Annotated in this window: 94 protein-coding genes, 5 tRNA genes and 1 pseudogene (1 of these 100 running past the window's edge); 44 read left to right on the plus strand and 56 right to left on the minus strand. The window is 52.3% G+C overall.

The window, feature by feature from the left end; genetic code table 11:
* The first annotated feature begins 434 nt into the window (after positions 1-434).
* On the plus strand, positions 435-1,337 hold the full coding sequence (locus tag RC73_RS03485; RefSeq protein WP_039033346.1) for a hypothetical protein: 903 nt from the start codon (positions 435-437) through the stop codon (positions 1,335-1,337).
* A 158-nt stretch (positions 1,338-1,495) separates the two neighbouring features.
* Here the strand turns inward: RC73_RS03485 and RC73_RS20020 are convergent.
* From RC73_RS20020 to RC73_RS03500, 4 genes and pseudogenes are all read right to left on the minus strand, one after another.
* A pseudogene (locus RC73_RS20020) lies at positions 1,496-1,780 on the minus strand (alpha-amylase family glycosyl hydrolase); the annotation flags it as partial.
* A 415-nt stretch (positions 1,781-2,195) separates the two neighbouring features.
* Positions 2,196-2,618: a hypothetical protein gene (locus RC73_RS19790; protein ID WP_152608406.1), complete on the minus strand. Its 423-nt coding sequence runs from the start codon at positions 2,616-2,618 to the stop codon at positions 2,196-2,198.
* A 142-nt stretch (positions 2,619-2,760) separates the two neighbouring features.
* Complete coding sequence (locus RC73_RS03495; protein ID WP_039033347.1) at positions 2,761-3,630, minus strand: hypothetical protein; 870 nt, start codon at positions 3,628-3,630, stop codon at positions 2,761-2,763.
* 995 nt (positions 3,631-4,625) lie between these two features.
* Positions 4,626-7,847 (minus strand): S41 family peptidase, encoded by a 3,222-nt coding sequence (locus RC73_RS03500; protein WP_052247973.1) that lies wholly within the window; start codon positions 7,845-7,847, stop codon positions 4,626-4,628.
* A 344-nt stretch (positions 7,848-8,191) separates the two neighbouring features.
* Between RC73_RS03500 and RC73_RS03505 the strand changes: the two genes are divergently transcribed.
* Complete coding sequence (locus tag RC73_RS03505; RefSeq protein WP_052247974.1) at positions 8,192-8,968, plus strand: phosphatase PAP2 family protein; 777 nt, start codon at positions 8,192-8,194, stop codon at positions 8,966-8,968.
* 70 nt (positions 8,969-9,038) lie between these two features.
* Here the strand turns inward: RC73_RS03505 and RC73_RS03510 are convergent, their stop codons facing one another.
* The gene (locus RC73_RS03510) at positions 9,039-12,467 is read right to left on the minus strand and encodes a hybrid sensor histidine kinase/response regulator (protein ID WP_039033348.1); all 3,429 of its coding nucleotides are present in this window, start codon (positions 12,465-12,467) and stop codon (positions 9,039-9,041) included.
* A 327-nt stretch (positions 12,468-12,794) separates the two neighbouring features.
* Between RC73_RS03510 and acs the strand changes: the two genes are divergently transcribed.
* The gene (gene acs / locus RC73_RS03515; RefSeq protein WP_039033349.1) at positions 12,795-14,747 is read left to right on the plus strand and encodes an acetate--CoA ligase; all 1,953 of its coding nucleotides are present in this window, start codon (positions 12,795-12,797) and stop codon (positions 14,745-14,747) included.
* A 454-nt stretch (positions 14,748-15,201) separates the two neighbouring features.
* On the opposite strand, the gene RC73_RS03520 is transcribed toward acs, so the two are convergent.
* From RC73_RS03520 to RC73_RS03585, 14 genes are all read right to left on the minus strand, one after another.
* Positions 15,202-16,371, minus strand: a complete 1,170-nt coding sequence (locus RC73_RS03520; protein WP_039033350.1) for a DcaP family trimeric outer membrane transporter — start codon at positions 16,369-16,371, stop codon at positions 15,202-15,204.
* 218 nt (positions 16,372-16,589) lie between these two features.
* Positions 16,590-16,665, minus strand: a tRNA-Lys gene (locus tag RC73_RS03525).
* A gap of 19 nt (positions 16,666-16,684) precedes the next feature.
* Positions 16,685-16,760 (minus strand) — tRNA-Lys (locus tag RC73_RS03530).
* 29 nt (positions 16,761-16,789) lie between these two features.
* Positions 16,790-16,865, minus strand: a tRNA-Lys gene (locus RC73_RS03535).
* 34 nt (positions 16,866-16,899) lie between these two features.
* Positions 16,900-16,975 (minus strand) — tRNA-Lys (locus RC73_RS03540).
* 27 nt (positions 16,976-17,002) lie between these two features.
* A tRNA-Lys gene (locus RC73_RS03545) sits at positions 17,003-17,078 on the minus strand.
* A gap of 137 nt (positions 17,079-17,215) precedes the next feature.
* Positions 17,216-17,944, minus strand: a complete 729-nt coding sequence (ybgF, locus tag RC73_RS03550) for a tol-pal system protein YbgF (RefSeq protein WP_039033351.1) — start codon at positions 17,942-17,944, stop codon at positions 17,216-17,218.
* Positions 17,945-17,970: 26 nt separating this feature from the next.
* A complete protein-coding gene (pal, locus tag RC73_RS03555) occupies positions 17,971-18,510 on the minus strand; it encodes a peptidoglycan-associated lipoprotein Pal (protein WP_039033352.1) in 540 nt (179 codons plus the stop codon).
* 24 nt (positions 18,511-18,534) lie between these two features.
* Positions 18,535-19,860, minus strand: a complete 1,326-nt coding sequence (gene tolB, locus RC73_RS03560) for a Tol-Pal system beta propeller repeat protein TolB (protein ID WP_039033353.1) — start codon at positions 19,858-19,860, stop codon at positions 18,535-18,537.
* A 9-nt stretch (positions 19,861-19,869) separates the two neighbouring features.
* Positions 19,870-20,829, minus strand: coding sequence for a cell envelope integrity protein TolA (gene tolA / locus RC73_RS03565; protein WP_039033354.1), 960 nt, complete (start codon positions 20,827-20,829; stop codon positions 19,870-19,872).
* Complete coding sequence (tolR, locus tag RC73_RS03570; protein WP_039033355.1) at positions 20,830-21,267, minus strand: protein TolR; 438 nt, start codon at positions 21,265-21,267, stop codon at positions 20,830-20,832.
* Positions 21,264-21,953: a protein TolQ gene (gene tolQ, locus RC73_RS03575; RefSeq protein WP_025011953.1), complete on the minus strand. Its 690-nt coding sequence runs from the start codon at positions 21,951-21,953 to the stop codon at positions 21,264-21,266. The genes tolR and tolQ overlap by 4 nt, the downstream gene beginning before the upstream one ends.
* Positions 21,943-22,344 (minus strand): tol-pal system-associated acyl-CoA thioesterase, encoded by a 402-nt coding sequence (gene ybgC, locus RC73_RS03580; protein ID WP_039033356.1) that lies wholly within the window; start codon positions 22,342-22,344, stop codon positions 21,943-21,945. Before ybgC ends, tolQ begins: the two co-directional genes overlap by 11 nt.
* A gap of 128 nt (positions 22,345-22,472) precedes the next feature.
* The gene (locus tag RC73_RS03585; RefSeq protein WP_039033357.1) at positions 22,473-24,650 is read right to left on the minus strand and encodes a prolyl oligopeptidase family serine peptidase; all 2,178 of its coding nucleotides are present in this window, start codon (positions 24,648-24,650) and stop codon (positions 22,473-22,475) included.
* A gap of 640 nt (positions 24,651-25,290) precedes the next feature.
* Between RC73_RS03585 and RC73_RS03590 the strand changes: the two genes are divergently transcribed.
* Positions 25,291-25,710 (plus strand): hypothetical protein, encoded by a 420-nt coding sequence (locus RC73_RS03590; protein WP_039033358.1) that lies wholly within the window; start codon positions 25,291-25,293, stop codon positions 25,708-25,710.
* Positions 25,711-25,836: 126 nt separating this feature from the next.
* Here RC73_RS03590 and RC73_RS03595 read toward each other — a convergent pair whose 3' ends face one another.
* Complete coding sequence (locus RC73_RS03595; protein ID WP_039033359.1) at positions 25,837-26,325, minus strand: CreA family protein; 489 nt, start codon at positions 26,323-26,325, stop codon at positions 25,837-25,839.
* A 29-nt stretch (positions 26,326-26,354) separates the two neighbouring features.
* Positions 26,355-27,728: a molecular chaperone gene (yegD, locus tag RC73_RS03600; RefSeq protein WP_039033360.1), complete on the minus strand. Its 1,374-nt coding sequence runs from the start codon at positions 27,726-27,728 to the stop codon at positions 26,355-26,357.
* Positions 27,729-28,195: 467 nt separating this feature from the next.
* Between yegD and ppk1 the strand changes: the two genes are divergently transcribed.
* On the plus strand, positions 28,196-30,328 hold the full coding sequence (gene ppk1, locus RC73_RS03605) for a polyphosphate kinase 1 (RefSeq protein WP_052247975.1): 2,133 nt from the start codon (positions 28,196-28,198) through the stop codon (positions 30,326-30,328).
* 19 nt (positions 30,329-30,347) lie between these two features.
* Positions 30,348-31,838 carry an exopolyphosphatase gene (gene ppx / locus RC73_RS03610; RefSeq protein ID WP_039033451.1) on the plus strand — a complete coding sequence of 497 codons (1,491 nt, stop codon included), beginning with the start codon at positions 30,348-30,350 and terminating at the stop codon, positions 31,836-31,838.
* A gap of 50 nt (positions 31,839-31,888) precedes the next feature.
* Here the strand turns inward: ppx and RC73_RS03615 are convergent, their stop codons facing one another.
* Positions 31,889-32,677 carry a hypothetical protein gene (locus tag RC73_RS03615; protein WP_200887984.1) on the minus strand — a complete coding sequence of 263 codons (789 nt, stop codon included), beginning with the start codon at positions 32,675-32,677 and terminating at the stop codon, positions 31,889-31,891.
* Between the two features lie 102 nt (positions 32,678-32,779).
* On the opposite strand from RC73_RS03615, the gene RC73_RS21365 reads away from it, so the two are divergent.
* The gene (locus RC73_RS21365) at positions 32,780-32,905 is read left to right on the plus strand and encodes a hypothetical protein (RefSeq protein ID WP_267959611.1); all 126 of its coding nucleotides are present in this window, start codon (positions 32,780-32,782) and stop codon (positions 32,903-32,905) included.
* Between the two features lie 43 nt (positions 32,906-32,948).
* Here the strand turns inward: RC73_RS21365 and RC73_RS03620 are convergent, their stop codons facing one another.
* The 3 genes from RC73_RS03620 to trhO form a co-directional block, all read right to left on the minus strand.
* A complete protein-coding gene (locus tag RC73_RS03620) occupies positions 32,949-34,586 on the minus strand; it encodes an alkaline phosphatase (RefSeq protein WP_039033362.1) in 1,638 nt (545 codons plus the stop codon).
* A 14-nt stretch (positions 34,587-34,600) separates the two neighbouring features.
* A complete protein-coding gene (locus tag RC73_RS03625) occupies positions 34,601-36,103 on the minus strand; it encodes an alkaline phosphatase (RefSeq protein ID WP_039033363.1) in 1,503 nt (500 codons plus the stop codon).
* A gap of 301 nt (positions 36,104-36,404) precedes the next feature.
* Positions 36,405-37,385 carry an oxygen-dependent tRNA uridine(34) hydroxylase TrhO gene (gene trhO / locus RC73_RS03630; protein WP_039033453.1) on the minus strand — a complete coding sequence of 327 codons (981 nt, stop codon included), beginning with the start codon at positions 37,383-37,385 and terminating at the stop codon, positions 36,405-36,407.
* Between the two features lie 282 nt (positions 37,386-37,667).
* Between trhO and RC73_RS03635 the strand changes: the two genes are divergently transcribed.
* A complete protein-coding gene (locus RC73_RS03635) occupies positions 37,668-38,372 on the plus strand; it encodes a glutathione S-transferase (protein WP_039033454.1) in 705 nt (234 codons plus the stop codon).
* Positions 38,373-38,427: 55 nt separating this feature from the next.
* Here RC73_RS03635 and RC73_RS03640 read toward each other — a convergent pair whose 3' ends face one another.
* Positions 38,428-40,215, minus strand: a complete 1,788-nt coding sequence (locus RC73_RS03640) for a SulP family inorganic anion transporter (protein WP_052247978.1) — start codon at positions 40,213-40,215, stop codon at positions 38,428-38,430.
* Positions 40,216-40,483: 268 nt separating this feature from the next.
* Between RC73_RS03640 and RC73_RS03645 the strand changes: the two genes are divergently transcribed.
* From RC73_RS03645 to ilvN, 3 genes are all read left to right on the plus strand, one after another.
* Positions 40,484-41,716 (plus strand): multidrug effflux MFS transporter, encoded by a 1,233-nt coding sequence (locus tag RC73_RS03645; RefSeq protein WP_052247983.1) that lies wholly within the window; start codon positions 40,484-40,486, stop codon positions 41,714-41,716.
* Positions 41,717-42,201: 485 nt separating this feature from the next.
* Positions 42,202-43,923, plus strand: coding sequence for an acetolactate synthase 3 large subunit (locus RC73_RS03650; RefSeq protein ID WP_039033364.1), 1,722 nt, complete (start codon positions 42,202-42,204; stop codon positions 43,921-43,923).
* On the plus strand, positions 43,923-44,420 hold the full coding sequence (ilvN, locus tag RC73_RS03655; protein WP_039033365.1) for an acetolactate synthase small subunit: 498 nt from the start codon (positions 43,923-43,925) through the stop codon (positions 44,418-44,420). Before RC73_RS03650 ends, ilvN begins: the two co-directional genes overlap by 1 nt.
* 85 nt (positions 44,421-44,505) lie before the next feature.
* Here ilvN and RC73_RS03660 read toward each other — a convergent pair whose 3' ends face one another.
* Positions 44,506-46,077 (minus strand): mechanosensitive ion channel family protein, encoded by a 1,572-nt coding sequence (locus tag RC73_RS03660; protein ID WP_039033366.1) that lies wholly within the window; start codon positions 46,075-46,077, stop codon positions 44,506-44,508.
* Positions 46,078-46,589: 512 nt separating this feature from the next.
* Here RC73_RS03660 and RC73_RS20940 point away from each other — a divergent pair.
* Positions 46,590-46,763, plus strand: coding sequence for a hypothetical protein (locus RC73_RS20940; protein ID WP_100145745.1), 174 nt, complete (start codon positions 46,590-46,592; stop codon positions 46,761-46,763).
* Between the two features lie 313 nt (positions 46,764-47,076).
* Complete coding sequence (locus RC73_RS03665) at positions 47,077-47,313, plus strand: hypothetical protein (protein ID WP_039033367.1); 237 nt, start codon at positions 47,077-47,079, stop codon at positions 47,311-47,313.
* A gap of 15 nt (positions 47,314-47,328) precedes the next feature.
* Here RC73_RS03665 and RC73_RS03670 read toward each other — a convergent pair whose 3' ends face one another.
* On the minus strand, positions 47,329-48,267 hold the full coding sequence (locus RC73_RS03670; RefSeq protein ID WP_039033457.1) for a pyridoxal-phosphate dependent enzyme: 939 nt from the start codon (positions 48,265-48,267) through the stop codon (positions 47,329-47,331).
* Between the two features lie 348 nt (positions 48,268-48,615).
* On the opposite strand from RC73_RS03670, the gene RC73_RS03675 reads away from it, so the two are divergent.
* Positions 48,616-49,023, plus strand: coding sequence for a YccF domain-containing protein (locus RC73_RS03675; protein ID WP_039033368.1), 408 nt, complete (start codon positions 48,616-48,618; stop codon positions 49,021-49,023).
* A 64-nt stretch (positions 49,024-49,087) separates the two neighbouring features.
* Here the strand turns inward: RC73_RS03675 and RC73_RS03680 are convergent, their stop codons facing one another.
* Genes RC73_RS03680 through RC73_RS03690 form a run of 3 tightly spaced genes read right to left on the minus strand, consistent with a single transcriptional unit; the run spans position 49,088 to position 51,705 of the window.
* Positions 49,088-49,864: an alpha/beta fold hydrolase gene (locus RC73_RS03680; RefSeq protein ID WP_039033369.1), complete on the minus strand. Its 777-nt coding sequence runs from the start codon at positions 49,862-49,864 to the stop codon at positions 49,088-49,090.
* Positions 49,857-50,885, minus strand: a complete 1,029-nt coding sequence (locus RC73_RS03685) for a M14 family zinc carboxypeptidase (protein ID WP_039033458.1) — start codon at positions 50,883-50,885, stop codon at positions 49,857-49,859. The genes RC73_RS03680 and RC73_RS03685 overlap by 8 nt, the downstream gene beginning before the upstream one ends.
* A 52-nt stretch (positions 50,886-50,937) precedes the next feature.
* Entirely contained in the window at positions 50,938-51,705 is a 768-nt protein-coding gene (locus RC73_RS03690; RefSeq protein ID WP_082014240.1) for a substrate-binding periplasmic protein, read from the minus strand.
* Between the two features lie 342 nt (positions 51,706-52,047).
* On the opposite strand from RC73_RS03690, the gene RC73_RS03695 reads away from it, so the two are divergent.
* Positions 52,048-53,037, plus strand: coding sequence for a cytochrome-c peroxidase (locus RC73_RS03695; RefSeq protein ID WP_052247979.1), 990 nt, complete (start codon positions 52,048-52,050; stop codon positions 53,035-53,037).
* Between the two features lie 63 nt (positions 53,038-53,100).
* Here RC73_RS03695 and RC73_RS03700 read toward each other — a convergent pair whose 3' ends face one another.
* Both RC73_RS03700 and RC73_RS03705 read right to left on the minus strand, forming a co-directional pair.
* Positions 53,101-54,822 (minus strand): AMP-binding protein, encoded by a 1,722-nt coding sequence (locus tag RC73_RS03700; protein WP_039033370.1) that lies wholly within the window; start codon positions 54,820-54,822, stop codon positions 53,101-53,103.
* A 325-nt stretch (positions 54,823-55,147) separates the two neighbouring features.
* Positions 55,148-55,498, minus strand: a complete 351-nt coding sequence (locus RC73_RS03705; protein WP_039033371.1) for a DUF6508 domain-containing protein — start codon at positions 55,496-55,498, stop codon at positions 55,148-55,150.
* A gap of 143 nt (positions 55,499-55,641) precedes the next feature.
* Between RC73_RS03705 and RC73_RS03710 the strand changes: the two genes are divergently transcribed.
* Together RC73_RS03710 and RC73_RS03715 are read left to right on the plus strand one after the other, a co-directional pair.
* Positions 55,642-56,106 carry an EVE domain-containing protein gene (locus tag RC73_RS03710; RefSeq protein ID WP_039033372.1) on the plus strand — a complete coding sequence of 155 codons (465 nt, stop codon included), beginning with the start codon at positions 55,642-55,644 and terminating at the stop codon, positions 56,104-56,106.
* Positions 56,103-56,423, plus strand: coding sequence for a hypothetical protein (locus RC73_RS03715; protein ID WP_039033373.1), 321 nt, complete (start codon positions 56,103-56,105; stop codon positions 56,421-56,423). The genes RC73_RS03710 and RC73_RS03715 overlap by 4 nt, the downstream gene beginning before the upstream one ends.
* Before the next feature lie 165 nt (positions 56,424-56,588).
* Here the strand turns inward: RC73_RS03715 and RC73_RS03720 are convergent, their stop codons facing one another.
* Positions 56,589-57,383: a TIGR00266 family protein gene (locus RC73_RS03720; protein ID WP_039033374.1), complete on the minus strand. Its 795-nt coding sequence runs from the start codon at positions 57,381-57,383 to the stop codon at positions 56,589-56,591.
* A gap of 118 nt (positions 57,384-57,501) precedes the next feature.
* Positions 57,502-58,416 (minus strand): LysR family transcriptional regulator, encoded by a 915-nt coding sequence (locus RC73_RS03725; RefSeq protein ID WP_039033375.1) that lies wholly within the window; start codon positions 58,414-58,416, stop codon positions 57,502-57,504.
* Between the two features lie 244 nt (positions 58,417-58,660).
* Between RC73_RS03725 and RC73_RS03730 the strand changes: the two genes are divergently transcribed.
* From RC73_RS03730 to RC73_RS03740, 3 genes are all read left to right on the plus strand, one after another.
* Complete coding sequence (locus RC73_RS03730) at positions 58,661-59,821, plus strand: homogentisate 1,2-dioxygenase (protein WP_039033376.1); 1,161 nt, start codon at positions 58,661-58,663, stop codon at positions 59,819-59,821.
* A gap of 71 nt (positions 59,822-59,892) precedes the next feature.
* Complete coding sequence (hppD, locus tag RC73_RS03735) at positions 59,893-60,933, plus strand: 4-hydroxyphenylpyruvate dioxygenase (protein ID WP_039033461.1); 1,041 nt, start codon at positions 59,893-59,895, stop codon at positions 60,931-60,933.
* A 140-nt stretch (positions 60,934-61,073) separates the two neighbouring features.
* On the plus strand, positions 61,074-61,688 hold the full coding sequence (locus tag RC73_RS03740; protein WP_039033377.1) for a LysE family translocator: 615 nt from the start codon (positions 61,074-61,076) through the stop codon (positions 61,686-61,688).
* On the opposite strand, the gene RC73_RS03745 is transcribed toward RC73_RS03740, so the two are convergent.
* A complete protein-coding gene (locus tag RC73_RS03745; protein ID WP_152608407.1) occupies positions 61,685-62,866 on the minus strand; it encodes a GNAT family N-acetyltransferase in 1,182 nt (393 codons plus the stop codon). The two genes, RC73_RS03740 and RC73_RS03745, sit on opposite strands and share 4 nt — an antisense overlap.
* Positions 62,867-62,958: 92 nt before the next feature.
* On the opposite strand from RC73_RS03745, the gene ggt reads away from it, so the two are divergent.
* Together ggt and RC73_RS03755 are read left to right on the plus strand one after the other, a co-directional pair.
* On the plus strand, positions 62,959-64,701 hold the full coding sequence (gene ggt / locus RC73_RS03750; RefSeq protein ID WP_039033378.1) for a gamma-glutamyltransferase: 1,743 nt from the start codon (positions 62,959-62,961) through the stop codon (positions 64,699-64,701).
* A 575-nt stretch (positions 64,702-65,276) separates the two neighbouring features.
* Complete coding sequence (locus RC73_RS03755) at positions 65,277-67,370, plus strand: hypothetical protein (RefSeq protein WP_039033379.1); 2,094 nt, start codon at positions 65,277-65,279, stop codon at positions 67,368-67,370.
* 168 nt (positions 67,371-67,538) lie between these two features.
* On the opposite strand, the gene RC73_RS03760 is transcribed toward RC73_RS03755, so the two are convergent.
* The 4 genes from RC73_RS03760 to RC73_RS03775 all read right to left on the minus strand — a co-directional run bounded on the left by RC73_RS03760 (position 67,539) and on the right by RC73_RS03775 (position 76,988).
* Positions 67,539-70,091: a TonB-dependent receptor plug domain-containing protein gene (locus tag RC73_RS03760; protein ID WP_039033380.1), complete on the minus strand. Its 2,553-nt coding sequence runs from the start codon at positions 70,089-70,091 to the stop codon at positions 67,539-67,541.
* A gap of 1,239 nt (positions 70,092-71,330) precedes the next feature.
* Complete coding sequence (locus RC73_RS03765; protein WP_039033381.1) at positions 71,331-73,883, minus strand: TonB-dependent receptor plug domain-containing protein; 2,553 nt, start codon at positions 73,881-73,883, stop codon at positions 71,331-71,333.
* A gap of 779 nt (positions 73,884-74,662) precedes the next feature.
* Positions 74,663-75,088 carry an HIT family protein gene (locus RC73_RS03770; RefSeq protein WP_186299982.1) on the minus strand — a complete coding sequence of 142 codons (426 nt, stop codon included), beginning with the start codon at positions 75,086-75,088 and terminating at the stop codon, positions 74,663-74,665.
* A gap of 100 nt (positions 75,089-75,188) precedes the next feature.
* Positions 75,189-76,988: an acyl-CoA dehydrogenase C-terminal domain-containing protein gene (locus tag RC73_RS03775; RefSeq protein ID WP_039033382.1), complete on the minus strand. Its 1,800-nt coding sequence runs from the start codon at positions 76,986-76,988 to the stop codon at positions 75,189-75,191.
* A gap of 205 nt (positions 76,989-77,193) precedes the next feature.
* Between RC73_RS03775 and RC73_RS03780 the strand changes: the two genes are divergently transcribed.
* The 4 genes from RC73_RS03780 to RC73_RS03795 are packed head-to-tail and all read left to right on the plus strand — an operon-like array spanning position 77,194 to position 82,282.
* Positions 77,194-78,042: a D-hexose-6-phosphate mutarotase gene (locus RC73_RS03780; protein ID WP_039033383.1), complete on the plus strand. Its 849-nt coding sequence runs from the start codon at positions 77,194-77,196 to the stop codon at positions 78,040-78,042.
* A 23-nt stretch (positions 78,043-78,065) separates the two neighbouring features.
* On the plus strand, positions 78,066-81,719 hold the full coding sequence (locus RC73_RS03785; protein ID WP_039033384.1) for a YdbH domain-containing protein: 3,654 nt from the start codon (positions 78,066-78,068) through the stop codon (positions 81,717-81,719).
* A gap of 38 nt (positions 81,720-81,757) precedes the next feature.
* On the plus strand, positions 81,758-81,931 hold the full coding sequence (locus RC73_RS03790) for a YnbE family lipoprotein (RefSeq protein ID WP_224866993.1): 174 nt from the start codon (positions 81,758-81,760) through the stop codon (positions 81,929-81,931).
* Positions 81,932-81,961: 30 nt separating this feature from the next.
* Positions 81,962-82,282, plus strand: coding sequence for a YdbL family protein (locus RC73_RS03795; RefSeq protein WP_039033385.1), 321 nt, complete (start codon positions 81,962-81,964; stop codon positions 82,280-82,282).
* A gap of 197 nt (positions 82,283-82,479) precedes the next feature.
* Here RC73_RS03795 and RC73_RS03800 read toward each other — a convergent pair whose 3' ends face one another.
* Positions 82,480-83,232 (minus strand): Nif3-like dinuclear metal center hexameric protein, encoded by a 753-nt coding sequence (locus RC73_RS03800; protein WP_039033386.1) that lies wholly within the window; start codon positions 83,230-83,232, stop codon positions 82,480-82,482.
* A gap of 237 nt (positions 83,233-83,469) precedes the next feature.
* Here RC73_RS03800 and RC73_RS03805 point away from each other — a divergent pair, with 237 nt between their 5' ends.
* Positions 83,470-83,811, plus strand: a complete 342-nt coding sequence (locus tag RC73_RS03805; RefSeq protein ID WP_039033464.1) for a hypothetical protein — start codon at positions 83,470-83,472, stop codon at positions 83,809-83,811.
* A 76-nt stretch (positions 83,812-83,887) separates the two neighbouring features.
* Here RC73_RS03805 and RC73_RS03810 read toward each other — a convergent pair whose 3' ends face one another.
* Complete coding sequence (locus tag RC73_RS03810) at positions 83,888-84,367, minus strand: glycine zipper 2TM domain-containing protein (protein ID WP_039033387.1); 480 nt, start codon at positions 84,365-84,367, stop codon at positions 83,888-83,890.
* A gap of 53 nt (positions 84,368-84,420) precedes the next feature.
* On the opposite strand from RC73_RS03810, the gene aat reads away from it, so the two are divergent.
* The 3 genes from aat to infA all read left to right on the plus strand — a co-directional run bounded on the left by aat (position 84,421) and on the right by infA (position 86,130).
* Positions 84,421-85,131, plus strand: a complete 711-nt coding sequence (aat, locus tag RC73_RS03815; protein WP_039033388.1) for a leucyl/phenylalanyl-tRNA--protein transferase — start codon at positions 84,421-84,423, stop codon at positions 85,129-85,131.
* Complete coding sequence (locus RC73_RS03820; RefSeq protein ID WP_039033389.1) at positions 85,121-85,831, plus strand: arginyltransferase; 711 nt, start codon at positions 85,121-85,123, stop codon at positions 85,829-85,831. The genes aat and RC73_RS03820 overlap by 11 nt, the downstream gene beginning before the upstream one ends.
* 80 nt (positions 85,832-85,911) lie before the next feature.
* On the plus strand, positions 85,912-86,130 hold the full coding sequence (infA, locus tag RC73_RS03825; RefSeq protein ID WP_005500725.1) for a translation initiation factor IF-1: 219 nt from the start codon (positions 85,912-85,914) through the stop codon (positions 86,128-86,130).
* A gap of 193 nt (positions 86,131-86,323) precedes the next feature.
* Here the strand turns inward: infA and clpA are convergent, their stop codons facing one another.
* Both clpA and clpS read right to left on the minus strand, forming a co-directional pair.
* Entirely contained in the window at positions 86,324-88,582 is a 2,259-nt protein-coding gene (clpA, locus tag RC73_RS03830) for an ATP-dependent Clp protease ATP-binding subunit ClpA (protein WP_039033390.1), read from the minus strand.
* Positions 88,583-88,616: 34 nt separating this feature from the next.
* Positions 88,617-88,925, minus strand: a complete 309-nt coding sequence (gene clpS, locus RC73_RS03835) for an ATP-dependent Clp protease adapter ClpS (RefSeq protein WP_025011177.1) — start codon at positions 88,923-88,925, stop codon at positions 88,617-88,619.
* A gap of 396 nt (positions 88,926-89,321) precedes the next feature.
* Here clpS and cspD point away from each other — a divergent pair, with 396 nt between their 5' ends.
* Positions 89,322-89,528 carry a cold shock domain-containing protein CspD gene (cspD, locus tag RC73_RS03840; RefSeq protein ID WP_025011178.1) on the plus strand — a complete coding sequence of 69 codons (207 nt, stop codon included), beginning with the start codon at positions 89,322-89,324 and terminating at the stop codon, positions 89,526-89,528.
* Between the two features lie 98 nt (positions 89,529-89,626).
* Here cspD and RC73_RS03845 read toward each other — a convergent pair whose 3' ends face one another.
* Positions 89,627-91,852 carry an NADP-dependent isocitrate dehydrogenase gene (locus RC73_RS03845; protein ID WP_039033391.1) on the minus strand — a complete coding sequence of 742 codons (2,226 nt, stop codon included), beginning with the start codon at positions 91,850-91,852 and terminating at the stop codon, positions 89,627-89,629.
* Between the two features lie 326 nt (positions 91,853-92,178).
* Between RC73_RS03845 and RC73_RS03850 the strand changes: the two genes are divergently transcribed.
* From RC73_RS03850 to RC73_RS03880, 7 genes are all read left to right on the plus strand, one after another.
* Entirely contained in the window at positions 92,179-93,009 is an 831-nt protein-coding gene (locus RC73_RS03850) for a pseudouridine synthase (RefSeq protein WP_039033392.1), read from the plus strand.
* Positions 93,002-93,454 carry an NUDIX hydrolase gene (locus RC73_RS03855; protein WP_039033393.1) on the plus strand — a complete coding sequence of 151 codons (453 nt, stop codon included), beginning with the start codon at positions 93,002-93,004 and terminating at the stop codon, positions 93,452-93,454. Before RC73_RS03850 ends, RC73_RS03855 begins: the two co-directional genes overlap by 8 nt.
* Before the next feature lie 167 nt (positions 93,455-93,621).
* The gene (gene mnmA / locus RC73_RS03860) at positions 93,622-94,737 is read left to right on the plus strand and encodes a tRNA 2-thiouridine(34) synthase MnmA (RefSeq protein ID WP_039033394.1); all 1,116 of its coding nucleotides are present in this window, start codon (positions 93,622-93,624) and stop codon (positions 94,735-94,737) included.
* A 3-nt stretch (positions 94,738-94,740) separates the two neighbouring features.
* Positions 94,741-95,358: a high frequency lysogenization protein HflD gene (gene hflD / locus RC73_RS03865; RefSeq protein ID WP_028781430.1), complete on the plus strand. Its 618-nt coding sequence runs from the start codon at positions 94,741-94,743 to the stop codon at positions 95,356-95,358.
* A gap of 28 nt (positions 95,359-95,386) precedes the next feature.
* On the plus strand, positions 95,387-96,757 hold the full coding sequence (gene purB / locus RC73_RS03870) for an adenylosuccinate lyase (RefSeq protein ID WP_039033395.1): 1,371 nt from the start codon (positions 95,387-95,389) through the stop codon (positions 96,755-96,757).
* 123 nt (positions 96,758-96,880) lie between these two features.
* Positions 96,881-98,020 (plus strand): ribosomal protein uL16 3-hydroxylase, encoded by a 1,140-nt coding sequence (locus RC73_RS03875; protein ID WP_039033396.1) that lies wholly within the window; start codon positions 96,881-96,883, stop codon positions 98,018-98,020.
* 316 nt (positions 98,021-98,336) lie between these two features.
* Positions 98,337-98,552 carry a cold-shock protein gene (locus RC73_RS03880; protein WP_025009621.1) on the plus strand — a complete coding sequence of 72 codons (216 nt, stop codon included), beginning with the start codon at positions 98,337-98,339 and terminating at the stop codon, positions 98,550-98,552.
* Positions 98,553-98,610: 58 nt separating this feature from the next.
* On the opposite strand, the gene pdxH is transcribed toward RC73_RS03880, so the two are convergent.
* The 7 genes from pdxH to RC73_RS03910 form a co-directional block, all read right to left on the minus strand.
* Complete coding sequence (gene pdxH / locus RC73_RS03885; RefSeq protein WP_039033397.1) at positions 98,611-99,249, minus strand: pyridoxamine 5'-phosphate oxidase; 639 nt, start codon at positions 99,247-99,249, stop codon at positions 98,611-98,613.
* A gap of 82 nt (positions 99,250-99,331) precedes the next feature.
* Positions 99,332-100,261 carry an agmatinase gene (gene speB / locus RC73_RS03890; RefSeq protein ID WP_039033398.1) on the minus strand — a complete coding sequence of 310 codons (930 nt, stop codon included), beginning with the start codon at positions 100,259-100,261 and terminating at the stop codon, positions 99,332-99,334.
* 31 nt (positions 100,262-100,292) lie between these two features.
* Positions 100,293-101,222, minus strand: coding sequence for an adenosylmethionine decarboxylase (locus RC73_RS03895; protein WP_039033399.1), 930 nt, complete (start codon positions 101,220-101,222; stop codon positions 100,293-100,295).
* 52 nt (positions 101,223-101,274) lie between these two features.
* Positions 101,275-103,188 carry a biosynthetic arginine decarboxylase gene (gene speA, locus RC73_RS03900; RefSeq protein ID WP_039033400.1) on the minus strand — a complete coding sequence of 638 codons (1,914 nt, stop codon included), beginning with the start codon at positions 103,186-103,188 and terminating at the stop codon, positions 101,275-101,277.
* A gap of 28 nt (positions 103,189-103,216) precedes the next feature.
* On the minus strand, positions 103,217-104,092 hold the full coding sequence (gene speE, locus RC73_RS03905; protein ID WP_028779304.1) for a polyamine aminopropyltransferase: 876 nt from the start codon (positions 104,090-104,092) through the stop codon (positions 103,217-103,219).
* Positions 104,093-104,199: 107 nt separating this feature from the next.
* The gene (locus RC73_RS20945; protein ID WP_093983023.1) at positions 104,200-104,346 is read right to left on the minus strand and encodes a hypothetical protein; all 147 of its coding nucleotides are present in this window, start codon (positions 104,344-104,346) and stop codon (positions 104,200-104,202) included.
* 520 nt (positions 104,347-104,866) lie between these two features.
* The gene (locus tag RC73_RS03910; protein ID WP_039033401.1) at positions 104,867-105,124 is read right to left on the minus strand and encodes a hypothetical protein; all 258 of its coding nucleotides are present in this window, start codon (positions 105,122-105,124) and stop codon (positions 104,867-104,869) included.
* Between the two features lie 275 nt (positions 105,125-105,399).
* Between RC73_RS03910 and RC73_RS03915 the strand changes: the two genes are divergently transcribed.
* The 4 genes from RC73_RS03915 (at position 105,400) to RC73_RS03930 (ending at position 109,013) form a co-directional block, all read left to right on the plus strand.
* On the plus strand, positions 105,400-106,233 hold the full coding sequence (locus RC73_RS03915; RefSeq protein ID WP_039033402.1) for a CvfB family protein: 834 nt from the start codon (positions 105,400-105,402) through the stop codon (positions 106,231-106,233).
* Positions 106,234-106,404: 171 nt separating this feature from the next.
* Positions 106,405-107,121 (plus strand): YceH family protein, encoded by a 717-nt coding sequence (locus RC73_RS03920; RefSeq protein WP_039033465.1) that lies wholly within the window; start codon positions 106,405-106,407, stop codon positions 107,119-107,121.
* A 147-nt stretch (positions 107,122-107,268) separates the two neighbouring features.
* Positions 107,269-108,111: an ABC transporter permease subunit gene (locus RC73_RS03925; protein ID WP_039033403.1), complete on the plus strand. Its 843-nt coding sequence runs from the start codon at positions 107,269-107,271 to the stop codon at positions 108,109-108,111.
* The gene (locus RC73_RS03930; RefSeq protein ID WP_039033404.1) at positions 108,108-109,013 is read left to right on the plus strand and encodes an ABC transporter ATP-binding protein; all 906 of its coding nucleotides are present in this window, start codon (positions 108,108-108,110) and stop codon (positions 109,011-109,013) included. Before RC73_RS03925 ends, RC73_RS03930 begins: the two co-directional genes overlap by 4 nt.
* A gap of 255 nt (positions 109,014-109,268) precedes the next feature.
* Here the strand turns inward: RC73_RS03930 and RC73_RS03935 are convergent, their stop codons facing one another.
* A complete protein-coding gene (locus tag RC73_RS03935; RefSeq protein WP_039033405.1) occupies positions 109,269-109,703 on the minus strand; it encodes a DUF4826 family protein in 435 nt (144 codons plus the stop codon).
* Between the two features lie 300 nt (positions 109,704-110,003).
* On the opposite strand from RC73_RS03935, the gene RC73_RS03940 reads away from it, so the two are divergent.
* Both RC73_RS03940 and RC73_RS03945 read left to right on the plus strand, forming a co-directional pair.
* Positions 110,004-111,038 (plus strand): Glu/Leu/Phe/Val dehydrogenase dimerization domain-containing protein, encoded by a 1,035-nt coding sequence (locus RC73_RS03940; protein WP_039033406.1) that lies wholly within the window; start codon positions 110,004-110,006, stop codon positions 111,036-111,038.
* A 176-nt stretch (positions 111,039-111,214) separates the two neighbouring features.
* Positions 111,215-111,550 (plus strand): hypothetical protein, encoded by a 336-nt coding sequence (locus RC73_RS03945; RefSeq protein WP_039033407.1) that lies wholly within the window; start codon positions 111,215-111,217, stop codon positions 111,548-111,550.
* 28 nt (positions 111,551-111,578) lie between these two features.
* Here RC73_RS03945 and RC73_RS03950 read toward each other — a convergent pair whose 3' ends face one another.
* The 3 genes from RC73_RS03950 to ydiJ all read right to left on the minus strand — a co-directional run.
* Positions 111,579-112,001, minus strand: coding sequence for a MarR family winged helix-turn-helix transcriptional regulator (locus tag RC73_RS03950; RefSeq protein WP_039033408.1), 423 nt, complete (start codon positions 111,999-112,001; stop codon positions 111,579-111,581).
* 448 nt (positions 112,002-112,449) lie between these two features.
* Complete coding sequence (locus RC73_RS03955) at positions 112,450-112,899, minus strand: DUF1285 domain-containing protein (protein WP_039033409.1); 450 nt, start codon at positions 112,897-112,899, stop codon at positions 112,450-112,452.
* Positions 112,900-112,943: 44 nt separating this feature from the next.
* Positions 112,944-115,343 carry the 3' portion of a D-2-hydroxyglutarate dehydrogenase YdiJ gene (gene ydiJ, locus RC73_RS03960; protein ID WP_039033410.1) on the minus strand. It continues 639 nt past the right edge of the window, so the window shows 2,400 of its 3,039 coding nt (coding positions 640-3,039); its start codon lies beyond the right edge, outside the window — the gene reads right to left on this strand; its stop codon occupies positions 112,944-112,946.

Raw genomic sequence — 115,343 nt, forward strand, 5'->3', positions numbered from 1 at the left:
CACATCGATCTGTGATTTTTAACGTGACACAGAATTTTGAACACCCTCTATGGCTGTCCTGTATTCTTGTCTGTCTTTCTTCACTTAACCAACCTCGACTGAGCTTTGATGGGTATTTCAAAGCCTAGTTGAGGCTGTGTGAAACATCAAAAAGATTTGGCTGTCCTGTCTTTCGCTGTCTTTCTTCGTCTTTCTTCACTAAAGATTCAACCAGTATTCCGCATGAATAACTATAAAACAAAGTTAAAATGTATCAACGATGTATCATGAATACTTTATTTATTTTAATTAATTGTTAATTGATTTGGCGATTAGGAGAAACATTCAAGATATATAAAACATAAGCACTTCCCACATTGACATCACTGGCAAAACAACTTACATATGCAACCTCAATGTCTCAATTAAGTTTTATTTGCTAAGGAATGGTAACAATGAGATTATTCAAGGCGTTAGGGTTTTTAGCAGTTGTTTCCTTGCCAGCATCGGCGTTTGCTATTGATGGCTACCATGTAGAATGTAATTCCTGTGTTAGCGAGGAACAGTTCAATCAAGCAGCTAAAGACGAAGCTGTTCAAGGACAAACGATTTATGTCAATGTAATAAACTTTGAGAACTATGAGTTCAGAAAGTATAAAGTAACCAAAACGCATAAAAACGTATGCGACCCTAAAAGTAGGGAACCTGATGGTCGAGGTGGGTTTATTCAAGACTGTAAAATAATAAGGACTCATACAGCTACAAAAGAAGAACTCACTAATGATGAGATTAATGCTCTGATGAGTTTTGCAACTTCATTCAATGACTATAAGTCGGTGGTAAAGCAGTATGCTACTGCAATCCCTGAAACCGTCGTCCCCAGTGGGTATGACCTTATTGGTGCATCATATAATCATGGTAAAGTTATTGACTACTACAAGTCACAGGTAAATTCTAGTACAATCACTGAAAGATATGTTGGACTTGTAGAGGCAGCTACAAAGATCGTCTCTAAAGGCATTAACGTCAGTGCTCCGGCTATAGTTTTTTCTTTCTCTGATGGTTCTAAGGCTTATGCTGAGGTTGATTTTTACGATATGGATGACAACCTCCATTACAAATTTACGAAGGTTATTGATACAAATGGAAATCAAATAGATCTTAAAGCTCAGAATCCATTTCCAAAATTGATGGATGTATCAAACCTGTCACTACAATCATGGCAAACACTCTATGGCGCATTTAGAGCATATGGGTTAGCTGTAGTGGGTGAGACAACAAGAATAGTCCCTCGAGGCACGATAACCATCACAGAATGTAATGGTGGTACAGCTAATATGTGTCGACATCCTCAATAATCGAGTTCGTTAAAGAAGGTGCAAAGGATTACTACCCTCGGACGTAATGGTCATAACCAACCTCGACTAAGCTTTGATGAGTATTTCAAAGCCTAGTCAAGGCTGTGTGAAACATCAAAAAGATATGGCTGTCCTATATTTCAACTAAAGAGCCCGGTCCAACGCTCGATGACTTCAAATGGCGACAATGATTGTTGCGCAGCAAGGTCGATTTTGAGCACCAAATGGTAGTGATTACTCATGACCGCATAAGCGCAAACATCGATGCAGAATATTGACGACAACTGCCTGATTTTATCCACTATCCAGCCACGTCTATGCTCGTAACTGCGCCCCGACAGTGCATCTTCACCACACAAAAATGCCCTTCTCACGCAGCGATTAATCACGTGGTAAAAGGGTGTACTTTCAACATCTATCAACTGGCGGCGGGCTGTGGTCATAACCAACCTCGACTGAGCTTTGATGGGTATTTCAAAGCCTAGTCAAGGCTGAGCGAAACATCAAAAAGGATTGGCTGTCCTGTATTTGCCTCTGTATTTGCCTTCATAACCAACCTCGACTGAGCTTTGATGGGTATTTCAAAGCCTAGTTGAGGCTGTGTGAAACATCAAAAAGATTTGGCTGTCCTGTTTTTCTTCGTGCTCAGGCTCGGCAAAGAGGTGAGACGACGTCCGGAATACTCAATCAAAGAATCGCATTTTCGCTGGGCTTGGGGTGAATTTCTTAAACTGGTTAACACCTCTGGGAGGCCAGAGTTATGAGGGGATCCTCCAGCGCACCAATAACCGGCAGCTAGAATGAAGCGAAGCGTAGTGTAAGCTGTCCGGCGCCGTAGGCGCGAAGTTGATTGACTTGTTAGGCATTAATTAATTTCACTGTTGGAGGACTTTCAGAAACAACATCTATGATTTGGTTTAAGCAGCAAAAGCCATAGTGAACAAATGGGCCAGGATACTCTGCTGTAGCGAATGTACCTTGGCCAATATAGTTTAGAAACGCTGACTCCGAGTAAACTCGTGCAAGCCTACCCTCGAACTTTTCTTCGATGCCTCCAGCATAGCTTTCATTTGTAACTGCATATGCTATGTAATCATCGAAGATGATTTCATAGTGAGCACTGCTGTCGGTTACCTCTATGGGCTTGCTCGTGTTCAATAACTCTCGCAGTGCCTCATTTGGCTCTTCTTCTGATGTTATTCCCGGTGACGCATCAGATACACCAGCCTCCGCTATTACTATTCTGAGACAGTCTTTATAGGTTTCTTGTATCTCAATCATATCGAGATACTTATGCTGATTCATTGTACTGAACATAGATGCCTAACGCCGACAGCAGGCGACCATTTGTAGTGGAGCGAAGCGCAACGAAAAATGGGTCGCGCTGCCTGGCCTTGTTATGCAATGCTGAAAGATGCTCGGCTTATTTATTACTTTTAGCCTTGCCGGCCATTTCCATGAGAGCATCTTTGGCTTTTGGCAGTGAATAAACGTACTCCTGTTTTTCCCGGTCGGTCTCAAGTTTCAGCACATTTTCACTTTCTTCCTCCGAAAGCGAAATTGTGGTTTTCAACTCTTCGCCAGTTGAGTCTTTTCTTAGCACAATATCAACGTCATATTTGGGACGATACATGCGCATCTTTATTTCCGAGCCTGTGAGATCAATGGGCTCTGCGACTCCGGTTTCATTGTTATAGCGCATCAATTTCATTGATTGTTTAAACCGGAGCCCTCTAATTAGTTCAAAATCCAAACCTTCTTCGCATTCTTCTCTCGATCTATACCTTAAAGGGTTTGCAAAAGAAAACTGATTCGCTGCGGATTTAATCCCGATAGAAACCATGTGGGTTTCCCAGAAATTAGCCACATTTGTCAAAATATCTAAGAGGTTACGCTCGCTTCCATCTGCAAGCTTAACCACAACGGTTTTCTCCACGTGCTTGTATGTACCTTCTGAATCCTCATATTCAATGAGAACAATCTGTTCGGAAAGGCACTCGGCCTTGTCAACCAATGGTGCGCCGTGGGGTGTCTGCCCATGAATATTCTTGTGTTTTACCGAATTCACAATATCGCCAAGCAAACCGTAGTCACCGCATTGGTTTTCAATGCTCCCTCTTGAAGGAGCAGGATCAGGTAGATGTTCTCGTAAGTGAAAAAGAGCGCTGGCTGCTTCTACGGCGCCTTTTAAATCGCGACTTCGACCTGAAACTCCATTTTTGGCAGTCTCTCTATACTCGGAAAAGGACGTAACAACATTTTCTTGATAGTAAGCAGCTAAATCGTCAAACATATTGAAGGTTGCTCATATTGGTTTTTGCATAACGCCGTTGTAACCGGCAAAAAATTGTTGGCTAAAATGTGAAGCGAAGCGTAACAGCCAACAAGTTTTTTGTCCGCGTTGACGACCTTGTTATGCGTTTACACACCAATTTAAAAGCGCTTGCGCCTGCACCAATAAGCCAAACATAAAATTAAAAAACACCCACCAAACCACAAATTGCAAAGAAGTGTTTGACTGGTGAATGACATTTCTGGTCACAGCTTAAATTGAAAAACGAAAAGCCAAGACCAACTTAAAACTTAATTACGCCACTGTACCTAAAAGCTAATTTGAAGAAAAGACTTGAGGTAAAAACCGCTGTAAAGACAGCGATTTAAAGTGACGCATAACAGCTGTATAGTGCGCATGCGCGTTTTAGTCCTCGTAGGAGTGTAAACGCGCATCGCTATCTCTTTGTATTAGTTAAATATAATAGAGTTTAGCCCGAATATCCCTTGCAGCAAAACGCGCATGCGCGGTTTCCAAACCTATTATCTACCAAAATGGTTTTATATCTTTATGAATTTTAAGTTATTTTTTGTGATGTTGCAGAAATAACGCGCAAAATCATCTCCAAACTTCTGGGTACTATCTTAATTCGATGAGCAAGCGTTCTACAAAAGCTGAGTAACCCTCATAGCTACCGCACGGGCGCGAATGTTGTTCGTCCCTGAATTCCGCTGAAAACAGAAAAATGCAACAGCTTCCAGCTTAAGTAAAGGCTAAAGATAAGCACCTGAATTAGTTACACAATACTCAGTACTGTTTGTGAAAACAATTAGCCATAGGTCAAGTTTTTGACAAAAGCCATAAAAGCCTGTCTTGGTTATTTTTTACAAAATAATTGGCTGAGTTTTGATAGTTTTCCAACAAAAAGCGCCGCTTGCCTGTAAGACTAAGGCAAGCGGCGCAAGTTATTGGGCTAGTTTCCCCTGAGCTATTTCATCAGAGCCATATCATCAAAGCTATTTCATCTGAGGCACCCGCACTGGATCGGCGGGTTGTGGCAGCTTCACAGGCGCGGCAGATTTCAGCTCATCCAAGGCAATGGCGATGGCCTTTTCCAGCTGAGGATCTATGCCTTTGGCTGTGTCCTTAGTCCACTGCTCGACTTCCACATCCGGGGCCACCCCTTCGTTCTCGACCCGCCACTGGCCGTCGATACTGAAGAAACCGCTGCGCGGCGCCGTGATATGGCCGCCATCCATCAGGGAAGGCACGCCCCAGATACCGACCAAGCCACCCCAGGTGCGTTTACCCACCAGCTTGCCCACTTGGTAATAGCGGAACATATAAGGGAGCATGTCGCCGCCCGAGCCGGAGACTTCGTTGATCAGCATCACCTTGGGCCCCCAGATACCGCTGCCCGGACTGGTCATGGGGTGATCGCCGGCCATCTGGTTATTGAAGTAGCCGTTACGCTCGCGGCGTAGCACATCTATGATGTACTCGGCAATGTAACCGCCGTGGTTGAAGCGCTCATCTATGATCACCCCCTGGCGCTGATTCTGGGCGAAGAAGTAGCGGTTGAAGTAGCTGAAACCGTTCTCGCCGGTGTCCGGAACCCAAACATAGGCCAATTTACCGCCGGAAGCTTCATCCACCCGTTTGCGGTTATCCTCAACCCAGGCGTTACGTCTCAATGCCTGTTCGCTGGCCGTTGGCACCACAGTCACTTCGAAGGCTTTTTTGTCGCTGCCATCCGGACTGATGCTGAGACGGGTCTGTTTACCGAGAGTCCCCTGGAAGGCCTGATAGAAGTTGGCCTTGTTATCCAGCGGCTTGCCGTTGACTGCCAGCAGATACTGGCCCGCCTTGACCTGGGGATAGAGAGCCAGCGGCGCACTGCCTTGGTCCGCCGGATACCAGTTTTCGCCACGATAGATGCGGCTGAAGCGGTAGCCCTTGTCGGTCGCCTCAACATCGGCGCCGAGCAGGCCGGTGCGGTTGTCGGCAATTTCCGGCAGATCGCCATCATTGGTAAAGGAGTGGCCCACAGAGGTTTCGGCGCCCATGTTATCGAGCAGATAGGTCATGTCGGCGCCGTGGCGCACATGGGCAACCAGTGGCTGGAACTCCTTGTATACCGCGTCCCAATCGGCGCCGTGCAGATTACTGACATAGAAGTAATCGCGCTGGAAGCGCCATGCTTCGCGGAAGATTTGCTGCCATTCGGCCTTGGGATCGATACGGGCCGTCAGCTTGACGTTAAGCGTCTTGGCATCGTCCCCCAAGGGCGCGGCGCCGGCAAATTGCTGCCAGTTGTCGCCGATTTTCACCAACAGGCTCTCGCCGTCGTGGCTCAGGTGATACTCATCGACATCACCGGCCAGGGTATCGGCCTTACGTTCCTCAGTGCTGTACTTGCGAAGCTCTGTGGTTTCATCCAAGTCTTGCATATAGAACAGCTCACCTGGCTTACCGGCGCTCAGGCTGTGGATTTTACCGCTCTCACCCAGAGGCAGCACCCGCTGCGCTATACCGTTGAGATCGATTCGCACCGCAGGTGGCGCATCTGAACCTTTGGCTTCCTCTTCAGTGCTGCCCTCTTCCTCGTCGCTTCTTGGCAGCATGGGCGCCTCGGTGCGGGTATTGAGCAGCATGGTGTAGAGGCCGTAAGTAGGGGTGAAGGCAACCGAGGTCATATCCAACCAGGCAGCATGAGGGCCATAATCGGTACTGGCGGCAAAATAGAGCTTGTCGCCGGCACGGTCCCACACTGGGTAACGCACATCGGCCATGCCCTGGGTAATTCTGTTACTCTGATTATTGCGGCTATCGAACAGGTAGAGACTGCGGAAGAAGCTGTCATCCTGCTTGCTGTAGGCCAGATAACGGCTGTCAGGCGACCAACTGGGGGCCATTTCCCAGTCGGGATTCACTACCGGCTGGCTGTCGATAACCTGCGCCTTGCCCTTGGACAAGTCCGCCAGCCAGAGTTGCTGGCGCTGATCGCTGAACACCAGCTGTTTATCATCAGGCGACCAGATAAGTCCGCTATAGAAGCCCTTCTCAGCCAGTTTGATCTCTTGCTGCGGCTTGCCGAGTTGATCCGCTATCACCAGGCGATATTCGCCGCTCTTGTCGGAGAACCAGGCCAGCTGTTTGCCGCCGTTGGACCAGGCGGCGCCCACTTCGCGGCTGTCTGAACTTTCAGTAAGATTACGGGCATCACCGTGCTCCACTGGCACAGTAAATACATCGCCGCGGGCCACAAACAGGGCGCGCTTACCGGTAGGCGAAATGGCCGCCGACTCTATCTGCTTTTCAACCTCTTCAAAGCGTGGCCGCACCCAGGGGAAATCGGCATGCAGGCTGATGGCCAGTGCCTCTCCCTTGTCGTTGACATTGGTATTAGCCAGCGACTTTTTCACCAACTCGCCACGGTATTCGTATACCAGAGTGTCGTTATCCAGGGTAAAGCCTTTGACATCGGCATCCTGGTAATGGGTCACCTGCTCCGGCTCGCCGCCTTTGGCCGCTACCCGAAAGATATTAGTGACCTGAGAGCGGTTGGAGAGGAAATAGATATAGTCGCCGTGCCACTGGGGCTCGAGATCCTGGGTGTTGTCCCAGGGCAGATCTTTTTCCTCCAGACTATCGAGCGAAATCAACCTGAGCGGCTGATTCTGGCCGCCGCGGTAGTTACGCCAGCCCGGATCCCAAAGACCGGCGCGGCGGTAAACCAACTGCTTGCCATCGGCAGAGAAACTGCCGTCAAAGGCGCGGTTCATGGGTAAAGGCTTGGGATTGCCGCCCTCGATGGACAGGGTAAACAGCTGCTGCCAGCCTCTTGGGGCATTGGCCCTGCCGGATCGCAACAATACCGATTTGCTGTCCGGGCTCCAGCCCACAAGCTGATCCACATCCGGGTGGAAGGTCAGGCGTTTGGGCTCGCCACCGGCAATCGGCAGCAGGTAGATATCCTGATTGCCCTCATAGTCGCCGGTAAAGGCCACCCATTTGCCGTCCGGCGACAGCTTGGGTTGCATCTCCTGGCCCTGAAAGCTGGTGAGGCGCACCGCCTCGCCGCCCTTGAGCGACACCTTCCAGATATCCTTGGCGTAGGAAAACACCAGAGTATCACCGCGAAGATCCGGCTCCCGCAGGAGTTTGGCCTCGGCAGCCAGCAAATTGGGGCTGCCGAGCGCAAGGGCCGTCAGCCAAAAGAGTTTATTGAGCTTCATTCCTGTTCCTTGTATTTGAATACCAGCAAACCTGTGGGGATCCCCCGCCAAAACCGCAACTTAACCAGCGCCATAGCAGAGCTACCCCTGTAACATAACCAGTGGCAAAAAAATACGCAAAAAAGGTTTTGTTTCAACTCATTGCAATACGCCATTCCGGGCAATTGAGACAAAAATGCCCGGCCTTAAGCAGACCTTAATCTGAGCCGGCCAGAATAATTCCTATCCACCAGCCGGGCCGTGAGTTCAACGCCATGAATTCAACGCCCGCTTTTTCAGGCTTTCTATTTCGCAGATCTCAGCTGCGACTCTGTCTCAACTCGCACTATGTCACAGGAATCACAATGCCCATTGCAAGCCACCCGCTGAGTTTTCAACACTGGTTCAAACATCATCTATTGTTGCCGTTATCGGTAGGGCTTGGCCTGCTTATCTTGCTGCACATCACTAATGCCGACCTACTGCTGGCACAGTGGATGTTGGCATTTGAGGGCACCAACACGGCCTGGCCCTGGCGCCATGCCTTTGTTACAGACAAACTGCTGCACACAGGAGGACGGGATCTGGTGGTGCTGGCGGCAGTTGTGTTGCTGTCGACCCTGGTATTGAGCAGTTTCAAAGCCTCAATGAAACGCTGGCGCCGGCCCTTGCTGATGTTGTTTACAAGCGCCCTGGCAACCGTACTTCTGGTACGTATCGGCAAGAGCATAACCAATGTTGCCTGCCCCTGGGATCTCAGTCTATTTGGAGGCCAAAAGCCTTATCTGCCCTTCCCCATGAGCCTGAGCGTTGACACTGAATTGGGCCAGTGTTTCCCCGGCGGCCACTCCAGCGGCGCCTTTGCCTGGGTGGGACTTTATTATCTGGCATTGGTCTTGAAGCCAAAATGGCGCTTTAAGTTACTCGGCGCAGCATTGCTGATAGGCGCCGTGTTCAGTCTGTGTCAGGAGTTTCGCGGCGCCCACTTTTTATCGCACGATATCGCCAGCGCCCTTATCGGTTGGACCATCGCGACCTTGAGCTACGGTCTGGCTTACCGCCCCTGGCGAGCGGCTGGATACTCAGGGGTTCCGGCGCAGGCGCAGACACTGATACAGACACAAACAGAAGTCACCCACTAAAATACCGGGCCTGATTTATTGCCGATAAATCTGGTCCCGTTTCCAAAGGCTATTTCACTGAGCTTTTGAATTACGCCTTCTTCACCAGGCTGGAGATCAAGGCTCTGAGCGCCGCCGGTTTAATCATCTTGGCCATATAGTGGTAACCGCGGCGCTCGACATCCTCCACCAGATCCTTGCGGGTGTTGGCGGTGATCAAAATGCCGGGCAGATGTTGCCCATACAGCGCCCTGAGCTCATCCATGGCATCGACGCCGTTTTGGCCCTTATCCAGATGATAATCAGCCAGCATGATGTCCGGCGCCACCCCTTTGAGCCCCAGCTTGATCCTGGCATCACTCAGATCCCGGGCGCAGATCACCTCGCACTGCCAGCGGCTCAACAGGCTTTCGAGCCCGGCGAGGATAGCCTCTTCGTTGTCGATACACAGCACCTTGACCCCGGCGAGCGGCTGCAACACAGAAGAGATGGCCTTGGGCTGCGGCACGCTGACAGTGGCCCCCAGCGGCACCCGAATGGCAAATACAGAGCCCTTGCCCTGCACCGAAGAGACGCGGATATCATGCTCCAGCACCTTGCTTATTCTGTCGGCTATCGCCAGCCCAAGCCCCAGGCCGTTGACACTGTTGGAATGGGGGTTATCAAGGCGTTTAAATTCGTGAAATATCTCCCTAAGCTGCCCGGCTTCGATGCCGCAGCCGGTATCCAGCACCTGCACCTCAAGCTCACTGCCGCGGCGGCGACAGCCCATCAGCACCCGCCCGCCCTTGGCATAGCGATAGGCGTTGGTGAGAAAGTTTTGCAGCACCCGCCGCAGCAGTGAAGGGTCTGAATTGACCGTCAGGCTGCAGGGCATCATGGCAAAATGGATCTGGCAGTCTTTGGCCATGGCCTCAAACTCCACCGCCAGGGTGTTGAGTACTTCGGAGATGGCAAAGTCGCGCCGTTTTACCTCCACCATGCCGGAATCCAGCTTGGAGATATCCAACAGATCGGTCAGCAGTTCACCGGCGGTTTTCAGTGAGCTGTTGACATGGGAGAGGGTCAGCCGCCCTTCCCTGTCAAGCCCGGGATACTGACTCAAAGAGGCGGTAAACAACCTGGCCGCGTTGAGGGGCTGCATTAAGTCATGCCCCACCGCCGCCAGGAAACGACTCTTGGAAGCGTTGGCCATCTCCTCCTGAGCCTTGGCTTCGAGCAGCTTGCTGTTGAGCAGCGCCAGCTCATAGGTGCGCTCCTTGACTCTGGCCTCCAGGGTTTCGTTGACTTGCTCCAACACCTGTTGCTGCTCGCGATATTGGGTAATGTCGGTAAAGGTCATCACAAAGCCGCCGTCCGGCATGGGATTGCCCTGAATCTTGATCACCTTGCCATCGCGCCTGCGCCGCTCTGAGCTATGGGCGGTGCCGTTGCGCATATGCTGTACCCGGCGCTCGACATGCTCGTCCACATCCCCCGGGCCGCAGTAGCCGCGGGCGGCATTGAAACGTATCACCTCGCTGATGGGCATGCCCGGTTGCAGGAAATCCTCCGGATAGTCGTAAAGCTCTACATAGCGGTAGTTCCAAGCCACCAGGTTGAGATCTTTGTCGACCACACTCATGCCCTCGTAGGCGTGTTCTATGGCGGCGCGCAGCATGTCCTGACTGAGAATAATCTTCGATGAGGCCTCATCCACCAGGCTAAAGACTTCATCGAGGGCCAGATCCCGTCCCTGCAGCACTGAGTCCATCACCAAAGAGGCGCTGGAAGCCCCCAGCACCCCGGCCAACATATGTTCGGTATGGGCGATAAGTTCGGCCGGTGCCGTCTTGTGCCAGCTATCGCTGCGCACCGCATCGGCAGAAAAGCGCGAGAAACTCTCATAGGCCCGGGTCGGGCTGACAAAGCGACTGGCCAGGATCAGCAAGTCCTGCTGACTAATGGGGCCCGTCTTGCGATTACCTGTGTTTTTGAGTTCACCCGGGGTGACAAAGGCGCTGGCCTGAATACGCTCCACCAAGCCGGCGCGCAGCCAGATAGAGCCGCCGATATAGCCAATCAGGTTGGCACCGAGTGCAAGCAGGGTATCGTTGACATTGGGCTTAAGCGCCTTTAACAGTTCAAACTGACCTGCCAGCACGCCTTCCCAGGCGCCAGAGCCCTTGAGCAACAAAAAGCCCCACAGACCAAAGCCCGCCGCCATACCGAGAAACACCCCGGCGCGATTGCCGTGTTTCCAGTAGAGGCCGCCCACCAAGGCCGGTGCCAACTGGGCAAAGGCGCCGAAAGACAGCATGCCCAGGTTGGACAGAGAATCACTGCTGTCAAAACTCAGGTAACTGAAATACCCGAAAGCCAGGATCAGTGCGATGGATAGACGTCTGGCATAGAGCAGTTGCTGGGAAAACTGGCTGAAGTTCTTACGACGGATCTGCCCAGTACGCAAGAGTACCGGCACCAGCCACTCATTACTTATCATCACGCTGATGGTCACCACTGCCACTATCACCATGCCAGTGGCGGCCGAGAGGGTTCCCAGCAGCGCCACTATCGCCAGCCAAGGTGCGTCCAGCGCCAGCGGCAGATTGATCACATAGGTATCGGCAGAGACACTGTCGCCGAGCAGCACCTTGCCCGCCAGTGCCAGCGGCCCGACAAACAAACCGAACAGGCCAATATAGAGAGGGAACAACCAGCGCGCCTTGGACAGAGTCTGCTCGCCTTCGGCCTCTACCACCATGACGTGGAACTGCCGCGGCATACAGAGAAAAGCCGCCATGCCGACTATCAGCTCGGGCATCAGCGCTTCGAGCCTTAGATTGGGATTGACTATTACGCCCTTGGCGCTGGCCTGGCTCCAGAGGTCGCCAAAGCCGCCGAATACCCCGAAGACCACTATACCGCCCACTAATACAAAGGCGGCCAGTTTAACCAAAGATTCAAAGGCGATGGCCAGCATCATCCCCGGATTATGCTCGGTGGCATCCAGTTTGCGGGTGCCGAAAAGGATGGCGAAGATGGCCAGCAGCACGGCAATGATAAGCGCGACTTTGGCACCATCGAGCGGATCATCCGGGCTTTGGAACAGGCTTAGACTGAACACCATGGCTTTTAGCTGCAGCGCGATATAGGGCATGATGCCGAACAGGGCGATGAGCGTGATGATCACCGCCAGCGGCTGCGACTTGCCGTAGCGGGCGGCGATAAAGTCAGCCACCGAGGTGATATTTTGCGCCTTGGACACCACCACCATTTTGCGCAACATGCCAAAGCCCAGGGTAAAGATGATGATGGGGCCAATAAAGATATGCAAATAGGACCAAAAGTCATTGGCCGACTGGCCAACCGTGCCGAGAAAGCTCCAGGAAGAGCAATACACTGCCAGGCTGAGGGCGTAGATCCATTTCTGTAACCTGCGGGTGACACCACTGAACCAGCGCTCCGCGCCCCAGGCAAGCAGGAACAGCAAGCAGACATAACAGACGGCGATCACCGCCACAAAAAGGGTCAAATTCATAGGGTTCTCTTTATTGTCGCCGTATCCTTCGGCGACTGTTGTTATCCCGGCTAGATTACACCAGCCAAGGGGTTTGATGAACCTCTGCGGCGTTCTGCATCTTATTGGGCGCCCATTGGGGGCAAAAAACCTTTATTGGATGCCAATCTAAACCCGCGCAAACCTTAAAAAACCACGCTGGCTCAAGCACTTCAAGCTGTGCGTTTTAAACGCAATAACCGATTAATAAATAACATTTTTTCATCACTAGACCAATGTCTAATAGAGACAGCACAGCCAAGCAACCCATACTTTGGCTCACGTATGATAAAAACAAGGGGAAGCCCAATGAGTACTCAGTCTCTTTATAAAGTGCCCGCAGCGATTGCGGCCAATGCACTGGTAAATGATGAAAAATATAAGAAAATGTACCAGGAGTCCGTGGTTAACCCCGAAGGTTTCTGGCGAGAACATGGCAAGCGTATTGACTGGATCAAGCCCTATACCAAGGTCAAGAAAACCTCATTTGACGATCACAATTTGTCGATCAACTGGTTCTACGACGGCACGCTGAATGCCTCGGCCAACTGCCTCGACCGCCATCTGGAGAAACTGGGCGATCAGACCGCCATCATCTGGGAAGGCGATGATGCCAAAGATCAACGCACCCTGAGCTACAGCCAGCTGCACACAGAAGTGTGCAAATTTGCCAACGCCCTCAAGAGCCAGGGCGTGCGCCGCGGCGACGTGGTGACCATGTATATGCCCATGGTGCCGGAAGCCGCCATCGCCATGCTGGCCTGTGCCCGCATCGGCGCCGTACATTCCGTGGTATTCGGTGGTTTTTCCCCGGATTCCATCGCCTCACGCATCATAGATGGCCGCTCCAAAGTCATTTTGACCGCAGACGAAGGCCTGCGCGGCGGCAGGGCTATTCCGCTCAAGCGCAATATCGACGAGGCGCTCTCCCATGCGGATGTCACCACGGTTGAGAAGGTGATAGTGCTTAAACGCACCGGCAATGATATCAACTGGGTCGAAGGCCGTGATGTCTGGTGGGAATCACTGACCGAAACCGCTTCCGAGCATTGCGAAGTGGAAGAGATGGGCGCCGAGGATCCCCTATTCCTGCTCTACACCTCAGGCTCCACCGGTAACCCCAAGGGTGTGCTGCACACCACAGGCGGCTACATGGTGTACGCCTCCATGACCCACGAATATGTGTTCGACTACAAGCAAGGCGAAGTCTACTGGTGCACCGCAGATGTGGGCTGGATCACCGGCCACAGCTATATGATTTACGGCCCGCTGGCCAATGGCGCCACAGTGCTTATTCACGAAGGTGTGCCCAACTACCCAAGCCCAGCCCGCCTGGGCGAGATGATTGACCGCCACCAGGTCAACATACTCTACACGGCTCCTACGCTTATTCGCGCCCTGATGGCCGAAGGCAAGGAGCAGTTTGACCAGTTTAACGGCAGCTCGCTGCGGATCATGGGCTCTGTAGGCGAACCCATCAACCCTGAGGCCTGGCGCTGGTATCACGAGGTCATAGGTCATGAGCAGTGTCCGATTGTTGATACCTGGTGGCAAACCGAAACCGGTGGCATTCTTATCAGCCCGCTGCCCGGCGCCACTGATACCAAACCTGGCTCGGCCACCCGTCCCTTCTTTGGGGTACAGCCAGCACTGGTCGACAACATGGGCAATATTCTGGAAGGCGCTACCGAGGGCAACCTGGTGATGCTGGATTCCTGGCCGGGGCAGATGCGCACAATTTACGGTGACCATGAACGCTTTGCCCTGACCTACTTCAAAACCTTCCGCGGCATGTATTTTACCGGTGACGGTGCCCGCCGTGATGAAGATGGCTACTACTGGATCACCGGCCGGGTCGATGATGTGATTAACGTCTCCGGTCACCGTCTGGGTACCGCCGAGATTGAAAGCGCACTGGTGGCGCACGATCTGGTGGCCGAGGCCGCCGTTGTGGGTTATCCCCATGACATCAAGGGCCAGGGGATCTACGCCTATGTCACACTGACCAAGGGCATAGAAGCTACTGAAGAGCTGAGACAGCAACTGAGACAATGGGTACGCAAAGAGATTGGCGCCCTGGCGACCCCGGATCTTATCCAGTTTGCCGGCGGCCTGCCCAAGACCCGCTCCGGCAAGATCATGCGCCGCTTTCTGCGTAAGATTGCCGCCAACGAGATTACCAACCTTGGAGATGCATCAACTCTGGCCGACCCAGCCGTGATTGATACTCTGATTGAGTCGCGGCTCAACCGTACAGAGTAAAAGCGTACTTCCTCCTCATTGCCCCTCCTTGAGGGGCATTTTTTTACTTTCAGCTTGGATCCCCCAAGGGCGGCTTAAACGGTTCAGCTATGTAAGCCGCTCATACATTTCAATTATCTCTCCAGTTCCCTCAAAGCGCTAACACGTGAAGAATAACTTTTCACATGTTATCAATGGCATGAATAGCGAATTAGTGTTTGGCAAGCCAGACGCAACAATCAGCAACGAAACCGGTCATAGCCCGTTTATGCCGTTGATGGCCCCCGAGGACGGGATTTGGCAATAAAGGAAAACCATGTCATTTATTACAGCTCCTAAACCTTTGAGGCAGATTTCGCCATTGCCGGGATATTTAGGGCCAGAGTTAAAAAGCAAGCCACCCTGAGGTGGCTTGGCTAAGAGTATAAATAGGGAGTTATAAATAGGGCGTCACAGCTCCCGGTCGCAACAAAGGTTAGAGCACGTATTTGGCTGAGAAGGTGACCCGGTTAAGCTCACCATCTGTGCCGTTTTCCCGCTCGTTCTTGGCATACATATACTCTACCCCAAAGGTCAGAGCCTTCACCGGCGAGTAAAGCAGGTTGATATAACCTGAATAGGATTCTTTGTTGGCGCTGCCTCCGGTCAGAGACACATCGTTATCGGCGCTGAAAGCGGACAAGGTAAAGCTTGAGCGCCACTGCTCGTTCCACCAATGACGATAAGACACAAAACCTGAGTAGGATTCTATCGCCTGCAGATCGTTGTTGTTGTCCAGTACCGCGCCATTGGCAAAGTTGAGCGCCACATAGCGGCCCAGGCCTTCGCCATAGGTGGCGGTGAAACGGATATCATCACGGCCCACAGGAATGATCCCGGCCACGCTGGCGCCATAGCCGAGCTCAGTGCTGTCTATGTCCTGATTGGCGATACGGGTCTCAAGCTCAAGTTGCCTCAGCATCCCCATTACAGAGAAACTGGCGCCACCTGAGGTCTTAAAGTTATAACGGGCGATAAGATCCGGCATTACCCCATTGCCACTGGTGATCCGGCTGCCACCGCCATAGGGAGTAATAGTGGTTTCCGGGTTTTCAATGGCGATTTGAAAGCCACCATTGCTGTATCTCAGCTGCGCCTGACGGGCAAAGGGCGTACCTTCGGTGGCGCCGACAAAGTCGAGGTTTTCCGGCAGTGCCCCCGGGTTCATAAAAGTGGTCCAGGTCTGGCCTATGGTCCAGTTGTCATAGCTGATAAAGGCATGACGAATCCGCGGTGAATAGCTGTTGGATACCCGCTCATCACCATCGGTATGAGTCATGAAGTCCAGCTCAATAAAGCCGGTGAGAGTATGGCCGTCAAGATCTGTTACCGTCTTGAAGTTAAAACGGGTTTCCCGTGCCTGGAAGTCGGTCACCTGCTTGCCGTTGCCATCTACCCCATAGATGGCGCCGGGTACGTAAAACTGACGTGAGACGTTGTTGGAGTCGGGCGCACCATTACTGTAATCGCTGAACATGATATCGGCTTTGAGATAACCGCCAAACTGCATATCAGTCTTGTCCAATACCGATGCCTGAGCCGTCCCCAAACCGCCCAGTACCAAAAGGGTTGCTGCACACACCCCGGTGAGTCTTGCTTGTTTCATCTTGGATTGTCTCCTTGTTGTTATGCCAATCCACCCGGCAAAACGCACAACAGCCGAGACAGATTGAGCTAGCAAGAAGCACTATCCGATGTTTAACAGAATTGAAACATTGGCAATAGGTCTATAAGACAAAAGTAGAAAAGTGTTAGCTAAATTAGCTTGATTATTTTTGTGGTTTGGGAATAACAGACTTAATATTTTGCAGAAGGAATTCTGAATGGTGGGTCGTGAAGGATTCGAACCTTCGACCAATTGGTTAAAAGCCAACTGCTCTACCGACTGAGCTAACGACCCATACAGATGGAGCATTCAGTGGTGGGTCGTGAAGGATTCGAACCTTCGACCAATTGGTTAAAAGCCAACTGCTCTACCGACTGAGCTAACGACCCACCTGGGTGTCACCCTATTCTCAGGCAAATGGTGGGTCGTGAAGGATTCGAACCTTCGACCAATTGGTTAAAAGCCAACTGCTCTACCGACTGAGCTAACGACCCAACATAACTGCCGAGGCAGACCGCAATAAATCAGTGGTGGGTCGTGAAGGATTCGAACCTTCGACCAATTGGTTAAAAGCCAACTGCTCTACCGACTGAGCTAACGACCCACTAAAAAGGTTTACGAAACATGAATTTGGTGGGTCGTGAAGGATTCGAACCTTCGACCAATTGGTTAAAAGCCAACTGCTCTACCGACTGAGCTAACGACCCATTCAAGTTTCGCCTCAGCAGGCCATGCCGTGCTGAGGGCGCCTATAATACCGCTTTGTGATTCTCATGCAAGTGTAAATTCCCGATTTTTTGTTGTTTGCATGAAAAACAAACTGGGCGGATGTTTTTTAGTTAAATCATGGTTTAATTGCCGCCAATTGCTGCTGTGCAATCCTTGCTGCAGCGCTGTTTGCGTACTGTTTCACCACTTGCTGATAGTAGTTCTTCGCCGCCGTTTTATCACCGGTTTTTTCGGCAATCAGCCCAAGTTTAACTAGACTGTCGGCCCGCTTACCCGATTCTTTAAAGTTATCGACCACATTGGCAAACGCAGTTTTGGCTTCGGCAAATTCATTCTTATTATAGAGCAGTTGCCCGAGCCAATAGTTGGCGTTATCGGCAAAGCCCGAATTGGGATACTGCTTGATAAAGTCACGAAATGCCGGAATTGCAGCGTCGTACTGACGCTCTTTCAGTACCAGGTCGACCGCCCTTTGATAACTGTCGGTCTCGGACAAAGACGAACTGGCCACCAGATTGGATGAGGTTTGACTGACGGCGGGCGCCGCCGGCTTGCTCTGCAGGTTGGCGATTTCGTCATAGAGCTGGCGCTGACGCTGCAGCATCTGGTTGATCTGATAGTTCTGTTGTTCGGTCAGGCCTCTGAGTTCCAGCACCTCTTGCTGCAGGGTATCCATTCTGCGCATGGTCTCAAACTCGGCTTGCTGACGGGCTTTGATGATCCGCTCAAGGCGGGCGATGCGATCCTCACTGGAACCGCCACCAATGTCTTCAACGGGCGCTGGGGCCGCATAAGCGACCCCAGTTCCCAGAAGCATGGCCGTGATAATAACGGCTTTCTTCATTCTTCAATATCCCTCTAATGCCGGGATCAGTACACCAGCACAGCGCGACGGTTCTTGGCAAAACCTTCGTCTGTGTGGCTCATATCCAACGGCTTCTCTTCACCATAGCTGACAATGCTCATCTGGCTTGGCAGTACGCCCATACCCTGCAGGTACTTGGCTACCGCCTTAGCGCGGCGCTCACCCAGAGCTATGTTATACTCAGGCGTACCGCGCTCGTCGGCGTGGCCTTCGATCAACACGCGTACGTTAGGGTGTTCAACCAGATAAGTGCCGTGGGCTTCCAGAATTTCAGCAAATTCTGTCTGCACTTCACTGCGGTCAAAATCAAAGTAGATGACGTGTTCTTTACGCAGTTCCTGGAACTTGAGGCGCTGCTGTTCTTCAGGGCTCAGCACCGGATTGGCACCCCCGATTTCCACACCGCCGGCACCACTACCGTACTCACTGCCGGAAGTTGTCGAACCGCTGGCGTCCGTTTCTGATTCTGAAGTTGAGCTACAGGCACCCAGAGCCAGTAATGGCACAGCGATTGCGATTGCCTTAAACAACTTGTTGAGATCCATCATGTTATCCTTCTGAAATATAAGTTATAGAAACGGTGACCAAGCGGGTGATTTCACCTCACCCTGCCCCACAGGCAACCGCGCCTTGAAGCGGCCATCGACAGATACCGCTGCCAGCACCTGCTTGCCGTTATAGGTGGTGCCATAAATCACCATGGTGCCGTTAGGGGCAACACTGGGTGATTCATCGAGCCGGGTTGAGGTCAACACCTGCATAAAACGCGTCTGCAGATCCATACGGGCAATATTGTATTTGCCGTTGGTTCTGTTGACGAAAATCATACTGCGGCCATCAGGGGTCACAGTTCCCCCCAGGTTCCACTCGCCTTCGAATGTCAGGCGGGTCACCTTGCCTGAGGCCAACTCTACCTGATATAGCTGGGGCCTGCCACCCCGCTCGGAAGTGAACAGCAGCGACTTACCATCGGGGAACCAAGTGGCTTCAGTATCAATGGCATAGTGGTTGGTGATCCGCTTGAGCGCGCCTGTGGCAATCTCTACTACATAGACCTCAGGTTGACCGTCGCGGGACAGAGTCAGCGCCAGCTTAGTCCCATCGGGCGAAAAGCTTGGCGAGCCGTTGATACCGGGAAAACTGGTAACCTTGGTGCGGCTCTGACTGTAGATATCCTGGACAAACACTTCGGCCTTTTTGTTTTCGAAACTGACATAGGCCAGCTTACGCCCGTCCGGAGACCAGGCCGGAGACATCAAAGGCTCAGGCGAGCGCAGCAGCATCTGTTCGTTGTAGCCATCGTAGTCGGCAATCATCAGGCGGTAAGGGTTTTTCTCCTGGTGATTGACCACCACATAGGCGATACGAGTCAGGAAGGCACCGCGGATCCCGGTCAGTTTCTCATAAACTATGTCACTGATCCTGTGAGCATACTGGCGAAATTGCGCTTCGCTGATAACGGTTTCGCGGCTATCCAGCAAGAGTTCGCTGCGGGACTGAGGGCCACCGGACTGCATCTGCGCCTTGACCAAGTCCACCAGGTCAAAGCTCACCAGATACTTACCGGCGCCATAGGGTTTCACATAGCCCATCACCACGGCTTCGGCAGAAACATTCTTCCAGGCGGCGGCATTGAACTCGTCCATCTTGCTGATGGCACGCTGACCCAGTGACAATTCATCCAATGGCTTGAAAGTACCGCTGCGGGTCAAATCGGACATCACTACATCCGAAATCGACTCTGGGGCCGGCCCGGCGCCCTGCCAAACAAATGGCACCACGGCAATGGGACGCGCGGCGTCCACCCCTTCGGTGATCACTATATCCAGTGCCGCCTTGGCCGGCAGCACCAGCACGGCCAGCAAACAGATAAGACTCTTGGCAATTCGTTTCATGGGGCTCCCTTAGTTGAATTCCGGTCTAACTTCTAAATTAATCTCTTTCATCAGCTGATACACATCGGGCTCCTGGGAAACCGGCAAACGCCCGGCTTTATTGATGGCGGCCTTGGCGGCGCGACATACCACAGGATCCCCTTCGATGATCTGGCTGTTGGTAACAAAGCCATCTTTGGCCAGACGCACCTTGACCTTACAGACTCTGCCGCGCATCGACTCGTCCACTACCAGATTGCGCTGAATAGTGGCGGTGATCATCGCTCGATAACGGTCGACTTCACTCATAACCTGACGATTGCGAGTCGCCGACAAGGCGGCTTGCTCGGCGGCCAGCGCATCGGCCAACTCCTGCTCCTGACGGCGACGGGCCTCTTCCTCGGCCTTGCGTTTACGCTCGGCTTCTTCTTTGGCCTTACGTTCAGCTTCTTTGCGTTTGCGCTCCTCTTCCGCTTTTTTGGCGGCTGCTTCTTCAGCCTTGCGTTTCTGCTCTGCCTTAAGAGCGGCCTCTTCGGCTTCCTTACGCTGCTGCTCCTTGGCCTTACGCTCGGCCTCGGCTTTCTGGGCCTTTTCTTTCTCCTGCTGCTCTTTCAGCTTGGCAACTTTGGCAGCGTCGGCAGCTTTCTGGGTCTCCAGTTCTTTTTGCTTGCGCTCGGCTTCGAGTTTGCGGATCCGTTCCTGCTCCTGCTCGCGGGCCTTTTTGGCCTCATTGGCCTGGCGATCCAGTTCCTGCTGCCGTTCGCGCTCGCGGCGCTCGGCGTCGGCCTTGTCCTGTTTCAGCTTCTGGACATAGTCATCCACTTTCTGCTGATCGACCACCACGGCCTGCACAGGCGCAGACTGGGCCTGTGGTGTCGGCAATTTGGGTTTGTCCTGAAAGTCCACGCCCATGGCCAGAATCGCAATAACCCCAATATGCAGCACAGCTGAGATGATAAAGGGGACAGTAAAATCAGATTTCCCAGCCACTTACTTCTCCTCTGGCGAATCTGTCATCAAACCGACCGAAGGCACGCCGGCATGTTGCAGCAACACCATCAGTTGGATTACCCGTTCGTAGGGAATAGCGCGATCGCCCTTGACCACCACGGGGCGATCCGGCTCCATCTTAATGATGGCGCTGACCCGGGTGCTGATCTCTTCCAGATCCAGCACCTCATTATTGGGTGAGCCACCCAAGTCGAGAAAATACTCACCCTCGGCATTGATAGAGGCCACCACTGGCGGCTTGCTGTCGGCGGGCAGCGGTTCGGCCTCACCCTGAGGCAAGTCCACCTTCACCCCTTGAGTCACAATCGGCGCCGTCACCATAAAGATGATCAACAGCACCAACATCACGTCGATATAGGGCACCACATTGATTTCAGCGACGGGGCGACGCCGCTTGCGCTGATATCCCTGCATCATACGGCTTCCTTATCGCTGTATGCCTGACGGTGCAATATGCCGGAGAACTCTTCCATAAAGTTGGCGTAGGAAGACTCGACCTTTTCCACCTGAGTAGAGAATCTGTTGTAGGCGATAACCGCAGGAATGGCGGCGAACAGGCCCATGGCGGTAGCAATAAGCGCTTCGGCAATACCCGGTGCCACCATGGCCAGAGTGGCATTTTCCACCGCGCCCAAGGCGATAAAGGAGTTCATGATCCCCCAAACTGTACCAAACAGGCCGATATAGGGACTGGTAGAGCCTATGGTTGCCAAGAGTGGCAGATGGGTTTCCAGCTTATCCAACTCTTTGGAGAGAGAGATCCGCATGGCGCGGTAGCTGCCATCCATAATGGCTTCTGGCACCCGGCCGTTCAGTTTCGACAGGCGGGCGTATTCCTTGAAGCCGGATACAAACATGGACTCAAGCCCTGAGTTGCTTTCCTGGCGGGCCGACAGCTCCTGGTACAAACGATTGAGATCCACACCGGACCAAAACTTCTCTTCGAAGCGTTCGGCATTTTGCCTGGCCGCTTTCAGGAGTTTGCGCCTCTGGATAATCACAGCCCAGGACGCGATAGACAGAGACAATAAGGTGAGCATCACCAGTTTTACCAACAAACTGGCCTGCATGAACAATCCAATAAACGAAATCTCAGCTTCCACCTTTTTTAAACTCCTGCAATATGTGTTGGGGAATGGCCAGTGGCCGCATGCGCTTGAGTGAAATACAGGCAACCAGAATGCTGGCCGCGCAATAACACTCACCCTCGGCATCTACCAGGCGCTGTTCAAACACCAAAGATGCCCGCTTCACTTCTGAGACACGGGTTTCCACCCAAAGGTTCTGCTCAAATCGCGCCGCCTTGCAGAAATCCAGCTCGGCGCGGCGTACCACAAAGGCGATATCCTGCTGCAACAGAGCGGTTTGGCTCACCGACATAGATCTGAGCCACTCACTTCGGGCTCTTTCAAAAAATTTCAAATAGTTGGAATGGTAAACCACCCCACCCGCGTCTGTGTCTTCATAATAGACAGTGATAGGCCAACGAAACATGCTTCCACTTGCTTTTAATGCGCCAAAAGTGAGGCCTACTATACCTTATCCACAATCCGCTTGTGAATGGCGGAAAAAGCAAAGGGGCCCGCAGGCCCCAGTTTATTTTTTCAAGGCTTAACTTAAGCTTAACCGTCGATTTTACTCGGCAGGGTCAAGCCAAAGTTGTGCCACAGGAAGGTGAAGATATCCGCCGCTTCATCTATCTTCATCGCCGTGGGTTTACCTGCGCCGTGACCAGCATTGGACTCGATACGCATGATAACCGGCTGATCCCCCTGCTGCTTGGCCTGCATCATGGCGGCAAACTTGAAGCTGTGCAGCGGCACCACCCTGTCATCATGATCGGCTGTCATCACCATAGTCGCAGGATAAGCCTGAGACTTGACGTTGTGATATGGCGAGTAAGCCAGCAGCGCCGGGAACTGCTCGGCATTGTCGGCACTGCCATATTCACTGGTCCAGGCCCAGCCTATGGTGAACTTGTGGAATCTGAGCATATCCAGTACCCCTACGGCGGGCAGTACGGCAGCAAACAGATCCGGTCTTTGGGTTACGGCGGCCCCCATCAACAGGCCACCGTTACTGCGGCCATAAGCGCCAAGTTTGCTCTTGTTGGTATAGCCCTGATCCAGCAGGTATTCGGCAGCGGCAAAATAGTCATCAAACACATTTTGCTTCTTGTCGAACATACCTGCCTGGTGCCAGCTCTCACCATATTCGGCGCCGCCACGCAGGCTGGGCACAGCATAGATGCCGCCCATATCCAACCAGGCGATATTGGCCGGGCTGAACCTTGGGGTCATGGAGATGGCAAAACCACCATAGGCGTACAGGAGTGTCGGGTTGGTGCCGTCTTTCTTCAGCCCTTTCTTGTAGGACAGCATCATGGGCACCTTGGTACCGTCCTTGCTGGTGTAGAACACCTGCTCGGATACGTAATCATCCGGATTAAAGGCGATTTTAGGGCTCTGGTACAGCTCGGACTCACCTGTCTTGAAGTCAAACTTATAGGTGGTCTGCGGCTGCACATAGCTGTTGAAGGTGTAATAGAAGTAGTCTTTACTGCGTTTGCCGTATGGGCCGGCAATCTTGCCTTTACCCGGCAGAGTCACGTCCTGGCGCTTGACGCCGCCCATGGAGTAGATGGACAGCTGCCCCAGCACGTCATGCAGTGAGCTCACCACCAGGTGATCATTAATGATACCAACACTGGCGATAGGGTCCTTTGTCTCAGGGATCACTGTCTTCCAGTCTTTTTTGGCCGGGTGGCGCAAATCTATGGCAATCACTTTGCCGTTGGGGGCATCGAGATCTGTCTTGAAGTAGAACACTGACTTGTCGTTACCGATAAAGCTGTACTCGGCTTCCAACTCGGAAATCAGCTCAACCACTTCCGCTTTTGGATCTTTGAGTGACTTATAGAAGAAGCGGTTGCGGCTGTCAGTTCCCTGGGAGATGGACAGCAACAGATAGTCACCGTCTTCAGAGACTCCAATACCAAAGCCCCAGTCCTTGTTTTGCGGTCTTTCATAAACCAGCTTGTCCTGGCTCTGATCTGTGCCCAGCTTATGGTAGTAAACCTTCTGATTGAAGTTGACATCGGCCATCTTGTCTCCGCCGGCCGGGGCATCATAACGGGCATAGAATACGCCTTCATTGGCGTGATCCCACACGGCAGAGGAGAATTTGATCCACTCCAGTTTGTCGCTGAGCAGCTTGCCGCTGGCAATATCCATAAACTGCCACTGTTGCCAGTCGGAGCCGGACTCAGAGACACCATAGGCCAGCACCTTGCCATCGTCACTCACTGACACACCTGACAGGGCAACTGTGCCCTTGTCGGAGAAAGCGTTGGGATCCAGCAACACCTTCTCATTCCCCTGCTTGTCTTTAACATAGAGCACTGACTGGGCCTGCAGGCCGTCATTGCGGTAGTAGAAGGTGTTGTCACCCTTTTCAAAAGGGGCAGAGATTTTTTCGTAGTTCCACAGGGTGGTGATCCTGTCGACTACCGCCTGTTTGTTGGGGATAGCCGACAGATACTCCTGTCCAAAAGCTTGCTGAGCCTTAACCCAGGCTTCTGTTTCCGGGGTGCTTTCTTCCAGGTGGCGATAAGGATCGGCAACCTGAACACCGTGAATGTTTTCAACCAGCACTTCGGCGCGGGTCGCCGGATACTGGGATTTAACAGCAGCCAGCGAACTCTGGCCATTTGGGGTATCTGTGCTCTGGCAGGCGCCGAGCGCCAGGCTCAAGCCTACAGCCAACAGCATAGGGCGAGCCAATTTTGTAGTTATTGTCATGGAAACTTCCTGTCCGACTAAATAAAGAGGCGTACAGCGGCGTTTTAGCAAAAAAATGCAAACGCAGCGACTTGCAAAGTACTATACAAGCAAAAAAAACCGACACAATCGTCAAATTGCAATCTGTGCAAGGATTGAACAATGACAAATGTTAATAAAACGGCAACAAGGATTAATTATATAAATTGCAGATTTATGCAGCCACATTGAGTAAAGAAGCGAAACACGGGCTATAACTGCATTTACGTGATTTACATCACCTTTGTGACATTAGTTTTACTTATCTCATGACGTAGTTTTTCTCGCTTGTTGCTGACACATTCTGTCACTAAAATATGCCTCGTTTTCAGGAAGTATTTACCCCGGTAAATATGAAAACCAAGAACTTCAAAACTGTTGTGTAGCTTTCATGGCAGTTTTCCCTGGTTCTTATGCTTGACTTCCTTCCTTCAATTTGTTGATTGCAATGATTTTATTTTTTGCGGCCCGCTTGTTTCAAGCGGGCTTTTTTTTATGTTTTAATCTCTTTTTGAAGGTTTGATTTGCAAAACCTTATAAGCCCTACGCGCTTTGCTGAGCCACACCGCGGATACGGCACCTAGCTCTGAAATCAACTTTTCCAAAGACAACAAGGACCCGTATGTCACTGCTACGTTTACTGTTTGCTCACCTATTACTGCTGGTTGGCGCATTTTCGGCTTATGTCTGTATTTTTGGTGCCTTCCAGAGCCTGCCGGAGCAACAACCGGCAAAATACTTTATGGTTATCTTTGGTGCCTTGCTGGCGGCTGTTAGTCTCACCCTCGCCGGTTTTCTCAACCGCCGCCGTAACTGGCGCCGCTCAAGCGGTATCGCCTTGTTGGCGGCAGCAGGTTTGGCGCTTCTGATCATAGTTTCCGATGCATCATACCAAGACACGGTCCAGTTACCGCCGATGATCGCCTTGAACGATTATGCTGTCGGTGGGCCCGTGATTATGTTGGTGCTGATACTCGGTGGTCAGCTGCTATGGCGAGGCATAAAGCAGAATCAAAGGGCTGATATCCTTGACTCTAATTAATTCAGACTAGCTGAACAAGGAACAGACTAAGTCTCCTTCTAACCATCACCGCCTCTGTGTATGACAATGCAATGAAAAAGAAGAAAAAGCCTATTCCCAGGTGATTCTTATCTGCCCCCGGAATTATCAGTTTAGCGCCTGTGACCTTGGCTCGTAAGCGTCGGTTCCCCACAGCGGCACAGTGGACAGGGCGTGCTTGTGACTGCCGTTGGTTTCCTTGGTGGAATAAGACAGATACAGGAGTGTCTGGTGTTCACTGTCATAGATACGCCTCACCTTGAGGCTTTTGAACAAGATGCTCAAGGACTCGGTAAACACTATCTCGCCCTTCTTACCCAGTTCGATACCGGCCAGTTGCGCCTTGGTTATCGGCCCGGTCTGGCGACAGCTGATACTCATATCAGATGGATCGGCAAAATCCAAATTGGCCTCTATGCGGCTGATATGACAAGTAACACCGGGCAGTTTGGGATCTGTCTTGGCATCTATGATCACATCTTTGGTGGTGAATACGCCCAGGCTGACCTTACCGACATCATCGCCACACCCGGCGAGCAAGCTTGTCGCCACAGTAGCAACCAAGGCGGCCAAGAGTGGCGTTTTTTTCAGTGCCATGAAGAATCCTCTTTCAATTAAAGTGCAATTTAACGGTACAGGCGCTCAGCCCAACGGGTCAAGCCGGCCACCACAGAGCCGAAGTGGTCGCCACTGACCAAAGTCACATCCGGGAAACGCGCGCGGATCTGCTCGGTAATATACGGGCTCTTGGCGCTGCCACCTGTGAGATAAATGACATCCGGCTGACATCCCCCTTCCGCCAAAGCCTGGGTGATGAGCTTGTGCACAGTTTCAAGCGATTCATCAATGGCGGCCACAAAGGTGGCGGCATCAACATTCACCATCAAAGGCTGCGGTTTGGGCGCTTCGACAAAACCTATATCCATAGCGGCTTGCTTACTGTCACTCAGGGCGATTTTAAGCTGCTCGGCACTGCGCACCAAACGATAACCCAGCTGATCTTTTTGCACCTTTAATAAGCGCGCAAGTTTCGCCTGCTCTTTGGCATCCCGTTGCAGCTCCTCAATCAACTTGCGACTACTCAAGGCAGAGAATTCCCGCTGGGCACTGACATCGTTGACGGCGACCGCATTCCAGAAAGGCTGCCTTGGCATAGGCTTGCCTGTGATCAGCGCACTGCCGAGCCCCAAGTGCGGCATAAAACCGGCCATCGCCAGGGCGATATCCAGATCGTTACCCCCTACCCTTTGACCACTGTGGCCCAGGCAGTCGTCACTGCGATCTTTCTTGTCTTTAAGCTCAGGCCCCATGCGCACAAACGAGCAGTCGCTGGTGCCGCCGCCAATATCCACCACCAGCACCCGCTGCTCCCGGGTGAGTGTCGACTCAAACTCAAGGGCAGCTGCCATAGGCTCATACAGAAAGGCCACATCGGTGAACCCGGCGCGCCGGGCCCCTTGGGTCAAAATAGCCTCGGCTTGCTTGTTGCTTTGCTCGCCGCCAATGCCCTGAAAGTTAACCGGGCGCCCTATCACCACCTGGGAAATCGCCTGTTTCAGGCTCTGCTGCGCCCGGGTATGAATTTCCTGCATCATCAAGGTGACGATATCTTCAAACAACGCCATCTGATTGCTGAGCAGGCCCGAAGCGCCAAGGAATGACTTGGGTGAGCGAACATAGAAGCCCTCTTCCGGCATCTCCATATAGGTTTCAATCGCCTGATTGCCGATGAATACCGCTTGCTCATTGGCAAGTAAATCCAGCTCCAAGCGCGCGATTCTGGCGCGACTCAACTCGGCGGCGCGTTTGGGTTTGAAATCAGCCTGGGCCGCCAAAGGCAAGCGCTGCAGCACAGATTCGGAAATGAGTTCCCGCTCCATGGCATAAATGGTCGACGGCATATAGTTGCCATCCTCGGCCAGAGGCAAAAGCCGGGTCTGGCCCTCCTCCATCACGCCAATAGCGCAGTTGGCACTGCCATAGTCAAAACCTGCAAACATTCCGTCCTCCTGCTTTCGCTGGCTCGAAGTGGCCAGGGCGCCGCTTTTTGCTTTGAAGACAAAGCCTCAGCGCCCGCTCCCGGCCAGGAAACCGGCCGAGAAAAAAGAGCGCAACATAGCATAAGCAGGGCAGAAAACCCAATCGTCAATATCGCTCTCTTTGACCAAAGTAGGGGATTGTCATTCTTTCGACATAAATTCGCTCTACCCTTAGGGAACGCTTCTTGCGTTCTGGCAAAGGACAAAGGACTAAAACCATTTGCTGGAACCACGCCTTGCATCCAGGTCTGTAAGCCGACGCGGAGCACAGATGGGAATTGTTCGCACCTTCCTTAGCGCCGGCGCAACCCCGAATTCAAACCTGAGCCGGGCCCAAATAGCGTAAAACCCTGAAACTGCGCCCCGCCTTTATTCTCTGATTACAAGCGGATATCGGAGTGTTATTGTATATCTGCCGGGCTTTATCTATGCCCGGCGTCTGCTCACGAGGAGTCTTTGCCGTGTCACCGTCCGTCGAAAAATTTTCTCTGGATAAGGAGCTTTCCTGGCTGTCTTTCAATGAAAGAGTCTTGCAGGAAGCGGCCGATCCTCTGGTTCCTCTGGTGGAACGGGTTCGCTTTCTGGGCATATTTTCCAACAACATGGATGAGTTCTTCCGGGTTAGGGTTGCTGCGGTGCGCCGCTCGATTCTGTTATCCAGCCTGCAGGAAGGTCGCAACTCCAGTCGCCATTTGATGGCCAAGATCCAGACCAAGGTCTTGATACTGCAAGAGCGTTTCGATGCCATTTACGGCGAGTTAATGCGGGAACTGGCAAGACACAGCATCTTTCTCATCAATGAGAAACAACTGAGCGACTTTCATAGCCAATGGCTGAAAAAGCACTTCAAGGATCAGCTCAAGCGCCACATCACGCCGCTTATCCTCAGTAACCGTTCCGAACTGTTCAAACAACTCAACGATGACACCACTTATCTGGCGGTATGCCTATACAGCCGGGAAAAACGTCAGTACGCCCTTGTGGAAGTGCCCACCAAGAATGTGCCACGTTTCATCCAACTGCCGGCAGAAACCTCAAAGCGCCGCAAGCATTTGATCTTGCTCGATAACATAATAAGGCACTGTGTCGATGAGCTATTCGCCCCCTTCTTCGAATATGAAGAGATCGAAGTCTTCTCCATGAAGCTGACCCGCGACGCCGACTTCGATCTCACCGATGAGCTGGAACAGAGCCAACTGGAAAAGCTCACCAAGGGACTGAAAAAGCGCCTCACCGCCGAGCCTGTGCGTCTGGTGTATGACAAAGAGATGCCGGAGCATATGCTGAGCATGCTTACGGCGCAGCTGAATATCTCCAATACCGAGTGCCTGATCCCCGGAGGCCGTTACCACAGCTTCAAGGACTTTATCGGCTTTCCCAATCCAGGGCGCAAATACCTGGAAAACGACAAGCTTCCGGCACTGGACTCGGCCGGATTCAGTGTCTGTGCCAACAAGTTTGACGCCATTCGCCGCGGCGATATCATGCTTTATTACCCCTATCACAAGTTTTCCCACTTTACCGAGCTGGTGCGCCAGGCGGCCTATGATCCTGCCGTCAAGTTCATCAAAATCAGCCTCTATCGGGTCGCAAGAAAGTCCCATATCATCCAGTCGCTGATAGATGCGGTGAAGAACGGCAAACAGGTCACCACTGTGATTGAGCTCAGGGCCCGTTTCGATGAGCAGGCCAATATCGAGTGGAGTCGGGTGCTGGCCGAGGCTGGTGTCAAGGTACACCATGGGATCCCAAGTTTGAAGGTTCATGCCAAGATGTGCCTTATCGGCCGCGAAGAAGCCGGCGCCATTCGACTCTATGGCCATATTGGCTCAGGCAACTTCAACGAGGGCACGGCCAGGGTGTATACCGACCTTTCGCTGTTTACCGCCAATCAGGAAATTACCGCCGAGATAGAACAGGTATTTGAGTTGATTGAGCACCCCTACAGACGAGATAATTTCCAGCACCTGATAGTCTCTCCCTATGATGCGCGCCAGAAGCTGACCGGCCTTATCGAACAGGAGATCATCAATGCCCAAAGCGGCATCAAGGCCGCCATCACCCTCAAGCTCAATAATCTGGTGGATGAGGCGATGATCCAAAAGCTGTACGAGGCTTCCAGCGCCGGCGTCAAAATCCGTCTGCTTATTCGCGGCATGTGCGCGCTTATTCCCAATATTCCCGGGATCAGCAACAATATTGAGGTCTTCAGCATAGTGGACAGATTCCTCGAGCACTCGCGGGTAATGCTGTTTCACTCAGGCGGCGAAAACAAACTCTTTCTCTGCTCTGCCGACTGGATGGGACGTAATATCGATAACCGTATTGAAGTCAGCACTCCGGTTTATGATCCCGCTCTCAAACAGATGATCCTCGATACCCTGGCGCTGCAATTTGCCGACAACATCAAGGCGCGGGTGATCAACAAAGATCAATCCAGCCCCTACCGTAAGCGGGGTAACAAGCGTAAGGTAAGATCCCAGATAGCCATACATCAGTATCTGGGCAACTACGAAAAACAGCGGCAACTGGATCTGACCCAACCCCAGGAACCGAAGTAATAGCAAAATGAGGACCACCTTGACTGCAACACCCAAGCATTTTGTCGCCGTGGATATGGGCTCCAACAGCTTTCATCTGGTGATAGCCCGCGAGCAGGATGGCAGCATTCAGATCCTGCATAAAGAGAAACGTCTGGTACAGTTGGCCGAGGGGCTAGATCGGGACAACAGGCTGGATAATGACGCCATAGCGCGCGGTCTCGCCTGCCTCAAGGATTTCAACCTCAGGTTTTCTACTCTGGATCAGGCCAGAGTCAGACTGGTGGCCACCCACACTCTGAGAGTCGCCCGTAACCGTGAGGCCTTTATCGAGGCTGCCAGGGCCATTATGCCCTACCCGGTCGAAGTGGTATCCGGCCATGAAGAGGCGCGCCTTATCTACAAGGGCATAGCCCACAGCCAGGAGCTGGCACAGCGCAACCTCATCATAGATATCGGTGGAGGCTCCACCGAGGTGGTGCTTGGCCAAAAGACTCAGGCGCAGATACTCTCGAGCCTGCGCTGTGGTTGCGTCAGTTATAACCAGAAATACTTTGTCGACGGTAAGCTGACGTTGGAGAACTTTCGCGCCGCCCAGGCAGCGGCCGATAAACAGTTTGCCTCGCTGGCCAAGGAATATTTCAGCGGCCATTGGGACCTCACTCTCGGCAGCTCAGGCAGTGTCAAGGCCATCTGCGAAGCGATGCAGCACTTCTTCAACGATGAAACCATCACTCTGCCCAGGCTCAAGCAGTTAAAACAGCAGTTGCTCAGCTGGGGTCATGTGGATCAGATTGAACTGCCGCAGGTGGACAGCAAACGTGCACCTTTGCTACCGGCTGGGCTGGCTATCTTGATCAGTTTCTTCAAGAGGCTGCCGGTCACCGAGTTGCAGTTTGCTCAAGGGGCACTGCGCGAAGGCGTACTTTACGAACTTGCCGGGATCAGCCAATTCGGTGATGTCAGCGGCCGCACCGTCCAAAGCATGGCCAAACTCTATCATGTGGACTTGAACCATGCCGCCAAGGTGGCCACTTCGGCCAAACAGCTGTTTGATGCCGTGGCCGACGGTTGGCAACTCGAGTCCTGGCGCGCCCTGCTGGAACATGCGGTGAAACTGCATGAGATAGGGATCCATATCAACTCCCGCGCTCACCACAAACACGGTGCCTACATCATAGCCAATAGCGACCTGCCCGGTTTCAGCCAAGAGCAGCAACAGCTGTTGGCACTGCTGATTGGCAACCAGCGCAAGAAACCCAACCTGGAGGCGCTGGCACAACTGGAGCCCGCTCAGAAATTACGCCTCATCCGCCTAATGGCGCTGCTGCGGCTCGCCGTACTGCTGAATCTCGGCCGTATCGCCCGCAGCTTGAAAATCACCCGGGTAAAACCCACGGCAACAGGGATGCAGATAAGCCTGCCCGAACCGCGTCAACGTATCAGCCTGTTTGCCAAAGACTTGCAGCGGGAGCAAAAGCAGCTCGCCCAGTTGGGCTTTGAGCTGCAGATAAGTTATGTCGATGTGTGACTAGGCTCTTCTTATATCCGTAACTGTGGTTAATTAATGGCTGGGGTTAATCAATGACTGTGGCTGTGATGCCCACCTTCAAGCTGCTGCCCATCTGCCGAGTAGAAGCCTGAGCTGCCATGTTGAATAAAGCCCTGGGTGATCATCTTGGCAATAAAAGGGTCAGACTCACTGTCGCCCACATCGGCAAAGTCGAGATCCTGGAAACCTGAGGTAAGCCGCTTGAAACTCTCCTGGCTCACAGGCGTCAGTTTGCTGAGCCGATAAACAATATGCTGCTCACCTTGAGTAATGGTCATCTCGGCCGGCAGTTCCAACTCGCTTATCCAGCTCAGTTGCATAGACTGCTGCTCGGTGGCGCTTTTGTTCGCGTGACTATGGTTTTCTTCATGACCCTTGCTCTTAAAGGAATAGCTCTGACGGGTGAAGCAGCTATCTTGCAGGCTTTGGCCCTTTTCAAATTGACTCAAGGCTGCAGGCGATATCAGATGAAACTGCCTATCGAGATCGGTGCGAATGTTCAGCGCCAAGAGATCGCCGCGGCGATAGCTGATAGAGCGTTTCTCCTGGGGGAAATAACGCACATACTCGCCATTTTTATGCCAAGCCTCATAGCTGACAGGGCTGCGTTGATAGATGATGGTATCGTCAAAGCGCGTCAGGATCAGTTGCTGCTGCCTGGCCTGCTCACCACTGCCAACAGTGATCTGATAGCTGGCTTGAAAACGGCCGGGTTTGGCGGCACAAACATTAGCATCATTGCCAATTGAGCCGCCCGCTTTGACATGGGCGTGCTCCTGGCTGCCTGGCTGGTTGCTGGCAGACTGGGTATTGGCCATGGCAAACTGCCCCAGCGAAGCTGTGAGCCCCAAAGCGAGTGAAAACGTGAGTGGGCGACAAAGAACGCGAGGGGCTGTGCAATGAGCTGTGCGAGGAGCGATATGAAGCGCTACGCGGGAAAAAAAGGGAAACGCTGGCTTGAATGTTACACGGGACATAATAAACCTACTGATATGACTCTAAAACAAAAGACTAAAACCAAAGAAGCAGCCTGGCACCCTGCCTGAAACTAAGGATAAGCAGGGGCATCAGGCTGCGAAACGCTAAACTTTATTGCGCCGCGGCGGCCTCGGCCTTTTTAACCAAATCACCGGCAAAGTTCATCACATGGAAGATGTGGTTCTGCTCAACCGTACCCTGAACCAGACTGGCACCCGGGCCGCGAGCGAAGATGGCCACATCTTCACCGGCATGGGTTTCACTTGCCAGCGGCACCAATGCTTCCTGATGGAACCCCACACTCTGGGTGTCTATGTAGTTCAGATCCACGCGTCCAGGCTCGGCGGCATAGTTGTATCGCTCATCGCCACCGGTCGCCAGCGAGCCAAAGCCCAGACCATTGGCATAACCAACAGTGGTATAAGGCATGCCGTTGGCATCGGTAGAGTTGGTGACCGACGGCTGACCGTTGGCGTCGTTACTCTTCACCAGACCCAGGATAGGATTACCTCGGGTCGGATAGCCGGCGATGGTGAACACATGGCTGTGGTCAGCAGTAACCATCAGCAAGGTGTCATTGGCCGAGGTCTTCTCCATGGCGATACGTACCGCCTCAGACAAGGCTATGGTGTCGTACAGAGCGCGGGCCGCATTACCGGCATGGTGAGCATGGTCGATACGACCGGCTTCAACGATCAGGACAAAGCCTTTGTCGTTCTTTTTCAGAATATCGATACTCTTGGCCGTCATCTCTGCCAGAGAAGGCTCGCCGGTAACGCCAGCCTCGACTCTGTCGTAGTCATATTCCATGTGAGAGGAATTAAACAGCCCCAGCGCATGCTCTGTGGTGCCGGTATCCATCGCCAGGAAACTGTCGCGGTCGGTAACGTAACTGGCATTGGAGTACTGAGACAACCACTCGGCGGTCAGATCGCGACCATCGTTACGCTTACCCGCTTTGCCTTCTGGATCGATAGTGGTTTTGGGAATAAAGGCGCGGCGACCACCGCCCATAACCACATTGATCCCTTTGCCGTTATTGAAGTCCAGCATCTGGGCGGCAATGTCTTTACAGCCGTTGCTGACGGCTTCGGCCGGCAAGTTGCTGTCCGCTTCCCAGTCGCGATCCGGCACATGGGCATAAGTGGCAGCCGGGGTAGCGTGAGTGATACGTGCGGTCGAAACCACACCGGTAGCCATACCCGCCATGGCGGCCAGTTCCAGCGAAGTCGCCAGGTTTTGACCCCTGGTGGAAGAACAAACGCCGCGCTCAACACCTTCAGCCTGTGAGATCACGCCAACGTCCGTCTTCACCCCGGTGACCATGGCCGTCATGGTGCCGGCCGAATCCGGGGTTTGACCATCGACATTATAAGTCTTGGCCAGGCCAAGATAAGGCAGAGTCTCAAAGGAAAGTGAGTTTTCCTCTCCGGTTTGCCCCTTGAGCTGACCATCGAGGATCCGCGCCGCTGTCACAGTTGAAACGCCCATGCCATCACCGACAAACAAGATGATGTTTTTCGCCGCACCCGCCTGGGTGTTATTGCTCATATTGGACGCCTTGGTGACGCGGTTTTGACCATCGACATACCATTGATTAACGGCGGTCCAGTCTTTTCCGTCACTGCCGTTGCTTCCATCTGTGCCCGGAGTGCCTGCGTTGCCGTCCTTGCCGTTATCACCGTCACTTCCACAGGCCGCCAGGCCGAGAATCGCGGCCAAAGACAGTACCAGTAATTTCTTATTCATTTCCTTGCTCCCAATTAATACTTAGTACCGCCAAGCTCTTGGGCTTGATTGATAATGTGGAAAATCACGTTCTGCTCCATTACACCCTGCACCAGATTGGCGCCGGGGCCTGTGGCGTGCAGACTGATGTCTTCACCGGCGTGGGTTTCACTTCCCATAGGAATAAGAGCTTGTTGGATAAAGTCTTTGTCTTGAGTGTCCACTGAGGTTAGGTCGTCACGGTTCCCCACAACGGCGCCCGGGCCATTGGTGTAACCCAAGGTAGTGTATGGCTTGCCGTCAAGGGCAGTAGAAAGGTTTCCGTCTACGCCGTGTACCAGACCCAGAATAGGGTTACCCCGCTTCGGATAACCTGCGATGGTGAACACGTGGCTGTGGTCGGCGGTGACCAGAATGAGCGTCTCTTCCGGGTTGGTGTTTTCTACCGCCGCCTTAACGGCGTTGGAGAGTTCCACCGCATCGGCCAGGGCGCGCTTGGCGTTACCGGCGTGGTGACCATGGTCGATACGACCCGACTCGACAATCAGCAGATAGCCCTTGTCGTTCTTCTGCAAAATCTCGATGGATTTCGCTGTCATCTGGGTCAATGAAGGTTCACCGCCCACATCATCGGCGCGGTCCGCTTCATATTCCATGTGGGAGGAGTTGAACAAGCCCAGCAGGTGATCTGTGGTGCCGGCATCTATGGCGTCAAACTCCGTGCTGTTCCACACATAGGCGGCGTTGTCCAGGTTGTCGACCCAAGCCTTGGTCAAGTCCAGGCCATCCTTACGTTGCCCTTTCTTGTTCTCGCCATCAGTCACGGTTTCAGGAATAAAGGCGCGGCGACCGCCGCCCAGGGCGACTGACAGGGCATTGTCTTTATCGCGCATCACCATCTGGTAGGCGATATCTTTACACTCGTTGGCTACCGCTTCGGCAGGCAGCTTGGCGTCAGATTCCCAGTCGCGCTCCGGGCTATGGGCATAGGTTGCTGCCGGGGTGGCGTGGGTGATACGTGCAGTGCTCACCACACCGGTAGATAAGCCTTTGGCATTGGCCAGATCCACCAGAGTCACCAGCTCATTACCTTTGGATGACAGGCAGTTGCCACGAAGGCTCTGTTCGGATACCGAAATCACCCCCGCTTTGGACTTTACCCCAGTCGCAATGGCCGTCATGGTGCCGGCACTGTCCGGTGTTTGCTGGTTGGTGTTATAGGTCTTGATCAATGCGGTATGATCAAACTTCTCAAAACTCAGGAAGTTCTCTTCACCGCCCTGGTTACCGGCTATCTGCTGCCCTTGGAAGATACGCGCGGCAGTCAAAGTGGAGATCCCCATGCCGTCACCGACAAACAAAATCACATTTTTGGCTTTTGCTTTTGATTCTAATGTAGCCTTGTCTGACACGCGCTGAGCGCTTTCCTTATACCAATGGCTGTCAGTTTGAACACTGGGTAACACGGCGCTGTTGGCCGCCATGGTTACCAGGCTGCAAGAGATCAACGCAGCTAATCTATTTTTCATCACTTTCATCATCCGTATTGGGTTGAAGTAAATTGGTCGCAAGTAAAGGTAGAGCGGCCTGATTGTCTAAGATCCAGATGACAGATTTGGTTAATCAAGATTGCAGTTATGTGAAGGGCTTTGTCTGGACGGCACAAATTAAAGAAAAAGCTGTTTTTTTTTGGCCAAGAAACCTGAATGGGTATTGAGTGGGGGAAGGCTGCTGTTTGTTCCGGTATCGAAAAACCATAATGACTGGAGGCACCTAAATCATCTGCATATCAAAAAAGGAGCCAATGGGCTCCTTCGATGATTAGATTTCTTAGCGCTATCAGGACGTTTGCTTGGCCTGCTCTTTCTGACGCTGTTTTTGCTCGCGGCGCTTATGGATCACTTCTTTGACATCGGCGCCTATGTGGGCCTCACCGCGATGCTTGGCCAGTTGCATCTGTCGCTCACGCTCGATAAAGCGCCGGCGCTGCTTTTCATCCAGCTTATCTATGCAATGGGGACAGCTGACCCCCTGCTCGTAGGCCGGGCTCTGCTTATCGGCCTCGGTTATCGGCATCCGGCAGGCATTACACTGATCGTACTGACCTTTTTGCAGCTGGTGATCCACTGAAACCCGGTTATCGAAAACAAAGCACTCTCCCTGCCACAGACTCTGCTCTTCGGGCACATCTTCCAGATATTTGAGGATCCCGCCTTCGAGGTGATATACCTCATCAAAGCCTTGTTGCTTAAGGTAGGCAGTGGACTTTTCACAGCGGATCCCGCCGGTGCAAAACATGGCTACTTTCTTGTGCTTGGCCGGATCCAACTGCTGCTTCACATATTCCGGGAACTCGCGGAAAGTCTCGGTCTCGGGATTGACGGCATTCTTGAAGGTACCAATTTGCACTTCATAGTCATTGCGGGTATCAACCAGCAACACATCGGGATCGGAGATCAGCGCATTCCAGTCTTGAGGTTTGACATAGGTGCCGACCACTTCTCTGGGATCTATGCCTTCCACCCCCATGGTGACTATCTCTTTCTTGAGTTTGACCTTGGTGCGATAGAACGGCATCTCTTCATCAAATGAGCGCTTGGAGACGATATTATCCAGGCCATTTTGAGCGTCCAACCAGGCCATCAGGGTATTGATACCGTTTTCCGAGCCGGCCACAGTGCCATTAATGCCTTCGGCAGCCAGCAGCAAGGTGCCGCGAATACCATTGTCTTCCATGGTTTCCAGCAACGGCTGACGCAAAGCCTCATAATCCGGCAGGGAAACAAACTTATATAAAGCACATACAACTATTTTGGACATCATTACCTCAACTTCTGCTGGCTGGAACCTAATTTCCAGTGCATAACGGCGTCACCTTCTGAAACTTTTCTTAAGTGATTTGCCTCCCAAAATGGGGGCGCCATTCTATCCCAATCACAGTAGCGCAAATAGACAGCAAAAGTAGGGTTATTCGGCGATTCCTGCAGCAGGCCGCCATATAGTAGCGGTTTAATCCTTTACATGCGGTTATGAACAGCAACCTTGCCTGCCACCCGAGTGATTCCTACAATGGCTGTTTTCATTGAATTCCAAGGGACTCTTGTGACTCAAGTAAGCAGTCAAACTATTCTGTACAGCTTTCGCCGCTGCCCCTATGCCATGCGCGCCAGACTTGGCTTAATTGCCGCCGACTACTCTGTTGTAGTGCGGGAAATTCTGCTGAAAAATAAGCCGCAGCAGATGCTGGAACTATCGCCCAAAGGCACTGTGCCTGTGATGCAACTCGCTGATGGAAGGGTACTGGACGAGAGCCTGGATATCCTTTTCTGGGCACTGGCACAAGCCGATCCCCACTCATTGCTGCCGCAAAATCCTGAGGAAGAAAACCTTACCTCGGCACTGATTGCAACCAATGACAGGGCATTCAAGCCCTTGCTGGACAGATACAAATACTTTGACCGTTACCCTGAGTTCAGCCAGCAAAGCTATTTCGAGCAAGCGCTCCTGTACTTGCTGCCACTGGAGCAAAGGCTGGTTGAGGCTCAAGAACATCTCGGGCAGCAAAAGCTACAGGGGCAAAAAGAGCAACAACAGCAGGTCATGTTGCTCGGGCGTATGAGCGCAGCGGATCTCGCCATTTTCCCTTTTGTGCGCCAATTTGCCCATGTGGATAGAGCCAGGTTCAATGCAGCCCCCCTGCCCTGTCTTAATCAATGGCTGCAGGCCTGGCTCGAGCACCCTTGGTTTATCCGCGCCATGAAACCCAAACCATTGTGGCTGGAAAGCGGCGAGCAACAGCCGCTTTAGCGCCTGCCGAGTAATCTTGGCAGGCGTTTGCGTGCTGTCGGGATCCCGCCAGGTTTTACAGGTGTGACGGTCTGGGAGCGCTGGTATCATCGCCGGCCAAACGCCGAACTTCGGGGGCCTGGCCCTCAGCGACCGCTTGTTTGTAGTTTTGATGCATACGCACCGCCAAAGCTAAATCAGGCCTGATGATCAAACCATCCTCTGCCACATCTATGCCACTTGCTTCACACCAGCTGAGCAGTTGACGTTTACGGCCCGCCAGTACCAGGCTGACACCGCGGCGCTTCAACAGGTGCGCCAAATCGGCAATCATGGCCATCACACTGATATCCAGATGACTGAAACAGGCCACCGCATCGACTATCACACAGTCCACCGGCTCGGGCTGCTCTTTTAACCTGGCCAGCAACTGGCGTTTGAAATAACCTGCGTTGAAATAGGTCAAGGGTGAGTTGAAACGGTAGATCATGATCCCCGGGATCGCCGTAGCCTTGTCACTGCGGTCGATACTGCGCAGCACCCCTTTGCGATCGACACCAAGCAGCTGCTCAGAGGGTTTCATCACTACCCGGATAAATTGGAACAAGCCCAGCAGCACCGCCAGGGTGATCCCCGGGATCACCCCGATAAAGAGCACGGCCAACAGGGTGATCAGCGCCAGGGTAAAGGCGCCGTTGTCACGCTTTCTCAGTTTCCAGATCCCCTTGATATCAATCAAAGAGAGTGATGCGATAACCAGCACCACCCCGAGCGCCGCCGAAGGGATATATTGCAGCGGCGCAGTCAGGAACAGGGCCACCAGGGCTATCAGCAGCGCCGCTATCACAGAAACCAACTGCGACTTGCCGCCATTGGCATCATTGACCGCGGTGCGCGAATCAGCGCCGCTGATGGCAAACCCCTGAGACAGCGCCGAGGCGATATTGGCTACCCCAAGCGCGCGAAACTCTTTATCGGGATCTATATCGTAGCCGTTTTTGGCGGCAAAGCTGCGCGCCGTCAGCATCATCGAGACAAAGCTCACCATGGCAAGGTTCAGCGCCGGCATCACCAATTCACGACTCAGCCCCAAGTCAAATACCGGTGCCTGAAACTCCGGCAAACCGCCTTCAATAGTGCCGACCACCGCCAGTTGATACTGCTGCAAATCTAGCAGCCATACCAATAATCCGGCCACAGCTATCGCTACCATAGAAGCAGGCAATTGCGGCCGCAGACGCTTGACCAGCAGGAACACCAGCAAGGTGACCAGACTCATGCCCAATGTTGGCCAGTGAGTGCGCGACAGATACTCGGCGCCGCCAGCCAGGCGCTCCAGCAAATAGCGGGAGTCAAAGCTAAAGCCAAAAATCTTCGAAAACTGGCCAACGATAATGGTTATCGCCACCCCGTTGAGCAGTCCCATCAAAATCGGCCGTGAGAGAAACTCGGCAAGCACCCCAAGCCGAAAGCGACTGGCCAGCAGGCACCAGGCGCCCGTCATCAGGGTCATGGTCATCACCAACTGCCAGTGCACCTTGGCATCGCCGGCGGCCAGTGGCGTCACCACAGCGGCTATCACGGCGCAGGTTGCGGCATCCGGCCCCACTATCAGTTGCCTCGATGTACCAAACAAAGCATAAATCATCATAGGTAAAATACAGGAGTATAGCCCGGCAACGGCGCTGACCCCGGTAAGCTGGGCATAGGCGATAGCTACAGGCAAGGCCACCGCGGTTACCGACAAGGCGGCGCGCAGATCATCCCGCAACCATTCTTTTTGGTAATGCAGTAATCCTGCCAGCCCGGGAAGTAATTGAGTCAGCGACTCCCTGGTGTTCCATTGTGGAAAATTAACTCGCATATTCAGCACTCAACTCCGTCAATTTAAGCGCATTCTGTCCTGAGTGGATAATGTAGTGAGCTTATGCCAGGAAGTCATCCAGGGCGAAATAAAATATTCTCACTATTCACTTTTCCATCTTCCTTTGTCAGTAATGTAAAGAAACGACTCTGGGGGATTGGCTTATTGGCCGCCACGACTTAACATAAACCCCCAGCCCCTTTTCGTGGCACGAGTCACATTCCTGACCAAGCATCCAATGCTTTTTGGCCAATATAATGAGGTTAAATTGGATACCCAACCCCAGATAACCAGGCGCACGCCCCAAGGGCTGCATCTGGCCTTGCTTATTCCCATGCTGTCGGCCATCGTGGCGATAACGCCTTTGGCCATCGACATGTATCTGCCGGCCATGGCTACCATAGCCGAGAGTTTCCATTCCGATATCACGACAGTACAGCAGTCTCTGAGCCTGTATCTGGCCGGGTATTCTCTGGGTATGCTTACCTTTGGGCCTTTGGCCGATCGCTTCGGCCGTCGTCCTTTGGTGATCATTGGCCTATCGGGATTTATGTTGGTCAGCCTGGGGTTGGCGCTGTCGCAAACGATAGAAATGTTTTTAAGCCTCAGATTTTTCCAGGCGTTTATCGGCGCCGCCGCTACCGTGGTGATCCCCGGCTATATCAAGGAGGTCTATGGTGACAATACGGCCAAGGGCATGTCCTATGTCAGCCTAATAATGATGCTGGCGCCGCTGCTGGCTCCATCCATAGGCAGCTTAATTTTGGAGCTGGGTGAATGGCATTTGATTTTCTTTATCCTAGCCTGCTATGCCCTGCTGCTGCTCATGCTGGTATTGCTGAAACTGCGTTTGCCATCGGATATGCAAGGCGCCGAGCGCAGCCGCAAGTCATTCTTTGGCGCCTATGCCACCGTCTTTACCCGGCCCGGGGTCAAGCTGCATATTGGCAGCGGCGTGCTGACTTCATTCGCCTTTTTCTGCTACCTGACAGCCTCGCCGTTTGTCTATATGTCGGTATTTAACTTGGATAAGTCTCTGTTTGCCATACTATTCAGTACCAACGTAGGCGCTTTGATGCTGGCCAATATTATCAACTCACGCATTGTTGGTCGCTATGGTTCAAGACGCATGTTGGTTGCCGCCACTATGCTCGGCAGTATTGCCGCTGCCGGGCTGTTACTGGTGAACCTGCTCGACTTGAGTTACCACTTTACTGTGGCCATGCTGATCCCCCTGATGGGATGCCTGGGAGTAATGTCGGTTAACGCCGACGCCATAGTACTGATGAGATTCCAGCAGGAAACCGGCACAGCCACCGCGGTTATCGGCACCCTGAGGTTTGGTTTTGGTGCTCTGGCAGGGCCGCTGCTGGCGCTGTTTTACACGGGGACTGCCGTGCCCTTTGCCGCGCTGATGCTGGCCTCTGTGCTACTGGTGGGGCTGTGCCAGTTCGCTGTCAGTCGCCGCCCTGCGCCCGAATGTCGCAGTACCGGCTCCTAAAATAAAACTGGCGGTAAATCACGCTCAAGCGTTTGAAACCGCTTGAGCGAAAAACGCCGTTTGTCGATTTTCCGCACCCCCAAGAACCACAATTTTCAAAGATTGGGGTCATACACATAGAATCAGCAGCGCTTTATACTAAAGTCTAAAAATATCCTCAATTAATAATAAAACATAATTAATTCAATACATAACAAATTATATTTTCGCAATAACCTACCGCAATCAAGGCCGCTTTTCGGCGGCAAAAATGAAATTTATTCATGCTCATAAAAAAGCCGCTTCCAGGGGCTTGAAAACTTCTCTCTTTCCAATATGATGAAATTCTGTCCATTGGTGACAGAGACCCCTTCCCTACAGGGAGGTGAGCCCCCAGGGCCGGGTCGACAGCTGGCCGGAACTACCCTTCCGGCTTGGATTAGAGCGATAACCGTCGCTGTAAAAGTTACTGTTTACCGTAACGGTATCTTATCAAGGAGTACCAAATGGAGATGCTTTCAGGCGCCAGCATGATAGTGCGTTCGTTAATTGACGAAGGCGTAAAACATATATTCGGCTACCCAGGTGGCTCAGTTCTCGACATCTATGATGCCCTGCATCAAAAATCCGATATAGAACATATTCTTGTCCGCCATGAACAGGCGGCCGTGCACATGGCCGATGGTTACGCCAGAGCCACAGGCCAGGTCGGCGTGGTGTTGGTGACATCCGGCCCGGGAGCGACCAATGCCATTACCGGCATCGCCACCGCCTATATGGATTCAGTCCCTCTGGTGGTGCTTTCGGGCCAGGTGCCCAGTAACCTGATCGGCAATGACGCCTTTCAGGAGTGCGACATGATAGGGATCTCCCGCCCTGTGGTGAAACACAGCTTTTTGGTGACAGACCCCACCGAAATTCCCACCATTATCAAGAAAGCCTTCTATATTGCGGCCAGCGGCCGCCCCGGCCCTGTGGTAGTGGATCTCCCCAAAGACAGTCTCAACCCGGCGATACTGCACGAGTATCAATACCCGGAAGAGATTAAGATGCGCTCCTACAACCCGACGCTTTCGGGTCACAAGGGCCAGATCCGCCGGGGTTTGCAGGCCTTGATGGCCGCCAAAAAACCAGTGCTGTATGTGGGCGGCGGCGCCATTATCTCCGGCTGCCACCGGCAGCTGTTGACTCTGGCCGAACGACTGAAACTGCCTGTGGTCAATACACTTATGGGGCTGGGCGCCTTTCCCGGTTCTCATCACAACAACCTGGGCATGCTGGGGATGCACGGCCTGTATGAAGCCAATATGGCCATGCACAATTCAGATTTAATCTTCGGTATTGGGGTGAGGTTCGATGACAGAACCACCAATAATGTCGCCAAATATTGCCCGGATGCCACCATACTGCACATAGATATCGACCCTTCATCCATCTCCAAGACCATCAAGGTGGATATTCCGATTGTGGGCTCGGCCGATAAGGTGCTGAACGAGATGCTGCAATTACTGGATGAAGACAAGGTAACGCCTCAGGATGACGAGGCGCTGCAACACTGGTGGCAGCAAATTGCCTCCTGGCGCAGCCGCAACTGCCTCGACTATCAGCGCAATGCTGAACGGATCAAGCCCCAGCAAGTGATAGAAACCCTCTATCGCCTGACAAACGGTGATGCCTATGTGGCCTCCGATGTTGGCCAGCACCAGATGTTTGCCGCCCTCTATTATCCTTTCGACAAGCCGCGGCACTGGATCAACTCAGGCGGCCTGGGCACCATGGGATTCGGCTTGCCGGCCGCCATGGGGGTCAAGATGGCGATGCCGGATGAAACCGTCGTGTGCGTCACCGGCGACGGCTCGATTCAGATGAATATTCAAGAGCTTTCCACCGCACTGCAATATGATGTGCCGGTGAAAATCATCAATCTCAACAACCGTTTCCTCGGGATGGTGAAACAGTGGCAGGACATGATCTACTCCGGCCGCCACTCCCATTCCTATATGGACTCAGTGCCTGATTTTGCCAAAATAGCCGAAGCCTACGGCCACGTTGGGATCAATATCGACCATGTGGATGAGCTGGAGAGCAAACTGGCACAAGCCCTGACAATGAAAGACAGGCTGGTGTTTGTGGATATCAGTGTCGATGAAACCGAACACGTCTACCCGATGCAAATTCGTGGTGGCGCTATGAATGAAATGTGGCTGAGCAAGACGGAGAAAAGCTGATGAGACGTCGAATCATATCTGTATTGATGGAAAACCAGCCCGGCGCCCTGTCAAGAGTTGTCGGTCTCTTCTCCCAACGTGGCTACAACATTGAAACCCTCACGGTGGCTCCCACCGATGATCCGACACTTTCCCGGCTCACAGTCGCAGTCGAGGCCGATGAGAGCATTCTGGAGCAGATAGAGAAGCAGCTGCACAAGCTTATCGATGTGCTCAAAGTATCCAACATCACAGAGTCCACCCATGTGGAACGGGAGCTTGCCTTGGTCAAGGTCAAGGCCAGCGGCGCATTGCGGGCAGAGGTAAAACGCACCGCCGATATCTTCCGCGGCCAAATTGTCGATGTAACCGCCAATCTCTACACAGTACAGATGGCGGGCACCAGCGATAAACTGGACGCCTTTATTGCCGCGCTGACCGAGGTCACCAAGGTAGTGGAAGTGTCCCGCTCCGGCGTGGTAGGCCTTGCCAGGGGTGAAAAAGCGATGCGAGCTTGAATCCGGGACTGAAGACCCTGCTGATACCGTTCACTTTACCGTGAGCGGTATTTTCAAACCGAACCAATACGGAATCTGAGTAGCATTAAGGTGAAACCGGCCATACAGGTACCATCTTACTGCCGTGCTCGGCGACTATCGCCATGATCCCCAGCTGCAACTCCTCGGCGACTTCCTGATAAACAGGTAAACTGGTGGTGCCGACATAGGCCAGTACATTCAACTCGAGTCCGGCGTTGCCGAAGCCCTTGAAGGTGACCCGCATCGGTGACTCATCCACCTTCTCATGCTGCTTTAGCAAGGCTTTGATATCATTGATGATCGCCTGCAACTGTTTGGCATCAGTGCTGTAATCGAGACGGATATCTGTCTTAAAACGGATTTTCTCCCGCTCTGAAATATTCTCTATCTCCATTTCGGCCAACTTGGCGTTGGGCATATGAATGACAGAGCGATCCAGAGTTCTGATGCGGGTACAGCGTAGGCCTATCTCCTCCACTGTGCCGCGAACTCCGCCGAAATTGCCAATATTGCCAACCTTGATAGGCGCGGCCGAATAGAGAGTAATGGTGCCAATAAGGTTTTCTATCGACTGCTTCGAGGCCAAGGCGATTGCCAGCCCGCCAATGCCCATCCCGGCCAGTATAGTGCCGGCATTAAACCCCAGGTGCTCGAGCCATAATAAGGTCGCCAGGCTGAGCAGGGCCACCCGCAAAAAATTCCCAAGAGGACGCAACAAGGAGGCCGCCTGTTTGTTGCCTTTGGCTATCCAGCGCTCCCTAAGACTGCTCTGTGCCAGCCCCACCAGCGCCCATATCAACCAAACCGTGGCCAGAATAAAGAAAAAGCCTGTGTTGACTATCTCCTGCATCGCAGCGCTCAAGGTACTGTTGGCAAGCATGGCCCTATCGAGTGCCACAGCGGCAAAGAACCTGAGTGGGCCGCGAATAAAGGCGCCCAATTCAGCCTTGAGCGGGTGTGATGAACGTGAAAGTGGCCATTGCAGCAACCAGGTCAAAGGCACCACGAATAAGAATGCCAGCGCCAGATAGGCCAGCATCATGGCCCATTCCCAAAGATTCAGGGTAAACAGGCGTCCTTCAGGAATGTGCTCGATAAACCACTCCACCACAGGGCCATAGCCCAAGGCCTGGTAAAGTTTTGGGAGCTTGGCAACCGTGGCATTGGAAACCTTCCACAGACTGCCGTATTCAGAGCTCGGCACCCGCTGCAACAGGAGCTGATAGGCCCTTTTTTCGGCTTCCAAACGGGCAAACCCCTCCCGGTAAGCGGGCAGCTTGTCGTCGGTTTTACCCTCTGGGGTATCATCAAGCTCCTGAGGATTGAGCCAGAGATTACGCTCGATAATCGCCAGCAACTGCTTGGCATAGAGTGGCCCCTGCTCCGCAGTCATACCGGCGGGAAGAAAACGCAGATCCAGATACTCGGCCGCGGTTTGATAATCCCCTTCTCGGGCATAATGCATAAAGCCCTGCAGGGCACCTCTGGGGGTATCCCGGAGCAAGGGATCGCGGTACTCATAAGCCCCAGCAGCACTTTGCTCGCTTGACGTTTCCGGCTCAGGTTCGACCGCCGGGCACAACCCTGGCCAGAGCAAAAGAATAAATAATCCTATGCCAATCAACACTCTATTCATTAACGCACTCCTTGCCACTATAAGGTAAGGTACCAATCCATCCGGTGTAATCACTTCAAGTTGTGTTCAAGCCAAAGTGCGTCAGGGAACCATTGGCACCATCAGAAAAAAGAGTAGCAGAAACATGTAGTTCCGGATATGTCGGCCCAATATTTATACTGCTTGACTTGTAGTAAATTATCTATACAATAAGCTGAATTATTAAGGTATCCTCAGCTCGTCCCATCTCGCTCCAGGCCTCTTAAGTAAGTCCGTTCAGTTAATAATTCTTGAGTTTAATTGAAATGTCACACAGCTGTGGTGAACTCTGTGCTGCGGCGATGGTCTGATGTTCTACTGACACCCGAAGTGCCTTTATGCACTTCAGTCTATCGGGGGGCTTGATAAAGGGTGACAAACTGGGTACATTCAATAGTCAAGCAACGCATCTTTCGCAATAAATGCTAAGGATTTTCTATAGTTAAGATTATATACGCCAATACCGGCGCTAACAGAAATAAGGAGTGTGGCCTATGTCATACAAAGTAAACGGACATGAAATCGCAGTAAGTTTTCCTGTAGATTCAATTTCCATCAACAAAAACTCAATCGCCTTTACCGACAGCAAAGGCAAGAAGAAGCAAACCTTCTCAAAGCGTACAGAAACCCTCAAGTTTATGAAGTGGTTGCTGAGCGCCAATAAGTAAGACTGTCGAAATACCCACTCGATACCCCTATCCTCTCACTGTATCGAGCGCTCAGGCAGATTGGACTGTTATCCAGCAGCAATCGGGTAAACATCACATTTGGTCAAGGCCTTTTCCCGTGATCCCGGGAAGCAGCCTGACCAAATGGCGATAAACAGCAAATCAAGCGCCAGATCATTATCCAAGCCTTCCACTTGAATTAAGCTGATGCTTAACAAATTCATCTGTCGGTGTTGTCTTGAATCAATCCATCACAGCCGCTAAAAGCAGCGCGACTAAACCCGGATCCATTAAACCGAATACCACGGAAGCGATGCGTTCATTGCTGGGCGAGATCCGGCGTTGTATTCCACTAAATTTGCCGGAAGCCAGCCTATGCGGTGGGAAATGCCTGGGTTGCTCCAAGAAAATGTTGGAGATGTTGGACACTGAGGTATGCTTTTGGGAGTCCCGTCTCGATGACGAGGTGCCTGGGCTTGCCGATCTCAAATCCTTGCAACGTTTGGCAGAGCGTACTCATAAGATCCTCAAGCGCAACCAGCTGATCTGAAGTCAAGGTTCCCACTCAACCGAATTTACGCCTGTATCTGGGAAGCATGGACTCATTACCAAGGAGCCCCCCCTGATGCAGATACAGTACCTGGCAGTCGCCCTCACGTTGCAAGAAGTCGAGCAACACTTGCCAGCCGAGCGGATCGTACAAAAGCTCAAAGCGGATACCGCTTTGCTCCAGCTCTTGCCAAAGTTGGTAAAACTCGGGGTAACACTTGCCAAAATGATACTTACGCTCGGGTGTAACAATAGTTGGATGCAATGCTTCATCGGGCGATAACTCAAGCAACTGGGTCTTGAGGTAACTGTCTCCGCCGACCACGGCGCAGGTCAGCACTTCAATATCAGCCTGTTGCTCACAAAAATACTTCTGTAGAAACAGTGCCGTTGTACCAGTTCCCGATGGCAGAAACAGCTTGAGGTTATGGGCAGCCTGTTGCTGCTGCCACTGTAAAATCTCGGCGCCCAACTGAGCTACGCCGTATTCGGCATAACTACAGCGGCCCCCTTCGGGAACGAACAGGCTGTGCTCGCACTCAGGTACAATATGCTGCCTGACAAAGTTCTCCAGGGTCATGCCGGTCATCAACTCGGCCTTGGGCGTATTCTTTACGGCAATCACCCGTGCGCCCAATTCCAACGCGGCGCGATAGTTACCCAGGGGGCGCTGCTGCAACCAGTCCGGCAGGTGATCCACATAAAAGTCCAGCTGCCAACCTTTGAGTTTGGCCAGCGCCGCCATAGAGTAGAGTGAGTTGGCCTGGGCCGAGCCATAACCTATCAGGCGCTTGATACCGGGAAAGTCATGGTCGAGGAAATAACGGAACTTGCGCGCCTTATTACCACTGAAACTGGGATGAAGTAGATCATCGCGCTTGATAAACAGCTGATGTCCCCGAAACTCAAAGGCTTGAACCGGGGTTTTATCCAGTTTGAAATCGGCTAAAGGCATGGCAGTGGCGATATATTTCAAGGCTAAGGTGTGCAAGGGATAGCTATTGTATGTGTTTGCCGCCAAGGAGGACAGGGTTCAGGCCACAAATCCTCACAGGCACCAGTAGGCTTTATGCCAACCAAGTGATGGCTTGGTGGCTAATCCATTGCGGCTTCACTCTGTGATGATTATCGCCACTTATTGGTATAAATCACCAATCCCCGCCATCCGTCCAGGCTTAGAAATAGCAACAACCCATATTATTCAACAGGTTATAATTATGGCACGCTTCTGGCTATTAATCGAAATATCCCCAAGCTTTACAGTAAAACTGTGCGGCTGATCTGCCATTTAAAGGAGCACTCAATGGCTATTTTGCGTCTTATTTTTAATATTGCCTGGTTTATTCTTGGCGGCTTTGTCATGGGACTGGCCTGGTGGTTTGTCGGCTTGCTCTGTTTTATCAGTATCATAGGTATCCCATTCGGCCGCGCCTGTTTTGTCATAGGTGAACTGGCATTCTGGCCCTTCGGTCAGGAGCATATCAACCGCGACAGGCTCTCTGGCCGCGAAGACTTGGGCACCGGCGCCCTGGGTATGGTCGGCAACATCATCTGGTTCCTGCTGTTCGGAATTTGGTTGGCGATAGGCCACCTGACCCACGCCCTGGCCTGCTTTGTCACCATCATAGGCATACCTTTTGGCATTCAGCATCTGAAGCTGGCCTTGCTTTCTTTAACGCCCATAGGCAAGACAGTGGTCGCCTCCCACTAATCACAAAGCCCAGGTCGGATATCTGACTCGATTTTGACCTGGGCTCAAACTTCCCCAAGCAAGTCTAAGGCGTTTGTCGACTCAAACGCTGCACCAACTCCAGCAATAACTCAGGCCTATCCAACGCCACATCATGACCGCAGCGGCAAAAAGGAATCGGCTTTTGTCGATATTTGGCCGCCAGGCGAACGCTGCACTTGGGCGAAACCAGGCGATCATCACAGCCATAAACAATGACTGCCGGCACCCGCAAGTTAGCCGGGGAGCGAAAGCGTGCCGAGGCAACAATTTGTCGCAGGCCATTGGCGAGTGTGGTTTTGGCCTCAAGCGCCAGTTGGCTCCAGTGACGGCACAGAGACTTATCTTTGGCATGGGCAAGACTGGTAAGCGCAAGAATCGTCGCCTCGCGCCATTGAATGCCCTCACCTTTGACTCTGGAGCACAAGGCTCGCAGCAGGGCTTGCAGCCGAAATCTCTGATACCAAGGCGAAAGATCGGCGGCGCTGCTGTTGAGCAATAAAAGCCCCTCAATCTGAAATTCCTTTTGGCGGCCATCTTCAGCGTCATTTTTCCCGGCAAGTGCCATAGCCACCATGGCGCCCATGGAAATAGCCAATATTCGGCATTTAGCCACCTTGCGCCGCAGCAGTTCATCTGCAACAAAGTCGGCATAATCCTGAATATCCCTGGGGCTGATATCCGCCACCCTATCGCCATTTCCAGGCAGATCGATGAGCTCCACCCGAAACCCCAACGCCAGCAGATTATCGGCAAAGGCCTGCCAATGACGTTTATCGCGCATCAGGCCGCGGATCAACACCCAGGTTTGCTGCTCAGTCATGACTTGGTTTCTCCGCCGCTTGTGGATACCAAAAGTTTCGTGCCTGATAGTCCAGGTGATGTCGATGAAGTTCAGGCAGTTGTTCCAGTACCTGAGCATACCCCACATCGAGCAAGAACTGCATCAGGGTAAAGTGACGCCGTAAAATACGCTGCAGCCTGTGCTGCTTTTGAGGGTTGAAATAACCGGAGAAGCGCAGCAATTGCCTGGGATTCTTTTTAACCCAGGCCCAGGAGCCCATTTCCAGCGTTAAAGGAAGGAAAGGCACTTGGGGGTTACAACTGACCAAATAATCCCAAATATCGCCGTGGGTGCGATAGAAGCGGCTTTGAGGCGCAATATGATAATGACAATGATGGGGGTAGCTCATTTCGAACAACTGCTTTAGATGATACACCTCCCCCAAGCGGGCAAAAGGCGTGTCCTTACAGGCAAAGGGAAACCAGATATGATCCACCAGGCCAAAACCTGAGTGAGCATCGAGCACAATCAAGCTGCTGCCGCGGGCCATAAGATCATTACTGTAGTCAATAATCGCCCGGGTCTCGGCTTCCAGCTGATTGCTGCGGCCCCGATACCAGGGAAGATGGCGGGAAAGCCGTTGACCGCCGACCATAAAAGTCACTGAGCCGCGGGCATCTATGGGAGCATTGCGCATCAAATCGACCCCATTGCCATTGGCGCGAGTTCCCCGGATAAGGCCGATGGGATTCAACACAGGTACAAACGCCAGCCGTATCTGAGTTAACATCAACTGCAGATGTTTATCCCAACTGCAGCGGGTCAACAGGCTGCCAAGAAGCGCCAGTATCACCTGGCTGCCGATGCGCTCTATCCCGTGAACGCCGCCGACGAACAGCACTGTGGGCACCCTGGCGTTTGGGTTCCCCAGCTCCAGCGCCCGCACATCGTGCGTCTTCCCGGCAAAGCCGACTTGGGCCAAAGACCTGGCATTCAAGTGTTGCTGGTATTTATGCTCCAGCTCGGCAAGCAGTTCAAGCTCATAGGCACTTTCTGTCACAGACACGTCCATCTGGGGTAAAGTGCTCAATTTAGCCGCTTTGGATGACAACTCAATGATACTTTAAGTGTTGCTCCAATATGCTCTTGGCATCGATACGGGCCAGCCCCTGGTCGAAAATATCCCGCCAGCGTTGTCCCTCTGCAGAATTTCGAAAAGCCACCAGCAAACCCTTGCTGGCCAGCAGTTGCCGATTCAGTTTAAGCTTGCCTTCCAACTCCTCCATCCCCTTTTGCCGCAACAGGTAACGATAGACATTGGCATCGATCACCACGGCATCAATTCTGGCGGCCGCCAATTTGCGAAGGTTTTGTTCATCGGAATTGGCCAGCTCGAAGGGTTGTCGGCCTGAGTCCATGGCCCGATCCAGACTTTCGGTATTAACATAATCCTTGACCACCCCGAGATTGTAACGCTGCAAGTCCTGCAACTGTTGCCAGCTCACGGGCCGCTGGGATTGCTCCACCAAGGCCAATTGACTAAAGCCTAATGGCTTGGAAAAGATAAACTTATCGCTTTGGTGATAATACTCGGGGAAATAACCAAGATAGGGAGATCCGGGCATGCCTGCCAACTTCACTGCCCGGCTCCAGGGGTAGAAATTGACTTTGAGGTCATGGCCCATGGCGGCCAGTGCCGCCTTGACCACGGCAACACAAGCTCCCTGTTGTTGCAACATCTGACCTGTGTAGGGGGGCCAATTAAGCGAGCTCAATTGCAGGGTTTCGGCGCGCACAGAAAAGCAGCCACTATAAAGTAGCAACAACAAGAGGACGTGCAGCGCAAAACGACCGAAAAAGGTAATAGCTGTTTTTGCCATAATGCCACTCCATTTGCCAAGGCCAACCCCATAAGCATTCCGGAAGTTAACAGAGTATAGCTTGTCGATGTCTGGCAGCTACCAGTCTCAATCAGCGCCGGACACAAAAAATACAGCTTACCGCACACTTTAAACCAAAGTGTGACGAGAGATGAAAATGTGAAAAAGTTCGATTTGGGTAAGATAGCTAAAATTGGAGGCTAAAACCGCGGTAATCATCACAAAAAACCTATCTAAATCAACGATAGAGCCAATCGATATTAACAGCTGTCAAAGCTCTCCTTCTATCACTATGATGGGCAAATAACCACACACAAAGTAAGCCTACTAGAGGTGATAGCAATGAGATATCAAGCACTGGTCATGGCTGTAACGGCAGCCCTCGGGATGACTGCGGCTCAGGCGGCTGAGCCTATCGAAATTATCAAGCCGGTGAAAATCACCGAGCCGGAAAAAGTCGAACTCGGAAAAATGCTTTACTTCGAACCCAGATTATCAAAGTCCGGGTTTATCTCCTGTAATTCATGTCACAATCTTTCCATGGGAGGGGTAGATGCCCTGCCAACCTCTATCGGTCATGCCTGGCAAGAAGGCCCTATCAACTCGCCTACCGTATTGAACGCCGATTATATGCTGGCACAGTTCTGGGATGGCCGCGCCAAAGATCTCAAGGAACAGGCCGCAGGTCCAATAGCCAACCCCAAGGAGATGGGATTTACTCATGAACTGGCGTCCGAAACCGTTGCCTCCATGCCGGCTTACCGCGCCCGCTTCAAGCAGGTTTACGGCTCTGAAGAGGTCAACATCGACAGGATCACAGATGCAATTGCCGCCTTTGAAAAGACACTGGTGACCCCCAACAGTCCCTTTGACAAGTATCTGGAAGGCGACAAAAATGCCATCAGCGCCGAAGCCAAAGCCGGTTATCAACTGTTCAAGGACAAAGGCTGTGTCGCTTGCCATAATGGTCCGGCGGTCGGTGGCACCATGTATATGAAGATGGGACTTATCAAACCTTTCCACACGGATAACCCTGCCGAAGGCCGCAAGGCGGTAACGGGTAAGGAAGCCGACAAGATGGTGTTCAAGGTGCCGACACTGCGTAACATTGAACTCACCTACCCCTACTTCCATGACGGCAGTGTTTGGGAGCTGGAAGAGGCGGTCAACACCATGTCGGATATCCAGTTGGGTCAGAAACTGACCGAGAAAGAAACCCAAGAGATGGTGGCCTTCCTCAAGTCGCTGACCGGCGAACAGCCCAAGGTAGAAATGCCCATTCTGCCGCCATCCAACAAAGACACCCCTAGACCGATTCCATTCGGCAAGTAATTCATGATCATAGAGAAGCGCCGCAATGCGGCGCTTCTCTTTTACTGTTGCGGTTTAAATGACTCAAGCGTTGATATCCCGGTGCAGCTCTTCATACATCAGCTCACGCATGCGGAACTTCTGGATTTTGCCGGTGACCGTCATAGGGTATTGTTCAACAAACTTGATATAACGCGGCACCTTGAAATAAGCCACCTTCTCGGTCAGGAAGTGGCGGATTTCATCTTCAGTGACGGTACTGCCGGGACGTATCTTGATCCAGGCGCACACCTCTTCACCGTATTTTTCACTCTGTACCCCGAATACTGCAGCATCTTGAATTTCACTATGGGTGTAGAGTTTCTCTTCAATCTCCCGTGGATAGATGTTCTCACCGCCCCGGATAATCATATCTTTGATGCGACCGACTATCTGTACATATCCTTCGCTGTCCATCACTCCGAGATCGCCCGAATGCAGCCAGCCTTCTTTATCTATGGTGGCTTGGGTTTTGGCCGGATCGTTCCAGTAACCCTGCATCACACAATAACCTCGGCTACATACTTCCCCCGGCTGCCCTATAGGTACAATCTCACCGAATTCATCAATGATCTTCACCTCGGTATGGGGCAGTGCCCGGCCAACGGTAGTGACTTGTTTCTCAAATGAAGATTCCACCTCTGTCATATTATTGATCGGGCTGCATTCAGTTTGGCCGTAAGCGATAACGACTTCTGTCATATGCATCAGCTTATGCACCCGTTTCATCAACTCCTCAGGACAGGTGGCGCCGGCCATCACCCCGGTGCGCAAACTGCTGAGGTCATAATCCTGGAAATTGGCCAGCTCCAATTCGGCGATAAACATGGTTGGTACCCCGTGCAGTCCAGTGCAGCGCTCCTGCTCGACCACCTTGAGGGTAGTCGTAGGGTCAAAGGCATCGGATGGGAATACGGCCGTGGCGCCTTTGGCCAGACACACCAGATTCCCCAGCACCATGCCAAAACAGTGGTACAGGGGCACTGGAATACAAAGCTTATCATCCGGGCCAAAGCCCATGGCATCGGCCACCAGCATGCCGTTGTTGAGAATATTATGGTGAGTCAGCGTGGCGCCTTTGGGGTTACCCGTGGTGCCTGAAGTGAACTGGATGTTGATGGCATCATTGGCCGATAGACGCTCACCTATGCCTTTGAGATCGGCATATTCCGCCTCAGAGCCCATGGCACATACCTCGGGGAAATTCAGCATGCCCGGCGTCTTGTCACTGCCGGTGCGAATAACGCAGCGCAGTTCCGGCAGACGACTGGACACCAGCTTACCGGGCTCGGCATCACTGAGCTCCGGCGCCAACTCATTCAGCATCGCCAGGTAATCGCTGGACTTGAACTTATCGTGAGTGATCAGAGCCTTACAGCCCACATTAGTAAGTGCATATTCCAGCTCTTCCGGGCGATAAGCCGGGTTGATGCACACCATGATGGCGCCAATTCTGGCGGTGGCAAACTGAGTCAGACACCACTCGATATTATTGGGCGACCAGATCCCGACCCTGTCCCCGGGGCCGATACCCAGTGCCAACAGGCCTGTGGCCAACTTATCTATCTCTTCAAGATAGCGCGCATAACTCCAGCGCAGTTGCTGATGATGCATCACCACAGCTGTATTGTCCGGATAGCGGTTGCAGATATCCTGCAAATACTGACCTATGGTCTTGTCTATCAAGGGAGTATTACTGTGCCCCAGATAACGGCTCTGTGACAGAGGTAAATCATTGAGTTGCTTGCTTGTCTTGTTGGCAGACATCTAAGCCTCCGTGCGTTGTTTTATCGTTATAGGAAGAGTCTGTCACCCTGAGCCGGCGGCCCTCCCCTCACAGTGTGAAGCCATATTGGCAGCGTCTGAAAAGCATCAAAAACAGCGGCAATGATCGGCTTTCACTGCGGCCTGGGCGCAGGGTTCATAACGACTCTAACGAATGGCGTATTGGAATAACAAGCAAGGAAACCGGCTTTTAGACTAAAGAATAATGGCTCAAAAACCATCAGGGCCCCCAAAGGAGCCCTGAATAAAAAGCCTGCCGATGACGGATCATGGCCGCAAAATGCACGGTAACAGCGACCGAATATCCTCAGGCCGCCTTTTGCAATTGCTGCATTCTTTCCAGTAAGGCCAACATGACCCCCTGGCGGCGCATGTTCTGCAGGACACCCGGGCTGAAACGCTCTAAGCGCGCCATGGCACTGAGCAGCAAGCGGCATTCATACAAGGAAGCATCGGCGATATATTCAGGCCTGTCGACCATATGGCTGTTTTGATACCAATCATCCCAACTGAACTCGTTGAGCAACATGCCTTGGCGCTTCATTTCGGCAACAAATTTATGGACTGTCGCGGGGTCGTAATCCTGTTCCCCGCGGGCAAAATCATGGCGATAAGTTTGATAATCAGCAGTTGAAGCTGTCAGGCTAAGTGTGGCCATAGGCGACTCCTAATCTTTTACATCGATTATCACAATAATGCATAATCTACCAATCTAATGAGGTCAGTCTGCCCCTGCCTTGCTGAATAAGTGCTTAACAGGCTGGTAAGCTTTTCTGGTAAAAACACTCAAGGAGTGCCAGCATGAAGTACTGGTTGATGAAATCCGAACCCGATGAATTCAGCATCGACGATCTACAGCGGGTCAAGGTGGAACCCTGGTGCGGGATCCGCAATTATCAGGCTCGCAACTTTATTCGCGATGAACTGCAAATCGGCGACGCCATTTTGTTCTATCATTCCAGTTGCAAAACGCCGGGCGTGGTGGGCACAGCCAGAGTCGTCGGAAAGGCCAAAGCCGATACCACGGCCTGGGATCCAGAATCACCCTACTTTGATCCCAAGTCCAGTCCAGAGTCACCGCGCTGGTTCCAGCTGGATATCGGCTTTGAACGGCAGTTTGCCAAAACAGTCAGCCTGAAAGAGATCAAGGCAGACTCGCAGCTCGAACATATGTATCTGGTACAAAAAGGGGCCAGACTGAGCGTGCAACCGGTTACAGAGCAGGAATGGCAACGTATTCTTCTACTCGCAGGAGAGAAACTATGACAAACAAACTATCCAAAACCTTGGTAGCAATCAGCCTGGGTGCCCTGCTGGCCAGTCCGGCCGTTTTGGCCAAGCAGGATAAAGACCATAAAGATTTACCCCCGGGACTGCAAAAGAAAGCCGCCCGGGGTGAACCTTTGCCTCCGGGTTGGCAAAAGCGCTATCACAGGGGCGATATCCTTGATAATGATATCTATGCCCGCGGCCGAGTGGTTGTGCCCCTGGGCAATGATGGCCTGATAACGGTCGACATAGAAGGCACGCTGTTCAAGCTGCACGACAAGACCCGCAGGATCATTGAGATCCTGGAACACTGATGCCGTTATCAAAGCCCTGAGTTCCAAAGCAAAAAGCCATGGTGGAAACCATGGCTTTTTTGTTTGTCGGCAAAATAGGTTAAGCGCTTGACTGCCTTTCTTCGCTGCTATCTTTACCTTAATCTTTACTGCTATCTTTGCCGGTAGTTTCGCCAATAGCGCTTCTCAGCGCCCATCCAGCATACGGCCAATTCCGCCAAGCACTGAGCCCTCGCCCCTGTCACTGCCACCGGCAGAAGGCGCATGGGCAATGATCCTGTCGGCCATACGGGAAAACGGCAAGCTCTGCAGCCACACTGTGCCATGGCCTGAAAGTGTCGCCAAAAATAAACCTTCACCACCAAACACCATGGACTTGAGAGAGCCGGCTCTCTCTATGTCGTAATCGATGCCATTGGTAAAGCCCACCAGACAGCCGGTATCCACTCTCAGGGTTTCGCCCTTGAGCTCTTTACGGATCAAGGTGCCACCTGCGTGAATAAAGGCCATGCCATCACCCTTGAGGCTCTGCAAAATAAAGCCTTCACCGCCGAAGAAACCGGTTCCCAGGCGCTTATTGAATCTCATGGTCACCTGGGTCCCCATAGCCGCGGCCAGGAAACTGTCTTTCTGCAAAATGAGTTCACCGCCGACCTCATCGAGATCGATTGCCAGAATAGTGCCTGGATAAGGTGCGGCGAACGACACCCGGCGTTTGCCCTGGCCCTGATTGCTGAAATGGGTCATAAACAGGCTTTCACCTGTCAGCATACGTTTACCGGCCCCCATCAACTTGCCGAAAAAGCCCGAATCCGGCTCTGAGCCATCGCCCATCCGGGCTTCAAAACTGATCCCTTCCTCCATGTAAGTCATGGCGCCGGCCTCGGCTATCACGGTTTCGCCGGGATCCAGCTCCACCTCAACCAGCTGCATGCTCTCGCCCTTGATCTCATAATCCACTTCATGGCTGTTCTTGCTCATTGAAACTCCCCCTCAATGGTTTAGGGTCTGAATGACCTGACACTCAGTCTATGACATAAAATGTCAAAACGGCAAGTGAGGAGGTGGATGTAATTTGAGTAAAAAGTAACAGAATGCTTCAACCCAAACCGCAGGCGTTATCCCCTTGAAAGCGCTCAAACTCCTCCAGAATAAGCTCGGTAAACAGCCTTCCTGCGCGGCCAAGGGGGCGTTCCAGCGTCGACACCAACTGAGGAATAAAACGAAAACGGCTGCCGCCGACAAAGTCCAGCTCACTTAAATCACCATAAGCCAGCTCTTCGGTTATCAGAAAATCCGGCATCCAACCAAAACCCAGCCCCTTGAGCAAGGCGTTCTTTTTCATAATAAAACCGGAAAGATAAAAGACCTTGTCGCCGCCAAACTGCAGCTCATCGCGCTGGCTCTTGACCGGTGATGAGTCTTCGATGGTAAGCTCCACATGTTGCTGCAATTCAGACAGGGTTATGCCGCGGCGCGAAGTCAAGGGGTGGCCTTTACCTGCCACCAACACGCTGGTGATGGCAGGCAGGGGCTTGGGGTGGTAACTGGGGCCGCTGCGATAGTCTTTCACCAACATAAGATCAGCGCTGTCGCGCTCAAACCTGTGTTGTACCCCACCGAGAAACTCCATATTAAGCTGGATTTTGGTCGGGATCTTATGCTCTGTCATGCGCTTGAGGGCAGTCATGATAGGCTCCATCGGCAAGGCGCCGTCTATCACCAGCTCCAACCTGGGCTCCCAACCCTCACTGAAACGGCTGGCCAGATGTTCTATGTTGCCAAGATGCGCCAGTAAGCGTTGTCCCTCGGCCAGAATAACCCGCCCTTCGTGAGTCAGCTCGGCCCGGTATTGATTACGGTCCAGCAGATTAACGCCAAGATATTGTTCCAGTTTCTTTATCTGATAACTGACCGCCGACTGCGCCTTGTGCAGACGCTCTGCCGCCTTGGCAAAACTGCCCTCTTCCACCACCACCTTAAGCACATTGAAGGCGTCGATATCGATACGCAAGGTTTACACTCCCGTAAATCCAACAAGACAATCAAATTTTTAGATTGAGTATGCCGAATAATTATTCTTTTTTTTGTACAAGCACGCAACTAAATTGAAAGATAGATCACAAAAACGGCTCATTTGCGCTGCCAGCGACCGGCAATTCCGACAGACAAGAGCGCAAAGAGAACAAGAATAACAACAGTGGCCGCCGAAGGTTCCCAAAGAAGGTTAACAGCAAGCGCCACCAAGGAAGAGTCAAATGCCATTTTATGTAAAACAGGGGCAGGTTCCCAACAAGCGCCATATCGCATTTGAGAAGCCATCCGGTGAACTCTACCGTGAAGAGCTGTTTTCAACCCATGGCTTTTCCAATATCTATTCCAACAAGTACCACCACAATATGCCTACCAAGGCGTTAACTGTTGAGCCTTTTAAGCTCAGTCATGGAGAAGTGTGGCAGGACTCCCTGGTACAGAACTATAAACTGGACAGCAAACAGGCCGATAGGCAGGGGCACTTCTTCTGTGCCCGCAACAAGATTTTCTTCAATCAGGATCTGGCGATTTATACCGCCAGAGTCACCGAGGATACCGAGCTGTTCTACCGCAATGCCTACGCCGACGAGGTGGTATTTGTCCACGAGGGTGAAGGCGAGCTCTTAAGTGAATACGGCAAGCTCAAGGTGCAAAAGTGGGACTATCTGGTGATCCCCCGCGGCACCACCTATCAGTTGAAATTCAAGGACTACACTAATGTTCGCCTGTTGGTGATCGAGTCCTTCTCCATGGTGGAGATCCCCAAACACTTTCGCAATGACTATGGCCAGTTGCTGGAGTCGGCCCCCTATTGCGAGCGGGATATCCGGGTACCCGAACTGACAGAGGCCAAGGTCGAGCAAGGGGAATTCCCACTGGTCAGCAAGTTTGGCGACAAGTATCAGCTGACTCAGCTGGAATGGCATCCTTTTGATCTGGTGGGTTGGGACGGTTTTGTCTACCCCTGGGCCTTCAACATCACAGAGTACGCGCCCAAGGTAGGCAAGATTCACCTGCCCCCCTCGGATCATCTGGTGTTTACCGCCCACAACTTTGTTATCTGCAACTTTGTTCCCAGACCTTACGACTTCCATCCCAAGGCTATCCCGGCACCTTACTACCACAACAATATCGACAGCGACGAGGTGCTCTACTATGTGGATGGCGACTTTATGAGCCGCACCGGCATAGAAGCCGGTTACCTGACACTGCATCAAAAAGGCGTGCCTCATGGGCCGCAGCCCGGGCGCACCGAAGCCTCCATCGGCAAGAAAGACACCTATGAATACGCCGTTATGGTGGATACCTTTGCCCCGCTGCAGTTAACCACCCATGTGCAGAGCTGCATGAGTACAGATTACAACCGCTCCTGGCTCGAACGCTGAGCCCGGACCCGAATATCCAGCAAGGCCATCAGAGAATGGCCGCAAGCAACATCATTGAAGAGGACATAGAAATGGCAAGCGAAAAGAATCCACTGGGACTGCTCGGTATCGAATTCACCGAGTTTGCAACCCCGGACAGTGATTTCATGCACCAGGTCTTTATCGACTTTGGTTTCTCCATGCTGAAAAAAGCCAAGGACAGGGAGATTTTCTATTACAAGCAGAACGACATTAACTTTCTGCTCAACAAGGAGCGTCAAGGCTTCAGCGCCGAATTTGCCAAGCACCATGGTCCGGCCATCTGCTCCATGGGTTGGCGGGTAGAAGATGCCAACTATGCCCTGCAACTGGCGGTATCCCGCGGCGCCCGCCCGGCGGATCAGGCCCACACTGATCTGCCCTACCCGGCAATCTATGGTATAGGCGACAGCCTGATTTACTTCATCGACCGTTTCGGCGAGCAGAACAACATTTACAAGACAGACTTTGTCGACCTGCCAGCCCCTGTGATAGTCCCTGAAAAAGGCTTTATGGAAGTAGATCACCTGACCAACAATGTCCACAAGGGTACTATGGAACAATGGTCTGATTTCTATAAGGATATCTTCGGATTCACCGAAGTGCGTTACTTTGATATCAGCGGCGTACAAACCGCCTTGGTCTCCTACGCCCTGCGCTCTCCCGATGGCAGCTTCTGTATCCCCATCAATGAGGGCAAGGGTGACGACAAAAACCAGATTGATGAGTACCTGCGCGAATATAACGGCCCGGGCGTGCAACATCTGGCGTTCCGCACCCGGGATATCGTCGCCTCGCTCGATGCCATGGAAGGAACCTCAATCGAGACCCTGGACATCATCCCTGAATACTACGACACCATCTTCGACAAGGTGCCGCAGGTGACGGAAAACCGCGACAAGATAAAGCATCATCAAATTCTGGTGGACGGGGATGACAGTGGCTATCTGCTGCAGATCTTCACCAAAAACCTGTTCGGCCCGATCTTTATCGAAATTATTCAACGCAAGAACAACCTCGGCTTTGGCGAAGGTAACTTCAAGGCGTTGTTCGAATCCATCGAGCGCGATCAAATGAAGCGTGGCGTGCTGTAACCGATAACGAAATCCCCCGTTTGAGACCGATCTGATGATCGGTCTCTTGTTAGTATATTGAGCACTGCAATTTTTTACTTTGTCACCCGGTAGGATTTCATTAGACTGATCTCCCTTTTTGAGAGACAGCTGTACCCAAAATGCAAGACTACGCCCTGCTCGCCGCTTTTATTCCAACCTTTTTCTTTGTTTCCGTTACCCCGGGAATGTGCATGACCCTGGCCATGACACTGGGGATGAGCATTGGGGTGCGCCGCACTCTGTGGATGATGCTGGGTGAAGTCGTGGGGGTCGCCCTGGTAGCTTTGGCGGCCGTGCTGGGGGTGGCCACGATTATGTTGAAACATCCGATGATCTTCCAGGGACTCAAATATCTTGGTGGAGCCTATCTTATCTGGCTCGGCATCAATATGTGGCGGGCCAAGGGCAAGATGGCCAATCTCGACCAACCACGAAGTATCAAGCGCACAGCGTTGATCTCCCAAGGTTTTGTCACCGCCATTGCCAATCCCAAGGGCTGGGCCTTTATGATTTCCTTGCTGCCTCCCTTTATCAATCTGCAGCAACCTATGGCACCGCAACTGACGGCACTCATCGGCATTATCATGTGTACCGAACTCATCTGCATGCTGGCCTATGCCAACGGCGGCAAGAGCCTGAGGCTGTTTTTGAGCCGTGGCAACAATGTCCGCCTGCTCAACCGGATAGCCGGCAGCCTGATGCTGGGGGTCGGTGTCTGGCTGGCGCTGGGTTAATCGCCCTTTTTGTAAGGTAAGGCCTGCTGCAACTGCGCTTGATACAAGCGGTTGTTGCCGGCCTCTGTTTGACAGAAATCGGCTATCGCCTCCCGAAAGCCTGGATGCGCTATGCCGTGCAGCGAATAGGTGGTGACACACTCAAAACCGCGAATCAGCTTGTGCTCCCCCTGGGCACCGGCGTTGAAGCAACTGAGGCCGTTCTTGATACAGTAGTCAATCCCCTGCCAGTAACAGGCCTCGAAATGCAGCGCCGGGATCTCCTCAAGTGCGCCCCAATAGCGGCCATAAAGCGTATCTTTCCCCTGCAGATAAAGCGCGCATGCCAGCGCCTGTTGCGGCGCTTCGCCCATTCGGTGCACCAGGAGCAAACGCACCTCGGCCGCCATCAACTTACCGAGTAGCTTGAAAAAGTCGGGCTGAAGATATCCCCGGTGGCCGGAGCGTTTCAGGTAAGTTTGCCGATAGCAGCGATAGAAAAGCTGCCAGTGCCAATCTTGCAGTTCATCGCCCCTGAGCCAGACAAACTGCAAGCCAGCCAAGGCGCGGCGCTCTTTGAGAATATTCTTGCGCCGTTTCGAGTTGAGCCGCGCCAAAAAATCATCAAACTGGCTGTAACCCCGGTTAAACCAATGAAACTGCGTGCCTTCCCGCACCAAGGTCTGGGGCAAATGCCGCAATGACTCGAGCTGCCCCTTGCTGACAAACAGCCAATGCCAGGAGGAATAGCTTTCGAGCAGTTGCCAAAATAGTTTCCCCAGCGCCTGCTGGATATCAGCGGCCGCCGCCCTGGCCTCAGGCGCTATCCCGAGTCTTGGGCCGGTGACAGGCGTAAAGGGAATGGCGCAGACCAACTTGGGATAATAGGCTTCACCGTGGCGCTGATAGGCATCGGCCCAGGCCCAGTCGAACACATATTCGCCCCAGGAGTGATCCTTGAGATAGAGAGGCATCACAGCCAAACGCCTGTCGTTGCAAAACAGCTGTAAATGCATGGGTTGCCAGCCGGCTGCGGCGCAAACACTGCCACTTTGCTCCAGCGCCTTCAAAAAAGCATGCCGGCAAAAGGGGTTGTCCGGCTCTGTTTGGCCATCTTCAGCCAGACACAGATCCCACTCGGCGGCGGGGATCTCATCAATGCCGGCGGCAAAACGCCACTGCCAGTGCTTATTGTCCAAATTTATTCCATATGCCGAGGCAAACTTGCAATCAAGGATAATTGGCGGCACATTGCATAGCAACTTAAGCAAAAGCAGTATAAGGAAATATAGTGCGTCTGATAAAACCGCTGATCTTCGCCGTCGCTCTGGCTCTGCCTGCAGCCTCCACCCTGAGTTACAGCCCACAAGTTACCGCCAACGAATCCTCGATTTACAGTGAAATGGCCACAGCCCAGCCCGTTTGGGCCAAGCATGGCATGGTTTCCAGCCAGGAGGCACTGGCTTCCCGTATCGGGGTGGATATTCTCAAGCAAGGCGGCAACGCAGTAGATGCAGCAGTGGCAGTGGGTTATGCCCTGGCAGTGACTTTGCCCCGGGCCGGCAATATAGGTGGCGGCGGTTTCATGCTGGTACACCTGGCGAAGGAAAACAAGACCATAGCCATAGACTATCGGGAGATGGCTCCTTCCAAGGCCCACAGGGATATCTTCCTTGATGACAAGGGTAATGCGGTCAATAAACTCAGCCGCGAGCACGGCCTGGCGGTAGGCGTTCCCGGCACTGTGATGGGCATGGAGCTGGCCCTGTCCAAGTATGGCACCATGAAACGGGAGCAAGTGATAGCCCCGGCGATCAAACTGGCGCGGGATGGGATCAGCGTTACTTCAGATCTGGCCAACTCCCTTGATGGGGTTAAGCGCCGCATTTCCCAATGGCCAAGCTCTGCCGCTATCTTCTACAAGGCAGATGGCAGCAGCTTTGTACCGGGCGACATCATCAAGCAACCTGAGTTGGCTCACTCACTGGAGCTGATTGCCAAACAGGGCAGCAAAGGCTTTTACCAAGGGGAAACCGCCGAGAAACTGGTGAGAGCCATTCAGGCCGCCGGCGGCATCATGACCCTTGAGGATCTCAACAACTATCAGGCCATAGAGCGCCAGCCGGTGCGCGGACACTATCGAGGCTATGAGGTGGTTTCCATGCCGCCGCCATCATCGGGTGGTATTCATATCATAGAGATCCTCAACATTCTCGAGCAGTACCCCATCCATGATCTGGGCCATAACACCGCCGCCACTTTGCATCTTATGGCCGAGGCCATGAGACGGGCCTATGCCGATCGCAGCGAGTATCTCGGCGATCCGGATTTCTATCCTGTGCCGGTCAAAGCCCTGTTGAGCCCGGATTATGCCAAGACATTAGCCAAGAGCATCGACAGCAAGCACGCCACCCCTTCAAGCCAGGTCAAACCCGGCAAGCTGGCACCCTATGAAAGTGACCAGACAACTCACTACTCGGTCGTGGACAAATGGGGCAATGCAGTATCCAACACCTATACCCTCAACTTCAGTTATGGTTCTGGGCTGGTGGCCGATGGCACAGGGATTTTGCTGAACAATGAGATGGATGATTTCTCAGCCAAACCCGGCACCCCCAACGGGTATGGTCTGGTGGGCGGTGAAGCCAACTCGGTACAGGGCAACAAGCGGCCACTGAGCTCCATGAGCCCGACCATGATAATGAAAGACGGTCAGCCGTTTCTGGTTACCGGCAGCCCGGGGGGCGCCAGGATCATTACCACAGTGCTGCAGATCATCATGAATGTGATTGACCACGACCTGAATATCGCCGAAGCCAGCTTTGCGCCGCGGATGCATCACCAGTGGTTGCCGGATGAAATTCGGGTTGAGCGCAGCCTCAATGGTGACACCATAGCGCTGCTGGAAGCCATGGGCCACCAGGTCAAGGTCAAAAGTTCCATGGGCAGCACCCAGAGCATTATGGTGACCGAAGAAGGTAAATTTGGTGCATCGGATCCACGCCGTGCCGGCAGCGAAGCGGCAGGCTACTGAGCCCAGTTACCAAAACCTAAGCTACTGAAAGAACTCCTTAGACAGGTTTTTGAAACAAAGTAGTGAGCGACAAGCATTAAATTTGGCTTAACTCTCATCTACATTGAAAACAGCTCCGCAGATGCCACTCTTGCGGAGCTGTTTTTTAAACTGAACCAAGGCTCACTTTTAACAAACCGGCGACTTAACCTCAGTACATTGGCTTGGGCCAAATCAGGGCTAATTCAATCCTGAGCTTTCATTTCCGCTACCCGATACGCAATTAACAGGCTGTCAATAACCCTCTTATTTATAAGCATTTATCAATCCATTCAGGCGGCACAACTCCTTGCTTCTGACAAGTAAAAACTCAGATAGCGGCACTTTTGGCGATTGCGACGCCAATATGTGTTCAAAATTAAATCACAGCTTAAAATTCAATCTACCACACTGTTTTTAATCATTATTTTATGTGAATCCAATCAATTTATCTTTTCCTTATCAAAGTTATCATCCGACCCCCTTTAAATGGAACTTTTGTATCTAAAAAGGTGGATGGGCGTCATCAAGGCGCTCAAATTATTTTAGGATAAAGAATGAAGAAGACGACTTTGCTTGCAGCGTCAATAGCACTGGCTCTGGCCGGTTGCGGCGGCAACGACAACAATGACACCCCCACAACCAAATCATTTTCGGTCACAGCCATTGATGGTTATCTGGTGAATGCCGACGTTTATGTCGGCGAAAACTGCCAAACCAAAGTGGCGACAACCGGCAAAGGCGGTATTGCCCGGATCGATGGCCAATATCAGGGACAAACACTGTGTGTTAAAGCCATTGCCGACAAGACCATGGATGAAAGTCGCGGCTTGGTGAAAAAAGCCTTTGAGCTCAAAGCCCCGGCAAGCAAAGAGGCCAACAGCCAGGTGATCAGCCCGCTGACAGACTTGGTTGTCAAGCATATGGACGCCAACCAAGGTGTATCCAAGGCGGATGCCGAAAAAGCCGTGTCGGCTCAATTTGCTGAACTTAAAGCCGAACCAGAGCTGCTGTTTGGTGACTATCTGGCCAAGAGCAACGCCAACAAAGTCGCTCAAGCGCTGAACATTGTCGGCGAGACTCTGGTTAGCCATCAGGGCCTGGCTGAAGCGCATCTGCAAAGTTTGGTTGAAGATGTGGCTGCCAAGGTGCAAACCGGTGACAAACTCGACGACTACGAGCCGGTGATCACTCCAGAAGGCGGTGTAGAGTCCAACCACAGACCTCATATTGTCTTGAGCCAGGCTGAACTGGACAAGCTGACCCAAATTGAAGTGGAACTGGGTCAGCCGATGACTGCCGTAGATTTGTCAGCCGCTTTTGCCGACAAGGACAACGACAACTTCACTCTGAGCCTGATGGAGGAAGATGGCAACATTGCACTGCAAACCCTGGGCCTGGCATTCGACGCCAAAACAGGCGTTCTCAGCGGCACACCTAAGGTAGCCGGTGAAATTGAGCTGCACGCTTACGCCACCGACAGCAAGGGCACCCGCTCATACCCGCTGGAAATTGAGATTGAAGTCAGCAGTATCAACCATGCTCCTGTCATCAACCCGGCTGAAAAAGCCAAACTGGAAGCTGAACTGGCACGCATGGCGCTGACAGTAGGCAATCAAATCGATCAGGTGATTGACCTGGATGAGCTATTTGGCGATCAGGATAAAGATCAACTGACCTTCAGCGCCATGACGGATATGCAAGGTATCGACCTGAAAATTGAGCAAGGTGACTCATTGCGTTTGTCCGGCAAGCCTCTGGTTGCCGGCGACTTTGTTGTCACTGTGACAGTCAATGACGGCAAACATGCAGCTGTGAGAGCCGATCTTAAAGTCAAGGTTGCCGGTAACGGTGTCGAACCAGAGCCCAAACATCCGCTGGAAGGCAACACCTGGTTCATCACAGAATGGGGTTCTGCAGACGAACACGACGACGGTGTGATGCAAGTGTGGTGTGATACTCTGGAGTTCAAAAACGGCTCTGTGCTGCGTAATGTCCGCACTCAAAACAACCTCAGCGAATGCTCCGCTATTGCAACCGTGGAAGTCTCCACTTATACCATCAATGAACTAGGCCAAATGGTGCTGGAGTACGGCGATGATGAAGGTGTTGAACATCAGGAAACCATCAAGCTGAACGACGCCATTGCAGGTGTGGGTAAAGGGGCCAAGGTCGCCCAAATGTGGGACAGTCGCTATACCCTGTTCAGCAAAGCCGATGATGTTGAAAAACGTCTGGATATCGAATCTGATAATAATGCCCAAGGTCGCATGTTTACAGCAGAGCTGCCAGCGGCCACAGAAGCGACCTATCAGCTTGGTCACCTGACCATGCAGATGACAGCGGCGGATAATGGCGGCGCCAAGGTGGGGCTCTACTTCGATGTACCCAACACCGACTTCAGCTGTGATGAGGTGAGGGAGTTTTACGATCTCAACCTCAGCTACGAAGGTATGGAATATCGCATTCCAGCCTATCTGTTCCCCGCTGAAGAAAATGGTATCGAATACTGCCAGGCGCAATTCGATATCGAGCAGCCTGTTGTCGGCAAAATTTACAGTGTTATAGGTCATGTTACCGAAGAGGATGCCGGCTTGGTGGAAGAGATTAAAGCCAACATCCAATGGACAGGGACAGGCAATAACGATTAAGGCAACTCAAAGTCAGTGGTTTGACTGAATAAAACACTGATACGGCGAATTCAACCTAGCCGGTTGGCAAGATGCTGATCTTTAGTGGTTCGAAACTATGTTTTCCACGGCGTACAATAAACGCCAAAAGCGCCCGCCCTCGGGCGCTTTTTCATTTTATGAGATGGCTTAGAACTTATAAGTTACACCACCGTAGATTTGACGACCTATGGTGTCATAAACCTCAGGAACAGTTCCGCCATCACTGCCATTGGATACAAATGAAGGTTCTTCATCTGTCAGGTTTTTCACCCCCAGAGAAGCTGTCAAGGCATCGGTGAAATGATAGGTACCGACAATGTTGTGATACAAAACAGCATCCGCTTTGGCAACTGCAGTGTAAGGTTTTTTATTCTTATCGTACTTGGTATGGATATCGTCCATCTTATCTATATAACGGTTGTAATACATCAGGCTCCAGTCACCACGAGTTGCCTGGATGCTGAGGTTATTGCGAACCTTTGCATAGGCGCCAAAGTTACCGTCAATAGTACCGTCATAGGCCACACCATTCTGCTCAAATTTCAGCAGATAAGTCAGGTCATTATTGATCTTCCAGTCCAACCCCAAGCCTTCAAAACTGTAAGCCAGGTTGAAGTCGATACCACTGGTATTCTGGCTTCCCACGTTGGTCAACGGGTTGGTGAACTTGGATAAGTCACCGGATGGAGTGATTTTGAAAGTGTCGCAAGCAGCCTGTTTACCGGCATGACAATCTTTCAGCCCTTTCTGAGCATCCAAGCGAGTAATGGCATTGGTTACCCGAAAACGCCAGTAATCCAAGGTCAGAGACATACCGTCAATAAAACCTGGTGAATAAACCAAACCAGCAGAATAAGACTCTGACTCCTCAGGCTTCAGATTCAGATCTGAGGTATAGTTGACCAAAATTTGTGGATCCTGGGCATTCTTCCATGGATCTTCCAAATAGTCGTAAGATCCTGTGTTACCGCCATAGAGTTCGCTGACATTTGGTGCCCGAAAACCGGTAGCAGCCACGGCGCGCAGCATAAGTTCATCGGTCGCTTCATAGGTCAGCCCTAGCTTCCAGGTGGACGCCTTACCGAAAGTAGAGTAATCATCGAAACGCAGGGCAAATTCACCGGTCAGCTTGTCGCTGAAAGGTACACTAATCTCCTGATAGATTGAGATAACATTATAGTTACCGTCGGTTGGATCTTGCTGAGCAGCAGTTCCTTTACCGGCGACAATCACAGGATCCGGAGTAAAGTATCCGCTGTCATAGCGATATTCGGTTCCGATAGCAAAACTGACAGGACCAGCAGCCAGGTCAAACAACTCACCATTCAATACCCCGGCGACCACATGTTGTTCATTACCACCATAGTTACGTTCGGTAAAGCCTATGTCATTGATGATCTCCTGGGTCAATGGTGCGCCGCTGATCCAGGCGCCTTGATTGTTGTAAACCGAGTTTGTCATCTTTTCAGCATTGATAGAGTTTTCAACCCAGGTATCGGCCTTGTTCTTGCCATAGGTATAAGACAAATCCCAAGTCATACCTGTATTAACATCCAACGTGCCTTGCAGAGCAAGAGAAGCACGCAGAATATCGACATCCTGATTATAAATACGCGGCCCAACATCATTGGTACGACGGCGATAATTGACTCGCCCGGTCTTGTCCGCCTTTATACCTGCAGCCAACATAGACTGATCCAAGGTAATACAACGGTTAGGATTCACTCTTGCCTGACCACAAACTCCTAACATGATATCAGCAGGCTGCGGCGCCATTTGCTGATCGGACTTACGCTTGGTGTACAGTATGTCACCTGACAATACCAGTTCATTGCCCAGCTCCTGGATCATGTTGCCAAACAGGCTATAGCGCTTGCTTGGCGTTTGAAACCAACTGTCTTTGGTGAAATCATAACCAGTACTGCGCTTAACCCAGTTACCGTTGGCGTCTTTGACCATACCGGCCAGAGAACCGGTTGGGATGAAAGAACTGGCACCAGGCTTTGTCCAATCACGGTCAGCCTGGATGACGCCACGACGGTCAGAGTACGCCGCGCCAAAAGTGTAGTTGCCGCCATTATCTGTGTTGAAACCATACAACAGGCTCAACTCCCCGGTTTCACCGTCCCCCTTGTCGGTTCCGCTGCCGTTGAAATCCAACTGTAAACCTTCAAAATCCTTTTTAGTGATGATGTTAACCACACCGGCAATGGCGTCAGAGCCGTATACCGCAGAAGCCCCGTCTTTAAGAATTTCCACCCGGGCAATCATAGCCACAGGGATAGAGTTCAAATCCACTGCGCTATCGGCACCGGAGCCGGAATTGACCATACGGCGGCCATTAAGCAGTACCAAGGTGCGCTTAGCGCCCATACCTCGCAAATCGACCTGAGCTACACCAGCGGCACCATTATTGGTGGTTGAGCCAATAGCCGCACCAGCCATGGAGGTTTGTGCCTGCAATAATTGATCGACCGAAGTAAAACCTTCTGCCCGAATAGTATCGGCATTAATCACTGTTACAGGAGAAGCGGTTTCCATATCTTGGCGCTGAATACGTGAGCCTGTGACTTCGATACGCTCAACCTTGTCGCCCTCCTCTGCAGCATAAGCTTCCTGAGAGACAGATACTGTTGCCGTTGACACAGCAGCAAACAGCGCCAATTTAACCGCACTGGCCAGCTTATTGGTTCTTGTCATAATAAACTCCCTTACTTCCTGAATTGTTTTTATGTTCGCCGACCTCTTTAGGTGCGGCGAGCAAAGATACTGTCGCCTGGTCGCAAAATCGTCAATAACAGAGTTTTAATCTGACAAAGGCCGCATTGTTAACAAATTGAAATTATATTGTTTATTTTTTTGGTGAGCTTCAGTTATCCTGGAATTAGTATATAACCGCAAACTTAAATAGCTGAATTTGTCAAAAAATAACTTTAGTTTTTTGTTAAAATAGCCCAAATTTCGCAACAATAACATTAATCAAAAGTGCGATCTAAAGCACATTTATACCGAATACAAGGTCAACATCACAAAGAAAAAACCTTCATTGACGTGTTTGACTACCAGCTCTGTTAGGTATATCTGCATGGACATCTCTGTTAACCAGGTCATATTACAAACGGTATGCAGTATGGTTATGTTACAAATCTGTTTAACACCATCTTGTATATGTTTTTATTCAATAGTTTTTTATGCTGCGGAGGTTGTTCTTTTAGAGAGAGCACTTCAAGCCTGTATACCAGAGTAAATGTGTCTGTAATAAAGCCACTCAGGCTGCTATGCATATAAATAAGATCTTTGATTTTAAGGAACGGGGGTATTGTCCAAAAATGAAGGGAACCAAGAGCTATATCATTTCATTTGCGAGCTAGAATTAGAGCCAGCAACGCCATTAAAAGAGCACAAACCGCCCTTAAGCGGCTCAATCAAGGCCGTAGGAGCTTGCTCATAATGTGGAGAAGGGGCGATTAATAAGCCCTCTCTTATCTGATGAAAAAGTTGGATTGAACCCAAACATCAGTGAAGAAGATACGAAAAGGCCCATTGGTGCTCTTCGCGGGCTTACAGGTGGATGCAAGACGTGGTTCACAATAAATAGCCCTGCGCGTTTGCAAGAAGCATAACAGACAAGACCGGACTGTAACTCTGCATATGATTCGCTGAAAACTTGAGTAAGTTAGCCCAAGGGAAATAGCATCCAAGCACTCATTACAGCTTGCCAACCACTCAAAATTTACCTGCTTGAAATATGCATTCAGCGCCCCATAGGTGACGCAATAACTATGGCAAGGGATGAATACCAAAATCAAACGATTGCTGTGAACGAGACTATGATTATCGAGATCGCAACAACTTTTTTAATGTCAAAGCGGTATTTGCCACTACAGTAGATTAAACCCAAAAAGCGCCCGAAGGCGCTTTGGCATTTTATGAGATGACTTAGAATTTGTAAGTCACACCACCGTAGATTTGACGACCTATGGTGTCATAAACCTCAGGGACAGTTCCGGCATCACTGCCGTTGGATACAAATGACGGCTCTTCATCAGTTAAGTTCTTAACACCCAGCGAGGCTGTCAAACCATCAGTGAAGTGATAGGTGCCGACAATGTTGTGATACATAACGGCATCAGCCTTGGCAACCGCTGTAAATGGATTATCATTCTGATCATAGTCAGTATAAATATCATCCATCTTACCGATATAACGGTTGTAGTACATCAGGCTCCAGTCGCCACGACTGGCTTGAATACTGAAGTTATTGCGAACTTCTGCATAGGCGCCAAAGTTACCGTCAATGGTACCATCATAGGAAACGCCATCCTGCTCAAACTCCAAAAGGTAGGTCAGGTCGTTGTTAATCTTCCAGTCCAGTCCCAGGCCTTCGAAGCTGTAAGCCAGGTTGAAATCGATACCACTGGTATTCTGGCTACCTACGTTGGTAAGCGGATTGGTAAAGTCAGATAGATCGCCGTCAGAAGTAATCTTGAAGGTATCACAGGCAAGCTGATTGCCGGCGTAACAATCTTTCAGCCCTTTCTGAGCATCCAGACGGGTAATGGCATTGGTTACCCTGAAACGCCAGTAGTCCAGAGTCAAAGACATACCGTCAATAAAGTGCGGTGAGTAAACCAGACCGGCAGTGTAAGACTCAGACTCTTCAGGTTCCAAGTTTTCGTCCGAGGTATAGTTCACCAAAATCTGTGGATCTTGCTCGTTACCCCATGGATCGGTCAAATAGTCGTACGATCCTGTGTTACCACCATAGAGTTCACTGACGTTTGGCGCTCGGAATCCGGTGGCTGCCACGGCGCGTAACATTAAGTCATCAGTCGCTTCATAGGTCAGGCCTATCTTCCAGGTCGATGCCTTACCGAAAGTAGAGTAATCATCGAAACGTAGCGCAAATTCACCTGTCAGTTTTTCGCTAAAAGGTACGCTAACCTCCTGATAGATAGAGATAACGTCGTAGTTACCATCAGTTGGGTCTTGCTGGGCCGCGGTACCCTCACCGGCGACAATCACAGGATCCGGATTAAAGTAACCGCTGTCGTAACGGTATTCGGCACCGATAGCGAAGCTGACCGGGCCAGCATCGAGATCAAACAGCTCACCACTCAATACCCCGGCAACCAGATGTTGTTCGTTACCACCATCGTTACGCTCGGTGAAACCGATATCGTTGATGATCTCCTGGGTCAATGGCGCACCGCTGAGCCAGGCGCCTTGATTGTTGTAAACTGAGTTTTCCATCTTTTTGGCATTGATGGAGTTTTCAACCCAGGTATCGGCCTTGTTCTTGCCATAGGTGTAAGACAGATCCCAAGTCATGCCGGTATGAACATCCAGCGTGCCCTGCAGGGCAATCGAGGCGCGCAGCGTATCGACGTCTTGATTATAGATACGAGGTCCTACGTCATTGGTACGGCGACGGTAGTTAACACGGCCGGTCTTATCGGCCTTGATACCGGCATCCAGCATGGATTGATCCAGCGTGAGACAGCGAGAAGCATCAATACCTTCCTCGCCACAGACACCCAGCATGATATCGGCTGGTTGAGCCGCCATTTGCTGATCGGACTTACGCTTGGTATACAGTATGTCACCTGTCAGCACCAACTCATTACCCAGCTCCTGGATCATGTTGGCAAATAAGCTATAGCGCTCACTAGGCGTTTGGAACCAACTGTCCTGAGTATAATCATAACCTGTGCTGCGCTCGACCCAGTTACCGTTGGCGTCTTTGACCATTCCGTTCAGAGAGCCGGTAGGAATAAAGGAACTGGCCCCTGGCTCGGTCCAATCACGATCCCCCTGAATTACGCCACGGCGGTCAGAATAAGACGCACCAAAAGTGTAGTTACCACCATTGTCTGTGTTGAAGCCATACAACAAACTCAGCTCACCGCTCTCACCGTCGCCTTTATCGGTTCCGCTGCCGTTGAAATCCAACTGAAAACCTTCAAAGTCTTTCTTGGTGATAATGTTAACCACACCGGCGATGGCGTCGGAGCCGTATACTGCAGAAGCGCCATCTTTAAGAATTTCTACCCGAGCTATCATAGCCACAGGGATAGAGTTCAAATCCACTGCGCTATCGGCACCAGAGCCGGAATTGACCATACGGCGACCATTGAGCAGAACCAGAGTGCGCTCAGCGCCCATGCCCCGCAGATCGACCTGAGCCACACCATCGGCTCCATTATTGGTACTGGACCCCACTGCAGCGCCGGCCATGGAGGTTTGTGCCTGCAGCAATTGATCCACTGAAGTGAAACCTTCCGCTCGAATGGCGTCGGCACTGATCACTGTCACTGGAGAAGCGGTTTCCATATCTTGACGCTGGATACGTGAGCCGGTGACTTCAATACGTTCTACCTTGGCTCCCTCTTCGGCAGCAAAAGCTACCTGAGAGACAGATGCAGCTGACGTTGATACTGCAGCAAATAATGCCAATCTTACTGAGCTGGTCAGCTTATTGGTTCTTGTCATTTTAAACTCCCTTACTTCTTGGTTTGTTTTTATTTTCACCGCACTTATTAATGCAGCGTTGCCAAGATACTGTCGCCTCGTTTCAATAGCGTCAATAACAGGATTTTCTTCTGGCAAAAACCAAAATGTTTTATTTATGTTTCGTTAATGTTTTGTTTTATAGAGATAGCGGCCCACAAACTTATGAACGAATAAATATGCAGCTAATTATGATGGAAAACCTAAAAATAGACTTTGATTTTTCGTTAATTTAAAACACATTAATTAACATGGCTGAAGCATTAAAACGTGATATAGATCACAAAACAATTTGTTTCAATGCTGATACATCACAATGAGACACCAAAAATTTCTTTAGACAATCTCCTTCCCCCTAAATTGCAGGCAAAGGCTAACAACGCATAAAACTCGCCTACTCAGTCAAATTAAAGCGCCACCACAACGATACAAACAACACATTTGTTATCAATACGTATCAAAATAAAGTAAATGATCAACTAAGGAGATAGTTTTTTCTGCTGCCAGAAACGGATGCACTTCAAGAAAAAATCACCATCAAGCTAACAATCAGGATGATTTGTTAAATTAATGCGAGGATTGAAGATGATAACGCTAGACAAGGCAAAGAACGCAAATTAAAGCCTTGACTTGAGCCAAGGCTTTATTTAGATAAACACTGAGAATATCGACCTAACAAATAACAAGAAGAACTATTGGAACTCTTTATTCTCCTTTTCTTCAAGTTTTGATTGGGTCAACAGCCCCATAGAAAATAACTCTCAAGATCCAATACAAGCGCGAATTCTGTCGGCTATAGTGTGCAGTTCATCCATATCCCCCTTATGGGCCGCGTGCTCCATCAGGCCTTTGAGCGGGCCGGGCAACACATGGAAATGTACATGGGGCACACTCTGACCGGCGGCGCTGCCGTTGTGTTGGAACACAGTGGAGCCCGGGATCCCCATGGCCTTTTCCACCGCCTTGCCCATCAGTTTGACGGTACGCATGCAGGCCGCCGCCGCTTCATCGGACAACTGATACAGGGTCACGGCCGACTCCTTGGGCAACACCAATAAGTGGCCCTTGGTTTGCGGCATGATATCCATGAAAGACAGAGTATGCTCGTCTTCATAGAGTTTGATACAGGGCAACTCGCCGCGAAGAATGCGGGCGAAAATATTGTTGTTGTCGTAATTCAGATCCATCTTGTCACTCCATACTGACGAATCGATTGGCTTGGAAGCTATTGGTGTACCACAAAAAAGGGCCGGTTGCACCGACCCTTTGGTATTGAAGCTACCGCAATTAACCGAAGTAACTGTCGTCGAAGGCCATGATGGATTCACTGGCCGCGGCAATTTGACGCCGATAGCCACTGGCGCTGCTGACATAGTAGTCCATAAAGAAAGCCGCCGAGGCCAGTTTGCCGGCATAGAAACCGTCGGCATCATCTGCCAGCCCGTCGAGCGCCAGCTCGGCCATCCGTGCCCAGATCCACGCCAGCGCAGCTGTGCCAAACAGCTGCATATAAGGCATGGAGGCCGCGCCCAGGTTGTCGGGATTTTTCATCGCCAACTCCATCAGGCTCTGGGTAGCGCGCTGCAGATCCGTTGCCGCCTGACCCAAACCTTCGAGCACCTTGGCAAACCGGGGCTCTTGAGCGGCCTTGGGTTTGGCGCCTTCGATAAAGGCCTCCACCTCTGCGGCCCAGAGTTTCAGCGCCGCGCCCTTGTCACCCATCAGCTTGCGCCCCACCAGATCCAGCGCCTGCACGCCATTGGTACCTTCATAAATCATCGCGATACGGGCATCACGGACAAACTGCTCCATCCCCCACTCATGGATATAGCCATGGCCGCCAAACACCTGTTGGGCATCGACACAGGCGCTGAAGCCTCTATCTGTGATAAAGCCCTTGACCACAGGAGTAAACAACGCCGCCAACGCCTTGGCTCTGGCCTTTTGTTCGGCATCCTGATGGCGCTCAGCTTCATCGAGCCACAGCGCCTGCTGGCCGATAAGAGCGCGGGCGCCCTCATTGAAGACTTTTTGCGACAGCAGCATCCGCCGCACATCGCCGTGCACCAGAATAGGATCGGCATTTTGCTCCGGCGCCTTGGTGCCGGACAGTGCCCTTCCCTGAACCCGCTCTCTGGCGTAGGCCAGCGCGTTCTGGTAAGCGATTTCAGAGACGCCCAGCCCCTGAACCCCAACACCCATGCGCGCCTGGTTCATCATGGTGAACATGGCTCTGAGGCCTTGATGGGGTTCGCCCACCAACTCGCCTTTGGCGCCGTCGAACAGCATCACACAAGTGGAATTGCCGTGAATACCCATCTTGTGTTCGAGGCCGCTGGCCTTGACATTGTTAGCCTCGCCCAGGCTGCCATCTTCCTTGACCCAATACTTGGGCACGGCGAACAAACTGATCCCCTTCACCCCGGCCGGTGCATCGGGCAACCTGGCCAATACCAGGTGCACTATGTTTTCGGCCAGATCGTGATCGCCACTGGAGATAAAGATTTTCTCACCGCTGACAAGATAGCAACCGTCAGTGCTGGGCTCGGCCTTAGTACGCAGCAGCGCCAGATCGGTACCGGCATGGGATTCGGTCAGATTCATGGTGCCGGTCCACTCGCCGCTCACCAGTTTGGGCAGATATTTGGCCTTGAGCGCCTCGGAGCCATGGGCAAAAATGGCACTGTAAGCACCGTGAGTCAGCCCGGGATACATGGCAAAGGCCATGTTGGAGGAGGTCTGCATTTCGGTGGCAAAAATACCCACAACTTCCGGCAAGCCCTGACCACCGAACTCGGGATCACAGGTCAGCGTCGGCCAGCCGTTGTCCACATACTGGCGGTAGGCATCGATAAAGCCCTCGGCGGTTTTCACCCCATCGGCTTCCAGACGACAACCCTGCAGATCGCCGACACTATTAAGCGGCAGCATCACCCCAGTGCTGAAATCGGCCATGCCTTCGAGAATGGCATTGACCAACTCAGGGTCAATTTCATCGAACCCCTGCAGCTTTGGCTGCTGATAAATATCCAGTAACTGTTCAAGAATAAAGCGGTAATCCCGCATCGGCGGCTGATAACTTGCCATATGCTTATTTCCTTTTCCCTGTGATTGATGTCTCACCTTAGCCAATTCTGAGTAAAAACTCAGCACCTCTGACCAGTTTTATATCACTTTTTTTTAATACAAGAACAGCGCTCTGCGTAAATTCGCTTGAACAGCCTCTTATCTCGGGCTGTAAAACTTTGTAAGCTAGGGGCATTATCCTGTTCGCCCGCTAAAGGAATCCTGCATGGCCAGCGTCAACACCCGCAAACACCCCAATGGTCTGGACTATATCGAAATCGATACCCCACTCTGCTACGGCCGTATTTTTTTACAGGGTGCCCAGATAGACAGCTTTGTGCCCAAAGGCAAGGCGCCGCTGCTGTGGGTTTCTCCTGCCGATGACTATCTACCGGGCAGTGGTATTCGCGGCGGTATTCCCGTCTGCTGGCCCTGGTTTGGCATGCATGCCAATGAGGGCTGGCCCCAGCATGGCTTTGCCCGCACCCGGTTGTGGCAACTTGAGCGAACTCATATCAGTAATGAACGGGTAGAGCTGAGCTTTGTCCTTAAGCTTAGCGACGAGGACAGACGTTACTGGCCCCACGATACCGAGGTGCGGCTGGACTTTGTCCTCAGCGACAGCCTCAGGGTCAGCCTGATTAACCGCAACCTGAGCGAGCAAAACGTAACGCTGACCCAGGCATTGCACAGTTATTTCCCCATCGGCGATATCCACCAACTGCGCGCTACCGGCTTTGCCGGCAGCCAGTATATCGAGTTTGGTGAAGGTCCCTATGCACAAGTCGAAGACGAAGTGCGCTTTGAGCGCGAAACCGACCGGGTTTACACCGGCTTGTCTGAGCTGCAAAAGCTGCATACCCCCAACGGCACTATTCTTGTCAGCCGTGAGCAGAGCCACTCGGCAATACTTTGGAATCCCTGGATAGACAAGTCCAAGCGGCTGGCCCGTTTCCAAGAGCAGGATTACCTGTCTATGGTCTGCCTGGAAGCCGCCAATGTGCTGGAAGATAAACTGGTGCTCGGCCCCAAACAGAGTCACACTCTGACCACAGAAATTCGCTGGCAGGAGTGAGCGGCCAAGGCCGGGAAACACCAATGAGGTATCGACTCCCAAGCAAGAAACGCCTGACGGTATGGGCTGTTGGCCTGTTGCTTCTGCTGGTACTGCTTCCGGGTGCCCTGCTTGTGGGGCTGGCTTGGTCCCTGTATGAAAGGCCGCAGTGGCTGCTGCCGCATATTAATCAATATCTGGCTGCGCAAGATATTCGTATCGACGAGTTGCGCCTGGCGCCTGAAGGCTGGGACAGACTGAGCTTCGATTACCTTAAGCTTGATTACCAGGGCAGCGAGCTTGAGTTTCATCAACTCAGGCTCCAGCTCAAATCGCCTGTCAGTGCCAAACGGATTTGGCAATTACTGACAGGCGAAGCATCGACGCCGCCCCCTGGCTCCATCGACTGGTTGATGGCGCAACTTCAAAAGGTCAGCTATCGAGACGCCGGTTTTAGTTTGACGCCTGAACTACTCTTGCCCGGCGGTGATGATGGCGGTCAGAGTCTGGCACTGGACTTGAACTCTGTGCCCGAAATAGCCCTGGGGCCGACCCGAATAAGCCTGCAACGCGTGGCCGGCGTATCCGATACACCCAATACGTCGCTGACCTTGGATAAGGCAAGTAAAACCCCAAGCTTTATTCTGCTGCTGCAACAGTTGCAGCTCAGCCCTTCCGGGCAACTGGTTACTGAGCTGGCCACCCGGTTACAAGGAGGGCAACAAGAGACTCACTCAGGAACTCAAACAAGACAAGAGACGCCCCTGCTGGCATTAACCGCCGACTTGAAAGCCAAACTCGCCAACGGTGCCCCCGCCTGGCGACTGACCAGTCAACTGCATCTCAAAGCGCTGCAACAGGCGCTGGCAAGTGTTGAGCAGGACCCGGCCGCAGCGCCCCTCATCAGCGCTTTCAAGCTTGATGAAATATTGCATGCCGAGCTGATGCCGAGCCTTGGCGGAGATCTCTTCTCGCAACTGACTCTGGATTTGACCCAAGGCAACATAGACTCGCGCCATTGCTGGTCGGCGCCGACTATTGCCATGCCGGGACTCGAGCAAGTGGCGCTTGAGATAACACCGCTGCCCCTGGAAGCTAAGGCGCACAATTCATTGGCCGATAGCCCTCTGTGCCCAAGTTCCGGCGCTGCAGCCAGCTTCAGTGCCAAGGCCAGTGCAAATGCCAGGGTTGAGGCTGAGGTTGAGGATAGTGACGGCGCAGGGTTGCGCTTTCGCTTTTCGGGCTCCACCAGCGAGCAGCTTTTTGAGCTGGCGCCGCTGAGACTCACGCTTTCAACCACTCCGGCTCAGCGCCAAGCGCTGCTTGCCTTGCTCGCAGCAAACTCCCCATCGGCGCAAGCATCAGCAACCAAGGCCGCGGAACTCGAATCGCAATTGGCGCAGCTGCAGCAAGTCCTGGCGCAAGAGCCAGCTGAAAAAAACCAAGTTTCCCCCCTTATCGCCGCAATTGAGCTGGCGCTTGAACAAGGCCTCGACGCCGAATTCAAACCCGCCAAGGTCACTGATACAAAGAACAATGCGGCAACGGGCAATGAGACATCCATGCGAGTGTCGCTGCCGAATCTGACAGTGCGGCCGTTACTGCCCGCCCTGATGACAGAGAAGCAGCAAGCTGCGAGCGGTGCGCCAATTAATCGGCCAAGAATTGCGGAATTGAGTCCATCCGCACTCAGTAATGGCAAGCGGCCGAGTTTGCTGCTGACCCTTGAAAACCTGCAATTGCAACTGCCAAAGGCCGCAAGAGCACAGCAAGACACTTCTGTTTCTTTGCCGCAAAGCGCCAAGCCTCAAGGGTTAAATTCGCCGGGCTTTGGCTTATCAAGCTCTGGTTTATCAAGCTCTGGTTTATCAAGCTCTGACTTCTCAAGCTCTGGCTCATCAAACTCCTCAAACTCAAAGCCCTTGTCGGCCGAGCAGCGACTCGAACTGGCGCTGCAACAGGCCATTCAGGGGCTGCGACTCAGCCTTGAGCAGCTGCCACTGGAACAAGCAAGCACAGACTGGCGCCTTGAAGCCTCCCTGCCGAGCGGTTTTCGTTGGCAGTCGGCTGTAGCTGAATTGCAACTCAATCAGGGCGCATCAATGGCGCTTAGCGGTAAGCTTGCCCTGGAGCCGACAAGCGAAGGGCAACAACTGGACTTCAGCCTCGCAGCCAATCCCGGCTTCAGCACAGGCGCCATTCAAGCCGGTATAGAGGATAAAAGTATCCAACTCTCCGGCTTTAAGTTATCACTGCTGGCCCCGCTCAGTGGCAGCTTCAACCAGGGCAAACTTAAGCTGTCTTTACCCGCGGTCAGCAGCCAGCTGGGTGAATTGCAGGCTAAAAGCGGGCCGCTGGCACTGTCGATTGCCCAAACCTCACTCCTGAGCCCCGGACTCAGTCGAACCCTGGACGCCAACCTAAATCAAAAACGGCACTTGCCACTCTTGAGCCAACTCTTGGATGAGCGTTTTGCCAGTCGTCTGAATCTGGCCTTCGATGGGCTCAACTTAAGCCAAACCCGGCATACCAAGCTCGGACCTCGCACCGAAACCCTGCTCAATCTGGGCTATGGCAGCTTCAGCCAAACCATTGACTGGCAGGATAACCGTCTTATCAGTGAAGAAAACTGGCAACTGGATAATATCCCGCTTCACAGCCGCCACGACTTTATGCCCATCTGGCCCAAGCGGGCCAAAGATCCGCTTGGCTATCGCTTGAACAGTCGCTGGACCCTGGATACGGATCTCGCTGATATCAAGGCGCTGGCGGCCAAGAACCTGCCCTTGCCTCCTGAGTTGGTACTCAGGGGCGAGACCCATATGATTGCCGACCTCAAGCTCGAAGGGCTTGGGCGAGCGCTGCAATTGCAACTGGATTTCAACCCGCTGCTGTCGGATCTCTCTGGCAGTATCAGTCAGTTACCATTTGAAGGCGCCAACCTGTCGGCATTGTGCCGCTTGACACTGGCCAAGGAAGCCAAGGCGCCGGCAGAGGCCGAACTCAACTGTCAGCAGCTCAAGGCTTCGGCACAGGCCTTCAACCCCGGAGTGCTGTTGACCAACCTGGGTTTAGAAGGCCAGCTCAGCCTGACCCCTGAACTCGACAGCAACCAAAGCACTCAAGCCAAGCTGTTGCCCGGGTTTCGGGATGCCGATATTCAGGTGCGCGGCCAAGGCGAGTTACTCAAGGGACAAATGCTGCTGCCCAGCTTCCGCTTGCGGCTCAACGCGCCATCCAATGCTTATTTGGTGTTGCAGGGCCTGAGCCTGGAAGAACTGTTGGCCATCCAGCCTCAGGAAGGCATCTACGCCGACGGTATTTTCGATGGTGTCTTGCCGGTATTTATTACCGACGGCCAGGTCTCAGTCAAAGGCGGCCGCCTGGCGGCCCGTGCCCCCGGCGGACTTATCAAGGTCGGCAATAATCCGGCTGTCGCCCAAATGCGCGCCGGCCAACCCTATCTGGACTTTGCCTTTTCCACCCTCGAACACTTGCAATATTCTACCCTGGCCAGCACTTACGATATGGCACCGGATGGTGAGGCCTGGCTCAAGGTTGAAGTAAAAGGTCAGGCCGAGGGGATTGAACGCCCTATCCACTTGAACTACTCTCATGAGGAGAACATGCTGCAGCTCCTCAGGAGTCTGACCATAGGTGACAAGCTTCAAACCCAAATTGAAGCTTCCATGCAGTGAGGACACAAAAGGACATGAATGTGAAACAGACTAAATTTCTGCTGCCGCTGGCTGCAGCCTTGCTGCTGGCGTCGGCTTGTACCCCAACGGTCAAGATTGAGCCACCGGACAAGCCAATCGTTATCAACCTGAATGTGAAAATCGAACATGAAATTCGCATTAAGGTCGATAAAGAGTTGGATCAGCTTCTGACCAATGATGAACTCTTCTAAGGTGCCAGAATTCGCGAAAGGAAAACACAGATGAAAACCAAGTTGATGACCCTGACTGCCGCCCTGTTGATGAGTTTCTGCGTCTTTGCCATAGGTTTGCAGGACGCCAAGAGCCAAGGGTTGGTAGGTGAACAGCAAAACGGCTATTTGGGTGTGGTCAAATCCAGCGCCGAGGTGACGGCACTGGTTAAGGATGTCAATGCCAAACGCCGGGCACACTATGAAAAAATCGCCCGTCAAAACGGGATTTCCGTGGATGATGTTGCCAAACTCGCCGGCGCCAAGGCGATTGCTGCCGCCGACAAAGGCCATATAGTGCAGGATGCTTCCGGCAAGTGGGTTCGTAAATAACAAACCCGATAGCATCAACCGGATGTATAATGCCGTTCAATCAGTTTGAACGGCATTTTCTTTTACTGGATTAGCTTCCAGTTTCGTTCAATTGAACCTTGGTAATTCTCTCTCAACAAACTGTAAGCTTCACACACGTCTGGCAGTGATGCACAGTAAACAACCCATGCACCATACTGCCATTCTTTAGCGCCTTGTCATACTGGGTTGGGAATATCAATAAACTCATGCTCCAACTCAAATTCATGCGCTAAATGTTCCCCCAGAGCCTTGATGCCGAACCTCTCCGTAGCATGGTGGCCGGCTGAGAAGTAATGGATCCCCTGCTCCACGGCGCTGTGGAAGGTACGCTCAGAAACTTCACCACTGATAAAAGCATCAACTCCCAGTGCCGCAGCAGTATCGATATAATCCTGGGCACCACCTGTACACCAGGCCAGTTTCTGTATGCTTCTGTCACCGCCATCCAGATGCAGGGGGACTTGTCCCAAACACTGCTCAAGCATGGCACTCAGGTCTTTGGCCGTCATAGGTGAGTCCAGTACGCCTTGCCAAAGCAAACCTTGAGCGACGGTTTCCACCGCCTCAGGCTCAATGACGCCAAGCACCCGGCCCAATTCGGCGTTATTGCCGAGCATGGGATGGGCATCAAGCGGCAAGTGATAGCCAAACAGGTTAATGTCGTTGAGCAGCAAGGTCTTTATCCGTCGCCGCTTCATTCCAGTCAACACTTCGGGTTCATTTTTCCAGAAGAAACCATGGTGCACCAATAGGGCATCGGCACCGGCTTCAACGGCCCGGTCAATCAATGCCTGACAAGCGGTCACACCTGTGACTATCTTGCGAATTTCGGCCTTGCCTTCAACCTGAAGACCGTTGGGGGCATAATCGCGAAACTGGTCCAGTTGTAAAAACTCGTGCAGATATTGTTTGAGTTCCTCTCTTTGCATAGGGTTCCCTGTCGATTCGGTTGCAGATATATGTCGCTATTCTAGCACAGCAAGCCCTTGGGTTGAGGTCACAAATCTTAAGCCAGATTGCCGGTTTCAGTCCCCAAAGCGACCAAAAGCTGCGCCCTTGGGCACAAGTTTGTTGCTTTTTGGCCGGCAAATTGGACATTGCCAACCTTTGACTTATAAAATTATCGCAAACCTCCAAGTAACTCTAAAAATAAACAGGTTATGATTATGGCAAAACTGACCAAAGAAGAAGTTATCAGCGCACTGCAGCAAGCCCTCAGTAAGCAACAGGGCAAAGCAGTGACCATTGAGCAAAATGGCAGCTGGTACAAAATCGATGGCGGTAAATCACTTCGTTTCGCTGAACTGGAACAGATGTTGGCGGATAGCGCCAAACCGGCCAAGGCTGAAGCCAAACAGGAAAAACCCAAGGCGGCCAAGCCAGCAATAAAGGCAACACCAAAGCCGGCAGCGCCTGCCCTAGCCGACGGCCAAGGGGGCAAAACCCCCAAAGAGCTGTGGCGTGAAAAACTGGCAGCCGGTAATCACAAACTGCCTCGCGGTTTTTAATTACTCCATCCAAAACAAAGGCGCCTAACGGCGCCTTTGTTTTATCTGTTATTGGCTCAAAGTCTACACTGTCATCTCACATAGCCAGGTCAACCCGGACGCTGCCCTGCAGATAAACCACCCGCACTTCATCGCCCACCTTGAACATCATGCCGGGATCTTCATCCTGTATGATCATCACCTGGGTTTCATCTTCCTGGCGTATCATCAACTCCACCAGCTTGAGCTCACGATAGTAACTGCTATTACCATATTGATGACCAATGCCGGCGCCGAGTAGAGCGCCCAGAGCGGTTGCCACATCCTGACCACTGCCACCGCCGAACTGATGGCCAATCACGCCACCGAGTAAGGCACCGCCAAAGGTTTTCCAGCCGCGATTTCTGTCTTCCATCAGCTGTTTTTCGGTAATTTTTCGTACCGACTCCACTTGGCCGTAGAGCACTTTTTCCACCGGTTGTGCCTGGTTTCTGTCATAACCGGCATAGAGGGGCTGGGTTCCCGCTGCAAGGGACAATGAGAGCAGCAGCATTGCATTCAGTATCAGTTTCCACATAGCTGTTTTTCCGCTAACTTATAAGAAGGCCCTAAGCAGAATCATACGCAATTGTGAACCTACTGTCTTTTTTAAATCATGAATTGGATCCTTTCCCGTCACCGGAACTGGCACTGACGGATCCCAATGGCCTACTGGCCATTGGCGGCGACCTGCATCCCAAGCGGTTACTCAACGCCTACTACGAGGGAATTTTCCCCTGGTTTAATAGTCAAGATCCCATCCTCTGGTGGTCACCGGATCCCCGCGCGGTTTTTGTTCCGGGCAGCATCAATATCTCCCGCAGTCTACGCAAGTATCTGAAAAAGCAGGATTGGACTGTCAGTATCGACCGAGCCTTTGCCGATGTAATGGCCGGTTGTGCCATGCCGCGAAAAGATCAACCCGGCACCTGGATAACCGAAGAGATACGTCTGGCCTACCAGGAGCTGCACCACTTGGGTCATGCCCACTCCTTCGAGGTCTGGGACAATGGTCGACTGATAGGTGGCCTGTATGGCCTTGTCATAGGTCAGGTGTTTTGTGGCGAGTCCATGTTCCACCGCAAAACCAATGCCTCCAAGGCGGCCTTTATCGCCCTGCATCAATACGCTCTCAAACAGGGCTTCAGACTGATTGATGCCCAAGTGATGAATCCACATCTGGAAAGCCTCGGAGCCAAGAGTTTAAAGCGCAAAGATTTTCTCGTACTCTTGAGACAGTTCAGGGACGGCAATCTCGCCAAGGATTGCTGGCAAACCGACGAGGTCAAAATTGCACTCTGATAACCATGCCATTGCCATAGGCCTCAGCCAACCCTTTGCCTGCAGTTACCTGAGCGGACAACAGGAGCAATTATTGGTGATCCAGGAGGATGAGCTGGACTTGTCACTGTTTGAGCGCCTGTTGGCACTGGGGTTTCGTCGCAGTGGCAGCGCCATCTACAAGCCCCGTTGCCCCCACTGCAACGCTTGTCAGCCCATCCGAGTTCCCCTGGATGAATTTCGCCTGTCCAAAAGACAAAAACGCACCCTGGCCAAAAACCGTGACCTGCACTTTCGGATTGTGACCAAAGAAGCTTTGGCTCACTATCCCCTCTATGAGCGTTATATCTGTGCCCGCCACAGTGACGGCCCCATGTATCCACCGAGCGAAGAGCAGTACCGGCATTTTCTCGCCTGTGAGTGGCTCAGCCCGGTGTTTATCGAACTTTGGCATGGTCAGCGACTGGTTGCCGTGGCGGTGACAGATCTCCTGCCCCAGAGCCTGTCAGCCATCTACAGCTACTTCGACCCGGACTACAGCGACCGCTCCCTCGGGATCTTGCTGGTACTGCTGCAATGCCGCCTGGGCAAATTGATGTCGAAATCGTTCCTCTATTTGGGATATCAAATAGATAACCACGACAAAATGGGTTACAAGCGACTCTACCGCCCCTATGAGATCCTCGGCGTTCAAGGCTGGCAGAAAAGCGACAATCACTGAGGCCTCCCCTTTACAGCCGCTGTAATTTGCGGCATGATACGGCGGTTTTTTACATTCGAGGCTAACGGGATAACTGATTAATGGCGAAAGAAGACAACATTGAGATGCAAGGGACTATCCTTGAAACCTTGCCAAATACAATGTTTCGGGTTGAACTGGAAAACGGTCACGTTGTGACTGCTCACATTTCCGGTAAAATGCGTAAAAACTACATCCGAATCCTGACCGGTGACAAGGTCACTGTGCAGCTGACTCCATACGACTTGAGCAAAGGGCGTATCGTCTTCCGCTCACGCTAAGATCCCAGTTATTTCTCAAAAGCCGGCAGTGCCGGTTTTTTTGCTGGTGAGCCCATGGGGGCGACCCACTGCGCAGCAGGCGCACCTGGCCTGCCGTTGTCTATCCAGACATCAATATGTCGGATAAGGGTCAGGATTCAGAATAAAAATGGCTGCCATTGGCAGCCATTTTTTTTTGTTGTAATTCAGCTTATCAAGAGATCTTCTCCGGCGCTTCCGTATTGATCTCCAGTTCGCCATCTTTGACATCCACATGGGCGATGCCACCGGACTCGAGTTTGCCAAACAGGATTTCATCGGCCAGCGGTCGTTTCAGCAGATCCTTGACCACTCTGGCCATAGGTCTGGCCCCCATGGTCTTGTCGTAACCTTTCTCTGCCAACAAGGTTCTGGCCTCATCACTGACTTCCAGCGTCACCCCTTTCTGATCCAACTGTGCCTGCAGTTCGACCAGGAACTTATCCACCACCTTGGCGATAATGGTCATATCCAGATGGTTGAACCAAATGATAGAGTCGAGACGGTTGCGAAACTCTGGCGAGAACACCTTATTGATCTCCGACATCGCATCCAAGCTGTGATCCTGCTGCTTGAAGCCAATGGACTTACGCACAGTTTCCTGCACCCCGGCGTTGGTGGTCATCACCAGGGTCACGTTGCGGAAATCCGCCTTGCGGCCGTTGTTATCGGTCAAAGTACCGTGATCCATTACTTGCAGCAGCAGGTTATAGATATCCGGATGCGCCTTCTCAATTTCATCAAGCAGCACCACACAATGAGGTGTCTTGATCACGGCATCAGTCAGTAAACCGCCCTGATCGTAGCCGACATACCCCGGAGGCGCGCCAATCAAACGCGACACAGTATGGCTTTCCATATACTCTGACATATCGAAGCGGATAAGCTTGAGCCCGAGGCAAGCCGCCAACTGGTTGGTCACCTCAGTCTTACCCACCCCGGTAGGACCGGCAAACAGGAAGCTCCCCACAGGTTTGTTTTCATTGCCAAGACCACTGCGTGCCAACCGAATCGCCGCGCTGAGACTCTCTATCGCCTTGTCCTGGCCGAACACTACCATCTTCAGGTTACGCTCCAGGTTCTTCAGCAAGTCCTTCTCGGAGGACGTCACTGTTTTTTCCGGGATCCTGGCCATCTTGGCTATAATGGCTTCAATTTCGCTCTGGCCCACGGTTTTCTTGCGTTTGCTCTGTGGCATCATTGCCATCCGCGCACCGGCTTCGTCTATCACATCTATGGCCTTGTCCGGCAAGTGCCTATCGTTGATATGCTTATCCGACAGACTGGCGGCGCTGGCCAAGGCCGCCAGGGTATAACGCACCCCGTGATGTTCTTCATAACGGCTCTTGAGCCCCTGAAGTATCTTGGTGGTTTCGGCCACTGAAGGTTCGTGAATATCCACCTTCTGAAAACGCCGCGCCAGTGCCCTGTCCTTCTCAAAAATACTTTGATATTCCTGAAAAGTGGTGGAACCCATGCAGCGCAGATTACCGCTGGAAAGCAAAGGCTTGAGCAGGTTGGAGGCATCCATTACCCCGCCGGATGCTGCACCGGCACCGATTATGGTGTGAATTTCATCGATGAACAGAATCGCATTATGATCCGCGGTCAGTTCTTTAAGCAGACTCTTGAAGCGTTTCTCAAAGTCGCCGCGATACTTGGTGCCGGCCAACAGCGCGCCGAGATCCAGAGAGTAAACGGTCGCTTCGCTTATCACCTCAGGCACAGATTCATTGACTATCCGATAGGCCAAACCTTCGGCGATGGCAGTCTTTCCGACACCGGCCTCGCCCACCAGCAACGGGTTATTCTTGCGACGACGGCAAAGAATTTGAATCGAGCGTTCAATTTCATTGTCGCGGCCGATAAGCGGATCTATCTTGCCCTGCTTGGCCATCTCATTGAGATTACTGGCAAACTGAGCCAGCATACTGCGTTCTTCTGTGGCTTCGGATTGATCCTCCAGACCCTCCTGCGAACCCGGAGCATCAGCCTCATCATTCTTGGCAAAACCATGGGAAATATAATTCACCACATCAAGACGGGTAATGTCGTAACGGCGCAGCAGGTATACCGCTTGGGACTCTTGCTCGCTGAAAATGGCCACCAGTACGTTGGCACCGGTCACCTCATTGCGACCTGACGACTGCACATGAAACACCGCCCGCTGCAGCACCCGCTGGAAACCCAGGGTCGGCTGAGTCTCACGCTCATCATCGGGATCACTGATAATAGGTGTGGTCTGGGTAATAAAGTTGGCGACCTCCTCTTTGAGGCGGTCGATATTGGCGCCACAGGCGAGTAAAGCATCCCTTGCGGCAGGGTTATCGGTCAGCGCCAGCAGCAGGTGCTCAACCGTCATATATTCGTGACGGGCATCTCTGGCTTGTTGGAATGCCAGGTTCAAGGTCACTTCAAGATCTTTGTTCAGCATACGCACCCCCTAAAAAACTACAGAGACAGGCTGGTTAAGCTTCCTCTAACGAACACAGTAACGGATGTTGGTTTTGTCTTGCAAACTGATTCACCTGAACCACTTTAGTTTCGGCTATCCCAAATGGGTAAACACCACAAACCGCTTTTCCCTGATGATGTATGGTCAACATAATGTCCGTGGCTTCCTGTTCGTTCTTACGAAAGAACAGCTGCAGTACCTCCACAACAAAGTCCATTGGGGTATAGTCATCATTGTTCAGAATCACTTTATACATAGGAGGCGGTTGCAGTTCCTGCTCAACCCCTTCCTCCACGCGCTCTATCTGTCCAGTCTTACCCATGATTCAATATTAGCCTCTCAACTTGGCTTCTACCAACACTATGCCCGGCCATGTTTCAAAGTACCGCTTGGCGGGCTCTGGGCGGTATTGCCCTATATCACACTATACTCTGGCGCGGCTGTGCTTGTCTAAGGCGTTTCTAACTCATGCTTACTTTTCAATCGGTTAAAATAGATTCAACATAATAACGCGAATAAATATCCAGACACTTCCATTGAAAAAAAGATCCTAGTGGCAAACTAAGGTTCCAGCGAAACCAGATGCAATGTTGTTTTTTTGTTAATTTCAGCTTGACATCCAGCAACACTACTTACATCCTGTTATCTGAGCACCTGCTGAAGTGCTCAAAAGTTGTACTATCTTACTGGGAAGCAGACAATAGAAGGAAGTGGAAGTATGGCAAGCGGAACTGTTAAATGGTTCAACAACGCCAAAGGATTCGGGTTTATCTGCCCTGATGAAGGTGGTGAGGATGTTTTTGCGCACTATTCAACCATTGAAATGGAAGGCTACAGAACTCTAAAAGCAGGCCAACCTGTTGAATTTCAAGTTGAGAAGGGCCCGAAAGGTATGCATGCCTCGGCTATCTCTCCAGTTAAATAACCGGGTGAACAGAGATGAAAAAAGGCGGGGTCATCCCCGCCTTTTTAATGCCTGCTTGGCAACTGAATGAGGGAGCACGCCCTCATTCAACTTCAGTATCAAACGCTCAAAAAGCGATTCAGGCTGGCACTTGGCCGCATAGCCTGCTCGGCTTTAACAGGGTCCAGCTTATAGTAGCCACCCAGTTCAACTGCAGCGCCCTGGGCACCATTGAGTTCTGCCACTATCTGCTCTTCTGCAGCTACCAGACCTTCGGCCAAAGGCGCAAAATAAGCTTTTAACTCGGCATCCTTGTCCTGCTTGGCCAGCGCACTGGCCCAGTACTGTGCCAGGAAATAGTGGCTGCCGCGGTTATCCAACTGCCCCACCTTGCGGGAGGGAGACTTGTTGTTATCCAAGAACTGACCAATCGCCTGATCCAGGCAATCAGCCATTACCTGTGCCTTGGCATTGGCCGTCGTCTGGCTTAGGTGCTCGAGTGAAGCTCCCAATGCCAGGAACTCGCCCAGAGAATCCCAACGCAGGTGGTTTTCCTGTTCAAACTGCTGTACATGCTTGGGTGCACTGCCACCGGCACCCGTTTCGAACAGACCGCCACCGTTCATCAGCGGGACGATTGACAGCATCTTGGCACTGGTACCCAACTCAAGGATAGGGAACAAGTCGGTGAGGTAGTCACGCAGCACGTTACCTGTTACCGAAATTGTATCTTTACCGGCTTTAATACGTTCAAGGGAGAAACGGGCCGCCTTTTCCGGTGACATGATGTGCAACTCAAGTCCATCGGTATCATGCTCAGGCAGGTAGGCCTTCACTTTGGCTATCACCTGGGCATCGTGGGCACGGTTTTCATCGAGCCAGAATACCGCCGGGGTGTTGCTCAGCCTGGCACGACGTACGGCCAGCTTGACCCAATCGCGGATAGGTGCATCTTTTACCTGGCACATGCGCCAGATATCACCGGCTTCAACGGCGTGGGACATAAGCAGGTTGCCGTCCTTGTCCAGTACTTTGACGGTACCGGCCGCAGGGATTTCAAAGGTCTTGTCATGGCTACCGTACTCTTCAGCCTTCTGTGCCATCAGTCCCACGTTTGGCACACTGCCCATGGTTGCAGGGTCGAAGGCGCCATGCTCCTTACAGAAATCGATAGTTTCCTGATATACACCGGCATAGCAACGATCCGGGATTAGCGCCTTGGTATCTTTCAACTGGCCATCCGGGCCCCACATCTGGCCGCTGGAGCGGATAGCAGCAGGCATGGAAGCATCAATAATCACATCACTTGGCACATGAAGGTTGGTGATGCCCTTATCTGAGTTAACCATCGCCAGCTCAGGGCGGCTCTGGTAGACGGCGGCGATATCGGCTTCAATGGCCGCTTTCTGCTCGGCCGGCAACTTGGCTATCTTGGCATAGACATCGCCCAGACCATTGTTGACGTCCACGCCCAGCTCACGCAAGGTTTCACCGTGTTTGGTAAATACATCTTTGTAAAACACCTTCACCGCATGGCCGAACATAATAGGATCGGACACTTTCATCATGGTGGCTTTCAGGTGCAGTGACAACAGCACATCTTCCTGGCGAGCGGCTTCAATTTCGCGCTCGAAGAAGGCGGTCAGTTCACGCTTGCTCATAACGGCCGCATCTATGATTTCACCTGCCAGCAACTCAAGCCCCTGCTTGAGCACCAGTTGGCCGCCATCGTTTTGTTCCAGCACTATGCTGACAGTATCAGCATCTTTGAGGGTAACGGACTGCTCGCTGCCGTAGAAATCCCCTTGTTGCATATGAGCCACATGAGACTTGGAGTCCTTGCTCCAGGCACCCATTGAATGCGGGTGCTTACGGGCATAATTCTTGACCGAAGTCGGGGCGCGGCGGTCTGAGTTACCTTCACGCAGCACAGGGTTTACCGCACTGCCCTTGATCTTGTCATAACGGGCCTTGATTTCCCGCTCTTCATCGGTTTTGGCTTCCGCCGGATAGTCGGGCAGATCATAACCTTTGGCCTGCAACTCTTTGATACAAGCCTGCAACTGAGGAATGGACGCACTGATATTAGGCAGTTTGATAATATTGGCTTCAGGCTGAGTCGCCAGCTCGCCAAGCTCAGCCAGATGATCACCAATGCGCTGCGCTTCGGTCAGACGCTCGGGAAAAGCGGCAATCACACGGCCGGAAAGAGAAATATCACGGGTTTCGACATTGATGTCGGCTGCCTGGGTAAAAGTTTTGATGATAGGCAGTAGAGATAAGGTCGCCAGAGCCGGCGCTTCATCTGTCTGCGTATAGATGATAGTGGGGGTTTTATCAGTCATTTTCAGTCCTACGCTTTTTATAAAAATGAGTTGTTATAAGTGTTGTTATTCTTTAATTTCCTTGCCTCTTTCCGCCCAGGATAGCGCCGTTGTTCACAGTCGACATAGATCCGGTTGACGGGCACAAAAATTGGTTGCAGATCACAATTTGGCGAACATCATAGAGCATTCCAGCCAAGATTCAAATGCCACTATAGGCGAGTGCCGGGTACACTCGGGTAAAAGTCACCAACCCGCCCTGCCGCCAAGCAGGACATAGGTGTTACACTCTGGCATATCTCTGGCAAATAGTCAGAGTACACAGCTCAAGCAGCCAGGATATCTCAATGAATTCGCCAGCCTCCCAACCAAGACGTAAACCCAAACGCCAACCCAGTCACCCCAAGGGCCCTGGCGGTAAAGAATTTGGCCAAGAAAAGAGTCAGCGCTCCACCAATCCAAGCCCCAACAGCAAGAGTTCCAGTAACAAGAGTCCCAATAACAAGAGCCCCAATAACAAGAGACAGGGCCTGAATAAAAAGCGCCCTGGTCCTCAAAAATCACGGCCAAAAGTGGCACGACTCTCGGTTGCAGAAACCCAGGTGGTGCTGCTCAACAAACCCTTCGATGTGTTATGCCAGTTTACCGATGAAGGCGGACGACGCACGCTCAAAGATCTGCTGCCCATCGCCGGTATCTATGCCGCCGGCCGCCTGGACAGAGACAGCGAGGGTCTGTTACTGCTCACCAATAACGGTCAACTGCAGGCCAAGCTGACCCAACCCAACAAGCACACCTTCAAGACTTACTGGGTACAGGTGGAAGGCGATGTCGATGACACCGCGATTCAAGCCTTGAGTCAGGGAGTCGAGCTGAAAGATGGCCCCACCCTGCCTGCAAAAGTCCGGCGACTGCAACAACCCGAATCTTTGTGGCCACGTAATCCGCCCATTCGTGAGCGGCGCAATATCCCCACCACTTGGCTGGAGATCTGTATCCGCGAGGGGCGCAATCGTCAGGTGCGAAGGATGACAGCTAATGTCGGGTTTCCCACTTTGAGATTGATACGTTACGCCATAGGCAATCTCAGCCTAGATACCGAGCAAGGGCAATGCCTGCAGCCCGGTGAATATCGCGCTCTTTCCGACGACGCCATTAAGGAGCTTCTCCATGACTGAACGTTATCGCCCCAATGTAACAGTGGCCTGCATTATTGAGGCAGAGAAGCGTTTTTTGCTGGTCGAAGAGTTGATTGACGGCCAACAGAAATTTAACCAACCGGCCGGTCACCTGGAAGCAAGCGAAAGCCTTATCGACGCCTGTCGCCGCGAAGTGCTCGAAGAAACCGGCTTGACAGTCACCCCTGAAGCCCTGGTGCGGATAGATCAGTTCAGCGCTTCCAAGGAGCTGGCCTTTTTACGTTTCACCTTCTGTGCCAGCTTGGCTGAGTGTCAGAGTGCCAAACCTTTAGACGTCGCCATCAAGGCCGCCCATTGGTTGAGTATGGATCAAATCACAGCCTTGGGGCCCAAGCTTCGCAGCCCCTTGGTCAGCGCCACACTGGAGAGCTATTTGCGGGGACAACGGCTGCCTTTATCTTTGCTCAATAGCGAGCGGTTGTGATTAGCTCTGGGCACCAAGGCGTGATAGAATACGCCCCCGCAGAAACTGGGCGCCTTATGGCTGTTTACCTGCCCTCGCTTCGCGCTGATAACAGTCGGTAAAAACAGGGCTCAAACAGCAGTTTTCTTTTCGGGCGTCCATGAATGAATTCAACGGTTTTAGGATCTATGACAGCTAACACTCCCAATGCATCAGGAAAAAAGGTCATTGTCGGCATGTCCGGCGGTGTCGACTCATCTGTTTCAGCCTATCTGCTGCTCCAGCAGGGCTATCAGGTAGAAGGCCTGTTCATGAAGAACTGGGAAGAAGATGACACCGACGAATATTGCTCTGCCGCCGAAGATTTAAAAGATGCCCAGGCTGTCTGTGACAAGCTGGGGATCAAGTTGCACACGGTCAACTTTGCCGCCGAATACTGGGACAATGTGTTCGAGTATTTTCTGGCCGAGTACAAAGCGGGACGCACGCCTAACCCGGACATCATGTGCAACAAGGAGATAAAATTCAAAGCCTTCCTTGAGTTTGCCGATGACATTCTCGATGCCGACTATATCGCCATGGGCCACTATGTGCGCCGCCGTGATACCGACGGCAAAACCCAGCTGCTTCGCGGCATAGATGGCAACAAGGATCAGAGCTACTTCCTCTACACCTTGAGTCACCAACAGGTGGCACGCAGCCTGTTCCCTGTGGGTGAACTGGAAAAACCCGAAGTTCGCCGCATCGCCGAAGAGCAAGGGCTAGTCACCTTCAACAAGAAAGACAGCACAGGTATCTGTTTTATCGGTGAGCGCAAGTTTACTGAATTCCTTGGCACTTACCTGCCCGCGCAACCGGGCAAAATAGAGAGTGTCGACGGTGAAGTGATAGGCGAGCATCAGGGCCTGATGTACCACACTCTGGGCCAGCGCAAAGGCCTTGGGATTGGCGGCATGAAAAACAGTAACGACAATCCCTGGTATGTGGTCGACAAAGATCTGAAACGTAATGTATTGATTGTCGCCCAAGGCGGCCAGCACCCAAGACTCATGTCGGTTGGCCTCACGGCCAGACAGCTGCACTGGGTCGACAGACAGGGCCCGGCCGATGGCGCAAAAATCACGGTCAAGACCCGTTATCGCCAGCAGGATATCCCCTGCACCGTTTATGTCCAGGGTGACAATGAGCTGAGAGTGATCTTCGACGAACCTGTGGCGGCAGTCACGCCCGGGCAGTCGGCAGTATTCTACGACGGTGAAGTCTGCCTGGGTGGCGGCATCATAGAAACCCTGATTAGGGAGTAATCATTGAGCGAGCAATTGCATGACCGCACCATGGCATTTGCCGGCATATTGCAGGCAATCGCCCAGGTGCAATATATCGCCCGCCACGGGGAAAGCGATCCGCAGCAGTTGGCTGCAGCACTCGATGGCATTATGGTGACAGATCCCGAGAATATCGATGAGATCTATCCCGACAAAGTCGTGCTAGCCAACGGCTACAAGTGGATTATCAATCAACTGGGGGACAGTGCCCAGAAAGATGTGGAAATCACCCGTTATCTGGTCGGCATTCTGGCGCTTGAGCGTAAACTGAGCCGCAACCAAGCGGCTCTGGGGATGCTGTCTGAACGCATCAATCAAGTGCATCGCCAACTGAGCCACTTTGCCATAACCGACGAGCAGGTTATCGCCAACCTGGCCAGCATCTACAGCGATATCATCAGTAATTTGGGGCCCAAGATCCAGATTTCGGGCAACCCCAACATACTGCAACGGCCACTGGTTCAACATAAAATACGCGCCTTGTTGCTGGCAGCAATGCGCAGTGCCGTACTCTGGCGTCAACTGGGCGGTAAACGCAGACATCTGGTGTTTGCCCGCAAGGCGATCGTCGATACAGCTAAAAAAAGCCTCACCCTATAATAAAGCCAAGTTCATCAAGGAGCTTATAATGGATCTTTCCGCACTGACTGCTATCTCACCGGTAGACGGGCGTTATGGTAGTAAAACCGCCGAACTTCGGGGGATATTCAGCGAGTACGGTCTTACCAAGTATCGTGTTCAGGTCGAAATCAACTGGCTGAAACTGCTTTCCAGCTGCCCTGAAATCGAAGAAGTCCCCCCTTTCAGTGAAGAAGCTCTGGCATTGCTGGATAATATTCGCGATAACTTCAGCGAAGCCGATGCCCTGAGAGTCAAAACCATCGAAGCCACCACCAACCATGACGTTAAGGCGGTGGAATACTTCATCAAGGAAAAAATCGCCGACAATGCCGAGCTGGCTGCCATAGGCGAGTTCGTGCACTTTGCCTGCACCAGTGAAGACATCAACAACCTGTCCCACGGCCTGATGCTGACCGAAGCCCGTGAACAGGTACTGCTGCCATACTGCCAGAAACTGGTCGATGCCGTTAAAGAGCTGGCCAGACGTTACAAGACTGTGCCTCTGATGTCCCGTACACACGGTCAACCCGCCTCGCCCTCGACTCTGGGTAAAGAGATGGCCAACGTGGCCGTACGTCTCGAACGCCAACTCAAACAAATTGAAGCGGTTGAGATCATGGGTAAGATCAACGGCGCCGTGGGTAACTACAACGCTCACCTGTCGGCCTACCCAGAAGTTAACTGGCATGAGCTGTCACAGCGCTTTGTCACCAGCCTGGGGCTGAACTGGAACCCCTACACCACTCAGATTGAACCGCACGACTATATTGCCGAGCTGTTCGATGCCGTGGCTCGTTTCAATACCGTGCTGATAGATTTTGACCGTGATATCTGGGGTTATATCGCCCTGGGTCACTTCAAGCAGAAGACAGTGGCCGGTGAAATCGGTTCATCCACCATGCCGCACAAGGTTAACCCTATCGACTTTGAAAACTCGGAAGGTAACCTGGGCATAGCCAACGCCCTGATGCAGCATCTGGCCAGTAAACTGCCGGTTTCCCGCTGGCAGCGCGATCTGACCGACTCCACAGTATTGCGTAACCTGGGTGTGGGTATCGCCCACTCGCTGATCGCCTACCAGGCCACACTCAAGGGTGTCAGTAAGCTGGAAGTCAACGAGGCGCACCTGCGCGATGAACTGGATCACAACTGGGAAGTGCTGGCCGAGCCGGTACAGACAGTCATGCGCCGCTATGGCATCGAAAAGCCTTACGAGAAGCTCAAGGAGCTGACCCGTGGCAAGCGTATCGATGGTCAGCAGCTTGCAGCCTTTATCGACGGTCTGGAACTGCCGGAGAGTGTGAAGCACGAACTCAAGCAACTGACGCCGGCCAACTACATAGGCCGCGCCGAGGCCTTTGTTGATGATTTGAACTGATAGCCTTTTGGCTGTCACGGGCGGTACTGGTTTCCAGTACCGCCTTTTTTCTCCCCGGGGTTTATGCCGTTGCAAGCGGGATAACTGACTTGCCATTGAAACGGTTTAAGGATTGGATAACAGATGACGAACACTTACCAGCTGACTCTAGACAGCAACGCCTTTGTTAAAGAGGTATGGCAGCAACAACCCAAGGTGATCAGACAAGCCTTCAAAGACTTTGTCGATCCTATCGCCGCCGATGAGCTGGCGGGCCTCGCCTGTGAAGAGGAGATCTCCTCACGGGTAGTTCTCACCAAGGGGCAGGACTGGGAAGTGATCTCAGGCCCATTTGAAGACTATGACAAGTTCGGTGAAGAAAACTGGCAACTGCTGGTACAGGCCGTCAACCACTGGTATCCGGACTCACAAGCTCTGGTGGAAGCCTTCCGCTTCCTGCCGGACTGGCGCTTCGATGACCTAATGGTGTCCTTTGCCACGCCGGGTGGCGGTGTCGGCCCCCATATCGACAACTATGATGTCTTTATCATTCAAGGCGAGGGACGCAGGCGCTGGACCGTCGGTGCCAAGGGCCAATACGCCAAGCGCGGCAACAACCCCAATACCCCTTTGATTGAAGACTTTGAGCCTATTATAGATACAGTGCTGGAACCCGGTGACATGCTGTATATACCGCCTGGTTTTCCTCACAGGGGCGAGACCTTGACCCTGGCATTGTCCTACTCGGTAGGTTTCCGGGCACCGAGTCAGCAAGAACTTATCAGCGAAATGGCCGACTTTATGCTTGATCAGGATCTCGGCCACAAACGCTTCACTTCGGGTGAAGAAGCCGGGCAACCGGCGCTGATCGCCAAGAGCCAGCAACAGGGGATGATGGCGCTGCTGAAAGAGCTGACTGAAAACCCTGACTATTATCAGGGTATGCTGGGCAAGTTGCTGAGTCAGAACCGCTTTGATCTGGATATTTGCCAGGGTGAGCCCATGAGTGCCGGGGAGCTCAGAGAAGCCGCGGCCGAAGGCGCTGTATTCAAGCGCATAGGTGGGCTTAAAATTCTCATGCTGGAAGAGGATCCCAACTGCCGACTGTTTATCAATGGGGAAGTTTTTGAATTGCCGCAAGGCAGTGAAGAGCAGGCGCAGCTTATTGCCAATCGCACCAGCATCAGCGGCGAAGATCTCGAATCATTGCTGAACTATGAGGTGATAACTGCGCTGCTGTGCAACCTGCTTGAAAAAGGCTACTTCTACCTCAGTGAAGAATGAGATTGAGTCAGTCTTTCTGTACTGAATAAAATATCAGTCCTAATCCCGGCTCATAAGAGTAGCATTCTCAACCAATAAACCAGCAGAATGCTACTCCCTAACTCTTGATGGGGTTGATATTGACTCTATCCCTGGCAATCTCTATCGGTCTGTTATTTTCAGCCCCACTTCTTGCTATAAAAAACCTGTTGCCAAGCGCAAAAAACTCTGGTTTTCAAGGAAAATCAGAGTGTCAAACCAGTGAAACAAATCCCCTTTACCCTACATCTACTTATACAAAGCAACAGCCTAGGCTAAGTTACTGAAAGAGGAAACTATGTCAGAACAACAGGTGACAGGAACCGTTAAATGGTTCAACGATGAAAAAGGCTTTGGTTTTCTAACCCAGGAAAACGCCGCCGATGTGTTCGTCCACTACCGCGCCATTCAAGGCAGCGGCCGCCGCACCCTGAAAGAGGGTGAGAAGGTCAGCTTCAGCGTGACTGAAGGCCAAAAGGGGCTGCAGGCAGAAAACGTAGTGCGGTTAAAATAGCTGACGGATAAAGTAAAGGGACGGCAGATGCCGTCCCTCTTGTTAAGCCATCGCGCCATCAAGGTGCGAGACGATTGATCTCCCATCCGTCATCTGTGCGGCTGTAGAGGAATCTGTCATGCAGCCTGTGCTCACCGCCCTGCCAGAATTCCACACTGGAAGGCACTATGCGGTAGCCGCCCCAAAACTTGGGCAAGGGGACTTCGCCCTTGGCAAACTTGGCCTTCATCTCGGCAAACTTACTCTCGAGTGCCTGACGGGCGCTAAGCTTGCTCGACTGTTTCGAGACCCAGGCCGCTATCTGGCTGTCTTTCGGACGGCTGACAAAGTACTTGAATACCTCTGTAGCAGACAGGGCTTCGGCTACCCCTGTCACTGCCACCTGGCGCTCCAGCGGATGCCAGGGAAACAGTAAACTAACCTTGGCATTGACGGCAATCTGCTGCGCCTTACGGCTTTCCAGATTGGTAAAGAATACAAATCCTTGCTGATCAAAACGCTTCAGCAAGACTATCCGCTGAAACGGTTGGCCGGTTTCATCCACTGTGGCCACCACCATGGCGGTAGGATCTGTCAAAGGTGCATCCTTGGCCTGCGCCATCCAGCGCTCGAACTGCGCCATGGGCTCGGCGGCCAGATCGGCACGCCTGAGGCCGCCCCGGGTGTATTCACGGCGAATATCACTCAAATCTGTCATTGTCTATCCTTGTCCCTGAACCGGGCGCAATGCCCCAGCGAAAGCAAAGCCAACGACAAGCGTTGGCTTAACGTGAAGCGGCTTACTTGACTTTGCCCTGGCACAAGGCCCAGACATGCAGCATTTCCAGGCCCAGAGTCGCGCCCGCCAGCGCGGTAATGTCGGCGCTATCGTAAGCAGGTGCCACTTCAACCACATCCATACCCACTATGTTGAGGCCCTTGAGACCACGGATAATCTTCAGCGCCTTGTCACTGGTGAGACCACCGCATACCGGAGTACCGGTTCCCGGCGCGAAGGCAGGATCCAGGCAATCGATATCGAAAGTCACATACAAAGGCATATCGCCAACCCGAGCCTTGATCTGCGCCACGATTTCATCGGCGGTCATATCATTGGCCATGGCGGCATCAATCACCTGAAAACCGTGGCCTTCTTTGGTGTATTCGGTGCGGATCCCCACCTGCACAGAATGGGCCGGATCGATCAAGCCTTCGTTAGGGGCGTGATAGAACATGGTGCCATGGTCAAACTTACTGCCTTCACTGTAAGTGTCGGTGTGGGCATCGAAGTGCAGCAGCGCCATCTTGCCAAACTGTTTGTGGTGCGCACGAAGCAACGGCAGGGTTACAAAGTGATCACCGCCAAAGCTCAGCAGTGTCTTACCGGAGGCCAGAACTTTGCTGGCAAAGTTTTCGGTGCGCTCGGTAAAATCGGCGGCATCACCACAATTAAATACCAGATCGCCGGCGTCCACTATCTTGATATATTCGCTGAGGCTGAAATCCCAAGGCCAACGCTTCTCTTCCCAGGCCAGATTGGTCGAGGCATTGCGGATAGCTCCGGGCCCCATACGGCCACCGCTGCGGCCGGTAACGGCCATATCGAAAGGCAAACCTATTACCACCACATCCGCATCGCTTTCTAGCGGTTTGAAATCCAGTGGCTGACGCAAATAACCAAACGCATTTGAATAAAGCGAGTAATCAGGTTTATCTGCTAAAGTGGTCATAAATACTCCAAAACTTGGCTAATGCCGATATTTACATGGACTCAGGGATCAGCACTTCGTGGCACATCTGCTGATAATGACTGAAGCTGACATTATAACCCTGCTCCAGGGACAAAGAGCAACTTCCCAAACATAAATGTTCCGGGTAACCACGGGTATCCAACTGGGCGTTGAAGCCGATGACATCCCAGCTGCCGGGATTGAGAATAGCCAGCAAACGGGCGAAGATATCTATCGGTTGTGCGGCGAGATCCAGATTGGTCTCGAAGCTGACATAAGAGCTGCTTTCCTGGGGCGTGATATGAATAGTCATATACTCTTTGCCGCGAATGCCGTTGATGGAATAACCAAAGGGCTCAAACAGAAAGTCATCAAACTGGAATCCGGGCAGCATCTCTTCCAGTGCCAGCAGTTGCCTAACCCCTTCGCAGCTTTGGTTATCGGAGCGCAAGTAGTCAGCCGCTTCACCACGAATGTGATACATCAACAGCTCACTGGTGGCATCACTGCTCTCGGCGCTGAAAGCCTTGTCGCTGCAAAACAGATAATGGTGATGAGAATCCAGATGGCCGATACGATACGCCACGCCGGACAGCTTCTCTCTCAACGCCTGTAAGTCCTGCTCAAAAGAGCTGGCCTGCAGGTGCGACAGATATTCGTTTTTGCGCTGAAAAGTCGCAAAGGCTATCGCCTCTTCACCGAGGGAGTCGATAAAATGCAGAGTCGAGCGCGCCAGAGTGGTGGTACCACAGGTCAACATTAAAAATCTGTCGTCCCAAACAAACAGGCTCGACTCGCTGAGCAGATAGGCATCGCAATAATCATTGCTGACGGAAGAGAGGATTTCTGCATTGGCCTTGGCCACCATCTCTTCCCAGAAGGGCTTTCCCAGTGAGCGCAGCGAAGGCGTAGCCGGCGTCACTATCACTTCAATTTTTTTTTCTGAACCTTCAAAAAACATCTTTTATCTCTACTTGTTGCAGGCCCCGAAGGGCCTGCTGAATGCACCGACCTTATGAAAAATCTTCCAGATAGGTATAACCCTTAAGACCCAATTGCAGCTCTTCAAGGATCGAGGTGCGTTCGTCTTCGGCAATATGCTGATTCACCAGCTCTTCGTAGGTGCGCATAAAGGATACGGCATCCAGGTTCACATAGCGCAGTACATCGGCCACTGTGTCACCGGACAGCACAGACTCTATGTTGGCCAGGCCGCTTTCATCGAGACGCACCACAGCCGAGTTGGTATCACCGAACAGGTTATGCATGTCACCGAGGATCTCCTGATAAGCCCCCACCAGGAAGAAACCGATAAGATACGGGCTCTCGGCACTCCAGGCAGGAACCGGCAGTGTGGTTTCGATCCCCTGCCCGTCCACATACTGATCCACCATACCGTCCGAGTCACAGGTGATGTCCAGCATCACGGCGCGGCGCTCAGGTGCGGTATCCAACCCGGTCAGCGGCAACACAGGGAACACCTGATCTATACCCCAGGCATCCGGCAGCGACTGGAACAGCGAGAAGTTAACGAAGAACTTATCAGCCAATTTCTCATTGAGTTCATCAATGATGGGTCTGTGATAACGGTTCTTGTTGTTCATCAATCCCTGCAGCTCGTGACAGACACGCAGGTTGGTCTGCTCCGCCCAGGCACGCTCTTCCAGGCTCAGTTGCCCCAGAGCAAACAGAGCGTGAGCTTCGGCCAGATCCGATTGGGTATCGTGGAAAATCTCAATCAAGGCGCGGGAATCGGCGCGGCCGCGGATATCGCTCCAGGACTGCCACATATTGTGCAGCAGCTGTGGGGCATCCTCTGCCGGTGGCTGGATATTCTCAGGAGAATATGCCTCGGTACCGATAACATCCGTGATAAGCACGGCGTGGTGCGCCGTCAGGAAGCGGCCGGACTCAGAGATAATTCTCGGCACCGGCTGCTCGTACTCGGCGCAGACATCACTCAGAGCGCTGACGATATTGTTGGCGTATTCGCTCAGGCCGTAGTTCATTGAGTTATTGCTTTGGCTGCGGGTACCGTCATAATCCACCGCCAGGCCGCCGCCCACGTCGAAACAGTTGACCTTGGCCCCCAGTTTTCTCAGCTCACAATAGAAGCGCGCCGCCTCACCCACACCATGGCGAATATCGCGAATATTGGCGATTTGTGAACCCAGGTGGAAGTGCAGCAACTGCAGCGAATCCAGCATGTCGGCACTCTTGAGCTCGTTGACCACCCGCAGCACCTGCGCAGCAGACAGACCAAACTTGGACTTTTCACCGCCACTGGCCTGCCACTTACCCTTGCCCTGGAACGCCAGACGTGCGCGCAGCCCCAGACGCGGAGTAACCCCAAGCTCGCGGGATTCCTGCAGAACCATCTTGAGCTCGGACATCTTCTCCAGCACTATGTAGACCTTGTGGCCCAGCTTTTCGCCTATCAGGGCCAGGCGGATATATTCTTTATCCTTGTAGCCGTTACAGACTATGACTGAGCTGGCCTTTTGCGCCATGGCCAGTACCGCCATCAGCTCAGGCTTACTGCCGGCTTCAAGCCCAAGTTGCGGAGCTTCTTTGCTGACCTGGCTGGCGAGGATTTCCTCAACCACTGTCTGCTGCTGGTTCACCTTGATGGGATAAACCAGCAGATAATCTTCGCTGTACTCGTACTTTTGAATCGCCTGATTAAAGGCTTGGCACAAGCTATCGACCCTGTGGTGCAAAATCTGCGGGAAACGGACCAGCACAGGCAGGTTAACACCGGCCTTCACCATGTCTTTGGCTAGCTCGTTCAAGCCGATTTTGCTGTCCGGATTCAAAGGGTTCGGTGACACTGTCACCTCACCCTGATCGCTTATTCCGTAAAATCCCTGGCTCCAGTATGCGACATTGTAGCCGACGCGGGCATCGTCAATAGACCAATCACTCATGTTCGTTAGCCTGTTATCAAAAAATGGGTTATGCGGTAACCGTCATCGCTGACGCGACCGCCTGTTCGACAAACGCCGGCAGCGCAAAGCTTGCCTGATGGATAGCCGGCGTGTAATAACGGGTGGTAATACCGGCCCGTTCAAAACGCTCTTCGAGAGTCGCCAGGCTATGCTGACGCGCCTCAAGATCATCGGTTGCCCAGGCAAAGGCCATGCTGCCACCCACATAGGTAGGCACGGCCGCCATATAGAACCGACACTCTTTCACATAAGAGCTCATGCGTCTGACGGTATTTTGCACTTCATCCAGCTGCATAAAAGGCACGCCGTTCTGAGCGACAAAAATCCCATTTTCATTGAGACAACGCTTACAGCCCTCGTAAAAGTCGGAACTGAACAGCACCTCTCCCGGACCAAGGGGATCTGTGCAGTCAGAGATAATCACATCAAATTTTTGCTGTGATTGCCTAACATAATCCATCCCGTCGCTGATCACCAAGTTGACTCTGGGGTCATCATAGGCGCCTTGGGAATGGTTTGGAAAATAGCTTTTACACATTTCCACTACGGCGGCATCAATCTCCACCATGGTAATGGATTCAATCTGTTTATGTTTGACCACTTCCCGCAGCATGCCGCCGTCACCGCCGCCTATAATAAGCACCCGCTTGACGTCGCCGTGGGCCAGAATAGGCACATGGGTCAACATTTCGTGATAGACAAACTCATCTTTCTCCGTGGTCTGGATGGCGCCATTGAGCGCCATGACCCGTCCCATAGCGGCATTTTCAAAAATGCTCAGGTGCCACTGTTCGGTCTTTTGCTCGAACAGCACCTTTTCCACCTCAAAATACTGCCCGTATGCCGGATGCAGTGTCTCGTAGTAAATATTCTTGGCTTGCATTTAACCTAAAACTCTTGGTGTTGAATGTAAGGGTGGACAAATAACCCGTCCTCGGCAATTCCAAAACGAATGCCGAGTGAATGTATCGTCGTAGATGGACGACGGGCTCAGTTGGGACTATTGGCCTGTTCGCGGCCGGAATTGATGCGGATTAACGTGAGATGTTTCAAGCCGGTATTGTCATAGCTGACAATGGTTGAAAACCTGTGTTGTGGCACTTGGCGAACCAGTGCGGCAAATGAATGGCTGTGCATTAGCTAAAACCCTCTTAACCCCGTGTAAATGGTGCTTTGTTCATTTACACGGTTAATGACTCGTGAACCATAATAACCCTGTTACTCACGTTTGCCTGTCAGGACTGAATGTACCTTCAAAACGGCGCAATTAAACCTTGCTGTGCCCCATAATGCAAGCACGAATCACAGTTTATCCAAGGCTTTGAAATATAAACTACAGTTGCGATATTCACCCATGCCATTTAAGCGAGTTTTTTTCGATTTATATCAATAAATTGAGCTTTGAAAGCTGATTTTATCTGTTCAAGATTTTTTAAATACTCAGACTCTCCATTTTGATCGCCAGATACCGCTTCGGGCACTGAGTTTGATTCAATGCAGCCCCCTTGGGGAACACGAGGGTGAAAACTCACCCTCAAACAAAGGTTTGTTATCGTGAAGCCTGGCGATTCAAGCAAAAATCGCAGCAGCTAAAAACGCCACCCAATTTAGCGAATTAATCAAAGGTCATTTCCGGCGCTGATTCACCGCAATGCCGTCAGCCCACCGTCTTGGCGCGGATCTCCTCAATAGTCACCCCAGGCGCGCGCTCCAGCAGATGAAAGCCACCAACCATGATTGGCGGCCTGGGCCGTGGTACCGAAAAAGCCCAGGAGGTACAGTAGACGCCGAGTGTCAGGCTGTAAAACAGTGCCCGAAAACGTTTGGGGTTATATTTATCCGCCCACCAGGCGATGATAAACAACAGCCCGAGATACAAGAGTGCCAGCAGGCTGACAGACCAAATAGAGAACATAGGCAAAGGTTTTTATTTTCAGCTTAACCAGCTGTGCTGCAAAAAGCAGCGCTAACTTTAGTCTTATTCAAACTTAGGGAAGTCTGACTTCAACAGGCCCCGGCATGCCTTCAGTCAGATGCCTTGAGCGCCAATTGCTGTGCAAGCCACACCCTACAAAAGAGAAGGCCACGAGGACTTATTCGCACCTCCCTAACAAAAGGCACGGGCATAGGTGAGCGCAATCCGTTATAATCCGCCGCAGCTGAAACAAAGTTAATCAGGTTCAAAAACAGATGGCAGAAATAGGTCAAAGTTGCACCCTGGAAGTGGTCAAACAGGTTGATTTCGGGGTTTACCTCAACGCTCATGAGTTGGGACAGGTGTTATTACCCAATAAAGTGGTGCCCAAGGGTTGTCTGGTGGGCGACAAGGTGGAGGTATTCCTCTATCTGGACTCCAACGACCTGCCTATCGCAACCACTAAAAAGCCCCTGGCTCAGGTGGGTGAGTTTGCTTATCTCAAGGTAGTTTCCATTGGTCGGGTCGGTGCCTTCCTCGATTGGGGACTGGAAAAAGATCTGCTGCTGCCCTTCGGTGAGCAGCATAAGCAGGCCGAAGAGGGCCGCAGTTACCTGGTCTATGTTCACCGTAACCGCGCCGACGAGCGGATTGTCGCTTCGTCCAAAATCGATAAGTTTGTCGATAAGAGCCCGGCTTGGTACAAGAATGGTCAACAGGTTGACCTTATCATTGCAGGTACTACAGATCTCGGCTATAAGGCGATAGTCAACAACAAGCATTGGGGCGTCATCTATCAAAATGAGGTGTTCCGTAAGCTGAAGTTTGGCCAAAAGCTCAAGGGTTATATCAAACAGGTGCGTCACGACAACAAACTGGATCTGACCCTGCAAAAGGCCGACCGTCAGGAGTTGGATCAGCAATCACAGCGGATCATGAAGAAACTAACTCAGGCCGGCGGTTTCCTGCCCTACAGCGACAAGACCTCGCCCGAGGTGATCTACGCCGAGCTTGGTATGAGCAAGAAAGCCTTCAAGAAAGCCATCGGCGGCCTGTTCAAGGCCGGAAAACTGCGCATCGAAGATGACGGTATCCACGCCAATAATTGAACAAAGAACTGAACCAAGAATTGAGCAAAAATAACGCGCCTGCTCTATTTAGGGCAGGCGCAGCCGAGGAAAACCGCGACATCGGCTCAAGGCTCTGATATAACTCAAAAACACTGAGTAAAATGTCGGTCAGTTGGCCGACATCTGCCTTGAATGGAACTGTCAATTATGTTGCAACTCAATGCCATCGAAGCCAGAGTGATTGGCTGCCTGCTGGAAAAAGAAGTCACCACTCCGGATCTCTATCCCCTGTCTCTCAATTCACTGACCCAAGCCTGCAATCAAAAAACCAGCCGCGATCCCGTGATGGAACTGAGCGAGTCTGAAGTGCAGCAAGCCTTGGACAGCCTGAGTAAAAAACGTCTACTGAGTGAGCAATCCGGCTTTGGCAGCCGGGTCATTAAATACCGCCACAGATTCTGTAACACAGAATTTGGCGAGCTGCAGTTTTCCCCCGCAGAGCTGGCAATAGTGTGTTTGTTGCTGCTGCGCGGCGCTCAAACCGCAGGTGAACTCAGAAGCCGGGCTCAACGGCTGTTTGAATTTGACGGCCTGCCACAAGTGGAGCAAACCCTGCTGGCGCTGAAAGACAAAGGCTTTATCCGCCAACTGCCCAGGGAGCCGGGAAAACGTGAGATACGCTTTGCCGAGAACTTCACAGAAAATGATGGTGTATCTGAAAGTTCCGGCGGCGCTGATACCACTCAGATTGCCAATCAAGCTGCAGCTCACCATGAAGGTGAGCGCGAAGGTGAGTGCGAAAGTGAGCCTGAAACGGCAAGCCAGAGCCGGATAGCCTTGCTTGAACAAGAACTGGCGACAATGAAGCAAGAGCTGGCTTTACTAAAACAGGCATTGGCCGAGCTTAAGACGCAACTGGCACAATAAGCCTTCAAAGACGACAGCTACTGCTTGAAATAGCGGCCAGGCGTGGCCTGCCTGGCCTCATGGTGTTAGGCTGACGTCTTATCGGCAACCCAGTGTTTGCCCCGGTCGCCGCAAGGACTCCTTATTTGGAGCAAAACAAGGAACCACATGACAACTGCAACTCACAGCACTCATCCCGGAGGGCTTAAAAACGCCCTGCAACTCGCGGGATTTGAACTCTATAAACTCATTTTCCACCGCCGTGGCACCCTGGCGATGATAGCTTTCGCCCTGGTGTGGCTGCTGATCCTTGCCTATCCGGTCCGAAGTGCCGCCAGCTTTCTGCTGAACCCGGACTTCAAGCATTTTGTTACCGGCGCCTTCGGTGAAGGCACTCTGGATCAACTGTTTGCCTGGCCGGTTGCCGAGCAAGCCGTCTATTGGGTCATCAGTCTCTACCTGTTCCCCATGTTCAGTATTCTTATCTGCGGCGATCAGTTCGCCTCGGACAAAAACCGCGGCACACTACGCTTTCTCTGCCTGCGTTCGGGCCGCGATGCCCTCTTCTTCGGCCGCTTCCTCGGCATGATGTTGATCCAATTGCTGTTGGTTGCCATCACAGTCATAGCAACCGTAGTTTTGGCCATGAGCCGGGATATGGCGTTGGTGCTACCCGCGCTGACTTCCGGCTTGATGATGACACTCAATCTGGTATTGATCCTGCTGCCCTACACCGCCCTGATGGCGCTGTTCTCACTCTGGGCCAGCTCCGCCAGACTGGCCAGCGTATTTGCGGTGCTTTTCTTTGCCGCCATGATGATAGTAATGGCGGTTATCAATGCTCAGCTGCCCATGCTCTCTTTCATCGGTTATCTGGTGCCCGGCGCACAGATAGATGCCATGCTCAATGCCCAGCCGCTAACAGCGCTGTCAAGTGCCTGGTTGCCACTGCTGCAAACCATTGGATTATTAGCGATAGGCCGCACCATGATGCAGCGAGGTGATCTATGAGTCTTATCAACTGTAAAGGCCTGAGCAAACTCTACGGCAGCAAGCGGGCATTGGATAGCGTCGACTTGCAACTGGAGCCCGGTAGTCCCATCGCCCTGGTCGGCCCAAACGGTGCCGGCAAGACCACATTGATGAGCCTGTTGCTGGGTTATATACGTCCAAGTAGTGGTGAAATCACTGTGATGGGACAGCGCCCGGGCAGCACCGGACTTTTGGGACAGGTCTCGGCCCTGCCCCAGGACGCCGCCCTGGATCCCGGCTTCAGCCTGCTGACTCAATTCAGCCTGTTTGCCCGCATGCAGGGTATGGGCGCCGAAGCCGCCAAGGCTGAATCCCTGCGGGTATTGGCGCTGGTAGGCCTTGAGGAGATCGCCAATCAAAAACCCAACTCTCTAAGTCATGGTATGGGAAAACGCGCCGCGATTGCTCAGGCGCTGATAGGCAACCCCAAGCTGGTACTGCTGGATGAACCCACGGCCGGACTGGATCCCGCCAACGCCCGCAAAATTCGTGAGTTGGTAGAATCCCTGAGCGCAGACACCACCTTTATTATCAGCTCCCACAATCTGGATGAACTGGAAAAGCTTTGTGACAGAGTGCTGTATCTGGACAAAGGTAAACTGGGCCAGTCTGTCACCATGCAGCAAAGCAGCGCCGAAGCCTATCTGACGCTGCAGATGCAACACTGTGATCAGGAAAAACTGCTGGAAGCACTCTACGCCCTCGAAGGCGTTTACGAGATCTCGGCCAAGGGCAAACAAAACTACCTTATCCGTTACCAACCGGAGAAGGACACCTTGGATATTGAACTGCTGCAGCTACTTAAGCAAAATGGCTGGCAATATCGCAGCCTGATGCGAGGCCGCACACTGGAAGATACCTTGTTCGACGGCGTAGCCTGACGCCTTTGAACTTAGAAGCTCTCTTTGATAAACAACAACCCAGCGTAAGCTGGGTTGTTGTTTTAGTGGTCTTACAAAATAGCAGCCTCTGGCACAACGCTTTACACGCTAGATCCCCACATCTGCCACGGCACTTTCTCTCTTCCGCAGAAGAACTGCTCAGGGAAGGAAACAACAGTCTGCCAAAGCTACCGGCGTCACTATGACTATCAGAAGTTCATCGTCAAAGTCGAGAGTGAGAAATTGATTGCGACATCACCCCCAGAGCTTATCGTCCGCTTGGATCTTGTACAGACTCTCGGCTCTGGAGACCAACAACTGGGCAAACTTGGCCTGGGTTGGGTCTTTGGTTGCACCGGATTGCACTAAGTTTTCGGCCTTAAGTTGCCAGGTTAGCGAAAAGTGACGCAAGGCTTCACGAGCAGTGGCCGCTACGCTCACATCAACATAGTCGGAAGGCAAGTCACCGGACATCACCCAATAGGTCTTGTGGCTGGGCTGTTTGGATTCGATTTTCCACATGGCTACATAAGGCGCCAGATAGCGGCTTTCGGCCGGTAGCACTTTGCTTGGGATCACCCCTTTCTCTGCAAGAAATTTATTGGCTTTCTGGAACTGTTCACGCACCCACGCCTGGCGCAAGGCTTCCTGCTGTTCGGCATTGGGCGGTGTACTTGTCTGTTCAGTCATAAACTTTCCTTTCTTCTTGTTTGTTTTTATTGTGTTTTTATATTCTGTATCTGTTCAACTAAGCCTCTGGCCGACTTTTTCAGTACCACTCCATAATGAGACGACTATGGGTGGCGGACTTCAATCTTCAACCAACTTTACGTTAACGTAAGGTGGAAAGCAAAATTGCCAGATAGATCACAATTATTCTGCTCATCAGCTTTGTTGAGAGTATCGCTAAATGCTATGGTTCTGCAATAAATATAACAAGCGGTCGGCGGCCGCTAAGCGCCGCCCCAATAAGCACAGCGGAGAACAGACGTGGCTGTATTTAATCATGTATCATTCGACGAACATGAACAGGTAGTATTCTGTCATGACAAGGAAAGTGGCCTGCGTGCCATCATCGCCATCCACAACACCAACCTGGGTCCAGCCGTAGGCGGTTGCCGTATGTGGAACTACCAATCAGATGATGAAGCCCTCACTGACGTGTTGCGCCTCTCCCGCGGTATGACTTACAAGAATGCCCTGGCCGGATTGGCCATGGGTGGCGGTAAGTCAGTGATCATAGCCGATCCCAAAACAGAAAATCGTGAGCAACTGTTCCGCGCCTTTGGCCGCTTTGTTCACAGCCTGGGTGGCCGCTACTACTCGGCTGAAGATGTGGGTACCACCCCTGCCGACATCATGATTGCCCATGATGAAACCCCTTATGTGCTTGGCCTGGAAGGTATGAGCGGCGATCCCTCCCCTTTTACCGCCATGGGAACTTACCTGGGTATCAAGGCCGCCGTTAAGCACAAGCTGGACAAAGATAGCCTCAAGGGCCTCAAGATAGCCGTTCAGGGCGTCGGCCATGTGGGCTATTATCTGTGCAAGCACCTGCATGGAGAAGGTGCCGAACTGTTTGTAACCGATATCCATCAGGCATCACTGGACAAGGTCGCCACCGACTTTGGTGCTGTAGTGGTTGCCCCTCAGGACATCTATGCTCTGGACGTCGATGTCTATGCCCCTTGCGCCCTGGGAGCCACACTTAACGACACCACACTGCCACAACTGAAAGCCGGCATAGTCGCAGGCTGTGCCAATAACCAGCTGGCTGAGCCCCGCCACGGCGAGCAGCTCAAGCAAATGGGCATCCTCTACGCTCCAGACTATGTAATCAACGCCGGTGGTATCATCAACGTGTCTTTCGAAAAAGACTATGATGCCGCCAAGTCTACCGCCAAGGTTGAAGAGATTTACAACACCCTGCTGTCCATCTTCAAGCAGGCCGATGAGCAGAACCGCACCACGGCTGAAGTAGCCGATGAGATGGCCCGTGCCATCATCAATGGTACCCAAGCCTAAGCTCAGTCATATTCCATAAAAGGGCCTTCAGGCCCTTTTTTATTACTGAAAAAATTTTCCCCTTGTCGGCAAAGAGATAGGCGCCGGAAACAGAAAATTCATTTTCCCAGACTGGCGAGCGTCATCTGCCTCTGCTTGACTTAACACTCGTCATCTCGAATGTCAGGGAGTCAGTGATGCTCAGATTCGGCTATGAAGTGGAACAGCAAAAGGTTGAATTACAGGCCAGTAACTGGAATGGATTTGAGCGTTTGTTTGTCGACGGTAAAATGGTATCCAGCAAATTCAATCTGGGACTAAAGAGCGAACACAGCTTTGAATTACGTAATGGCGCACGTTGCCGGATGCAACTTCTGGTTGACCCCACCACAGAGCTGACTATCTGCCGCATCTACAAGTGTAACCGCCTGCTGGCGAGCCTCAAACAGGGAAAACAACAGCCAAACAACTCACATATGCAACACTGGTTGCTACTGGGGGGATTGGTGTGCGTACTATTAGTCTATCTTTGATTCGGTGATCGCGCATTTAACCATAGGGTTAACGCTTGTCGGTATGATTTATCTTGTTGAGCAGCATGAGCAGCTGCGCTCTTTCCGGCTCATCCAAGGCCGCCATAAACTTCTCGTTGACCCGCTCGGCCTCGCGAATCAAGTCCTGCTCCATCGCCTTGGCCTGATCGGTCAGGAAAATTTGAAACGCACGCCGGTTGTCTTCTTCCTGATGGCGATAGATTAAGCCTTGTACCTGCAGTTGATCCAACAGGCGTGTCATGGTGTAGTTGGCCACATCACAGCGACGTGACAACTCGGTTTGGCTGATCCCTTCCTCTTGCCAGAGCGCAAACAACACAGGCCAGAGTTTAATATCCAGCTGATAACGCTTCAGGCGGCTATCCAGTTCATGTTGCAGTTCCACGTTCAGATGGGATACCAGATAACCGAGACTCTCTTTGCGGTTCAAGCAACACCTCCTGTACTTCAGGGCTTGTCTGTTCGCTATCGGCAGGGGCAAGCGCTTTATGCAACAAAATCGCTTATTCTATTTCATTGGCGCCGGGCCATGCCGCTGCCGAGTTTAACTATACCACTGCGCAAAATGATTGACCTACACAGGGAGCATGAAAAACGGCATATGACCTCTCAAGCGGAACAAAACCGCATTGACTTGCCCAAATATACGGCTTTATGACTCCCCTATGGGTACACGATTGCCAGCCGACAATCCGCCTTAAACTTGAGTGGCTAACCCGATTCTGAGTCAATCAAACTTCTATACCAATGGTATTAATACTACCACCTGCTGGATATTTCACTAACACAAGAAAGGAGAATAATGGGGCATTTACAGTCAGGCTACTGTAAATAAAGGTTTTATATCTGCCTGAATGGCAAAGCGATTCCGTTAATTTTTAACTCAGTAAATAGGTTTCGGCAAAGCGATAGAAACAGGCCCGCCCAAGCCTGGCCTTGAGACCACGAGGCAAGCTTACCAATAGCCCGGATTCGGCGCACTCAAAGGCATTAAGCCCCTGCACCTCAAACTCATTACCCTGGGAGCAAACCAGGGTAAAACGGCTACTCTCGGCCTCGATATCCAGCTGCTTGTAATCGACTATGATGAGCGGTGTATCGGCCACCGCTACCCTCAAACGCTCTGCCGGGGTGAGCAACAGATGTTCACCCTCGATGCAGTGCAAAATACTGCTGAAGAGCCTGGCAAACTTGGCCGGCAGCGGTGAGTTGAGATAATACCAATCGCCTTTAACATCTATCTCAAACAGGGCTTGCTGCTGACATAAGTCAGGCCTTGCCCCCAGCCCTTTCAGGGCCTCACTCACCTTGTCTGCCGACTGTTTCATCCTGGCTTCCTATTTTGGGTTCCCTATTTTTGGCGCTCTCAGGCTTACGCCTGAGTCAGTTCCAGCAAGGCTTCGATGGGGTGCTTGGGCCTGAAGCCGCCAAAGCGTTTGACCTGGCTGCGACAGGAATAACCGGACACCAGTATCTGCTCCTTTGGCAACGACTTTATCGCCTCGTCCCAGGACATCTCATACAAAGCCTTGGAACGTGGCAGGTTTTCCAACTCATGGCCATAGGTGCCGGCCATGCCGCAACAACCCAGATTCACGGTTCCCAACTTGGCACCAAAACGGGCAAAGATGGTTTGCCATTCTTTGGCAGTGCCGGGACGGGCACTGGATTCGGTGCAGTGGCTGAACCAGGTGAACTCACGCCCGCTTGCAGGCAGTTGCGGTAACTGTTCGAGCATAGTACTGAGCCACTCGCTGGCAAGCTGGACATTGAACTGGCCGCGCTTGGCGCCGAGCGCTTCACGGTATTCGTCGCGATAAACCAACACTAGCGCCGGATCTACCCCCACCATGGGCATGCCAAGGGCATGCACCTGATTGAGAAAATCGGCGGCGGTCTGTGCCGTCTTGGCAAACTGCTCCAGAAATCCTTTGATATGAGCCGGTTTACCGTTGGGCTTGAACGGCAGCAATACCGGCTTGAGCCCAAGCGCTTCAATCAGGCGAATAAAGCGATAAACCAGTTCAGCATCGTAAAAGCTGTTAAAAGGGTCCTGCACCACCAACACATAATTTTGTCGCTCAGCGGCGGGGATAGCACTCAAGGCGTTGAGATCATAACCACGGCTGGGGTGAGCATCGAGGCGCTGTTTCAGCGTAGGTACAGACAGCGCAGGCGCATCCACATACCCCAGAGCCTTTTTAATCACCCACTTGGATAAAGGGTTCTGCGCCGCAAAGTTACTCAGCCGGGGCGCCTTGGCCATCAGCTGCACCGAATCCTCGACACCGGCCACCAGGTAATCCTTGGCGGGACGCTGATAACGGCGGTAATAGATACTGAAAAACTGTGCCCGGAACTTGGGGACATCCACCTTCACCGGACACTGGCCGGAGCACGCCTTACAGGCGAGACAGCCCTTGAGCGACTCCATCACCTCGTGGGAATAGTCGTATTCTTTCTTGGCATTGAGGCTGTTCTGCAGCCGCTGCAGCAAGCCCATGGGTTTGGACTTGGCGAGCTCATTGACATCGACGCCTTCAGATTCCAGCAGTCGCAGCCACTCACGCATTAATCCGGCGCGGCCCTTGGGCGAATGGATCCTGTCTCCTGTCACCTTGAACGAGGGGCACATGGGCGAAAAGCGGCTGTAGTTAAAACACAGGCCGTTACCGTTACAGTTCATCACATCCGGGAAGGCATCGCGAACACTGACAGGTATTTGCCTGTCGAAACTGCCGCGCTTGGTACTGTCGACATTGTAGATAAGCTGTTGGCCTTTGGGCGCCACCAGCTTACCCGGGTTGAGTTTATTCTGGGGGTCGAACAGCGTCTTAACTTCTTCAAGCTCACTCCAAAGCTGCTCGCCAAATACCTGGGGGCCATACTCACCACGCACCCCCTTACCGTGCTCGCCCCACATCAGGCCGCCGTATTTCTGCGTCAGTGCCGCCACTTGATCCGAGACGGTGCGCAACAAGGCTTCATCTTTAGGATCGCACATATCCAGCGCCGGACGCACATGCAGCACCCCGGCATCCACATGGCCGAACATGCCGTATTGCAGTTGATGGCTATCCAACAGCGCACGGAACTCCATGATATAGTCGGCAAGCTTTTCCGGTGGTACGGCGGTATCTTCGGCGAAGGCTATCGGTTTTCGGCGACCTTTGGTGGCCCCGAGCAGCCCCACCGCCTTCTTGCGCATGGCATAAATCTTATTGATGGAACCGGCATCCCGGGTGAGCTGATACCCAAGCACCCCTTTCTCACCGGCGGCAATCTGTGCATCCAGCGCCGCGGCCAGACGCTCAGCCCGCTCATCGACCTGGGCTTGTTCTCCGGCAAACTCCACCATGTTAAGACCATCGATTATTTTGCCGGGCACTTCCTGGATAAGCTCGGATACCGAGTGCCAGATAATGTCTTCCCGCGCCAGATTCAGCACCTTGGAATCGACGGTTTCCACCACAGTGGCATTGGCGAGCACCAAGTCGGGGGCATGGCGCAGCGCAGATTCAAAAGAGTCATATTTGATGTTGATCATAAGGCGGCTGGCCGGCAAAGGGGTGATATCCAGTTTGGCCTCAGTCACCACCGCCAGCGTTCCCTCAGAGCCCGTGAGGATCCGCGACAGATTAAATTCACTCAGCTGTTGATCCCAGACGTTTTTCAGATCGTAACCGGTCAAAAAACGGTTCAGTTTTGGAAAGCGCTGTTCAATCAGCTCTCGCTGCTCACGGCAGCGACGGGCCACCTCGGTAATCAACTT

Source organism: Shewanella sp. ECSMB14102 (assembly GCF_000813075.1).
Taxonomy (GTDB): Bacteria; Pseudomonadota; Gammaproteobacteria; order Enterobacterales; family Shewanellaceae; genus Shewanella; species Shewanella indica.

Excerpts from the sequence above, each read along its gene's own strand:
- RC73_RS03485 (WP_039033346.1), top strand. The coding sequence starts at position 435 with ATGAGATTATTCAAGGCGTTAGGGTTTTTAGCAGTTGTTTCCTTGCCA.
- RC73_RS19790 (WP_152608406.1), bottom strand. The coding sequence starts at position 2,618 with ATGATTGAGATACAAGAAACCTATAAAGACTGTCTCAGAATAGTAATA.
- RC73_RS03495 (WP_039033347.1), bottom strand. The coding sequence starts at position 3,630 with ATGTTTGACGATTTAGCTGCTTACTATCAAGAAAATGTTGTTACGTCC.
- RC73_RS03500 (WP_052247973.1), bottom strand. The coding sequence starts at position 7,847 with ATGAAGCTCAATAAACTCTTTTGGCTGACGGCCCTTGCGCTCGGCAGC.
- RC73_RS03505 (WP_052247974.1), top strand. The coding sequence starts at position 8,192 with ATGCCCATTGCAAGCCACCCGCTGAGTTTTCAACACTGGTTCAAACAT.
- RC73_RS03510 (WP_039033348.1), bottom strand. The coding sequence starts at position 12,467 with ATGAATTTGACCCTTTTTGTGGCGGTGATCGCCGTCTGTTATGTCTGC.
- acs (WP_039033349.1), top strand. The coding sequence starts at position 12,795 with ATGAGTACTCAGTCTCTTTATAAAGTGCCCGCAGCGATTGCGGCCAAT.
- RC73_RS03520 (WP_039033350.1), bottom strand. The coding sequence starts at position 16,371 with ATGAAACAAGCAAGACTCACCGGGGTGTGTGCAGCAACCCTTTTGGTA.
- ybgF (WP_039033351.1), bottom strand. The coding sequence starts at position 17,944 with ATGAAGAAAGCCGTTATTATCACGGCCATGCTTCTGGGAACTGGGGTC.
- pal (WP_039033352.1), bottom strand. The coding sequence starts at position 18,510 with ATGGATCTCAACAAGTTGTTTAAGGCAATCGCAATCGCTGTGCCATTA.
- tolB (WP_039033353.1), bottom strand. The coding sequence starts at position 19,860 with ATGAAACGAATTGCCAAGAGTCTTATCTGTTTGCTGGCCGTGCTGGTG.
- tolR (WP_039033355.1), bottom strand. The coding sequence starts at position 21,267 with ATGATGCAGGGATATCAGCGCAAGCGGCGTCGCCCCGTCGCTGAAATC.
- ybgC (WP_039033356.1), bottom strand. The coding sequence starts at position 22,344 with ATGTTTCGTTGGCCTATCACTGTCTATTATGAAGACACAGACGCGGGT.
- RC73_RS03585 (WP_039033357.1), bottom strand. The coding sequence starts at position 24,650 with ATGACAATAACTACAAAATTGGCTCGCCCTATGCTGTTGGCTGTAGGC.
- RC73_RS03590 (WP_039033358.1), top strand. The coding sequence starts at position 25,291 with ATGTCACTGCTACGTTTACTGTTTGCTCACCTATTACTGCTGGTTGGC.
- RC73_RS03595 (WP_039033359.1), bottom strand. The coding sequence starts at position 26,325 with ATGGCACTGAAAAAAACGCCACTCTTGGCCGCCTTGGTTGCTACTGTG.
- yegD (WP_039033360.1), bottom strand. The coding sequence starts at position 27,728 with ATGTTTGCAGGTTTTGACTATGGCAGTGCCAACTGCGCTATTGGCGTG.
- ppk1 (WP_052247975.1), top strand. The coding sequence starts at position 28,196 with ATGCCCGGCGTCTGCTCACGAGGAGTCTTTGCCGTGTCACCGTCCGTC.
- RC73_RS03615 (WP_200887984.1), bottom strand. The coding sequence starts at position 32,677 with ATGGCCAATACCCAGTCTGCCAGCAACCAGCCAGGCAGCCAGGAGCAC.
- RC73_RS21365 (WP_267959611.1), top strand. The coding sequence starts at position 32,780 with ATGAAGCGCTACGCGGGAAAAAAAGGGAAACGCTGGCTTGAATGTTAC.
- RC73_RS03620 (WP_039033362.1), bottom strand. The coding sequence starts at position 34,586 with ATGAATAAGAAATTACTGGTACTGTCTTTGGCCGCGATTCTCGGCCTG.
- RC73_RS03625 (WP_039033363.1), bottom strand. The coding sequence starts at position 36,103 with ATGAAAGTGATGAAAAATAGATTAGCTGCGTTGATCTCTTGCAGCCTG.
- trhO (WP_039033453.1), bottom strand. The coding sequence starts at position 37,385 with ATGTCCAAAATAGTTGTATGTGCTTTATATAAGTTTGTTTCCCTGCCG.
- RC73_RS03640 (WP_052247978.1), bottom strand. The coding sequence starts at position 40,215 with ATGCGAGTTAATTTTCCACAATGGAACACCAGGGAGTCGCTGACTCAA.
- RC73_RS03650 (WP_039033364.1), top strand. The coding sequence starts at position 42,202 with ATGGAGATGCTTTCAGGCGCCAGCATGATAGTGCGTTCGTTAATTGAC.
- ilvN (WP_039033365.1), top strand. The coding sequence starts at position 43,923 with ATGAGACGTCGAATCATATCTGTATTGATGGAAAACCAGCCCGGCGCC.
- RC73_RS03660 (WP_039033366.1), bottom strand. The coding sequence starts at position 46,077 with ATGAATAGAGTGTTGATTGGCATAGGATTATTTATTCTTTTGCTCTGG.
- RC73_RS20940 (WP_100145745.1), top strand. The coding sequence starts at position 46,590 with ATGTCATACAAAGTAAACGGACATGAAATCGCAGTAAGTTTTCCTGTA.
- RC73_RS03665 (WP_039033367.1), top strand. The coding sequence starts at position 47,077 with ATGCGTTCATTGCTGGGCGAGATCCGGCGTTGTATTCCACTAAATTTG.
- RC73_RS03670 (WP_039033457.1), bottom strand. The coding sequence starts at position 48,267 with ATGCCTTTAGCCGATTTCAAACTGGATAAAACCCCGGTTCAAGCCTTT.
- RC73_RS03675 (WP_039033368.1), top strand. The coding sequence starts at position 48,616 with ATGGCTATTTTGCGTCTTATTTTTAATATTGCCTGGTTTATTCTTGGC.
- RC73_RS03680 (WP_039033369.1), bottom strand. The coding sequence starts at position 49,864 with ATGACTGAGCAGCAAACCTGGGTGTTGATCCGCGGCCTGATGCGCGAT.
- RC73_RS03690 (WP_082014240.1), bottom strand. The coding sequence starts at position 51,705 with ATGGCAAAAACAGCTATTACCTTTTTCGGTCGTTTTGCGCTGCACGTC.
- RC73_RS03695 (WP_052247979.1), top strand. The coding sequence starts at position 52,048 with ATGAGATATCAAGCACTGGTCATGGCTGTAACGGCAGCCCTCGGGATG.
- RC73_RS03700 (WP_039033370.1), bottom strand. The coding sequence starts at position 54,822 with ATGTCTGCCAACAAGACAAGCAAGCAACTCAATGATTTACCTCTGTCA.
- RC73_RS03705 (WP_039033371.1), bottom strand. The coding sequence starts at position 55,498 with ATGGCCACACTTAGCCTGACAGCTTCAACTGCTGATTATCAAACTTAT.
- RC73_RS03710 (WP_039033372.1), top strand. The coding sequence starts at position 55,642 with ATGAAGTACTGGTTGATGAAATCCGAACCCGATGAATTCAGCATCGAC.
- RC73_RS03715 (WP_039033373.1), top strand. The coding sequence starts at position 56,103 with ATGACAAACAAACTATCCAAAACCTTGGTAGCAATCAGCCTGGGTGCC.
- RC73_RS03720 (WP_039033374.1), bottom strand. The coding sequence starts at position 57,383 with ATGAGCAAGAACAGCCATGAAGTGGATTATGAGATCAAGGGCGAGAGC.
- RC73_RS03730 (WP_039033376.1), top strand. The coding sequence starts at position 58,661 with ATGCCATTTTATGTAAAACAGGGGCAGGTTCCCAACAAGCGCCATATC.
- hppD (WP_039033461.1), top strand. The coding sequence starts at position 59,893 with ATGGCAAGCGAAAAGAATCCACTGGGACTGCTCGGTATCGAATTCACC.
- RC73_RS03740 (WP_039033377.1), top strand. The coding sequence starts at position 61,074 with ATGCAAGACTACGCCCTGCTCGCCGCTTTTATTCCAACCTTTTTCTTT.
- RC73_RS03755 (WP_039033379.1), top strand. The coding sequence starts at position 65,277 with ATGAAGAAGACGACTTTGCTTGCAGCGTCAATAGCACTGGCTCTGGCC.
- RC73_RS03760 (WP_039033380.1), bottom strand. The coding sequence starts at position 70,091 with ATGACAAGAACCAATAAGCTGGCCAGTGCGGTTAAATTGGCGCTGTTT.
- RC73_RS03765 (WP_039033381.1), bottom strand. The coding sequence starts at position 73,883 with ATGACAAGAACCAATAAGCTGACCAGCTCAGTAAGATTGGCATTATTT.
- RC73_RS03770 (WP_186299982.1), bottom strand. The coding sequence starts at position 75,088 with ATGGATCTGAATTACGACAACAACAATATTTTCGCCCGCATTCTTCGC.
- RC73_RS03775 (WP_039033382.1), bottom strand. The coding sequence starts at position 76,988 with ATGGCAAGTTATCAGCCGCCGATGCGGGATTACCGCTTTATTCTTGAA.
- RC73_RS03780 (WP_039033383.1), top strand. The coding sequence starts at position 77,194 with ATGGCCAGCGTCAACACCCGCAAACACCCCAATGGTCTGGACTATATC.
- RC73_RS03785 (WP_039033384.1), top strand. The coding sequence starts at position 78,066 with ATGAGGTATCGACTCCCAAGCAAGAAACGCCTGACGGTATGGGCTGTT.
- RC73_RS03795 (WP_039033385.1), top strand. The coding sequence starts at position 81,962 with ATGAAAACCAAGTTGATGACCCTGACTGCCGCCCTGTTGATGAGTTTC.
- RC73_RS03800 (WP_039033386.1), bottom strand. The coding sequence starts at position 83,232 with ATGCAAAGAGAGGAACTCAAACAATATCTGCACGAGTTTTTACAACTG.
- RC73_RS03805 (WP_039033464.1), top strand. The coding sequence starts at position 83,470 with ATGGCAAAACTGACCAAAGAAGAAGTTATCAGCGCACTGCAGCAAGCC.
- RC73_RS03810 (WP_039033387.1), bottom strand. The coding sequence starts at position 84,367 with ATGTGGAAACTGATACTGAATGCAATGCTGCTGCTCTCATTGTCCCTT.
- infA (WP_005500725.1), top strand. The coding sequence starts at position 85,912 with ATGGCGAAAGAAGACAACATTGAGATGCAAGGGACTATCCTTGAAACC.
- clpA (WP_039033390.1), bottom strand. The coding sequence starts at position 88,582 with ATGCTGAACAAAGATCTTGAAGTGACCTTGAACCTGGCATTCCAACAA.
- clpS (WP_025011177.1), bottom strand. The coding sequence starts at position 88,925 with ATGGGTAAGACTGGACAGATAGAGCGCGTGGAGGAAGGGGTTGAGCAG.
- cspD (WP_025011178.1), top strand. The coding sequence starts at position 89,322 with ATGGCAAGCGGAACTGTTAAATGGTTCAACAACGCCAAAGGATTCGGG.
- RC73_RS03845 (WP_039033391.1), bottom strand. The coding sequence starts at position 91,852 with ATGACTGATAAAACCCCCACTATCATCTATACGCAGACAGATGAAGCG.
- RC73_RS03850 (WP_039033392.1), top strand. The coding sequence starts at position 92,179 with ATGAATTCGCCAGCCTCCCAACCAAGACGTAAACCCAAACGCCAACCC.
- RC73_RS03855 (WP_039033393.1), top strand. The coding sequence starts at position 93,002 with ATGACTGAACGTTATCGCCCCAATGTAACAGTGGCCTGCATTATTGAG.
- mnmA (WP_039033394.1), top strand. The coding sequence starts at position 93,622 with ATGACAGCTAACACTCCCAATGCATCAGGAAAAAAGGTCATTGTCGGC.
- purB (WP_039033395.1), top strand. The coding sequence starts at position 95,387 with ATGGATCTTTCCGCACTGACTGCTATCTCACCGGTAGACGGGCGTTAT.
- RC73_RS03875 (WP_039033396.1), top strand. The coding sequence starts at position 96,881 with ATGACGAACACTTACCAGCTGACTCTAGACAGCAACGCCTTTGTTAAA.
- RC73_RS03880 (WP_025009621.1), top strand. The coding sequence starts at position 98,337 with ATGTCAGAACAACAGGTGACAGGAACCGTTAAATGGTTCAACGATGAA.
- pdxH (WP_039033397.1), bottom strand. The coding sequence starts at position 99,249 with ATGACAGATTTGAGTGATATTCGCCGTGAATACACCCGGGGCGGCCTC.
- speB (WP_039033398.1), bottom strand. The coding sequence starts at position 100,261 with ATGACCACTTTAGCAGATAAACCTGATTACTCGCTTTATTCAAATGCG.
- RC73_RS03895 (WP_039033399.1), bottom strand. The coding sequence starts at position 101,222 with ATGTTTTTTGAAGGTTCAGAAAAAAAAATTGAAGTGATAGTGACGCCG.
- speA (WP_039033400.1), bottom strand. The coding sequence starts at position 103,188 with ATGAGTGATTGGTCTATTGACGATGCCCGCGTCGGCTACAATGTCGCA.
- speE (WP_028779304.1), bottom strand. The coding sequence starts at position 104,092 with ATGCAAGCCAAGAATATTTACTACGAGACACTGCATCCGGCATACGGG.
- RC73_RS20945 (WP_093983023.1), bottom strand. The coding sequence starts at position 104,346 with ATGCACAGCCATTCATTTGCCGCACTGGTTCGCCAAGTGCCACAACAC.
- RC73_RS03910 (WP_039033401.1), bottom strand. The coding sequence starts at position 105,124 with ATGTTCTCTATTTGGTCTGTCAGCCTGCTGGCACTCTTGTATCTCGGG.
- RC73_RS03915 (WP_039033402.1), top strand. The coding sequence starts at position 105,400 with ATGGCAGAAATAGGTCAAAGTTGCACCCTGGAAGTGGTCAAACAGGTT.
- RC73_RS03925 (WP_039033403.1), top strand. The coding sequence starts at position 107,269 with ATGACAACTGCAACTCACAGCACTCATCCCGGAGGGCTTAAAAACGCC.
- RC73_RS03930 (WP_039033404.1), top strand. The coding sequence starts at position 108,108 with ATGAGTCTTATCAACTGTAAAGGCCTGAGCAAACTCTACGGCAGCAAG.
- RC73_RS03935 (WP_039033405.1), bottom strand. The coding sequence starts at position 109,703 with ATGACTGAACAGACAAGTACACCGCCCAATGCCGAACAGCAGGAAGCC.
- RC73_RS03945 (WP_039033407.1), top strand. The coding sequence starts at position 111,215 with ATGCTCAGATTCGGCTATGAAGTGGAACAGCAAAAGGTTGAATTACAG.
- RC73_RS03955 (WP_039033409.1), bottom strand. The coding sequence starts at position 112,899 with ATGAAACAGTCGGCAGACAAGGTGAGTGAGGCCCTGAAAGGGCTGGGG.